The following is a 115,343-nucleotide window of genomic DNA, read 5'->3' as shown; positions in this document are numbered from 1 at the left end:
TCTGCAAACTTTTTGAAGAAACGGCTGAAATGTGAGCTGGTATCAAAGTTCAGCTGATCAGAGATTTCCTTCACACTGAGCGTAGAGGTAGACAGCAGCAGTTTGGCTTCCAGGTATAAACGGCTATGTATGATCTGCAAAGCATTTTTACCGGTTTCCTGTTTCACAATCTCACTCAGATGTTTGGCGGTGATGTGCAGCATATCCGCATACTCCTGCACCGTCCTTTTATGCAGGAAATGCTCCTCCACAAGATCCCGGAAATTGACAAAAGTGGCATACTGTCTTGTCAGCTGATGGTTAGGACGGCTTTCCTGGCATTTTTCAAAAGCACGGTTCACCTCATACAGTAACTCGACCACCTGTAAGCGAACAATCTGCAGAAAGAAAGGATTGCTTTCGCGATATTCCTGGTCTATTCGTTCAAAAAGTAGTTTTGTCTTCTGAAAATGTGGTTCCGACAATGTATATACCGGCGCACAGGAAGGATTGAGGTCTATCAGCGGATCAAGCGCGCTTTGCTTGATAAAGGTATCCGTGATAAACTCCTTCTTGAACATCACCATGTACAGTAACAGGTCATCTGAAGCATTATCAAAAGAAGTAGTATGTTTAGGTGATACGATGTGTAGGGACTTGGGACCTACATTAAAGGTAAAGGCGCCGATCGTTTTCTGGCAGGTGCCCCTGATGCACAGAATAACCGCATAGTGATCAGTCCTGATGGGAGGACCACTCTTCACGCTTCCCTCGTTGCTTAGTACAGCAAAATTGTTAGGGTGAAGCAGCTCATCGTACTTATCCATCCCGAAACTCTGTGTCACTTTTTTGTCAAGCGACAGGTAGTAACGGATTGTCGATGGAATATCGAATATTGGCAGGTTCGTGTTCATAATCAGGGGGCAAAATTACGGCAAATTAGTGTAATCAACTCCGCAAGAACCGGGTTTATGTCATAAACCGGAATGTCTATTTTTGTATTGTAAATGAAATAGATATGATTTCTCAGGAATTAACAAATTATGAACGGATTGCCAGGGCGATTGAATACCTGAAAATAAACTTTAAGAACCAGCCTTCCCTGGAGGAAGTGGCTGAAAATGTATACTTAAGCCCATTCCACTTTCAGCGCATGTTCACCGAATGGGCAGGTGTCAGTCCCAAAAAATTCACACAATATCTCAGCGTAGCCTATGCGAAGTCGCTGTTAAAAGATAAACAGGCTTCCCTTTTTGATACCGCCCTTGAAACCGGTCTTTCCGGAACCGGCAGGTTGCATGATCTTTTTATGAAAATTGAAGGCATGACCCCGGGCGAATATAAAAATGGGGGAGAAGCCTTGTCCATCAACTACAGTTTTGCCGAAAGCCCGTTCGGACCACTTATCCTGGCGGCCACTCCCAAGGGACTGTGTTACCTGGCATTTGAGGAAGACCGCGGGCAGGCGTTCAGACATCTGCAGGAGCAGTTTCCCAATGCCCGGTTCCAGCAGATACTGGATATGATCCAGCAGAATGCCCTGTACTTTTTTACGCAGGACTGGAATACATTGGAGCAGGTGAAGCTGCACCTGAAGGGTACCCCTTTTCAGCTAAAGGTCTGGGAAGCATTGCTGCAGATACCCATGGGTGAACTATCCAGCTACGGACAGGTAGCAGCTGCTGCTCATGCAGAACGGGCTTACCAGGCAGTTGGAACGGCTGTGGGAAGTAATCCGGTGGCTTTTCTCATCCCCTGTCACCGGGTGATCAGGTCAAATGGTGAATTTGGTGAATATCACTGGGGGAGTACCCGTAAAATGGCAATGATAGGTTGGGAGGCATCGAGGACGAGGTAATGCATTGGAGCATCTTTACCTTGTTACATTTTACAGCTGAATATATCCCATCCTATGGGCAGCTCTTCTTCCAGTAGTCCCACCAGCCATTCGTTGCCCGCCAGTATGCCGGTATTTGTACCTATGGGAAAGGCTTCGCCTTCGATGGACTGTACTTTTCCACCGGCTTCTTCTACCATCAGGGCGCCTGCCAGCCAGTCATAAACATCATTTCCATATTCCCAGAATGCATCCAGTCTGCCCGCCGCTACATAGGCAAGTTGCAGCGAGGATGGCCCCAGCATCCTGACTGCGCCGGCCTTCGGGAGTATTCTTTCCAGGCTCGCCAGCAGGAGAGAAGTGTCTTTTTTCTCTTTCTGAGGCTGATTGGGATGAGCTGTTGCCAGAATCGCCTCCTGTATTGAATTGCGGATGTTCACGGCAAGCTTTTCTCCATTCAGCCAGGCGCCTTGTCCCCGAATAGCAGTGAACATTTCATCCCTTACAGGATCATAGACGATAGAGAAAGCAGCGCTTCCATTCTCCATGAGCACCAGCGTCACGCACCAGGGAGAAAAGCCCTGCAGGAAGTGTATGGCTCCGTCTATAGGGTCGCATACCCAGTAAGTGCTGCCCAGGGCTGGATCTTTTTGCCGCGCGGTATCAAATTCCACATCTGACCAGGGAATATCAGGTGCAATGGTTAGTAGTCCTTCCCGGATAAGTTGGGCAGAAAATGCATTGATCGTCCTGAATTGCAGGAGCAGCTTCTCTTTGCTTCCTGCCCTTGCGGAAGGTACCTGTGCATTTTTTAGTGCTTTTCCAGCTTCTTTTATGACTTCACAGCTCTTCTTAAGTAGTGTTTCCATATCTGTGATTTTAAGGCAAAGAAAGGCCGGAAAATGCGGCAATAGTTGGAGACAAACAGGAAGGTATTGGACTATTCGTGGAATTTGTTCCGGAAAGCCCCTGGTGTTTCCCCTGTCAGCTTACGGAAGAGGCGGGAAAAGTAGGTATGATCTTCAAACCCCAGTTCCCAGGCAATGGTCTTGACAGGTTTGTCCGTATAGTATAGTAACCTTTTAGCTACATGCAGCATAGCATACTGGCGCCAGTAGGTAACCGGATAGCCGGTAGTTTCCCGCACGCAATCATTCAGGTGGGCCGTCGTAATGTGCATCTGCCGGGCAAAGTAGGCCGGTGTTTGTCCGGTGGGCTGCTGTTGCAGCAGCTGCATGAATTGCCGGGTAATAACGGCTGGCTGCCCTTTTTGTTGTATCGTCTTATCCTGTGCCATTTCAAGTTCTGGCAGGATGCGGTGGAAGAATGCCTCACCCAGTCCTCTAAGAATAGCCGGTTTATGCCTGTTGGTTATACAGGATGTTTTGAACGCCGTCTGCAAAACAGCCGCTATCTGAAAGAGATCTTCTGCGTTTGTCAGTGGTACATACTGCTGCCTGATGTCCAGACCCGGCAGAACGGCGGCGAGTGCATTAGGAATCAGGAACGGTTCACATGATACAGCCCAGCCTGCCGGGTCCTTTGACTGTGTTGAGAAATGAACCTGTAGCGGTTTAATCACCGCCAGTGCCGGAGCTTCACAATGAAAAGTTTCCTTTTCTATTTCTAATATTGCGCTGCCATGGGTAAGCAACAGGATCAGGTAGTGGTCGTCCTGGTGAGGTTGGGCTCCCTCAGGAAAGTCTATGGGCATTTCTTCTATAAACATTCCGCCGATGGCATATGGTTCCAGCGAATAGAAGGGGATCGGGTGCGATGTCTTTTTCACGTTAACAAGTTGCGGGTCACGAAATTACAAATAACAAGGTACAAATCAATAAATAGCCGGAAGTGTATCTCTATAGTATGTATTCGGTGCGACTATACTACGAACCTTAACCTATAGGCTCTGTAGTCCTACATTAGGCCCACCGTTCTATAGCGTTGGCTATAGAACAGTGCCTGTAATGCTATAGTAAGGAGCCTATAGGTTATAGGTCGAACTATAGTCGCACCGAATACATATCGAATAGATACCCTACAAACACACGACCCTGATGGGCGAATGACCAAAAAACGCCGGCCGCAATCCCATATAGAAATTGTGGCCGGCGTCCCAAAACAAAAAATAAAATTATCAAGGCACTTTAATCGTCTTCCTCTCTACCGTCTGCGCACTGAAATAGCCAACCGCATTCCCTGAAATATTGCTCACAGGATTTGCAGGTGTAGCAGACTCATTCTCACCGGTAGCACTGCTGCTAAGGCTATAAAAATACTTATATACCGCAGCATCAATATTCAGCATCTCCACAGTGATCTCATCTCCGCTGTTGATATCATACTCATGGTCATCATCATCTTCGCCCAGGATGTACAACCGCGCATTGATATCATTACCGTTGGTAAGATCATCATTACGCACATAGTACCGTTTTACTTTGGTACCCCTGATGTACTGCTGGAAACGGTAGTAATTGGTTTCTCCTGCAGGATCTCTGAAGCTGACATTTGCTACTTTGGTCATATCCCCGAAAAGATCTTCCTCTACGATAGACAAAGAATCCATTGGCACTTTTGACGGCATATAAGACGTCGCAGTATATCGTTCACCATCGAGGGTAACCAGCAATCCATAAGTATTGCCGCTGCTGCCGGATAATTCCGGTGCAACATACACACCGGTGGCAGTTTCAGTCAGCAGTGTGGTATCGCCATTATGATAGATCTGCACCTTTGCACCGGATACGCCCACAAAGGAATTGTCTGCCGAAAAATCTTTGGTACGACTGAGCTTCACAACACAGTCGCCTTTGATGTCTGTCAGCACAGCATCGATCACCAGCTTGTTGTCGTTGCCATTCAGATTAAGATCGATCTCCTTTTCACAAGCGGTGCCGAGTAACAGCGCTGCGCCTAGTATAGTATATATAAAACTGTTACGCATGGTCATTAGAACTTAAAGTTGTAAGAGATAGAAGGAATGAATTTGAACAGTGCTGTTTGTTTTGCAACAGTCTTATTCGGATCTTCCTTACTGTCTTCGAAGGTGATAGTGTATGCATTTTCCCTGCCATAAGCATTGTACAGGCTGAAGGCCAGTTCTGACGACCAGCGTTTACGTTTCTTCAGCTGCAGCGTAGCGCCCAGGTCCAGACGGTGATAATCAGGCATACGGTAAGTATTACGACCAGTGAAGTAATATACCGTCTGACCATCTATCTGGTATTTACCGGAAGGATAAGTGACCGCATCGCCGGTGTAATAGATCCAGTTGGCAGATAATGTCCATTTCTTGCTTACCTGGTACATGGCCACAATCGCTATGTCATGTGTTCTGTCCTGGCGTGCATTGTACCATTTGTTGTTGTTGATACCATCTATCTGTCTCTCTGTTTTTGACAGTGTATAGCTCAGCCATCCGCTGAATTTACCCACTCTCTTTTTGAACAACCACTCAATACCATAAGCACGTCCTTTACCAAACAGCAGCTCAGATTCTATTGCATTGCTGACAGTATTAACATTGGCGCCATCACGGTAGTCGATCTGGTTTTGTAAAGACTTGTAATAGGTTTCAACGGTCAGTTCATAGTCTCCGCCGAACAGGTCTTTATAGTAGCCGATAGAGTACTGGTCGGATATTTCAGGTTTGATGATATTGGTGCTGGCCACCCATTTATCTGTAGGACTGCTGGTCGTACTGTTGGAGATCAGGTGAAGGTTCTGAGTATTGCGTACGTAAGATGCCTTCAGTGAAGAGGTGCTGTTTAGCTTATAGCTGAGCGCCAGCCTGGGTTCCAGGTTGAGGTATGTCTTTACAAAATCGCCGCTCTGATAATGCAGGGTATCGACGATCTTTCCATCCTTGTCTATGTTGAAGAAATCACCTTTACCCAGGATGCTGAAGGAAGATAAACGCAAGCCATAGGTCGCGCTCAACTTGTCAGACACTTTCCAGTTATCGGTAAGATACAATGCATTCTCCCAGGAATAACGGTCTTCCAGTGTCCTGGCATTGATCTGTGAAGTTTCAGAAGTAGTAACCTGTCCGGGAGTGATGGTATGATAAATGGAATTGATACCGAAACGGATGTTATGACTGGAAGAAGGATACCATTGTAATTCCTCTTTCAGATTGTAGTCCCTGATCTTCGAATAGATATCTGCATTCACAGAACCACTGTTAATGGAGATAGTATAATCGTAATTACTGTAGATGAGGGAGGTATTTGAGAACAACTTGTTATTGAAGATGTGGTTCCAGCGCAGGGTGGCGGTGGTATTACCCCACTGCAATCCGAACAGATCGCCTACGCCCAGTTTATCTTTACCAAAATAACCGGAGAGATACAATTTATCTTTCTCACCCAGTTCGTAATTCAGCTTGGCATTGATATCATAGAAATAGAGCGTATTGTTGTTGATGCTGGAATCGCTGGACAGTTTTAGGAACATATCAGCATATGTTCTGCGGCCTGTAATGAGGAAGGATGATTTATCCTTCTGAATAGGACCTTCCACGTTCAGTTTGGCAGAAATAAGACCAATACCGCCGCTAACGCCGAAGTCCTGGTTGTTACCATCGTTCATCTTGATGTCCAGTACGGATGACAGACGACCACCGTATTGTGCAGGCATACCGCCTTTGTACACAGCGATGTCTTTAATCGCATCAGAGTTGAAGGTAGAGAAGAAACCCAGCAGGTGAGAGGCATTGTACACAGGCGCCTCATCCAGGAGTATCAGGTTCTGGTCGGCAGCGCCGCCACGTACATACATACCGGCGTTACCGTCTCCGGCCGACTTGATACCAGGTAACAACTGGATAACTTTAATGGCATCTCTTTCACCCAGCAGTACCGGTACATTCTTCATCTCTTTGGTAGTCAGCTTTTCCAGTCCCATCTGAGGCGTACTGAGGCTCCTTTTGGTACTGGTACCGGTAATGGTCACTGCTCCCAGGCTGACAGATTCGTCTTCCAGGGAGATGTTAATAACGGTGTCTTTCCGGAGGAAAAAGTCTAAGTGGTTGGTCTGCAGGCCCATAGAGGAGTATTCCAGCTGATGTTTGCCGTCTGTGAGGGTAATGGAATAGAATCCATATTCGTTGGTGGTTGTACCGCCGCCACCGCTTACTCTTACGGTTGCGCCGATGAGGGTTTCTCCTTTGGCCTTGGATTTAATGGTTCCGCTAATTGTATGTTTCTGCTGTGCTATGGCTTTACCGGCCGTTAGCAAAACAGCAATGAGCAACAATTTTGATTTCATCAGGTGTAAAATTTAGTGCGAAACAAATAATAATAATCTAATATGCAAAAAATGGCGGGGCTGAAACAGACAAAATCGCGGTTGAATTGGACAGGGAAACCTGAATGTACTCAGCCTTTGTACTTAACTTGCAGTTAGAAACACATGAAAAGATTACCTATAAAAAGTCTTGTACGCGTAAGTTTTATCGCAGCGTTGAGTATTGCCATCCTCGTGGGACTGAACTCTTCTGCAAGAGAGTATTCCCTGAGTACAATCCTCGCCAAATCGGGAGTGATCTTCGTTGGTATACTAGTCAACAGTTTGTACAATGTGGGGGTACAGGTGTGGATTTCCAGGCGCTGGAACTATTTATCCGGGCAATTCAGGTTATACCGGACTATAGCCAGCTTCTCAGGAGCATTGCTCCTGAACTTCCTGGTGTTCAGGATGGTGGTGTCTGCTAACCCGCATACTTTCGTTATTCCTGACTGGTATGAACAGGTGAGGAACAAAGCATTATGGCCGCTGTTATTCATGCTGCATGGCATTGTATTTAACGCGTTTGTCCTGATGCTCCACAACTATATCACCCTGGTACATGCCAAAAATAATGCTGAACTGGAAAATGCCCGGTTGAAGTTTACCAATACAGAAGCCATCAACCAGTTGTTGCGGCAACAGATCCATCCACATTTTCTTTTTAATGCGTTGAATACGTTGAAGTCTCTTATACGCCGCCATCCGGAAAAGGCGGAAGAATACCTCATCCATTTGTCAGACTTCCTGCGGGCCAGTATTTCAACGGGACACAGGAATGTTATTTCACTGAAAGATGAAATAAAGTTAAGCGTAGATTACCTGGAGATGCAGAAGATGCGCGCAGGAGAAGCGCTGAAATTCTCCATTGATATCGATCAGCAGGCATTAAGCAATCGCTGGTTACCTGCCTTCTCATTGCAACCTTTGCTGGAGAATGCGATTAAACACAATGTACTTACCAGTGAAGATCCCTTGTACCTGGATGTGATCCAGGAGGGAGATTATCTGAAAGTAGTGAATAACCTGCAGGTGAAGCACCAGACAGAAGCCTCTACCGGCAGCGGATTAATGAACCTGTCAGAACGTTACAAGATGCTGACCGGAGAAGACATTCTGATTGAAGACAATGGCAGAACATTTACCGTAAAAATAAAAATCTTACAGCATGCGGGTAGTGATTATAGAAGATGAAGTGCTGACAGCAGAGGATCTGAAAGAAAGTATCCAGCAACTGGATAATACAGTGGAAGTAGTGGCCGTGCTGAAATCAGTGAAGGAAGCCGTGACGTATTTTCAACAGAACGATATGCCTGATCTTATTTTCAGTGATATACAGTTGGGGGATGGGGAAAGCTTTGATATCTACAGAACAGTAGAAGTATCAGCGCCTGTGATCTTCTGCACCGCATATGATGAATACGCCCTGCAGGCATTTAAGACCAATGGTATCGAGTATATTCTGAAGCCATTCACTAATGCCTCCATTGCAGATGCGATCAGGAAGTACAATAATCTGCGCCGTCAGTTTACCGGAGTAAGCATAGATAACCCTGCCAATACGATCGCTGAAACCGTTCAGCAACATACGTCCAAACCTGCAGCTATATTGGTTTATTACAAAGACAAAATAGTGCCGGTCAGGCTGGAAAGTATTGTATTGTTCTATATTGAAAAGGAGACCTTATGCCTGATGACCTTCGACAGGCAACACTATCACCTGAAGAAATCTCTTGAAGATGCTGAACAACTCTGTGGGAATGATTTCTTCCGGGTAAACAGACAATTCCTCGTTAACCGTAAAGCGATAAAAGACGCTTCTCACTATGTAGCACGTAAGCTAAGTGTGAATCTGTCTGTGCCTTTCAAAGAGGTGATCACCATCAGCAAAGAAAAAGCACCCCAGTTCCTCGCCTGGTTGTCGGGGAAGTAATTTAATTGCTGATGGCTGACATATAATTTTTAAGACTTCGTAGCAGCTTTCTTCTTAGGCGTAGCCCGTTTCTTTGCAGCCGCCTTCTTTTTAGGCGACGCCTTTTTAGCTGTGGCTCTCTTTGCTGTAGCTCTTTTAGCTGTTGCCTTTTTCGCTGCAGCCTTTTTCCCTGGAGCAGCTTTTTTAGCAGCAGCTTTCTTCTTTGGTGTAGCCCGTTTCTTTGCAGCGGCTTTCTTTTTAGGTGCTGCTTTTTTGGCGGCCGCTTTTTTCTTCGGTGTAGCTCTCTTCTTTGCAGCAGCTTTCTTTGGTACTTTAGCACCTTCTTTTCTGGCTTCTGATAAGCCTATAGCGATAGCTTGTTTGGGATTAGTGACTTTCCTGCCACTTCTGCCGCTTTTCAGTTTGCCTTCCTTCATTTCATGCATATTCTCTTCCACCTTGTCCTGGCTCTTTTTTGAATACTTTGCCATAATGTAGAATTTAAAGGTTAATAAATAAACTTATGGTTGCATATCACGTAGTATCTTCTTCATATCAATTCCCTTGCCGAGTACTGGTTTGAATATATCACCCATTTCATTGATCCGGGCAACAGCATTGGCAATATTGAAGTCTTTCATCTGTAGTCCCTTTTTTACTTCTTCCCAATGTAAAGGCATGGACACTGTTGCACCTGGCTTTGGCCGTAAGGAGTATGGAGCAGCCAGTGTAGCTTTGGGCCTGTTCTGCAGGTAGTCAACATATATCTTGCCCCGCCTGTTCTGTGTCATACGCTCTATACTGGTAAATGCAGGCAAGGCAGCATGTACCTGTGTAGCGATCCATTTACCGAACAACTGGCATTCATCGTAAGTATATTTTGCGTTTAAAGGAATGTAGATATGGATGCCGGTGGAACCAGATGTTTTGCAATATCCAGGGGCTTTGATACTGTCAAGAACTTCTTTGGTGACAAGCGCTGTTTCTATTACCTGCTCAAAGGTATTCTTTTCTGTTGGATCCAGATCAATAATACACCAATCGGGGTAATCCGGTTTTTGTATCCTGCTGTTCCAGGGGTTCATTTCAATGCTGCCCAGGTTAGCCATATATAACAGGCTGGCTTCATCTGTACCCACCATGAAGTTTTTGTCTTCCCCATCACTGGTATGATAGGGAAAGGTCTTGATCCAGTCGGGCGCTTTCCCTGTTACATCTTTCTGATAAAAGCTCTTGCCTTTTATGCCGTTGGGAAACCTGTTGAGCGACTGGGGCCGGTCTTTCAGATATGGTACAATGTATTGCGCAACCTGGTAATAGTAATTCAGCATGTCCCGTTTGGTGAATTTCTCTTCCGGCCAGAATATTTTATTAAGATTGGAAAACTTCAGTTCATGTTTATTGATCTTCCTGACTTGTGTATCTTCCGATGGATTGAGTAAGGTTTTACGGTTACCGCCAATCACGGGTGTTAATAGCTGTTGCGAAATAGCGGTACCCGTTTTCTTTGCTGCTTTTTTAACCGGCTGGGGGGCTTCTCTGATTACATCTTTTGCTGCCTTATCTTCCCGCATACCTTCGAATGAAGGGTGACGCATTACACCATCAGAAGTGATCTCTGCATAACTTACTTCGCATACCAGCTCCGGCTTTAGCCAGGTGGCTACTGCCTTCGGAGGATTGGGCCTGAAGCGGGAAGGTTTATTGACATCAGGAACCGTTGTAAAGGGAGATTTTTTGATGGTCAGCGGTTTGAATAACTGCATCATTTCCTTCTGTCTGGCGGAGGAAAACCCAGTGCCTATTTTACCGGTATATTGCAATTTACCATCATCAAACACACCTACCAGCAATGAGCTGAAAGGCTTGGAAGAGTTTTCATTACGGGTGTATCCGCCTATCACTACTTCATGTCTTTTATTGATCTTGATCTTTAACCACTCCGTTGTGCGTATACCGGGATAGTAAAGACTATCTTCCTTTTTGGCAATAATTCCCTCCAGTCCCAGTGAGGTGGCTGCTGATAGAAACTCTGAAGGAGAAGTATGAAAGCCGGCGCTGAACCTGATAATATCCGGAGCCGGAAATAGCTTTTCTAACAATTCCCTGCGCTGTATCAGAGGTAACTGTGTAAGGTCATACCCATTCAGCCACAAAAGATCAAATACATAATAGATCAATTCACCATCGGCTTCACTTCTCCAGTTTTGCAGATCACCGAAACTGGAAGTCCCGCTTTCATTGAGCACCACTATCTCTCCATCAGCTACTGCATTAATGTTCCATGCCTTTAACGCATTGTGCACAGGATAGAATTTCTCATCGAATGATTTATTGTTGCGTGAAATGAGTTGTACTTCTCCTTTATTCAGCAAGGCGATAGCACGATACCCATCCCATTTTACCTCATACATCCATCCCGGCTCTTCTACTGGTTTTTCTACCAGTGTAGCCAGCATGGGCGATACCGTAGCAGGGAACTTAGCCTTTGTGCGTCCCGCGGGTGTTGAAGATGAGGACTTTTTACGCATATACAGATAAGCTCAAAGATCTTACCAGTATATGCTCCAGCAATCTCATGAGCACTCGTTCAGCCCGGTTTTTGAAAGAGAGTTTTTAACAAAGTTCAAGAGAGATGGTAAAACCCAAATTCCACATTGCAGGATTAGGATGTTCTGCGGGATGCCTGGACGTCTTAAGAATATTCTTTAGCAATTTACCGGAAAGAACCGGTGTCGCCTACGTAATCGTACAGCACTTATCAAGAAGTTATAAGAGCATGCTTGATAAACTGCTGCAACCGCGTACCCGGCTGCCGATAGTACGTATAGGTCATGATACGAAAATAGAACCTGACCATATCTATTTGATGCCGGAAGGTAAATTTGTTCAGATTGAAGATGGTGTATTCAAGCTTATTCCACGGAGGCCTGAGCAGATCGTTAACTATGCTGTAAACATTTTTTTAAAGTCGCTCGCTGTTTATGCCGGGTCCAAAGCAATAGGTATTATTCTGGCGGGTATGGGCTGGGATGGCCTGGAAGGGGCAAGGGCGATAGACGAGCATGGAGGTAAGGTGTTTGTACAGGATCCTTCATCTACTTTATTCAAAGGTATGCCGGAGGCGACAATCAGAGGAAATAATCCTGCCGCAGTAATGCAACCTACTGAACTGGCGCGAATGATGGCGAAGCTCTGTCAGGGAAACGAGGATAGTGGCAAGGATATGGAGATCGCAAGTTAATTGTCTGCCTGCAATCCTCTTCTTCTTGCAATGCGATAATAGGCAGATGGGATCAGTATGCGCAGCAAGTACAGTAAGTGTTCGCTTTTGGCAATGATCACATGCTTCTTTTTATGGCTGATGGCCTTCAGTATTCTGACAACGCATTCATTGACAGGAATGCCATTCAGCTGGCCTTTGTCCATCTTGTCATAAGGTGCTCCGTCTCCTGTTAGTGCAGACAGGGATAATCCTGTTTTAATCCTGCCGGGACTTACAATAGTCACATAAAAGTTGTCCAGGGTATGTTCTACCTGCAGGGTTTCAAAATATCCTTTCAATGCATGTTTGGAAGCAGCATAACCACTACGCAATGGAAAGCCCATCAGGCCCGACATACTACTGATGGCTACCACATGTCCATGACCCTGTCTTTTGAAATGAGGTAACAGGTACTGGGTAAGGGTCAAAGGGCCGAAGAAGTTAACAGCCATCAACTGATGGTAGACAGCCAGCTGTGTATCAACGGCCGCAGAGCGTTGTCCCACACCGGCTGAATGAATAACAATATCAATATGTCCGTGGATGCTGATGGCACGCTCTACTACCTGTGGCAGTCCTGCGTTGTCAGTCATGTCAGCTGGCAGTATGGTACAACGGGTACGATTTTCCACCAGTTCTTCCAGTGATTTTAAAGCGGTATAGTCGCGGGAAGTAATGATCAGGTGTGCCCTATGTAACGCTAAGGCTTTTGCCAGTCCGGCCCCGATACCGGAGGAGGCGCCAATGATCCATACCACTTTATGCTCGAAATTCATATTGCTGAATGATTTGAAGGTGCCGCAAAGCTACGCTTTTACTATTGATCGCTGAAACCGGCCACTGGCGGACGGTTTGATCAGGTTCCATATATTTCGTATATTCCTGTTCTGATCGTCGGAATTATGGTGGAGACAAATTACCACGAGAAAGAATTACTGCAGAGTATTGCAGATGGCAATGAAACTTCTTTTACCCGTTTCTTCAGGGCCGTAGCCCCCTTGGTATATGCTGACCTGGCTGTTGTCCTGAAAGGAGATGAGCGCTGTATTAACGCTGTCTTACAGGAAACCTTCATTATTGTCTGGCTGCACAGGGACAAGCTGGCCCTTGTAAAAGACCTGGACGCCTATCTCCGCTCTGTAGCCCTGCAGGAATGTTATAATTATCTGCAGGATACATCCTCCGTTGAACCCCTTCCTATACCACAATATGAGGAGGAAGTCCCTCCCGAAATACAGCATTACAAGGCTTATCAGTCCCTTATCCATGATACGATCCTATCACTGCCGGAGCAGCGGAGGTTGATCTACGAAATGCACCGGCTGAAGGGGATGTCTCCCGCCCAGATAGCAGCTGCCATGCAGCTGTCAGTAGACACTGTGACTTATGCCATCAACGCCGTACATCAGTCGGTGAGGCAATGCCTCAAGGATGTGGCGCATAGCAGTGTAACGTCCCGGCATAACCAATGGGTCGTGGAGCAAACGAAGCTGCTGGAGGAATATCCTCCGGTTATTTTCCCCTTTGATGAGCATTGGATGCCGATGGCATCAAAAGCGATGGCGATTGACCGTCCTATTCCGGCAGATAGTACCCCGTTGATCAGGCGACTCTATTCCCACCGCCTTAATTATCTGTACGCCATTATTGCACTCGTGTTCCTGATAGTGGGGCCAGGGCTTTACCTGATGGTAATGCGCTCGGAGAGATCCGCGTCTTTCAGGGCCATCTCTTCTTCCGGGCAACATAAGTCCAGGAATACCCTGCCTGATGGTACCGAAGTGTGGATGAATACGGGCAGCGCTGTCAGGTATCCTGCTACTTATAGTGTAGCAGGAAGGGTGGTGGAAGTGGAAGGAGAGGCCAGTTTCCGGGCGAACAGCAGCACCGGGCAGCCTTTTCATATCCGCGGTTATGAAGTATATGCAGACGTAACAGGTACTCATTTTAATATACATGCCTATACCACCCCTTCACATTTGGTGATTACCGCCCTGGGAAGTCCTGTCAGGGTGCAGACGGAAGGTAAAGACCTGTCCCTGCGCCCCGGCCAGCAGGTAGATATCACCCAGGAAGGCTCCCTCAAAGTCACCCCGGCCGATACAGCGGCCATTGCCAGCTGGAAAGAGGAACTCAAATAAACGGGGGTTTCAACCCCGGGGATAATAAAACCGGAATAAGTGTAATTTTATGGTAGATAATACCAGGGCCAGGAATAATTTTCTTTTAAAAGTTATTGGTTTATAGTTGTTTATATAGCTGTGGGATTCTTATCTGGAAAATATTTTATACCTCAGGCAACCTTTCTTTCAAGGTTCCGTATTTAGAAGGTATATAGAACAAGTGAGCCTTATTGAAAAGCATTGGAACAACTGACTACCATAATACAGGGGTGCATTAATAAACAGCCCAGATGCCAGAAGTTATTGTATGAGCAATACTATGGCTATGCTTTTAAGATTGTGTTCAGGTACATATACCGGTATGAGAATGCCAAAGATGTGGTAAACGATGGCTTTGTGAAGGTGTTTACCCGTTTTGACAAGTTCAGTTGCGAAGAATCAGAAGACCAGGAAAAGATGTTGATGGGATGGATCAGGAAGATCATGGTCAATACGGCGATCGATGAACTGAGACGGAAGAACATGATACCTGAGATCGGAGGCATACCGGAAGAGGTATGGGATGTGCCGGACGTGGGACAATCTGCGGAGCAGCAATTATATTACAAGGAGTTGATTGTACTGGTCAAAGAACTGCCACCATCCTATCAGGTGGCTTTCAATATGTATGTAATTGATGGGTTCTCCCACCAGGAAATTGCTGATAAGCTCAACATCAGCATTGGGACCTCCAAGTCTAATCTGGCAAAAGCGAGGGCGTATTTACAGAAAAAATTAAACACAGATATACCTGAAATAGACGTATGCAGCTCCTAGACGACGATATGGACGAACTATTCCGCAATGCGGCCTCAGACTATCCCCTGAACACAGGCGGAGGAGACTGGGAAGCTATGCGGAACAGGTTGCAGCAGGCTGAGAACACTCAGCAGGGGACGGCTACAGGCGGGCGTACCGGTCGCTGGTGGTTCAGGCGTGGTCTCTTTGGGATCATGACAGTCATTCTGCTGATTACAGCTGTTAAAGGCCTGTATAACGGGGAACGTCTTCATTCCGGAGATGAGGGTCTGGCATTACAGCATCCTGACCAGCAACTTGTACCGGTGAACAATCACACTAACGCTAACAGTGTGCAACCTGTACAGGAAGCAGACAATAACAATGACGTACAGACAAATCAGCATAGTGAAGACGCTATAAATGGAAGCCAGCTAATGGTAAACAGGGTTGGTACCGGTAACCATCATCAGGACACATATGAACATGTAGTCAGGAATGATAAGCAGGAGGTTACAGTAAAAACTGAACAACATACCCGTAACCAATTGACAAAAGGGGACAGTGAACAATACTCCGTGAACAGGAACACAGGGAATAGCACTGTACGCGCCAGCGTAACACAGGATATTCCCAACAGCAGTTATCCTGCTGCCAGGCCGGGGATAACTGCTGTTAATACTACTTCACTGAGCCTTGATGGTATCCATGGAAGAGCAAACAGGGAGATGTATCCGCAAGTGAATATTCTGCATGCAAACAGGATCAGGATACCTGTTGCTCCAAAGTCTGACAGCAATGCTACTGTGCAGGCTCCAAAGAAGAAAACGGAACCAGCTTCTCTGAAGAAAGGATTGTATTACGGATTGATTGCAAGCCCTGATATAACCACAGTGAAATTTCAACGTACTTCCAATGTGGGCTATAACGTAGGACTGGTTGCCGGTTACAGGTTCAGTAAAAGACTGGCAGTGGAAACCGGGGTGATATATGAACGTAAATACTATTACTCAGACGGCAAATACTTCGATCCTAAAAAAACGTCATGGCCAAGCGACATGAAGGTGTTGGCTGTGGATGGATGGTGTAATATGTATGAAATACCGCTGAATGTGCGGTATACTTTTGCAATAGGGCCTAAGAGCAGTTGGTATGTAAACGGTGGGATGTCATCGTATATCATGAAAAAACAGGGATATAATTATAGTTACGAATACTATGGAACTTATGGAGACCGGGATTGGGTGTATAAGAAAGCCACTAAAGACTGGGTCTCAAATGTACACCTGGGCGTTGGCTATGAACGCCCTGTAGGAGTATTAGGAACCCTGCGGGTGGAACCATATGCAATGATACCTGTAAAAGGTATCGGTGTTGGAAAACTGCCTGTAACGAGTGTAGGCATGAACATTGGCCTCACTCGGCCATTACGGCTTAAATAAGAACCGTATTTAATAAGACTTATAACATGACGCGAAGAAAATTGATCATTCTCGCCGGGGCATTGCTTTGCCTTATAGCAGCGGGAACAGGATACTATTTGTACAATAAGCCAAGGACTACTGCAGCAGAGTCGCGCACAGATAAACATATCAGTGCGCAGCAATTGTATGAAGCATTTGCCAGTAATGAACAGCAGGCCAACAGCAATTATGTGAATAAGGTGGTGGAAGTGAAAGGCACTGTAACGGATGTACAGAAAACAGGAACATCAATATCTGTATTACTCGCAGGTGGTGCAGGGGGCGTGAATTGTAGTATTGTACCGGGAGAAGAGAAACAACTTCCAAAAGTAGGGGAGTCAGTGCTGATCAAAGGATTGTGTACAGGAATGCTGATGGACGTAAGTATTGTCGACGCAACTATTATAAATAACAAGTAACAACACTGATCATGAAAAAACTACTGTTTCCTTTATTCGCAATTGCTATTGCATGCACAACGACTATCGTTTCCTGCTCGAAAGATAATGAACAGGATGTCACTAACAACAATCCTCCCGGTGGTGGCGGCGGCGATAATAGCTGCGATACCGCAAATATGAAGTATACAGCCAACATATTACCTATCATCAGTGGTAGCTGTTATAGCTGTCATGGTAATGGTAACGTAAGTGGTGGTGTATCATTAGGTAACTATGCCGGCGTGAAAGCACAGGTTGATAATGGTAATCTCCTGCACGTAATCAATCATGATGCCGGTTATCCTGCTATGCCACAGGGTGGTTCTAAATTGTCTGATTGTAATATCAACAAGATCAGGTCCTGGATTAATCATGGTGCATTGAATAACTAAACTGTAGTAAAGATGAGAACCATATGCTTTATTGTACTGGTTTGTCTGTCTTACCTGCCCATGCAGGCGCAGACATTTATGACCAGAAACGGGAATGTCAGCTTCTTTTCCAAAACTCCACTGGAAGATATCAAAGCTGAGAACAGCCAGGCTTTCGCGGCCGTAGATCTCACAAAGAAATCCGTCGCGTTTACATTGTTGCAACGGAATTTCCTGTTTCCTAAACAGCTGATGCAGGAACATTATAATGAGAACTACGTGGAAAGCGAAAAGTTTCCTAAAGCACAGTTCAGCGGTACTTTCACCGGTGATGTGCCTAACAAGCCAGGTACTTATAAGGTACAGGTAAGCGGACAGCTCACGCTGCACGGTGTTACACAGCAAATTACCGTACCCGGAGAACTGGAAGTAAAGGATGGAAAGGTGACTGCAAAATCTGCTTTTGCAGTAAAACCATCTGACTTCAATATCAAGATCCCGTCTCTGGTAAAAGATAAGATTGCGTCACAAATTAATATACAAATAGTCGCGGTGTGTCTGCCGGCAAAATAGTTTTGAATATGCAAAAGATAGCCTGTTATATCATATTGTGTTTATTACTTGGAAATGTAGCTGCCATAGCGCAGGATACGAGTCTGCTGAATATGTTGAACCAATCGGAGAATGCTGCTGATAAGCCGCATATCGTAACCGGTACGTTCAAAGCCACACAGCTGGTCAATATGCCTACTGTCGAATCGCCTGGTAAACAAAACCTGCAGTTCCTCATTATGCACCGTTTTGGTAAGCTGAATGAAGGTGCTTACGAGCTGTTCGGACTGGACAATGCTTCTATCCGCTTTGGTCTGGATTATGGCATAACTGACAGGTTATCCGTAGGCGTAGGCAGAAGTTCTGTTGACAAAGCATTTGATGGTAATATCAAGTATAAGATATTACGTCAGACCACCGGTTCTGTACCTGTTTCAATCAGTCTTTATGAACTTGTAACACACTATACACAGCGATATACGGATAAGAGTTTTCTGAATACGCGTTTCCGTACCAGTTATACTTCCCAGCTACTCATAGCCAGGAAGTTTTCAAGTGCTCTGTCCCTGCAGGTGGCGCCATCATGGACGCATTACAACCTCGTAGCTACACCACAGGATAACAATGACATCTTTGCCATCAGTGCAGGTGGCAGAATGAAGTTCACCAAGAGAATGAGTTTTACAGCCGAATACAACTATCTGTTACCTGATCAGGTAGTGTCAACCAAGGCATATAATTCACTTTCCCTCGGAGTAGACATTGAGACAGGTGGACACGTATTTCAACTGGTATTCACCAATTCCAATGGAATGATCGGACCTTATTATCTGTCTAAAACAAATGGTAGCTGGGGTAAAGGGGATATCTTCTTCGGATTTAATATCTCGAGGAATTTCAACTTCAGAAAGTAAAGAAAGGAATTGATCACTGCTTCACCGCAGTTAAAAGCATAGAACGTTCTAAGAGAACCATTAGGGATAGATAGGATAACAAACCTATGCCAACAGGTTTGGCCGGCAGGTTGAGAAAAGCAGTCGTTCATCAGAACACCGCTTTCCCCAGCCTGCCTGGCTTTTTATAGTGAGTTAAGCTTTTGTCCACACAGTGGTGCGGCCCAGTAGTGTAATACCGATGTAACCTTTGATCTGTAATATATTTCCCTTGAACTTCATCACACAGCTATATGTCTTGCCACTCTTGGGATCATAGATCTTTCCGCCTTCCCATTCTCCGTCATCATAAGTGAAGTTGGTCAGCAATACCAGGTCCTGTAGTTTACGGCTCCTCAGTTTCGGATCAGGGTTCTTGATATCTGTTCTCGAGCTGCCATCCGGTTCATACATATTCTTACCCCAAACCAGCTTGCCAAAATATTTGCTGCCGCTTTTATAGATCTCGATCTTACCATCTTTTTCTTCGTTCAGCCAGGTGCCGAGTATCTTATCTCCCGCATTACTTTGTGCGAAAATGCTACCTGCAGTAAGCAGTACTGTAAACAAGAAAAGAGTGAGCTTTTTCATTGTTAAATGTTTAAAAAGGTGTTTTAGGGAATCCGACCATACCGGTTTAATAACAACTGCAATATTCAGGCCGTTCCCTGCAACCGGGTGACAGCTTTCTATAATTGTCGCTTATCACGGAAAGTAATATAACTCAATGGTTTCGTGTATACCCTGCCTGTTAGAGCTAGATTAATTTATCATCATATTATATTTATATTGTAATTATCTCTATATTAGGAACAGGATTGTGCTTAGTTAGTGGATGACCACCATTGGAATCCATCTAGTTCCCAGTTACTTATGAATCGAATTGCCATTGGATTATTGAAAGCTTTGTCGCCGGTATTTTTTTTTGTATCATCAACATTAGCACAAAAAGGATATATCTACGTACATGTCAGTGCACTAAACGAAGAATCGTCTCCTGATTTTCAGTTCACTATGAATGGAGGCCCAACGATCATTCCGGACTTTTACCTGAATGATCAGCCGTTTGTGCCCGGCCGTATCTACGATATAGGGACCAGTCATGGCATCACTGCTAACGGGCTGGGAGACGGAGAGTTATGGGCATCCCTGGAAGCATCCGGAGAAATTTATCACAGGATAGCTGGCAGCAGCCAGTGGACGGCTACCGGTTTTACGGGTACCTCGCTGGATGGCGCAGGACCCGGACAGTTTGTTGACGTAGATGCTAACGGTAACGCATATTTCTTTGATGGTAGTAATCAGCAGGTTATCTATACAGCAGCTGCACACGGCGGACTGAAAGCAACAGATATCACTTATGGTGAGGGACGTATTGCTATTGTGACAGACGATGGCAGCATCTGGAAAAATGACGGAGTATCAGCTCCTTATACTGACGCCTGGACAATACTGGCTCCTACAGGTACTGGCGCCAGCCGGCTGGATATGTTGCCCTCCTCCGGACAGATCGTTTATTACTGCACCAGCGGAACAGTTTTTACATTACCATTTACAGGAGGGATAGCTACGAACATTGGTAGTCCCGGTACTACAGATGTTGCGGTTGATGATGATGGAACGATCTATGCCAATGGCAATAAATGGGGCGGAGGCCTTACCTGGATACCTGATGCAACAGCTTATACATTCTTTAATCATATGACTGCTGGTCCTGCAGGACAGGCATGGTGTACATCTGCTGCATCCAATGCTGCGGGAACAATTTATACACGCACACCTCAAAGCATCTGGATAGATGATGAAAGGCCGCGTCTTCCTTATAAAGGCAATGCTGTTATACTACCTGTAGATGCAGGCAGTTATACTTTGTCAGCAGTAACACCTGTGGGTTGGAGCCTGGAAAGTATTACACTGTATGATCCTACAAATAATTCAACTGTAGCTGTCAGCACTGCCCAGTCAACAATAAATGTAGCAGCAGGGGAGGTGGTACATGTTATAGCACGTGGAGCATTGCTGACGCCCATTGCCATATCGCAGGCATGCGGCGTTATATCAACAGAAGATTTTGGCACTGCATCTACAGCACCTGTAGTCACTACATCTTACCACTATCAGAATAACAACAATATCGGTGATGGTTACTATGCCATCGCAACAGCAGACAATGCGGGAACACTCACGGATCATACTACCGGCACAGGCAATATGATGCTTGTGAATGGTGCTGCGCAGAAGGAAGCTTTTTACCGGAAAAGGCTTACCAACCTGCTTCCGGGCCAACCGTACAAACTGAATTTCTGGATAGCGAATATCAATCCGACAGCTCCTGTTAAACCAGAAATCCTCGCAGGACTGACAGGTACAGATGGTGTGGTGATCTCTTCTTTCAGTACAGGAGCTGTTACCAGTAGCAGTTGGACCGCATATACATTTACATTTAATGCGCCTGGCAATACTGCTGATATCTTCCTGCAGAATAATGCCAATGGTAGTAACGGGAACGATCTCGCTTTGGATGATATCTCGATTATCCCCATGGCGGGTGTACTGCCTTCCAGCACGCTGACACCTGCCACGCCGGGTATCTGTGCAGGCACTTCCTGTACTATTGCCAATTCTACACCCGGAGGTGTATGGACCACCAATAATCCCATAGCAGCTACTGTGGATGCTACAGGGAAAATAATAGCAGTCAGCGAAGGGTATGCTGATATTACCTATACGGTAACAGATGCTACAGGATGTCTGGCTACCGCTATCACTACCATGACGATATATGCGCGGCCAACAGTGACTGCAACTGTGGGCAGCAACAGCATTTGCACAGGAGATTCAGTGACATTATCTGCAACCGCCGCTAATACTTTACCACCTTATATTTATCAGTGGTCATCGTCTCCTGCCACCGGTGGAGCTATTACTGATGATAAAGCACAAAATACTACTGCAGCGCCTTCAATTGCTGGCAGCAGCTTCACGTATATTGTCGCCGCTATAGATGGACGCGGATGTACTTCTTCCGCCGCTACTGATGTTGTGACCATTAATACACCACCTGTTGCAACTATCACTTATCCGGCAGATCTCTGCGCGGCAGGTATTGCTGTTGTGGCCCGGACTGGCACAACGGGTGGTACCTACAGTGGTACCGCTGGATTAAGCATTGATGCGACTACCGGTACAATAGATCTGCAGAAAAGTACAGCAGGTGCGCATACTATCACTTATACATTCAATGATGGGCAATGTACAGGTACTGCTACTGCCGATATTAATATTCATGGTTTACCACTTATCGCTGCTATTACAGGTGGCCCTGTTGTGTGTGAAGGACAAAAGATTACGTTAAACAATACTACCGCAGCAGGTGCATGGAGCAGCGATAATATCACTATCGCTACTATCGATGCCACAGGGACAGTAAGCGGTATATCGGCAGGAACGGCTGTTGTTACTTACACCGTGACAGATAATTATGGTTGTACCAACACTACAGATATCAACATCACAGTGAATGCGCTTCCAAAGGCAACAATCGCCTACGGACGAGCTGTATACTGTTTCACTGGTACTGCCGATGTAATTCAGGCCGGTACTACCGGTGGTACATTCAGTGCCGGCGCCGGACTGGCCATTGATGCGCAGACAGGAAGACTTGATCTCAGTGCAAGTTCGCCTGGTATGTATACCGTGAACTACACTTTCACAAATGGTGCCTGCGCAAATAGTGCCACAACGACGGTGACGATAGAAGGAAAGCCTGTTGTAGCACCGATTACCGGTAACAATATGATTTGTGTTGACAGCCATGGCACTACTTTAAGTAGCGCTACCATTGGTGGTACCTGGAGCAGCAGTGATAACAATGTACTGGTGGTGGATGCTATGGGACATGCCACAGGGACAGGACCCGGTACAGCAATTGTCATCTATGAGATCACTTCAGCCAGTGGATGCACCAATAAGACTGATTTTACAATGGTAGTACCGCCATTGCCAACGTTCACTGCAGTTACTACACCTGCAACCTGCAGCTACGGCAGTGATGGAAGTATTGTCGTACAGGCGCCCGGCAACGGTTATAAATATGCTTTGATGGAAGCAGGCGACTGGAAAACAGAGAACACATTTTCCAACCTGGCAGCAGGCGATTACAATGTGCAGGTGATGGATGAGAAAGGGTGTATATCTGCGCCGGAAATTGTCACTGTAACGGCTCCAGCTCCTATTGGATTGATCGTAACACCAAAAGATATTACCTGTCATGGCGAAAATTCAGGCTCCCTTTCACTGAATGCTGTAGGGGGGACACCGCCTTACCGTATCGCATGGAGCACAGGCGCCAGCAGCATTAAGATCACTAATCTGCCGGCAGGCGATTACAGTGTAACGGTGACAGATAAGAACGGATGTACATCATCTATCAATGTAAAACTGACAGAATTATTTCCTGTATTCCTGGTCGATGATCCTGTAAAACAGGATGGCGGCTTGCTGACCATTGCAGGAAAAGCAATGCCACGTGCTGATATCCTCGTCACTTATCCTGATGGTAGTTTCACTACCACACATACTGATGGCAAGGGCAATTTCAGCACACTCTCTCCAGCTGTAGTGGGAACAGGAATCATCACCATCACCGTAACAGATCCTTTTACAAAGGGTACCTGTACAAAGAGCATCAAGTATAACAACAGTACTGTTGCTGACCTGTCCATTATCAAATCCATTACAATTGCAGATGCGCCAACAATAGGAGATGAAGCGACTTTCACTATCACCGTGAACAATAAAGGACTGGACCATGCTACACAGGTGATCGTGACAGATGATATTTCAAATATGCTGGAAGATGTGGTGAATATTACTACTACTGGTGGTAATACTACATTCAATACCCGCACGCGACAAGTAGTATGGAACATCGATACAGTTTATGTAAATAAACCTTTGCAATTATCATTCACTACCCGTATTACGAGAGGCGGATGGTTGGAGAATACGGCAATCGTCTCTGGTCAGGAACCAGATCCTGATCAGGACAACAATACGGCGAGTATTAAGCCCGTGGAGGTTTCTCCTGATCTCTATATTCCCAATGTGGTAACAGCTAATGGCGATGGTAAGAACGATTATTTCATGGTAAGAGGCATAGAGCAGTATCCGGGCTCTGTACTTGAAATATATAATCGTTGGGGCAACCAGGTGTACTACTCCGGCAATTATAGTAACAACTGGGGAGGAGCTGGATTATCCGCAGGGATCTATTATTATGTTCTTAAGATCAATATGTCCCGTACTGTGAAAGTATATAAGGGATACATAGAGCTGATCCAAAAATAATGTTATGAAAGGTGGTTGTTTACTGTTCATTTCTTTGTTGCTGACCTGCATTGCGCAGGCACAGCAGGATGTGCAGTTCAGTCAGTATGTTTTTAATGGTCTGAGTGTAAATCCTGCCTATGCCGGATACAGGGAAGAGTTATACCTGCATAGCACCTATCGTCAGCAGTGGGCCGGTTTCCAGGGCGCGCCGCAAACAGGTACTGTTGCGCTGGATGGCGTTACAGATGTATACACAAAGAGAGTCGGATTAGGCGGACAGGTAACGTGGGACCGTCTTGGTCCGCAGGAGTCTATTTCTTTGTATGGTTCTTATGCTTACCGTATCCCTTTGGCGAATGACAGCCGTTTGTGCATTGGTCTGGGTGTGGGTGTAACACAATATGCAGTAGATGGCAGCTCGCGTAAATATGTAGATGCAGACGATCCCGCATTGACACTTGGCAAACAAAGTACACTTGTACCGGATGCCCGTTTTGGGATCTATTATAATACTTACAGGACCTTTATAGGCTTCTCCATTATGGACCTGTTCTCGGCTTATACAGGTGGTAAGATGTACTTCGGTAATGGTACACTGTATTCTACGCTGCGTAAATCGCGGCATATCTATCTCAGTGGTGGTACTGTGGTGTATCTGACGGATGATGTAAAACTGAAACCTTCATTGATGATCAAAGAAGACCTGAAAGGGCCTACCAATATCGACCTCAATGTTTTTGTATTGTTGCAGGAGCGGCTATGGCTGGGTGCTTCCTATAGGGCAGGTGTAAACCTGTGGGGAAAAACAGCATTAACCTCATCGGTAGATCCTGGTACCGCTGTGAGCCTGATGACAGAAGTATTTGTATCAGATAATATGCGGCTTGGGTATTCCTATGATCTTTCTACAAATGGGATATCGCGCTACCAGCGAGGTTCCCATGAGTTGTCTATCGGCATCTTATTTCCGCACAACAACAAAGCAGACAATACACGGTGTCCGAGATATTTCTGATAAACCCTTGATTTGTCCTATAGAATCCGTACTTAATCCTATGGCAGCAATCTTCTTCATTCGTACTTTTATTACATGAAGAATATACAGCAATTTGACGTCGCCATAATAGGCGGAGCATCCGCGGGACTTACCGCCGCTTTAATACTCGGTCGCTCTATACGCAAAACAGTAGTATTCGACACGGGTGAACCTCGCAATAAGCCGGCAGCACATGCACACAATGTATTTACACGGGATGGTACATCACCATTAGAGTTACTTGACATCGGACGGGAACAACTGAAAGCATATCCTTCTGTTACCATAGCACAGGAGAGGGTGATAACTGCTGCGAAGGAAGATGGTGGTTTCAGACTGGAGACTTCATCAGGAGGAACATATGTGGCCCGGAAGGTGATTCTGGCTACAGGTGTAAAGGATATTCTTCCGGAGATAAAAGGAATAGATTCTTTATGGGGAAACAAAGTGATCCATTGCCCTTATTGTCATGGCTGGGAAGTGAAGAACACACCCATTGCATTGATCGGTAATGATGAAATGGCCCATCATGCGATTGCAATTATCTATAATCTGAATAAAGACCTGACCATCTTTACCAACGGTAAGTGTGCATTTTCCGCCGAACAGCAGGCGAAGTTACAGCAGCGGGGTATTGGTCTGATAGAAACACCGGTAGCGGCAATAGAAGATGAGGCAGATGGTATCAGGCTTATACTGGAAGATGGCACGGTGCATCACAGGCATGCGGCTTATGTCAGAGCTGCGCGTATACAGTTTCATACAGAGCTGGCGGTACAGCTGGGATGTGAATTGGAGGAAGCGGGTTCCATTAAAGTAGATGAATCCCAACAAACAACTGTACCGGGTGTTTTTGCGGCCGGAGATGTAGCACATCCTATGTTTCACCAGGTGATGGCGGCAACAGCCAGTGGGCTCAGGGCAGGTAGTATGTGTAACGGACAGATCACTGCGGAGGATTTTGAAAAATAGTTGTAGGTTTAACTATTTTAATGACTAACTTAGCGTGTGAAATCACCTGAAGAAATTGTTCATATAAAAGCATTAGGAGAGGCTGTATCGGTCGTAAGAGACTCCATGCGACATTTTGTGCAGCGCAGGTTGCGCGAACAGAATATCGACCTGACCTTTGAAATGCTCCAGGTTATCAGCACATTGATGGAACGCGGAGAGATCAACCAACAGGAGATTGCCAACTTATTGAACAAGGATAAAACAAGCATTACGTACCTGCTGGACAACCTTTCTAAAAGAGGGTTGGTGGTGAGAGTAGAAGATCCCACAGACAGAAGGAATAAAATTATACACATGACGGCAGCAGGCCGGGGAGTAACCGACCTGCTCATCCCCATCATACAGGAATTACATACAAAGGTCAGCAAAGGGCTGTCCGCAGATTACATTAGAAACGTAACCAGGTCATTATTAGTTATTAAAAGCAATCTCGAAGAAGAGTAGCTTTTTTTTGACCTAATAGTTGAATGTTTAACTAATAACAGTATCAAGATTTTGTTACATACAGTGTAACAGTTGTAGGTTTTAAGTAGTACACCGGGGTATTCTTATCCCGGTGTTTTCATTCATATAATATTCTGAGATATGTGAAAATGAGATGGTTTTAATAAAAAACCGCGATTTGTCCAATAAAATCCAGCTTTCGTACAGTGCGCATCCCGAATTCCTCTCTTACTTTTGTAATAGAAAAATATTTGATTACAGATAATGTAACAGTTGTAGGTTTAAGCAGCACACCGGAATAGTCCTATTCCGGTGTTTTTATTTTACATCTTCCCATTTCCAGTCCTTAATATCAGGCATATCTTCCAGGCATTCCCGGATGTATATACTGTGCATGCGTAGTTTATCTTCAAAGTGACTGATCACAAGATCACTTTTTTCCAGTGTTCGTTCTGTTCTTTGTATAGCGGCGATAGCCAGATGGAAGCGGCTTATTTTGTTCAGCACTACCATATCGAATGGTGTGGTGGTAGTCCCTTCTTCCATAAATCCTCTTACATGGAATCTTGCAGGATCAGGCCGTCCGTGTACCAGGTCGTGAATGATCCTCACATAGCCATGAAAGGCAAATATCACCGGTGCATCATCTGTAAACAGTTCAGTGAAAAGTGCTGCTTCCAATCCATGCGGATGATAATCCCTGGGGGAAAGCGACATCAGATCCACAACATTGACCAATCTCACCTTTAAGTCGGGAATATGCTTGCGAAGTAACCATGCGGCTGCAACAGTTTCCAATGTAGGCACATCACCAGCACAGGCCAGCACCACATCCGGTTTCTCCTGATTATCATTGCCTGCCCATTCCCATACAGAAGCTCCCTGTGCACAGTGTGCTGCCGCCTGGGCAATGTTCAGCCATTGTAAGGCTGGCTGTTTACCTGCTACCACAAGGTTGACATAGTTTTTACTTCTCAGGCAATGATCCATTACTGATAAGAGGCAATTGGCATCCGGCGGCAGGTAAATGCGAACGACGGAGCTCTTTTTATTCACGACGGTATCGATGAATCCCGGTCCCTGGTGACTGTAACCGTTATGGTCCTGTCGCCAGCTATGGGAGGTAAGCAGGTAGTTGAGCGAGGGCAGATCATTTCTCCAGGGGATTTCCAGGCACATTTTCAGCCATTTCGCATGCTGGTTGAACATAGAGTCTACAATGGTGACAAACGCCTCATAACAGGGGAATACGCCGTGTCTGCCGGTAAGCAGGTATCCTTCCAGCCACCCCTGACAAAGGTGCTCACTGAGTACTTCCATGACCCTGCCGTCAGGGGAGATGTGGTCATCACTGTCAAGTACCGGTTCCATAAAACAGCGGTCGGTAACTTCGAATACGGCATCCAGCCGGTTGGAGCTGGTTTCATCAGGACAGAACAGGCGGAAGTTGTTACTGTCAGCATTCAGCCTGAATACATCTCTCAGCATCTTTCCCAACTCTCTTGTACATTCTGCAATGGTAACTCCTGGCTCGGTAACTTCCACCGCATATAACGTAAAGTCGGGCATGTCCAGCGGCAGTACCGTCTTCCCTCCATTGGCATACGGATTTGCACCCATGCGTTTGTCGCCCGTCGGCGCCAGTTCCGCCAGTGAAGGTAGCAGGCTGCCATCTGCTGTAAAGTGTTTTTCCGGTTTATAACTATGCAGCCATTGCTCCAGTAAGGCCAGCTGGTCCTGGTCTTCCTTTACATCAGCCAGCGGCACCTGGTGGGAGCGGAAGGTACCTTCAATACGTTTCCCTTTCCACATCACAGGACCAGTCCATCCTTTGGGAGAACGTAATATGATCATCGGCCAGTGAAGGCGCTCCGGACGTTTTTTACCCTCCTTCGCATGCTGCTGTATCTCTCTGATCTGATCATAAGCGGTATCCAGCGCTACCACCATTTCCTGGTGGATATCGTTTGTCTCTTTTGCTTTTACAAACAAGGGCACGTAGCCATATCCGTTAAAAGGTGTAGCGAGTGTATTGTCTGACATACGTCCCATTACAGTGGGGCCGGATATTTTATACCCGTTCAGATGCAGTATTGGCAGGACTGCACCATCGCGTACCGGGTTGAGAAAACAATTGATTTTCCAGCTTCCTGCCAGTGGCCCGGTTTCTGCTTCCCCGTCGCCCACTACGCAGGCTGCTATAAGGTCCGGATTATCGAGTATAGCGCCCGCGGCATGGGCCAGTGAGTATCCTAATTCCCCGCCTTCATGTATAGAGCCGGGAGTATGTGCGCTCACATGACTGGGAATGCCACCGGGCGTGGAAAACTGACGAAGAAATTGTTTCATACCTTTCTCGTCCTGTGTGATATCAGGATAGGTATCTGTATAGGAACCTTCCAGGTAAGTGTTGGCCAGTACAGCAGGAGCACCGTGACCAGGTCCGCATACAAACAGGATGTTGGCATTGGTGTTCCTGATCAACCGGTTAAGATGTACATAGATAAAATTGAGTCCGGGAGAGGTGCCCCAATGGCCCAGCAGGCGAGGCTTAATATGATCGGGTAACAAGGGCTCTTTCAGTAGTGGGTTGGCTTGAAGATAGATCTGGGCGGCGGCTAGATAATTGGATGCTTCCCAGTAAGCATGAATGTCGTGTAGTTGTTCATGTGTGAGTGTTGCCATATTGAATGGTTTTATGTGACTGCAGGCATTGTTGTGTATGCTGCGCAATAATGAGTTCTTCGTTGGTCGCCATTACACGAACGGTGACCCGGTTGCCGATAGGAGAGATAATATCGTTCTTATCATTATTCAGAAAAGGATCTACTACAATACCCAGGTATTCAAGTCCATCACAGATCCTCTCCCTGATGACAGGTGCATGTATGCCGATACCACCGGTAAATACCAATGTATCAATGCCGCCGGCAGCGGCTGTTAATGCCCCGATGTATTTCTTTGCCTGGTAGCAGAATAGCTGGATGGCGTCAGCGGCATTGGGATCTTTGGCTTCCTGCTCAAGTAAGGTCTGGATATCAGATGCGGTACCGGAAACGCCTTTTAATCCGGATTGTTTGTTGAGCAGTTCGTTCAGCGCTCTTTCACTGATGAAATGTTTTTCCTTCAGCAGATAGAGGATCACTCCCGGATCGAGATCACCTGAGCGGGTACTCATTACCAATCCGCCGGTAGGCGTTAATCCCATTGTTGTATCCAGGCTTCTGCCATCCTTTATCACGGCCATACTGGCGCCATTACCGAGATGGGCAATAACGATCCTGCCGTTGGCTTCCTGGGGCGCCACTTGCGTCAGTTGTTGATAAATGTACTCATATGATAGTCCATGAAAGCCATACCTGATCACACCATCATTCCATAACTTCCTGGGAATGGCAAAATGCCTGGCGGCAAAAGGCATGTCTTTGTGAAATGCTGTATCAAAACAGGCTACCTGCGGCGTACCTGGATAAGCATTTTCAAAGGCGCGTATCGCCTGTATTTCTGCCGGTAAATGCCCCGGCGCCAACGGGATCAGTGTGTCGAATGTTTGCAGCAGATCGGCTGTGATCAGTTCGGGGAGATAATGCTCCATGCCTCCCTGTACCATCCTGTGGCCAATAGCATAAATAGCGTAAGGACTGTAACTCTCTTTCAGCAGTTCAAGCAGGAATATGATAGCTGCATCGAGGTCGGCAATAGGTTGCGTTACGCGCTCCTCATGACCGGCTCTATCCATCAGCCGGATACTGCTTTCTCCGCCAATATCCTGGATGTTTCCCTGGCTGATCAGCCGTAAGTCAGCCAATTCAAAAAGTGCAAATTTGAGGCTGGAAGAGCCACAATTGATGGTTAAAATAACAGGAACCTGATTATCCATATCCGTTGTGTTTGTTCTGGCACAAAATTTTAACAGTATATAACCATAAATCAATTGTATGCCAGATCATATTTCAGCGCCGTTCATCCCGGTGCAGTACACGGGAGAGGAAACGGAAACGTCCGCGGAAAGGCAGGCCGGCGATGAACAGGCCGCTATTGCAATTTTTGAGCGTGCTGTCGGCAGGTTGCAGAATGTTAATGAGTGGGGAAAATTATGTGGAGCTTTATCTTCAGAATTTCAGCTGGTGGATAAACTGGGAGAAGAAGTAGAGGCCCCTGCCAACGTAGGGATGTATATGCGCATTGACATACCTGGTCCGGGCAACAGTGTTGGTAAGGGCTACGACTGGGTATTGATAGAGCAGATGGAAGATGTGCGGTTGAACGACCGGCAACAGGTCTTTTTTATAAGAGCCAGGCCCACAGGTCATCCCTTACAGAAGCATGCCGGTACGGCGCATTTCCTGCGTGATGAAGCCACCAGCTCATTTGTGATCACCAGGGACGGGGAAGAGGTGACGGCTACCGTATATGGCAGGAATGAGCTGCCCAATACGGACGCGCAGGAAACAAAGGATAAGATCCGTAATGCCGTGATCGGGGCAGGAGGGGCTATTGGTATTTCGAAATTACAATGGAAGGCGCTGGTGAAATCACTGTTAGAGGATTAATATGTTGTAAACCCATATTCTCAAAATCTACGCTCAGTACTCCAAAAATGGCTGATCAGACCTGATATAATACTATTATTTATTTCAGAAACTCTTGCTTACCAGGAATATACACAATCCAGTATTTGTATACTCCTTGTAAGGGCTTTACCATGCTGCATTCGGTGAGATAACCCATATATAACCCATATATAAGCCATATATGACCCATATATAACCCATATTTATAGAGATATGGGTTATATATGGGTCATATATGGTTAGAGGATGATTTATCTATGAGTTACAATAGAGAACCGACCGATATCAGATCCCTTTCAGCAGCCTGTACCGAGCGAAGGATCAGTGAAATTGAAGTAAGCGGCAATAAAAAAGCCGCCTCATCCATTTGAGACGGCTTGCTTTTTATCGTTGTTGAAGCACTATTCCTTGTATCCCGGGATATAGACCTCGCCGGTTATTTTATCCATATAACCTCTTGTGCCGCTGGCTATCTGCACCAGCAATGCCTGGCGGTTCACATCTTCGTCAATGACACGTGCCAGGACCGGCTTTTTCAGTTCTTTCATGGATTCGGCAGGTATTACACCCACCCTGTTGCCCACTTTCGTTTCTACGAAGGCATAGTGCCCAATGTTATCTTCCCTGTAGGTCACATCGTCATAGATCAGAGGAATGAGCACGTTACCTTTCATATCAATTACACCGGCCTTGCCATTTTTCACCGCTTTGATCTTACCGGGATATTTTGCCAGGTTAGCACGATAGGACATATACTCCAGCGTTGTGTATCCGTTGATGTCGGTACTATCCAGCACTTTAGGCTGCTGGAAGATGCGTTCTTCCAATGTAATTCTCCACTTTTCATTTGCCAGTTTATACAGGTGCAGATCTTTTTTGGTGTCATCTTTCAGTCCGCCTTCAGTGGAAGTTTTATCCATGTCATCTTCCACTTTCTTCGCTGCTTTAGCCACAGCTGCGGATACCTGTTTGCCTTTAACGTCGAAATACACTACGCGTTCATCGTCGGTGGTAGCTTTGATGAGGTCTTGTGTACCATCAGAAGCGCCCTTTATTTCACTATATGTTGCAGGGATGATCTCTCTGCCGGTAAGGGCTTCGACTACACCGTATTTATCACTGATGTTGACGATCACGAAATCCTTTAATGATTTTTCATCAAAGAATTCTGCGTCGTCGTATGGGAATTTCTTAGAGACTGGTTCACCGGTGGCCATATTTACAATGCCCACAGCACCTTCTTTTTTAGCGAGCAGCAGGTTAGCTGTTTTAGACATTGGCGTCATACCCGGCAAATCAAATAAAAGGGTTCCTTTTTGTTTGCCGGTAGACGGATCCAGCAGGATATATCCTTTCTGCACTTTAGCGATAGCCATGCCATTGGGAGAAATAAAAGGAATATCACTATAGGAGCATGGATATACAATTCTGCCGGAAGAATGGATCACGCCCACTTTTTTATTATTCTCAACCCGGGCGTATTCACCTTCAAACAGGTGGATACTGTCGAACTGAGGTTCCATCACAACCGCATGTTTTTTATTGGTAAGACCCCATTTATTCTTTTCTGCATAGGGATACAGACCGTCCTGGGCATTGCACCAAAGACTGATCAGGAGAACAGGTAGGAAAAAGATGGTTTTCATAAAGTATAGGATTGGTGTTATGGCAAATATAAAGTTTTTATGAATATATTTAGCTTCTCTTTAATGTGTTGTTGGTATGTTAAAGAGTAGAAGGTATATTTGCGCCCGGAATACAGCAAATGAAACATCTATCCGCTTTCACAGGATGGGTAAGCCAGGTAATAAAAACTGTACAAATGAGAATTAGCGAACAGGCGTTATTAGTAATTGAGCAATTGAAACAGGCCGTTAGCGATACAGAAGTAGGAAGCATCATCTCTGCATTTGCAGACAATACAGCGAACAACAGAATATATTTTGAGCGGCTGGAAACCCTCATTGAGAACATCTCTCCGTTGGAATGCAACAGCCAGCAATGGCGTAATTTCAGGATTGCCCGTATCAGCATAGGCCGGCTGTTCACGCTGGAAGCAGTAAGCGCCTGATGTGCTTTATTGCCGGAAGGCGGCCAGGATATGCCTGATCATATCGTCCATGGATTTATTTTCTATCCATCTTACTACCGCAACCAATTCATGACCCGGGTCTACGTAGATGAGGTTTGTGCCGTTACCGATATGTACAAATGCATCTGCAGGGGCACTGGGAAGTAACTCCTTTCCTGTATTCAGGAACCAGTTCATATACCCGTATGTAGGTTTTGCTGTAGTAGGTGTAAGGGATTGTTTCACCCATTGTTCGGAGATCAGTTGTTTTCCGTTCCAGTTGCCTCTGTGTAATGTGAGCAGGCCGAAACGGGCCATATCGTAGGCATGGATGAACATACCGCCTCCCCAATGTCCGCCGCCGCTGACAGATTGTACGGCAGTGCCATCCAGCACTATCCAGGAATTGCGGTAGCCATTCCATCTCCAGGTATCAGAGGCGCCAATTTCGTCCATGATATTTGCCTTCAGCACCTGTGGCAATGGTTTACGCCATACGCTGGTGGCAGCAAGGGCCAGGGCATTTACTCTTACGTCGTTATATTTCCATACAGTGCCGGGTGTATTTCGCTTGCGTGTCATCCATTCTAACGCATTTCCTTCCGGCCTGTCAGCCCAATCGGGTTTGCCCCATAGTGTGCCTTCCCAGTCGCTCGTTTGCCTTAACATGACATCCCAGGTCAGTGTACTGTTATGCGAACCGGCAAACGGATATAACAACTGTGGCTGACCCAGTTGTTCTGCGCCGGGACCTATGGCAGCCGGATTATATATTTCGATGGGAGGTACATAATGCGACACGGTATCCTGTACGCTGCGAATAAGACCTTTATCTACTGCCAGTCCTACTACCACAGAGAGAAAACTTTTGGTAACGCTGTGTGTCATGTCAACGCGGGTGGGTTCACCCCATTCTGCCACGATATAACCTTTGTATACAATCACGCCGGTAGCATCTCCTCTTGTAGAAAAAGGTCCGACACCCGCGCTGAAAGGCTCTTTTCCAAAACTCAGGGCCTGCGCGATCTCCATATTGCGCGGTGCTTTTGTTTCATTGTCTTTCGCAAATTGTACGGCAGCTGCCAGTTTTGCAGTGTCCAGTCCCATGTCGGCAGGAGAACGATGCTGCCAGACATCTTTCGTAGGAAAATAAACAGCATTTTTACTGGTCTTCGACTGTGCAGAAAGCAGTGTGGTAGTGCTTAACAACAGGAGGGAAAGTAACAGGTGTTTCATACAGGTAAGATAGTGATCTTTCCGATATGTTATATATCGTTAAAACACTGGGTGATTGGCGATATATGGTTACAGTGTCATCTTGGCATTGTTTTAACTATTTGCTAATCAGTTTGTTAATGTATGGAACACTTTTTAGTATAGAGAACAGCTATGGCATCTGAACGGTTCCTTTTGCCTGTTGAACAATACTTCCTGCCTGTTCAACAACAACTGTAGCTTAAAGATTGTATGTCACGTAATTTGAGTTTATAAACAACAGATAGTAAAAAAGATTAACCGGCTAAGACTATGAAAAATGATCACATGCACGCGCTCATTCTGGAGAATTATGGCGACCCGTTTGTATATGCGCAAATAAACAGGCCCAGACCAGATTATGGTGAAGTATTGGTAAAAGTAAAGGCCAGTGGTTTAAATCCGCTGGACGCGAAAATTAAGGCAGGTCAGGCAGAACTCATAGAGCAGCCATTACCTGCAGTTTTGGGAATTGATATGGCGGGCATCGTAGTGGAAGTCGGTGAAGGTGTAACAGGTTTTGCTCCCGGCGATAAGGTGTATGGCATGACCGGCGGTGTAGCGGGATTACAGGGCTCTCTGGCAGAGTATGTGGCAGTAGATGCGGAGCTGATTGCCAGGAAACCGGTCAACCTCACTATGCGCGAAGCGGCTGCGATCCCACTGGGATTTATTACCGCCTGGGAAGGACTGGTAGATAAGGCGAAAGTATATGCCGGACAGAAAGTGCTTATACACGGCGGTTCCGGCGGCGTAGGGCAGATGGCGATACAGATTGCATGTGCACTTGGCGCAGATGTATATGCTACTGATAATGACGGGAAGAAATCGGTAGTTGAATGGCTGGGCGCTACATTTATCGACTATGACGCCATGAGTGTGGCTGAATATGTGGATAAGTACACCCGTGGCGCTGGTTTTGACATTGTTTTTGACACGGTAGGCGGTGCTACGCTGGATGCATCTTTTGAGGCGGTAAAGCCGAATAACGGACATGTGATCAGTTCTCTTGGATGGGGTTCGCATAGCCTGGCTCCATTGTCTTCCAAAGGTGCTACGTATTCGGGTGTCTTCACATTACTGCCAATGCTGACGGGAATGGGAAGGGAGCACCACGCTGCGATCTTAAGGGAAGCAACGAGAATGGCGGAAGCAGGTCAGATCTTGCCGCTGCTGGATCCACGTCACTTTCACCTGCAGACGGCAGAACAGGCGCATACGCTGATCGTGAACCGTAGCGCGACAGGTAAGATTGTGGTGGAGATATAAAGTCACTCAGGGATTATTAATAAGGGATCAGGTGCGATAATCTTCGTGCCTGATCCCTTTTTTTGGGGCTGGGGGCTATGAATATGGGACCGGGAGGAAATTCGTTACGTTCCCGGGGTTATCACCCCAACAATGGGACTCCTACGGAGTCCTATTGTTGGGGTGATTAAAATTGATCCAGGTTTTACGGTATTTAGCTTAGTGCATCATGAAAGATGATACCTAAAGTGTGTCTGTGGCCGTTATGTAAAGGGCTAACCCCATGTTTCATATTTACCCGGTAGTACCCACGGCTGCCTTTTGCTGGTCTGAAGTTGGTCGTAAACAGCAGCATATCGCCTCTTTTAGGTTGTAGTACGTTGGCTTTGGATTGTGCCCTGGGGATCTGTTCTGTCAGTACAAATTCTCCGCCTGTATAATCTTCTCCCGGCTCATTCAGGAATAGTACCGCTTGCATCGGGAACCATACATCACCATAGAGGTCCTGGTGTAAAGTATTGAATCCGCCGGCGCCATATTTTAATATCAGGATGGTAGGTTTATCCTGCCCCTTTTCGCGGCACTGTTGTTTCAGTTCCTCATGCACACCCGGAAACCGCTGATCTATCTGTAATACCTCCATCCATTTATTGGCAATGGGCGCCAGGTGGCTGTATACGGTCTCCCTGATCTGTGTAATGAGATCTGGCAGGGGATACCGGAAGTATTTATATTCTCCCGCACCGAAGCGGTAGCGTTCCATAGAGATCGTTTTACGATAAGTATTATCGGCATTATAGGCACTGATCAAATCCAAACATTCTTTCTGATTGAGTACTCCACTGATGAGGGCGTATCCCTGCTCGTGCATATGAGTGCTTACTTGTTGCCAGTCCTGCGTTTGCAAGCGTTCTGTAATAGTCTTCATGTCCTGTTTTCTGACAAAATTAGGGTAGGGGGCAGGCCTGGAAAACCCGGAACTTGCTTTTCCGGGGAGGGGGATTGTTTGAATTTTACAAGTATCAGTTTGTTTCGTGTAACAGCCGGGATAAACAGCCGGTGTAAATTTGTAGCAGGACTGATGAATATTGCCGGCCTGGAATTACCCCTGATAGTTCAGATCATTTATTAAGTTAATCATGTAACACATGCACACACAAACCTTGGAAGAATTTTACCAGAGCAAGACGATCGAGGTGCCCGCTAATCTGAAGCAGGAAGTGGGACATTTTAATGTATTTACGCTGGAGGACCATATGGGTGAAAACGCGCCCCGTTATAGTCGCAAGGCATTTTATAAAGTAGCATTGTCCCGCGGACATGGTTTTTATCATTATGCGGATAAGACGACAGAAGTGTCTGGCACTACGCTGATGTTCTTTAATCCGCAGGTTCCTTACACCTGGCATTCCTTATCCAAAGATATGACCGGCTTCTTTTGCATTTTTAAGGAAGGCTTTTTCACAGAGAGAATGCGGGGTAGTATTAGTGATTTTCCCATGTTTGCACCGGGAGGTAAACCGGCCTATTTTCTCAATGAAAAACAGGACGCGGAGGTAAGTGCCATTTTTGAGAAGATGGTGGAAGAAATTGGGTCTGACTATGTATATAAGTATGATCTGCTGACAAACTATTTAACGGAGATCATTCATTATGCATTGAAATTATCTCCTTCAGAGAAAGTGTATCATCACAGTGATGCAAAATCACGTATTACTTCTGTATTCACAGAGTTGCTGGAGCGGCAGTTCCCGATCGAGTCACCCAATCAGCGTTTTGAATTACGTTCTGCCAATGATTTCGCACGGCAGTTATCTATTCATGTGAATCATCTGAACAGAGCTGTAAAGGAAACTACTGGTCGTACTACTACTGAACATATTTTTGAACGCCTGGCTAGTGAAGCCAAGACATTGCTGAAGCATACAGACTGGAATATTTCGGAGATCAGCTACTGCCTTGGATTTGAGGAGCCCACACACTTTAATAAGTTCTTCAGGAGATTGGTGTCTACCACACCATCTGCGTATAGATCGGTAGAGATTTAACCGGGTGTTTGAAAAAGACAAGTATCACTTTGAAAGGTATAATGAGCGCGCCTGTTAGTCGCAGTAACTTTGTATCAAACAAAAAAAACTATGGAACAGAAAAAAGTTTGGTTCGTAACAGGTGCCTCTAAAGGATTAGGGCTCTCTATTGTAAAACAGTTACTGGCAAAGGGATTCCCTGTAGCAGCAACATCAAGAAGCGTAGATGCGTTGAGCAAAGCAGTAGGTAGTGATAACAATTTCCTTCCGCTCAGTGTAGAGCTTACTTCAGAAAAAAGTGTAGCAGCTGCTGTAGATGCAACTGTGGATAAGTTTGGTCGTATAGACGTTGTAGTGAATAATGCAGGATATGGTTTGGCAGGAGCAATTGAAGAGTTGACAGATGAAGAAAGCCGTGAAAACTTTAATGTGAACGTTTTCGGTGTATTGAATGTGATCAGGAAAGCCTTACCTTATCTGAGAAAACAAGGTTCCGGGCATATTATCAATATTTCTTCCATTGCCGGATTCATTGGTACTTTTCCTGGTTTTGGCATCTATTGCGCTACCAAGTTTGCGTTGGATGGTTTAACAGAGGCATTATCTACAGAAGTGAAGCCATTGGGTATACATACAACAATTGTAGGTCCCGGATATTTCAGAACAAACTTCCTGGCATCGGATTCATTGGTTACACCAAAGAATGTGATTGAAGAGTATGCGAACGTTCGCGAAGCACAGCATACACACCAGAATGCATACAATGGTAACCAGCCTGGAGATCCTGAAAAAGGTGCAGCTGCTATTATCCGTATTGCAGAAGAACAACAGCCGCCTTTACATTTATTCCTGGGAGAAGATGCGTATAACCTGGCTTACAGCAAGATGGAAGCAATAAAGAACGAACTGGAAAGCTGGAAAGAACTGACAGTATCAACAGGTATTGAGGCGTAAGCAGCATTATCATTAACAAATAATATGTTGCTTTATGGCAGATCGGGGAAGGTTTTACAGGCAGGGCGCCGACAATGTGAAAGATGGGATGAAACATTTTGATGTATTAAGATGGGAGGATGTGGTACAATCAGAGCCAAGGCCTGTAAAAGCTTATCGCCCGGACTATTATAAGATTGGTCTGATAAGAGGACATAACCTTTGCCGTGATACTGACAGGAGTATTAATATTTCAGGAGCGGCGTTAGTCTTTTTCAATCCGCAGGCGCCTTATGTATGTGAATCATTGTCGGATGATCAGACAGGTTTCTTATGCATATTCAGGGAACCATTTTTTACAGAGAGGATGAAGGAGAATATCAGCAGGTTACCTATGTTCATGGCCGGTGGAGAACCCTTTTGTTTTCTGACAAAAGAACAGGAGAAGGTGGTGAGTGGGATCTTTGGTCGCATGTTGGACGAGTTGTCGTCAGACTATCTGTATAAATACGATCTGCTAAGGAATTATGTTACGGAGTTAATTCATTTTGCACTTAAAAAGAAGCGTACAATGGAAGATAATAACAAATACGTAGGCATGTGGGTAACTGCTGATGGATATATCCGTCATGAGCTATTGCCAGGCGGAAGATACGATGAAGCAAGAGGGAACAGGAAGAGTGCGTACCAGGGAAGTTACAGGCTTACAGGAGATCATATCGATTATAAAGATGATACAGGATTTATAGCAGACGGTGATTTTCGTGACGGAGTACTTTATCATGCAGGTATGATACTTTACAGAGAGGAAAAGAGATCTTAGCACAATAGAACAATCGACGACCGGGCGGGTATCAGTAATATGATATCCGCCTTTTTATTTGGTGTACTTTTGTACAACCCAAAATGATTGTTTATGGAATGGAAAAATGAAATGACAGGACTATTGAAGATTGATTATCCTGTTATACAGGCTCCGATGCTGGGTGTGACAACTCCGGAGATGGTAGCAGCTGTAGCGGAACAGGGTGGATTAGGCTCTTTGCCTGTTGGCGGTTTATCGCCTGACAGGACGAAGGAGCTCATTCATAAGACTAAATCGATCACCGGAAAACCATTCGCGGTAAATCTGTTTGTTAATGAGGTCCCGGAATACAGGCGTGAGGATGCGGAAGCGATGCAGAATTTCCTTGAAAAGTTTAGTGCAGAGAACCAGTTAGTATTTGAGCGGCAGTCGTTGGACGCGTTACGTTTTTATAATTATCGTGAACAGGTGGAAGTATTGATATCTGAGAACATCCCAGTGATCAGTTTTACGTTTGGAATACCTGATGAAGAAATTATAAGGGCTTTCAAACAACAGGGTATTGCGTTAGTAGGAACGGCCACTTCTGTGAAAGAAGCTGTTTTATTGGAGAAGGCAGGAGTAGATGCAATAGTGGCGCAAGGGATAGAAGCAGGAGGACATAGAGGTAGTTTCCTGGATGATGAGCCACTGCCGCAGGTGAGCACTTTTGTATTGGTGCCTGAGGTGGTGAGCCGTATAGGTAAGCCGGTAATTGCGGCGGGAGGTATCAAGAGTGGGGTGACTATCAAAGCTGCATTTCAACTAGGCGCAAAGGCGGTGCAGGTGGGTACGGCTTTTATCGCAAGTAATGAGAGTCTGGCGTTTCCCTCTTATAAAACTGCTTTGCAGAAAGCACAGGTGACTGATAGTGCGGTGACAAGGGCTTATTCAGGCAGATGGGCGAGGGGATTGAGGAATCAATTCATGGATGCCGTGGAGGAGTCTGGGTTGACTATTCCGCCGTATCCGATACAGAATATTCTTACAGCAGGTTTGAGGGCCAAAGCACAGCAGGCGGACCGGAAAGAGTTCACTAATTTATGGGCTGGTCAGGCATCAGCGGGAGCAGAGAATCGTTCATCAGCAGATATTTTTTCCCGGCTGATAACGGAAACAGAAGCATTACACATTGTATAAATAAGTACGGAAATTTTTTTGAAATAAAAAGGCTTATTTATTTTGTACTGATTAGTACAGTATGTATCTTCGTATTGTAAATGATCACAAAATGGCTGGAAGACCGAAAATATTTGATGAGAGGGAAGTAGTAGAAAAGGCGGTGGATGTATTCTGGACGAAGGGATATGAAACCGCTTCTGCAGATGAATTGCTGGAGGCCATGGGGATAGGTAAGGGAAGTTTTTACCTGGCATTTAAAGGGGGAAAGAAGGAGTTGTATGAGAAATCATTAAGGCAATACGCTGACCGTTTTGACAAGCAATTATTGCATGATCTATCTATTAGCAAAGATCCTATTCAGCTGATTAAAGACTTCTTTATGGCCCTTGCAGACGATCCTAAAAGCAAACAGATGAAGGGCTGTTATATCGGGAATGCGTTGGTCCAGTTATCGGATGGAGATGCCGACACTAAACTGATTGCGGCTGAGTTGCTGGGAAGTGTGGAAGGCATTTTTACAGATGTGATCAGGAAGGCACAGCAGGAGAAACGGTTGAAGAATAAAGCGAAACCGGAAGTGCTGGGGAAATACCTGATCAACCTCTGGAATGGCGTGAATGTGACGAGGAGGAGTAATCCGGGATATGAAAATCTCAGGGAAGTGCTGGAGATGAGTCTGCAGGTGCTGCATTAAATTTTTTTTATTTCTTTTTGTACTAATTGGTACATAATAATATAAACAATTAAAATCTATCACAATGACACAGTCAACAATATTGGGTATTGATATCAACCGGGTGCAGTATAAAACGCTGACCATTGAAGGGCAGGAGATATTTTATCGTGAAGCGGGATCTCCGGACAAGCCTACGCTTTTGCTGTTACATGGTTATCCAACCTCTTCTTTTATGTTCCGTAATCTGATGATTGCGCTGGGAGATAAGTACCACCTGGTGGCACCGGACTATCCTGGTTTTGGTAACAGCAGCATGCCGTTGGTGAATGAGTTTGAATATACTTTCGACCATATGGCAGAGATCGTGGATCAGTTTATTACAGCGAAAGGACTGAAAAAATACAGTCTTTATGTGATGGATTATGGTGCACCTGTTGGTTATCGTATTGCGACTAAACATCCGGAGAAAGTGCAGGCATTGCTGGTCCAGAATGGTAATGCGTATAAGGAAGGGTTGTCTCCTTTCTGGGAACCACTGTATGCATTCTGGGCTGATCCTGAAAATGAAGAGAAGAGAAAGGTGGTAGCAGGGATGCTTTCTTTGGAGGGCACTAAATGGCAGTATCTGACAGGTGTTAAAGATCCCAGCAGGATTAGTCCTGATGCATGGCAGCATGATCAGAGTAAGCTGGACCGTCCGGGTAACGCGGATATACAGATGGCCATGTTTTATTCCTACCGGACAAACCCCGAGCATTATGCTGAATGGCAGAGTTATTTCCGTACTTATCAACCGCCAACGCTGATCACCTGGGGTGCAAATGACGAGATATTTCCTGCGAGCGGGGCGAGGGCTTATCTGAAGGATCTTCCTAGTGCGGAGCTGCATATACTTGATACAGGGCATTTTGCTTTGGAAGAGGAGGGGACGAAGATTGCTTCGTTAATAGACCGGTTCCTGGTGGCCAACGATATCCGCTAACCTATATTGTACCAGATAGTACACAACATCCTTCTTTCGTTTTCTTTACGGGAGGAGGATGTTACATTTATGATTTAAAATAAATTTGAAAAAAAATGGATGGCTTCGTTGGTTATTTGAAAACAAATCCTATCTTTGCAATCCCAACGAAAAAACAACGGGTTGTTGATCGGAGGGAAAGTTCTTCAATACAAGCGGAAGTAGCTCATTTGGTAGAGCACGACCTTGCCAAGGTCGGGGTGGCCGGTTCGAGCCCGGTCTTCCGCTCAGTACAAAGCTTCCAAATTGCCAGGCAGTTTGGATTTTTTGTTTACGGGATACCCAGGTGGTGGAATTGGTAGACACGCCGGACTTAAAATCCTGTTCTCCGCAAGGGGAGTGACGGTTCAACTCCGTTCCTGGGTACGAATTGAGATGTTATGATTTTTTAACATATCAAAAAGGTGAAAAGCCTATCCATTGGATGGGCTTTTTTTATTGTATTTCAGACACTTACGAGTGTTCAATTTTCTCCCATTACAGTAAATATTCATTTTAGCCTACTTTGAACCCATTTTTATAATGATTTCATTATCAGATAGATATGAGTTCAATATCCCGTCCAGGTAAAAAAATACGTAATCAATTGATAATTAATTAAGTATAAAAAAAACATTGTCTTCCTTTCCTGAACGGATATACGATTTCTGTGCCCACAAAAGTCTCGCAACTTTTATAGCAGGAGGCATATTGAATTCGCATACCATTACATTTAGATTTGCCACATGATAATTTTACCCCTCTCATAAAGGGAGTGATATGGTTACTTCTCGTTTTGGGACAAAGGGTGTTTTAACCTGTGCTTTCGCTCAGAGTGGTTCAGGCAGGTAATAGCCTTTTCGCGGCGGATTGCTAATAAGCAAATGTCTCCTTTAAAAGACGGATCCAAAGTCTCCATAAACAAGGAAATTACCCGTATATATAATTGCGGTCAATTTATTGAGCGGCTATAATGAACAAAGAGCGTTTCCAAGTAAGACCTACTTTGTGCCAGTCTATATTTGGTTATGGTTCTTTCGAAGAAAACGCTCAAGTAGTTTACCTGAACGGTTTGTTTTGAACAACCACTGCTTTTGGATGTTAACCTGGTATTAACGTTGGATTTGGCGAGGAATTTTTAAATTCGAATTGCTTTTCTACTTGATTTAATTGACTTTAGAGCATATACTATACTATAGTTTAGCCGCAAGATTTACCGAAAGAATTTTTTATTAGCGTTTATTATAATTGAAGTTTAGCAATCCTCACTATTTACCGGCAAATAAATGAACTAAAGGAGTTTCGAATTCTTTTTTTGGCAGATACCTGCTGAAGTGGCTGATAATGGGAATGTAGCCGCATGGGGGAAGTATATCTACTTCACTGGTGATACTGTATCATCATGCCTTAAAAATGTTGTGAGATAATGCACTTGTCCAGCATATTGTTCGGGATCTATTAACCACTTTAGATACAGGAACGGGTAGTCTCAATACCTATACATCCTAGGAATGTATTGTAGCAGGTAATTAGGAATCCCATATTTGATAAAGTGTAAGCCTCCAAAAATATATTGATGCTGTAAGTAATGCATATAAAAATGGTGTTAAGTTACAGACGAAGTGGTATTGGCCGAAGAAATGAGCCAGTGAAATGAGCAGGCCACGGCAGATATTCTCCAAAGATACTTGGGGGGTGAGTCGAGTCATGGGTGGTTCAAAGCAGCATAACCTTATATAAGATTCTCTAGAAGACACAACAAATTCCCTGTTATGAAAATTTATTTTCATTCAAGTCTATTTATTTTCCTTGCGTTCTTTTCAATTATAGACTGTTTTGGGCAAAAGGGTAACAGCCTATCATTGGCTGCGATATCTTTTTTAAACCCTTCAGGGGTGGGTGGACATTTAGGTACTGCAGGAATTGGTCTTGCTGGGCAAAATAGAGTCAGAGGCGGAAGAATAGCAAAGCCGGATGGAAACGTGGGGGTCTATCTTGGACTAGGAGATCCTTATAAATACATTGGGGTAGGCGCAACCGTAAACATCTTTGGACTGTCCAATACTTATGGCAGCATAGGAAATCTCGGCGAAGGAGGTCTCGATATATCCATTAACAGATTGTTTCTAAAAGTTCTTTTCTTAAAGTTGGGTGTATGTAATATAACGAACTGGCGCGTTGAAAAACACGCAATTCCAGTACAGAAAAGTTATTTTGGTACCGGGACAGTATTTTTTAGATCAGAAAAAAAAGCATTTGGAGAGCCGTTTAGCTATATAGCCTTCACCGCGGGCGCTGGAAATGGTCTATTTCGAAAAGACAATGATTTAGACCTTAATAATAGCGGTCATTTCAATCCTTTTGTGAGTGTTGCTTTTCCTATTTTCAGAAAAAATAACGTCATCGTTGAATGGACTGGTTATGATATTAGCACCTGTATATCTTCAAGTATCTTATTCTTCAAAAAGGTTCCAATTCTTATCAATTTACAAGCGACAGATTATGTTTTACAACCTATGCGTTTTGGAGTATCGATTGGTTATTACTTCAATTATCTAAAAACTCATCAACATGACAAAAAGAAAAATTATGAAAAATAGTCCAATTTGTTTTTTGAGTTTGGTATTTTTCCTGGGTACTTGGAATGCTTGTGAAACAACTCAATGGGGCGCGAATAACCCTACCCTGACCAAAGACCAAATTGAATGGGCACAATATAGACAAGATGACCATGACTGGGAAATTGAAACAACAACTAATGTGGGAAAATTAAACAACCCTGGTTACATTCCGCGAAAGCGTCCAACGCCGCCGAAATCTGAAGAACCTGCATGGTATCCAGGGAAGCCTGGGTCTTCTGGGTATCAAGAGTTTCCAACTACAACTACATTAACAAGAAATTAGGATTCAAATATCAGGTGCACCTGTGAGTCATCTTAGCAGTAGCGGTATTTCAAACGTTAATAGCAGTTACTAGGCTAGGGAAAAGCATAATAAGAAATCCGTCAGCAATTATCTAAAAATTTAAGACAGCAAACATAACATTGGATCGAAATGGGATGAGATTACAAGCATCCCAAATCCTTAGAAAAGATGCTGAGAAGAGGTAGCCTTTGCGGATAAGCCTTTAAGTGACTATTTCTTGATTTATGACCTACATTAAATCAATGGCCTTCAGAGTATTTTTTGGTTGGATGGCGATTAAAATGGTACGGTAAACTTAGTGAAAATTGACATGAAATTGTCGTTTATGGGTTTTCCGACGGTGCCTAGGTTTAGTTTTTCTTCGTTTTACTAAGTTTTTGAATTTGTTTCAAATTTGCTTCTGCTGCTATGTAAAAGTTGATATCTAGTACTTTGTTGAGTTCTAGGTCGGAAATGAACGACAAAATAGGAATATATGTCAAGTTGATTGGGTTAAATATTTTAACTTTGGAATTAACTCAAGATCCGGGCAATATGCTAATATGATCTGTTATTTGATTTTACTTGCCGAGCCAGAATTTTCTATTGTTAATCCAGTTATTCCCAACATCATACTTATTGCACCATACCGTTTTCTGCAGAGTAATACCCGAGTCCTGCACACAATTTTTTAGGAGGTCAGCCTGGTGAAGTCTAGTGATATTATGAGATAATGCTAAGCATATATGATGTGTGGACAGCAGGCCATCTTCCCAGAGAAAGCCATGTCTGAAAATAAGTCTTGAAAGAGCCAGTTTTTGAAATGGATCTAACAGATTGTAAATGTCATGAATGCAACTCAGGTTTTCCAAAAACGCTCCCACTACCTGAAATTGCACATCAATGTTTTCCTCCAGATCCTCTATATGTTTTTCCTGTTGCGTGCGATCAATGTTATATCTTTTAGACCACTTATCAAAAGTCTTGTAATCAAGGCGCTTTTCTATATAGGATTCTTCGAGTGATTCCATCCGGTCGTCCAGCTCTTTGAGCATACTTTTCCTTGCATTTATCTGCGCTTTGTCATCTTCCATTGATATTTCCAACTTTGTGCGCACCTGGTTATTTAGATATATTAATTGCTGAGGTGTTAGTTTTAATAAGGTTAATATCTTCTCATACTGATCATGAATTTTTCTGCCTGGCACGTTTGGCGCAGGGTGATTTATACAATGGTAGTACAGATAATACTGCCTTTGGCCTTTACTCCAACCAGCGGTCATATACTTACCGCAATGGCATCTCAATAAGCCCTTTAATGAAAATTCCCTGTTAAGTTTAAGCTTTGGTCGCTTGGTGTCATTCAACAGCTCTTGTACACGCCAAAAGTCAGCTTCCTCTATTACCGTTTCGTGTAGTGCCTTTACGTATTTGAGGTGTCCGGTTTCAGTCTTTATCGGAATAAGTCCGGCATAAACGCAGTTACCTAATAATCGTTTGACAGAATTGTGTCCCATCAGATAGTAGCCTGCTTGTTGTGCATGGTGGGTTATCTCTTTAAAAGACAGGCCGCAGAGATAATCGGTAACAATATTGCGAACTATTTTGGCTTCACTTTCTTCAAGAAGCAATGTTCCTTTTCCCAAAATATCCCGGGTATTGCGATAGCCGAATGGCGCCTTGTTGATGAATCTCCCGGCTAATTTTGCTGTTCTAATACCCCTTTTGGTTCTGGATTTTATATTCAATAATTCGGCATTGGCCGTAGTATATTTGGATGCTCGGTTGATAAATGTTGTAGGATTTGAGAGGTCAATATCTAGGGGTTCATCAACAGATACGACCTTGATTCCGTATTTGTTTTTCAGTGTGTTGATTTTTAACAGCGCTTTCGAAAGATCTCTACTGAACCGGTCATGTTCCATGACAATCAGATACTGGATTTGCCCTTTGTTCCTTTTTATGAAGGCTTCTAATAATTTGAAATCTATTCTGTTGAAGGTGCTACTTGACTGACCATTGTCTCTAAATAGATCGACAAGTTCGAGGTCATGTTTGGCGCAGTATTCTCTTATGGCTATCTCCTGAGCCTCAAGAGAATAGCAGGACTGGTCTTTGACGCTCAGACGCATATATCCGACCGCTTTCATAACCATATTGCTTACCTTTTTATCGGGTGGAAAAAAGGTTTTCAGTCGTAAGGTACCATTTACAGTTGTGCTAAACTTCTAGTATTTCGTATTTCAAGGGCCGCAGTAGTAAATGTGGCAAATGAATGAAAAAGTTACTCACTTTCATAGAGGAAAGGTTTGAATCCAATACCATTTTCACAGTAGTTAGACAATTCCTATCCATGTGGTACACTGGATATGGATATATTATTATCTTTGTTCATATTTAGATTAAAATACCTATGCGACTAATACGACTAGTTTCCTTCCTTTGCTTTGTGACTGTACTTTGTTTTAGTTCATGCCAAAAGAAAGAAAATCAGATACTGATTGTTACGAAAGACTCACTTCGGGTGAGTTTCTGGTCAGGTGTGGATTCGGTAAAGATATTAACAAATGATAGCTGGGAAATAAGCGGAAGTGAATCATGGTTGCGTATTCTTTCTCCAACTTCCGGGATAGGTAATGCAACTGTTTCTTTCCGATATGATGTGAATCTAGGGTGGTATGGTATGCGTACAGCGACTTTGTTAATAAAATCTGCTGGCAGGACAGTGACATTTAGGATTATACAAGATCAGTCTTATTTGAAAGCGAGTGCCACACTTTTGGCAGGTGGTGGTGGTTCGTCGCAAGATGAATATAACGGACCGGATGGCCATTTGGATGGTATAGGGTCCGAAGCATCATTCGGCTCCTTACGTGGGCTTGAAGTTGATAATCAAGGGAATTTGTATGTCGTGGATGTAAAAAAGGTCAGAAAGATTACGCCAGAAGGAGTAGTTACAACGATGCCTGGATTGTATCCAAGTCCATATAATCCCACGGGTCCTAACGATAGCTGGAACAATCCGGGAGATGTCATTGTGGATAAACAAGGTAATATGTATGTCTCCGACCGCAATGATAATGCTATTTATAAACGTACGCCATCAGGCGTAATTAGCCTGCTTGCTGGAGGAAACGCAATCCCCAACCCTGGATTTGCAGATGGAAATGGCGCTTCAGCGAAGTTTAATTGCCCTTTGACCATGGTTATGGATAGCCAGGGAAATATTATTGTTAATGATGAACTTAATTACAGAATACGTCGTATTACCCCATCAGGAGACGTTACAACAATAGCTGGACAAAGCTGGTTTGGTTTTACTGATGGGCCAAGAAATTTCGCGTCTTTCCATCTCATACAGAGTGAGACAGTTGATTCATTAGACAATGTCTATGTTGCAGATTGGGGTAACTCAGCGGTTAGAAAGATTACGCCTGATGGAACGGTAAAGACATTGGTCTCCGGACGTGGTGCATGGGATGGACCATTGTTACAAGCTACCATAGAGGAACCTACAGCAATTGCTGCAGATAAAAAAGGGAATGTCTTTGTTTTTGACAGAGGGCACAAAATAAGGATGATTTCTGCGAAGGGGATGGTGTATACATTGGATGTTAATCGTAATTTCGGCTACTGCGAAAATGGGCTTATAGTGGGGCCGGACAATACACTATACATAGCGGATCAGAGCCATTGGAGAATTTACAAAATAACGATAGATAAGATGCCTGAATTTTGAACAGTTGTTTACTGTTACCCCCAGGAGTTTTTCTCTTTAAATGCGTCGATACTACCAGCATCTATTTTGTTTACTATTATGAGCATTGCCATCTCTTGTCTGAGATTATGGCAGTATATGCCGTGCAATGACGCAATAAAGAGATAAGTGTGAGAAATATACTTAGCGCCGATACACTTTTTAAACGGTCATGGTGGTTTGCTGCGGATTGATGTAAATATTTGATCCATAGTAGGTAATGGCTAATGAGTGTTATGTTGTGAACTTAGGTGTGACCGCATTCAAATATGTGATTTGCAGCGATTTGAAGAACTATTGCGAAACTATGAAAGACGGTGTTTCAGAGTTTTACCTGTATCCTCTATTAATTCGACTGACAGCCATAAAGAAGAGCAAACGTAAAGTGAAATAATAAGGAAGCCCTCGGCAGTGTCGGGGGCTTTATTCATAATGGTTAGCTAAAGTTACCGAATAGGTTTTTGGACACCATATATACTGCCAAAAGTAGGCGGGGAAAGAAACGGTACAGAGTAAAGGGAAACGTTTGCCTGATCTGTAAACCACAGTTGTTCTTGGTTAGGACTTAGCTGGCCGGCAAAAGGTTAATAAAGGTGCGCCGATTGCGATGGCCACAGGAGGGCCACCACCATCCGGGAAACTCCAGACAGAACCGTGTCCATTGGCATTGTCTAACATGAAGCGGTCATATATTGTGCTGCCTCTGGCATTTTGAAGATCAGCTTTGACAAAAGGGGATAAGACCCTAGCCAGTAACCTTAAATAAAAGCTTATTATGACGACCAGCTGCAAGGCGAGGGAGTATTGTTTAGGCGATTTGGATATTGGTGTGTTTTAATATTGAATTTGTATAATATTTAATATTATAACCTTTTATAAATGTAATTCAAATAATAGAGAACTTCAGAAAGACATCCACAGTACCCGAATTATACAGAGAAGGGCCTAACGAGATAAATTTATACATTGATATCTTATTGATCCGACATAGACATATTCTGACGAGCCAATCCCGCTAAAAATAATGAAGCCTCAGAAGGATTTGCATCATCATTCACCCATGTTAGGGTAAGTATATTCCTATATATATATCGATCTGACCTAATAAGGTTAAATATTTAATTTTAAAATTAATGTTATACCCGTGCTTAATGCATGGTTGTTCGTAAAGCATTAAATTACAATTATTTATTGCTCGTCAGAACATTTTAGGTTAACAGAAATTTCAAATAGAAGCTGCAGTAATGCCTCTAAGTGTTCTAAGAATTTCCCGTCGTCGGTACGAATAGCGCGGCCAAGCGTAAAGAATTAAAGGCATCGATGAAAGTCGGTGCCTTTTTTGTTTTGGAATTTGGTAAATTTAATAGGTGAATAAGGCTGTTAAAATATCATCTGTTTTTCCTAAGCACTTATTTTGGGATGTTAAGATGGAACAGTTGGATGCTGAAAGAGATCAGGATCTGATTATTCCCAGGGCTCTTCTCATGACAGATGAACAATCTTTTATTCGCGATATCGAAAAATTAGAGCTGATTTATTCAAACGCCGAGATTATTGATATGCTCAAAACAACTAAAGAAAGAATTAGCAATAAGGTTTGTGAAATGGTTGCTCACAGATATAACATACCTTTATTCCACAGATATTCCCATTGATATATGTTAAGTGACCAATTTGAGCACGCCCTTTCACAAGAGCTTATAGACGCAAACTTTTGCCCCACTGCATGGTATTAATTGCTTGATTGTAGCGCCCTGACGAAGAGAGTATGTGATCGGTATGTTACCAATTGGAGAAGAGGAGATTGTGAAAGTCCCTTGCAATGTTTGCAAAATGTTACTGTGGCGACACTTAGAACAGAAATGACTGATCGATTGAGCCAGTCGTTTCATTTTGATTTTACAAGGCCTTTCCGGTTTATTCTTCTTTTAAAATATAACTTGTACTTCTTCCTCCTGCATCTTCTCTTATGAGAAGCCCACGCTCGATTAAATCCTGGATATCACGGACAGCCGTATCTTGAGATACTTTTGTAATCTTCGCCCATTTGGATGAAATGAGCTTTCCTTCAAACCCATCGAGCAATTTATTCAACATAAGTTTTTGCCTGTCATTGATCGTCTGTGTTGCAGGACGTTCCCGGAATTTTGCTTTTCTCATGACGGCGGCTAATGTATTATCAGTAGCAGCAATCGCACGATTGAGGCAAGCAAGAAACCATTGCAGCCACTCTGTTATATTCAATGTTCCTTTTTGGGTTTCTTCCAGGATGTCGTAATAGGTCTTACGCTCAGCCCTGATTTGCATGGACATGCTATAAAAGCGTTTATTGCTTTCATCGGCACGTGCAAGCAACATATCCGCAAGAGCGCGTGCGATACGTCCATTACCATCATCAAAAGGATGGATGGTGACGAACCATAGATGCGCAATCGCCGCTTTTAGAACCGGGTCAATTTTTTCCGGCGAATTGAGCCATTTTAAAAATGCGTTTATCTCATGTTGGAGACGGTCAGAATCCGGCGCCTGAAAATGCACGGTTTCACGACCCATTGGGCCGGAAACAACTTGCATTGGGTCTTCCTTTACATTATTACGCCAGCCACCAACAACGATTTTATGAATACCACTGTGGCCTGTTGGAAAGAGGGCTGCATGCCATCCAAAAAGTCGATCCTGCGTTAATGTAGCGGAATAACGTTGAGTCGCGTCCAACATCATTTCGACTACGCCCTCGACGTTACGATCAGCCGGTACAAGTCCGGCAATATCCATTCCCAGGCGCCGCGCTATGGAGGAGCGCACTTGATCGGGATTCAACACCTCACCTTCGATTTCACTTGATTTCAACACATCCAGTGTCAGGGTTTGCAGAGTCGCTTCTTCCTGTAAATGGAAACCTAGTCCTTCCATTCGGCCAAGAAGCCGTCCCTGTCTATGACGCACCTCGGCCAAAAGAGAGGTAATCACGTCATTATCCCATTGGAATTGTGGCCAATTTCTTAGTTGATGGATATACATTCTACGCACCTTTTGCGTCGAATATATGATATATTCACCGCATAGACAAGGGTTTTTTACGCAAATAATGCGGAGAATATGCCATTTAATCTCCGCATTAAAGAGGATAACTATTGAATAATAATGATTTATGACAATGTTTATGATAATGATATTGGATAATTCCCTCATCCCAGATACAATGGCATTGGCACGCTGAATTTTCAAGGTAGCTCATAAAGCACCCTTTTCTGTTGATTTGCAATAGCATTGGGTTCAAAAATTAGGGCAATGGAAAGTGTTTTGGGTTTTCATTCGATTCGTTTCACGCTTTAACTATATTTATCTTCCAGCCTATATAAAATATCAACCAATTTATCCGGACACTCTCTCATCACATTGTGTCCGCAATGTATTGTTTCAATATTCCAATCCTGAGAATCTTTGAGATTCTCATATTGTTTAACAAAAGGACTTCCTTCCCATCCACTTAGATAAATGAACGTACGATTTAGGACTTGTTCATAATTTCCATTCAAATGTAAACTTTGCATGAACGTTGCCAGAGGATGTGGTCTTCTCCGATCATCCGCCCCCGGTGGAACTGCAACAGTAAAGCCATCATTACTTGCTCCGGTTACAAAGCGATCCCGATATACATCACTCGTAAGGCTCCAGCAGGAATCTCCATCTTTCGGAATATAAGCATCAATGTAAACAAGTGCATTTATCCTTTCCGGAATTTTATCTGCGACACCTGTGATAACTAGTCCGGCATAACTATGACCGCATAAGATTACATTAGCAAAGTTTCCTTCTACCAAAATGTCTATTACGAACTGTATATGAGTATCTAAATTTATTATCTTGTCTTGTATGCAGGGGTGTGCTTCAAGGCCTGGTAAGGTTAAGGAGATGCTTTTTTTTCCTAGCTGCCCCAGTCTGTCAGTTATCGGATCATAAGCCCAACCACCGTGCCATCCTCCGGGAACAAAGACGTACGTTTTTTCATTTTTCATAATTTGCAAGATAAAAAAATAAGGCCACTCCTTTCGAGGGGCCTCTTACTACCTGGTATCTCTTTCTCCACAACGACGAAGAATTCAATTTGTTTATCCAAGCTTTATATCACTAATATCTATTGATATAAACAATGGTTCAGGTAGTTTTGGTGTATTATCTTCTAACCTGGCATAAACTTTTCTTTTTGTGGCAAATTTAATTCCCTGGATTTCCACATAATCCGCTAAATAATGAACTGATGCTGCGTCGCTAAGAATTTCCACATTGTAATCGTGCCTTTTTATTAATCCATCCTTGTCTATATAAAAAGTCTGTACCTGGCTATGGGTTTCCACCTCCCTGGGAAATGTAACCTGTAAACGTCTGAACGTTTCATTGTTCTCCTCCCATGGTTCTAACTCAACACAACTGTAACCAGGATCTAAAAAACAAAAAGGAACATTGATATAAGTCCACATGGCATACCCTGTGAAATAAGTTAATTGTAGTTTTGACCATGGCGTATTTGTTTTGTATCCCAGGAAAGTAGGGCGGGGGTTAAATAGCTCGTCTATTACTTCTTCTTTGTCATTGAGTATAGCTACCCTATTGGGCTCATATGAATTGTGCCAGTTCTTTTCTATAAAAGGGTAGAAGGATGCAAACTGTCTCCTTGTATTAATGACAACATTGATGTCATCCATAATACCAGGCACTTGCTTTAATGCCCAGGTTACACCTCCAACCTTTAATCTGGCTGTTACATTTTCAAATTTTTTCCAGTTGTCTAATCCGCCATGAGCGTCGATTATTTTTTCTATTAAGTCATTCATTTGCATTGTTTTAAGTCGTTAATTCCTTGTTTGGTATGTTTTATACTTGCAAATTGCAATTGCAAATATATTGTTTATTACTTTCAATTTGCAAGTGGAAAGGAGAGAAAAAGGAATTTAACAGTATTATAAGTCTTAACTTTATACTTTCGAATTGCAAGTAAACCTGCATTTACAATTAACATGAAAGAGATAACAAAAAGATCTGATTGCCCTATTAGTTTCAGTCTTGATTTTTTGGGGGATAAGTGGACTTTGCTCATTATCAGAGACATTGTATTAAATGGCAAATACACATTTGGCGATTTCCTTCAATCTGCAGAGGGCATTGCGACCAATATTTTAACGAACAGGTTAAAAATGTTGGAGGAAGAAGGTTTTATTATGAAGTACCCCGTTGCAGGTAGAGCGAGAATTGGTTATTGTTTAACTGAAAGGGGCGTTACCATTATTCCAATTGTGATAGAAATGGCTCTTTGGGGAGCATCCCAGATCAAAAGTGATCTGAAAAAAGAATTAACAGTGGCCCTTCGGAAGGATAAAGCGGGAGTGATCAAACAGCTAACTTCGAAACATCTTCAAATCTATCGTTTACATAAGTCTAAGGCTGAATTGAATGACCAGTGAGTTGATGATTGCAAGGGAAACAAACTGATTCATGATTTTATCCTGCAACTTGGTTGAATGTTGCCGGGATTAATAGGGAATTTACATCATAGCGAACTGATTAGTTAATTAATCAGAGGCTGGTCCAATAAAACCAGCCTCTTAAGTTCCACTTCAAACTACATTATTTATTCGCTTTTAGCAGATACCCAAACAATCCATGCGCTTCATCGTCAGGACCTGCCGTAAAAAACAATTGCTCAGGATCGGCCAGCGGAATTTTGTTTTCCAATGCCCATAAACCTTCAATAGAAATTGGTTTGCCTAAGCTACTTAAAGGTCCCACAAGCTTCCCATTATCATCATACATGTTGATGCGGCCATCACCAAAATTACCGATCAGGATTGCGTGTTTGAGGTTGCAGAAGGGAGCACCGGATTCGACCATTCCCCAGGGGGAGTTAAGGGCACCCTTTGAAGCAAAGCGTTTTACAAGTGCACCATCAGTACGATAAATATCTACATATCCATTACCTGGACCAGGCTCGTCGTCTTCTTTGTCTGGCTGTTCCTGTTTAGCATAGGTAACATATAATTTATCTCCTATCAGGCGGATATTGAAAGGTGCAAAGCCGGCGGGAATACTGGGATCTTTGAATGAGTTATCAGTAACGAATTTGAAGTCTTTATCAAAAATATCCACCTTCCCTGTCCTGAAGTTGGTAGCGTAAAGGTAATTTTGACCGTCATGACTTGCCATTGCCAGCCCCTTATATACAGCCTTCCATGGTGATCTGTCAGCTACAATTACAGCGGTGCCGCCAGTGCCAGGGCCCCAGGCAGCGAGCGTACCATCTTCAGTAGCAAAAATGAACCGGCTGGCTACCAGGTTTTTTTCAAACAGAATAGCGAAGTCAGTTGTGTTGTTAAAAACAACTCCGGTAGGAGCTCCTTTGCCCATATTGCCCGGACCAGGAATCACTACCGGGGGACGTAGCGTAGCTCCCATCTTATCGTAAATTGTACTAAATCCCGTCTCAGCTGCCGACACCCAGATAGGGCCACTGGGGGCTGCTGCAATACCCCAGGCGTTGACAAGGTTGGGATCAATATTCGCTGCGCCGTAACCATTTACATCTGCCACAAGATTGGTTTGCTCATAATTATCCAGTATGATGTCATGTCCATGCTTCTTACATGCTGTAAAAAGCATAATAAATGCACAGACAAGTGCAAGTTCCTTCTTTAAAAGAAAGGTCTTTCTTGAGGTAAATTGTGTCAACATTTTGTAGGTTTTTAAATGTGATAAAACACAGGTAGATCAGGCTCTAGAGAATAGCCATGAGGAGATAATGGTATAAAGCCACGCAATAGTGTCCGACTATAAATAAATGGAATAAACTGAATTGGTGTCAGAACATAAATACACGTAAGAAGAGAACAGAAATATTGCCTTCTGCAGAAGCAATCTTTTTGCAGCTATGTAGTCATATATCGTTGGCATAAAGAGAAGGCATTCTCTGTTCCGTTATTCTAAACAGTCAAAAGCAAAAAATGTTGGCAAGTCGGAGTTTAAGGAATTCAAAAGATTAATGCACAACCCGGTTATCTATTTCTGTAACGGCTTTTGTAAGGAGTGCCATGAACTGGTGAATCTGCTTCGGTATGGACATCCGGGAGGAATAAGACCTGCGTGGGTACTGCGGTCATATTTATTCAGGACTATACTCTTTGACCGTTATAGAGTTGGCGATCTTCAACGGTAATTCAATCATCATGTTTTTCCATGGCGTATATGGCAGCAGCCTCCAGAGTTGTCTGCTCATCCATTGCTTGAAACGTGTCTTAGGAACAAACCAATCAACTCCCTTGGCCAGATCCTGACAGCTTTGTACAAAGTCCCGCATCTGCGATTCATAGCTGGTGAAAGCTGTCTTATAATCACCGTTAGCAGCTTTGAGTTCCCCTGCCAATATATATGCACCAATGATGGCCATACTCGTACCCATGCCGGACATAGGAGATGCACAATGCGCAGCATCGCCTATAAGGGCAATACGTCCTTTTGACCAGCAATCCATTTTGATCTGGCTGATAGAATCAAAGTAAAAATCAGGGGCGTTGTCCATTAGTTTCAGCATCTGCCTGGTATGCCATTTTTCACCCGAAAATCTGGCGGTGATAATCTGTTTCTGTTGTTCAACATCTCGGTAATTGTAGCCAAATGCTTCAGATGCGAAATAGAAAGAAGCCCTGGCCTCTGTACCGTTCCTGGCGCCGAACATACCCATCCGTTTGCCCGGAACACCATAATACAGGCCATCCATGCCCAGGTTAATGAATTGGGGCGTAGTAAATATGGCTATATACAAACCCAGATGATGTATATAGTTAGATTCGTTGCCGAAGGCAATCGATCTTACTTTTGAATGCAAGCCGTCAGCGCCGAGCACCAGATCAAATTTCCGCGGTGCCTTATGGTCGAAGGTGACATTTACACCATCTCCACATTCCCGCATACCGACAATGGTATCGTCAAAGATATATTCAGTATGTTCCTTTGATGCTTCATATAATATGTTGGCAAGATCGCCACGCATGATCTCTAGTTCGCCGCTCGTGAAGCTATCGGGGAAACTGGCGATTTTTTTATCCTGTTCGTCTACCAATGTTATTTTGCCAGCGCGAGTTTCATGCTTCTTTATTTCTTCATAAAGCCCCATCTTTTTCAATACCTGGATTGCAGTGCCGCGGAAATCTACGGCGTATCCACCGGGTCGTATAGTGGGTGCACGCTCAACTACAGTTACTTTGAAACCGTATCTGGTTAACCAGAAGGCCAATGCGGGTCCTGCAATGCTGGCGCCTGAGATAAGAATAGTATTTGTTTTCATACGGCTAAAATACCCTTCGTTGTACAGTAGCACAATCAGCGTTAGGTTAATGTGCGGAAAAAAACGGTAAAAGGACTTTTTCAGCCGGTAAAAGAGGCAAAGTATGTCAAAGGATACAAGCGAGCATCGTCTGATGGCTGTATGATAGTTCTACTGCTGCTCAAGTTGATATCGCCACACCGAATACAAGGGTGTTGCTGTCAAGGTCATTCACAGCGAAATCGCGCATCCCATATATACGGTCCTGGGGTGCGTTGACAATCAAGGCTCCCTTTGCGACAAGAGCATCATGAAACTCATCGACCTCATCGCAAGCGATACAATGCAATGTGTTGCCAGGGATTTTTTTCAATCCCTGGTTTTCAGGGCCGCAGAGGTGAATAGATACTTCGTCATAATACAGACCGGCATAGTCTCCAAATACAAAGTCTTCAGTGAACCCTATTATCTCAGTATAATATTGCAAGGATTGCCTGAGATTAGAAATGTAAAAGACGGTTGTAGCGCTTAAAGCTTTCATCATTCTGGTTTTAAACAAATTTAGTCTTTAACAGAGAATCTATATATAGCGAATCCCTGGACGCGTCTAAGACGGTTGGAATCTATGGTGTTTAAACCGCCACAGGTTAGGTCAATATATTAGATGTTAACCTCTAAGGGAAGGGCTTCTCAGTGATTTTAATGCTGCATTGGAATCATCTGCTAGCACATTTCTTTCACTTCAGATTCTTATGTTTCTCTCCCCATTTCTCAAGCTGCTTAATAATAGGCTTCAACTCATATCCAATCGGCGTCAACTCATACTCCACCCTTGGCGGTACCCCGGCATAAACCGTCCGTGTAATAATCCTATTATCCTCTAATTTCCGCAGTTGCAAGGTCAGCATTCGTTCGGTGATGTTAGGTAATAACTTCCTTAATTCCCCAAATCTGAGCTTCCCATTTACTAACCAGGAACAAATAGCTAGAGCCCATTGTCCGCCAATAATGTTAGCGGCATACACCTCTGAACACTCATCGGCTAATGCTTGTTTGTTGGCAAAGTTGGTGGATGTTTCTTTTATCTTTGACATACTGACATTTTTTATAGTACCGCACAATGGGTCGTTAACGTAACAAATTTAACTTAGGTACTTTAATATTGCTGCAGAAAATTTTTAGTTAGATGAAAACATTGGTAATCGTTACCCATCCTGATATCAAAAGTTCGGCTGTTAACAAAAGATGGATTGAAGAGCTGAATAAATACCCTGATAAATACGTCGTTCATCAGTTATATGAAGTGTATCCTGATGAAAGAATTGATGTGCTGGCAGAGCAGAAACTGGTTGAGCAATATGATAAAATTGTATTTCAATTTCCTTACTATTGGTTCAATTATCCGCCGATTTTTAAAAAATGGTTAGACGAGGTATTGACTTACGGATGGGCCTATGGCAGTAAAAGCGGGTACAAAATGTCGGGAAAGAAAGTAGCACTGGCTATATCAGTGGGAGTTGATGAACATGAATATCGAAGAAACGAAAGATATAAATACACATTGACAGAATTGACCCGCCCTTTCGAACTTAGTTTTGAATATGTGAAAGCAGACTATCAGCCGCTTTTTGCGTATTACGGGATTGAATTAAATTCATCTGACGAATGGATTGAAAGGAGTGTTCCATTATATATTAATTTCCTTAATTCCTTATAAAGCATCAGCTATTTAAAAGAATAGTAAACTAGGGTATTCCCGCGAATACAGCGCAGGGGCATGTTGTATGTTTGCAGGACATTTTTATAACAATTATTTCATACCCGGTTTGTTGCATGACTCATGTCGCCAGACTAACTTCCCTGTTTAAACTATTCATTTTATGAAACACGTTTTATTGTTCGCAGTACTTCTTATGGCGCTTACGGTACATGCGCAGAAAAGTTCTTTAACCGAATATCCAGGTACTTACAAATTGGGTACAGGTGATGCTGCAGAAGATGCAAAAGTCGAGTTGAGAGAAGACAAACTGACTATAAGCGGCGCCAGAGGTAGTGCTGATCTCAGCATGCAGAAACCTGATACCTTTTCCGTAGATGAATACGGTGGTGACGTCATCTTCCTCCGTAATTCTGCTAAACAGATTTCCGGTATCAAAGTAAATATCCCTGCAGCCAACATAGATGTGGCAGGTATCCGCGTTGAAGATCTGGCAGAATATGTAGGGTCCTATAGATTAGGTACTGGTGATGATGCTGATGAGGCAAAAGTAACGCTGAAAGATGGTATCCTTACTGTTAGTGGTCGTGCGGGTAGTGCAGATCTGAGCCGTCAGAAAGCAGATACTTTCAACGTAGAGCAATATGGTGGCCAGGTAATATTCAAACGTACAGCCAACAACAAGATTTCTGGTATAAAGATCGATATCCCTGCAGGTAACATCAACGTAGAAGGAGAGAAGTTAGAATCCAAAGAGGTTTCGGCCGCTATCAAACAGGAAATATATACGACGGCTGTTGTAGGTTAATGCTTTACAACATGCTGTTATCATTGAAATACCCTGGAAATGAATTGTGTCATTTCCAGGGACTGCCTTGTAAGATAAGAAGTAACCATCTCTCACTGAAAAACCATTACTTCTACCAGTAATGTAATGTTACTTCTTTGCGAGATAATTGTGGTATTCCTTCGATAGATGAGTACCTACGTTAAAGAACATATCTGGATTCGAACCGGCTTTTCCATATTCCATATCCAACACTTCTTTATTGAAATAAGTTGTAAGCTCTTCCAGCGTATGGCCGCTCCAGTCTGTTTCCTTCATTGCATGTTTACTTCTGTCGGCTGTTGCGTAAATGAACGGAAATGAAAATTCTTTTTGTACAGATAGTTTGTTCCCCTTTACTTCCGCATCATGCATATTTATTAGTGTATGAATAGCAGCATCTCCCAGCACTGAAAGACAGGTACTTTTTTTAAGGCCTTTCCCTTCGAGAAAAAGCACTTCTTCTACTTTTAAGCTACCAGTAATCTGAGCCAGACTGTCTTTATGGTCAGGGTATCGCGTCCACATGTTTTTAGCTGCCACTTCCCCTGCTATCAACCCCTGATAAAAACTCAGCACTTCGCAATGCACATTGCCCAATACCACAGGTTGGGAAAGAAGCAGGTCCTCCCTTTCATTTACATATTTGTAATAGACTTCCCAATAAATATCATTGTGAAGATTGAGGGTTGCTGTTTCAATATCGCCCTCATAAACGGGGAAAAGGGTTTCATCGAACTTGACTTTGTCTTTTGATTTTTCATACACTGCTTCCAGATTATTGCCTGCAGGTAACATGCCCTTTAAATCTTTGTAGGCAATAATTTTAAAATTGTTTTCCTGAATCATTGTTCTGTGTATTTATTGAGTATAGGTTTTCAATTGTCCGGACTGCATAAAAAAGCCCATCCTGGTGGGCCTGCATGCCGGGTTGATTGCATGACCTTCCAGGATGGACAAGTTAATAAATTTCAAGGATCACCACATCCATTTTATTGAATGGAAAACGATCTTCCGCTTTCTTATGTAATAGTAACCTTGCAAGCGGGGCATCAGGTGAAAGAAAGAAAATTGTCTGATCATCTATCACCTGCTTGCCCAATCCGGTTGCAATAAAAAAGGAACATTGCTGGCATCTTATAAATGCTCCCGTTTGAGCAGTAGCATAAATAATATCTGTATTTACCTTCTGTAATTTGTCAAGCTCCCTGATGTTTTCTGCCAGTTGCCTTGCATACATATCTTTCTCCAGGTGGCCCATCGCTCTTCCCGTTTCGTATTTATCACCAGCCGAGCTTTTATCTTCGCTATTAGCTGCCTCCTGGGCATTATCAACAGCCGATTTCGTTATCGCGATTCGTTCTGTTAGCAATAGCTCTCCAGCCTTTTTAAGCCTGGTTTTAAAAGCAATCATTTCCTGGTGTGTCATAAATTCCTGATTGAATGCAGGTCAATTTAAGAAAAATTTATACCAGTACAGTTCTATGCCAGCCAGATTCCTCACTTTTTGCTCCTGATATCCACAATAAGCGGTTTTTAATACTGGGGCAATGTGACAGTTGCTGCACTGTTTTTCATCATCCAATAGCGAAAAGAAAACACCTTAAAGTTGGGCGAAGGCACAAGCACATCATCAGATTTGACTTTTTTGTAATCGGCGACCAGTGTCATGGTCCGCTCCAACTGATCTGATAACATGGCCGCCTGTATGGAATTCCGCATGCAAAGTAATCTCACATTGTGACTGAGGTCTGGACGTTTCAATATCTCCTGATATTTTTCAAGCATGCGGGAGAGAGTAGCCTTGGAGGAAGTCCTCAGACTTTCGTCATCCAGGTGGCGTATCGCATCATCTGTACTGTCTACAATATTGGCAATGTCCTGATAACCCGCTTCAGGATTCTTCACGCCATATATAATATATTGTTCTCTCCATACTTTCCAGTAACCGTAGCCATTATTAAGTGCAGTTGTAATGGTGGGAACGGCTTCGTTCCATTTTGAACTGAATAGCATATTGCTAATGCTGTTTTTAAGATTGACATCAGCCATTGCATCATAACATGCAGTATCAGATGGAAATGGAATCATACCCCATCCTGGTCTCAGGTTATTCATAATGTTCGCATGCAAAGTATCACTGAAGACATTATTTTCACCAACCACCACAAATGTTCGCTCTATTCTCCCTTCTTTATCCATTACATTTATACTTATTGGACAGCGATAAGTTATGATAGAGATGTATCCTCTTTGCAAGAAACCGGTATAATATTCCGGCCTGTTGTATTGCACATCAAGTACACCGGGCGTTATGATTTGAAAGGTATAATCTGCGGTTTCATCTTTCCCTGCCTTATGCGCTTTGGTTTGGAAAAAGATAGAATTGTTCCGCATATCGCGTTGAGCCGCGGGCGACGCGACGATGGCATATTTGTCCGTTTCTGTCAATTCTTTGATGAGGCCATCCAGGTGTAAAGGCGTAGCGGGATACCGGGTCATCAGGTGGATATCTGCTTCTTCACCTTCGGGCGACAGGATCAGCATATTCCTGCTGGCATACATGGCTTTCGTTTGTTCCGGCAGATCGGCCGCCTTACTCTTAAAAGCGGTGATTAGCTGTTGAAAATAGCTGTTTGATTCAGGACTGTTTTGCAATTGTGCCTTCTGAAAATGCTCGTCGAGTGAGCTGCCTCCTTTAGTCAGCAGCGAATCCGCATAATGATGACATGCCGGCAATCCATTTCTGGCTACATCTGCGGCTGCTGCCAGTCGCGAAAATTCATAAAGCAGTTCGTAATTACTTCTGACAGTCAAATCTTTAATGAGCACATACAGGCACGCCTTATGAATGTCGATCCACTTTTTATCCATCACTTCACCCTTTGATGGATTTTTGGAAGAAAGATAATCTGGCTGTTTTAGAGAACTGAATACTTCATCTTTCAAAAAGATCCTGTCACATGACTCTACCACCTCATTCAACTTTTCCCGCTCATTCTTAAGGAAGAGAGTAGTATTAGCCTGGTAGGTTTGCTTAAAATCAAGATATTCCGTTTTTGCCTGGTTAGCAAGATCCATGCGGCATGCACTGTCCCGGTAACCCGGCAGCATTCTGAAACGCGCATCAAAGTCGAGCATTTTGAAAATTAGATCAGCCTTGATCTTTTCGCTGTTTTGGGCATTTGTCCTTTTTGAAAATGCCAATAATGCAAGTAAGGTTACACATAATGTAACGGGTCGTAATTTAAACATAGGATAGGAGGATTAGATTTCCGGGATGCGAAATTAATCCTCCTGTCAAAAGCGCTGAAAAAATATTTATAGACGGCAAATACTGCCTGGTGTGAGAAGCTTATTTTAATGGCATTAATTCCAGTGAAAAGCCCTTCTACAACGCCTGTATATGCAAATGATCCAGTGCATCAGCAAACAGATACCTGATATTGGCACCTCTTGCCTGTGCGTTTGTAATTGCAGTACGCAGTATATTCCTTGACGTTTCATTGGTAATATGTCCCAGATCACCATTGGTACTACCGGTAGGGGAGTGCTCATTCCACTTGTTAGGCAGGAAGAAATTGCCGCTGGTGTTCAGGTTCTGATATTCCGGCAGAAGCGTAGGTGGCTGCGTATTGGCATATACGGTGATATGCCTGTTATAGGTAGTAAAATCGTGGTCTGCGCCTGCACCATCTGCATAAGGTGGTCTTGGCAATCCGAGTGCATAACTACCCGGAGCCAGATTATTAATAGCTGCTACTACCGCATCCAGGCATTGCTGCTGATTACGGACATCAATCCGTTTGCCATCAATATGTGTAAGATCAACAGCTGTACCGTTGGAATGATGGGACGATGCCGGCCGGATATAGCTGAGAATGCCAAAGGCCGGATTGGCGCTGCTATTGTGGTCAAGAGAGAAATAGAGCATTTGTGAAATACTTTGCAGCAGACTTAATGACGGCGTAAAAGTGTTATTGTTTAGTGTATAGGTGCCATTAGCTCTGATCTGCTCCAACTGCTGCCGGATATTGGCCGGAATAGCGACTCTGCCGGGATTGGAGAGTATGTCGCCCGCCACATCCTGTACGGTAAGTCCTTTGGCAGTAGCGAAGCCATTGAAGCTTTGTGCACCTGATGGTGCAGGAGTAGCGGTATCGAAACGCAACAGGTTATTATGTTCTATGATAGAGATGAGAACATTCGCATAGTTAGGATCTGTGGCATAACCCGCACGGGCGATCTCGCGGGCAAACTGTCGTCCGTCATTAGTATGATTGAAGGCTTCACGGTATCTGCCATTGTTGACAAGGAAATTGCCATGGTCATTGAAACTTTCTACAGCATTGGCGTAAGCCCTGAAGTAATCTTTTACCCTCCAGCGATAGCGCGTGTTACCACTGCCATCTGTAAACTGTTCAATAGATATGATCTCCGGATAAGGGTGGCGGCTACGATCGTTGTCACTATGGATCTCGGTAGTAGTCAGCAGTTGTTTTTCCCCGCTCCAGGAAGAACCGGCCTTGATGCCGAAGAAGTTAAAGCGGGGCGCATGTTTGCCCCAGCCAGATTCCAGCGCGGCCTGTGCCAGCGTTACTGAAGCTGGCACACGTGTCTGACGCATGCTGTCTGTTGCATTCTGTGCATACTGCTGTATAAAATCGTCCTGTACAGTAAGATCATTGGAGAAAAATGCACGGTTCTCCAGAGAGAATGACTGTGCGTTGCTTGCACCACCATTCCACATTTCAATCTCTGCGTTACGGCGGTTAATCAAACCCTGAGAGTCCACCAGTGCACCGTTCTGCCTGATCTTCACCCATTTTCTCATTTCACCGGGTACAGCACTATAGTTGCCTTCGTTGAGTAGCCTGCGTAAAGTAGACTTTTGAAAGTTGGCAGAGCCGATGTTATATACGAAACTAACAAGTGCGTCGAACTGATTTTGATTCAGTGTTACAGAAACCTGTTGATTGATCGTTTTCTCAAAATCACTTACTCTTCCCATCAGTAACTCTGTGGCCCGCTGATCAGTGACGCCATTTTTGTAAGGCTGTTCGGAAGCAGCTCCGTTGCAGTTACCCTTATGTATCAGGGTGCCGTATCCGATGGTGCAATGGCCTGCCTGATCATTGTACATCCTTTCCCGGAAACCCTCCAGCCTTTTGATAAGATCAACGCCACCAGTGGAAATGGCAGAGAATGATATTGCTGTGTTAAAAGCAGAGAAGGAATGAGCGGCAGATACGCCTGCCGGCCAATGCACGATCTGTATCCTGCCATCCCAATCGTCACTGACACGTACTTCCCTTTCAAATTTTACAAGGAAGTCAGCAAATTTCTCCGGATAGGTTGTTCCCGTTCCAGGATCTATGATAGTGAGTGTAGTACCCTGGGGAGTGCCATCGCCTTTGATGGCAGTCATAATACGTGCATGTATCCCGAATTTGGCATCAGAACCTTCTGCCGTAGTGACCCATATAGGCCCATAATTACGCAGCAGTTGTTCCCAGCCAGAAATGGTTAAGCTCTGTGGATATTTGAAGTCGAAGCCGGCTGTATTGAGAAAGGTTGCCTTTTCTGTAGCCAACAGCCACTGATTGGCTTTAAACTTTGCAAGATAAGTAGCCCCGATCCTGCCCATTGCAGTCTCAATAGGCGTAGAACGGTTGTCCCGCCAGGAAATCATCATTGTTGCCACTGTAGCCCAGCATACAAGCCCGGAAGGCTGTTTAAGGACATCCACTGTACCAGGGATCTCATAATCTACCGCATCGAATGAATTAGCAAATCTTTCCACAATAGAAGCAGATCTGGCATAGCCATTTTGTCTGCGTCTTCCGGCGCCAAGCAGGTTGCTTACTTCGAAGAAACGATTTTCCATTTTAGAACGGATTGAGTATTGTGAAAAAATTACAGTGTTTTGCCTAATTCAAAATGCATCCCATCTTTCTTGCCTTTGAAATGACCTCCCCAGAAGAAGCCCTGCTGATTGGCTATCGCCACCAGTTCTCTTACACATCCTTTTTGCCCCATTAGCGCAGGTTCCTGGCCAAATCCATTGGTGCCTGCATTGATGTCAAAAGCGGTGCCCCAGGCATGATTACTGAGTGGTCTTGGAGATCTGTTCTGCGTGCCACGGATAAATCTGGCGGCATAACCACCTTCAAAGGTCAGGATCCGATCCAGCAATCCTGCCGCTTCCCATGCAGCCCACAGGGCTTTTAATCTTTCTTCTCCGGCTTTATGGAAGTTGATGACACCATTCTGGATGACCTGGTTGCCGATCTTCTTGCCATTCAGCTGAGGAATGCTCACCCGTACAATGTTATCTGCAGCCCAGTTGTTTGTTACCCTGATGCCATCTCCACCGAAGGTGGAAGGATCTGCTTCGTAAGTAAATGTGCCGAATGCGGCTGCACGTTCAGCGCTGGTGAGTGGACGGATATTGGTAGGACGTGGCGGCCAGTTAGGACCATTGGTATCCGGAGGACTCATCTGCACACTGGCAGGTTGTTCCCGGGTAACGGTGGCTACCGGTGGCTGGCTGTTGTACCTGTGTATATCGTCCAGGTCATTCAGAAACTCTAAGGGATTCAGCTCTTCGCTCTTCTTATCAGCGGGCACCGGAACATTTTTCTTAGCAGGAGCCGGAGGAGGAGCTTCCATCATCTTGTCGAAATCATCAAACCGGTTAGCCAGTTCCTGAGAGTCTACCTGGATAGTCCCAAGGTTATATGCATTGGCAAACTTCATATTTTGCGCAATGCGGTCAAATATGGCGTGTTCATTTTTACCCGGATCATTGCCTTTCTGAGCTGACGGCTCCTCAACTGATTGTTGTTTGCCTACATCTTCCCGGTTAACAGTCTTCTTTGCGGAAGGATCGTACACCTTCTTACCAGAAAGAATAGCCTGCAGATCGTTTACGATCTCCTCTTCCCTTGAAGAGAGCGAACCACTGCCTTGCGCCGGTGATTCAGGCGTATCGTGCCCCCGCATTTGTTTGATGTCTTCCAGTAAGGCTGCTGTATCAGGAGCATCATAGTCAGGTCCGGATACAACCGGATCTGTTGATGGTGAATAGTTCTGCTCTGGAATAGCCTTTCCCATTGAGAAAGGATCGAGTACGTTCGTCAGCAGGTCCTGGTTCTCACTTACCGGTGATGCGGCAGATGGGGAATATGCCGGGACGTATGTATTCTCTTCTTCCGTGGACGATTGTAATACATACTCTTCAAAATTATTTTCGTCATTCACAACAGATGCCTGTACAACATATTCTTCGAAGAACTCTCCGCTACCGTCTGTAGATGCCGCTACAACATATTCTTCAAACGGGACATTATCTTTGACAGTGAGCACTTCTCCGTTGTCAAAGCTTTGTGTCAGTGATTTCTGTTTTTTCTTTTTCGGACGGTGATGCCCACCGTAATAATCACACAGTAGCTCTTCGTAACAGGAGTAAGGGGTATGTTTCTTCTTCATATGCCAGTACGTTTAAAGTCTGATATTCATTTTCACGAGGGTGTAAGGATCGAAGGTCATGATCAGTTCAGATTCCTGTTGTGTGATGTGATCTTTATTCAGCAATATTTTCAGTTCATTGGCACTGAACTCCATCACATCTGCAAGTGTATTATTGATGACAGTTACCGGCGCATACTGCTTGTCCAATGTGAGATTCTCTCCCCGCACATGCAGATACGGTCTTTTATTTTCATCCAGCGCAAGACTGACAGCAGTCACCCTTGGTGGTGTCTGACTTCTTTTCGATTTCTGAATCTGGTTGGCCAGCGTTTTATAGTCAATCTCATTGTCGGTAGCACGTTGTATATCTACCTGTTTCTTCTCTACTGCCTGCAGATCATCTACAGAGCTTACTCCCAGTTTGCGTAGTTTTTTCTGGGTCTTGGTATCCACGCCGATCTCCTCAATCTTGGTATCATTTTTCAGTCCTGATATTTTGGTAGTAGCCCTTACCTGCTGGTCTGTAATAGAACCCAGCTGGATATTGACCTTCGATGCTCCTTCCTGGCCAGGTTGGGCTGTAATGAACCTGATCTGATCGCCGTCGAAGGTGGGAAATATATTGAGGTCGATGGCGAGATCCTTGACAGTATATGTCAATGGCTTATTGATAGCTTTGATAGCCAGTGTTTCACGTGTTTTGTCCAGCTCTACTACGAGAGAGTCAACAAAATCTTCCAGGTTCCAGTATTTGTTATCATTCGCCATCTTCAGATGCGATATATTTTTCAGCTTTTATTGTAATACTATGATAAGACGGTCGGAAGCTGGTATCCACCCTGTACATAGGAGGTACAGTGCCGATCTTCACTGTTCCGTCATCATTCATGCTTATATCCAGTTCTATAGGAGTGCCGACCTCTATTTCGTAGATGTAACTATGTACCCCGTTTTCCTCGTCAGTAAAGTCGCCCGGAATGTCCAGTATCTTATCAATGATACTGTTCAACGGCAGAAAGGCTTCGTCCATCATGATGGATTAGTTTTGGTAACGGGGTTCAGCACCACCTTAACGTTCAGTTCTATATCATATCCGTCGAACACGTATTCAACGTCAGGAGCAGTATTTGTTTCTTCTGCCGGGGTTTCTTCACTGTCGTCTTCCGACAAGCTATAGCGAAATGGGTATTCCATATGCCTTATTGATTATTAGATTTAATACCAAGTATCCTTACACTGACAGGCAGGGGGAATTTCACTTTCACGCTGCTGAGTTCATTTACATACCCGTCTGGCGTAAGTGAATTCACTTTACCGAGTGTGATATCAAACAGTTTGAATACAGGAACTATCCATATCATGCCCTGTTCATATGTCCTGCCTTTCATTTTGATGTTATAGATCATCTCCGCCAGATTAGACTTTGCGAAGCCTGTATTTTTGATCGCTGCCAGCTGCTCATCGTCAAGTGGTTTATTACCGTCCCATCCATCCAGCAGCTTATTTAATTCTGCAATGCTGAGTTCTATACCAGCTTTCATCCTGCCGGATGTTGTGTCTGTCAGGCTCTCTTTATCTTTTGCATCGACCGACATTTTAGTGCCGGTAATACCATTCGCTGTATGTTCCGCAGAAAGCGATACAGTGTAACGGGTATCTGCATTTAACTCCCAAAGAGATTTTGATTTACCAAGGGAAGGTGACTGCCATATTTTATTCCAGAAGGAGCGGTAGACCTTCATGTCTGTCAGTTCCTTTTCTGCCGATACAGCTTCTCCCTGCTGCTGAACAAAATAATTTTGTACAAACACAGCAGGAGTATTGCCGATAGCTTTGTATTCTTTTCCACTGGATGTTCTCCAGCGTACTTCTGCGAATATTTCCAGGTCCTTATACAGCGGCAGACTTAACAGCTCGTTTTTCATGAATTCAAATTCCACGTTTGTATTGGCCTGGATATCCTTCTTCTTAAAAGTTTTCTCCAGCAATAACTGGCGACTGACTGGATCTTTAAAGTAGAAAGTATAGATTGCTTTGGGAAGGGGATTTTTGGGCGCCTGGCCAACATTCAGTTTTATTTTGAATAGTAGTTTATCTGCCTGCTGCAAAAGGAGCTGTTGCTTTCCATTGTAAGAAGAAAGCTTCAATGATTCGAAAGTAAGTATGACGCCACTGCTCAATGTATAGGCAGTGTTGTTCTGCATAATTGAATGTGCGGTAGCTACGGGCGCTGCCGCAGGTGCAGCAGCAGGCTGCGCATTCTGTAGTTGTGCAATCAGTTGGGCCAGTACCGCAGGATCAATATTGGGAGCTGCACCGGGTTGTTGGTTTTGCAGCAATTGTTGCAGCATCAGCCGTCTTTGCACATCACCTGCAAGGGTGGTCATGAGCTGATTATTCGCCTGCAATGTTTGCAGTTTATGTTGATTAGCAGCATTGATCAATTGTGGTAGCAGCTGTACGCCCTGCTGAATGAGCGGCCCTGCCAGAGATGCCAGCAAGGCATCATCTATACCGAAAACAAAGGGTTTGGAAAACTGGTTGTCTCCTGATGATCTGTTACTATCGGAACAAATATCAGAGCAAAACCTGTTGTCATGGGATTGAGCTGTGCTGACAGATTGTTGTCCGCTAAGACCAGGAATACCGGGAGCTACTGCCCGCAGGATAGCGCCCAACAAGCCGGTCAGCATATTAGTAGGATTCTGTGAAGCCGCATTACCACCGGAAGCAGGCGCATTGCTCCCCGTATTAGCTGAAGGGGGCAACAGACTGATTGCCACAGGCAGTACCGCTTTCACCAGACTACCCAATATATCTTCAATAGAAGCCTGTTGAGAGAGATATTGCTGTTCGTGAGAGATATTCCTGATGGGATTGAAGGCTGTCGTTTGCATATCAATACTTGCTGAAGATGAAATATTAAGACGTCCTGTATCTGCATGCTGGAATCCTGCCGGTACCCTGATCACATTTGACACCGCGGGAGAGGTACCATTCCTGTCTTTCGCACTTAGCAATTGTATGTAACAGTTTCCGCCGTCAAAGTAGTTTTTAGGTATCCTGATTTCCTCCTGGCTGTCGCCCAGAAAAGTGAGTTTTTTCTTTTGTTGAAAAGGAGTGACCTTGCTGATCTCATCCACCCACTTAATACCTGCCCTGTTAATTATCTGCCTGCCTATTTTAAAGCGATACCAGGTATTGGTGCCAATATCCATCATGAAACGATGGTTTTGGCTGTCTGCGGATTCCCATTGTAAAATTGCCAGGGCCATAGCAAGTAATTATTAATTAACGTGCTGCAACAGGAGCTGCCGGTGCGGCGATGCCTGGCTGATTGCCTGCCGGTTTCAGTGCAGCCACGCCACCATCAGCATACATATTGGCAAAATTGTCCAGTTTGAAATAGTCTGTTTTGAACTTGATATTGACATGCCCTTTCAATGTGGCCGTCAGATCGTCCGTCGCTTTTTTATCAGACGTATTCACCTGGATATTGGTGTTGGTGATGTCTGTAGTTACCGAAGGCCCGCCAAATATGGCACCGAGTATACCGCCATCTGCTTCAAAGTGGGTATTAACGGTGTTGATGTTCTGATCATCATGATGGGCTGTACTGGCACGCGTAGCTTTAATCGAGAACTCTACCTGTGCGTCGATTTCACCTTTTTCTACTACCAGACGGGTTACACCCATTAGCAGTACTTCTCTCAATGCTGCACGGTGTTCTTTCGCCATATTGATCTTTGCCTCCAGTATATGTTTCTTCACTTCTGCATCTTCCATATCATGTTTTTCACCTTCAGGATTAGTGAGCGCCAGCTTGGAGCTACCGTCTGCCTGTTTTTCGGTGATCACATTATACTTATCTCCACGGGATTCAGCCAGTGTGGCGAAGGCATCATCATCCTTTATCTTTTTGATGAAATCTGCTGTAGACTTGGTGGCTTCTTTCATTAGTTTGATGTAGCTGTCTGTCTGTTGTTTCATCACCTTAAGGTTCGCATCAAATACAGCTTTCAACAGATCTGCCACGAATTTCGGGAAGTCGACGGCATCCACCAGTTCTTTAAATGATCTGGTGTCGCCCTGGAAGCCCGGGTCATATCCCTTGTATCCCATTTGCTTACCACTATCTGTTGCCATACTTTCTTCCAGTCCATGTTTTTTCATTTGCCTGGAAGTGTAGTCATCAATGAGAGACAGGTATATACTTTTCTGATCATCGAGGGACATCGTCTTAAATACATCACTGCTACCCAACACTTCTCTTGCCTGTGCACGGGCGAGTTCCTTGATCTGTGCCCTGGATGGTATTACATTTATAGCCATAGCTGATAGTACATTTTGTTAGTTAGCGATTGAATTAAAAGTCCCATTCATCTTTGCCTGCTGAAGGTGAAGGTGTAGGGAGTTTTTCAGTAGCGTCTTCATCTTCTTCTTTTTCAGCATGTCTTTCCCGGCGACGATAATCCCTGTTACCCCTTTCTTCGTTTTCATCCTCTTCTTTCTGTTGCAGCTGCGCCTGACTGATGATGAAGGCATCTACATTACTGATAAATGCAGAGAAGCGTTTATCATCTTCAAATGTGGTTGGATTATAGTCAGCGATCGAGTTAAGGATTTCGTAGCCCAGTTTCGCCTTGTTGTAATGAATGGTCGTTTTCGGACGCTGATGTTTCATGCCTTCGTAAAGCATTTCTACCACTTTCCACCAGTTACCACCTGCCGGAACGAGTTGTTTCACTATTTCCGGATGGTTCAGTATACGTTTGATAACGAAGTATAATTCATCATAGATGATTGGTGATATTACGTTTGCCATACCAGAGCAATGGGTAGACAGGTTGTATTGCAGATCTTCTACTGCCTGCATAACAGTCTGACGGGATACATAGCTTTCCGGATTAGGACTGTCCTGCGCACGTTGTATGTAGCGTGCTACCTCCATGATCAGTATGCGCCAGTATTTAGGGAATTCTTTGTTCACTACCACATCGTCTGTTACAGCAGCATTGCCATAGTTGAACACCTGTTTGTAGAACATGCGACGTTCTGCAGGACGGGTGCGTTCAATGATTTTACCGGTTCTCGGATGCGGGAATTTATTGGAGAACACATACATCTGCAGATCTTCACGCAACTGTGAATCAGAGATCTGGATGTTTCCTCTCACCATGAATTTATGCGTAAAGAAGTTTACAACACTGAAGATGTCAAGTTCTTCACCTAATGTCATGGAGTAGAACATCTGTGCAGCACAGCGGATATTATCAGAGACAACCTGTACAGTGGCAGCATCATCATCCAGGAAGGTTACACTGTAGTCCGGCGCACTCCCATCGGTGTCACTTGTATCGTCTTCCCACCCCGGGGTATTTTCTATTTCATTCATGAAGATAGGCAGCAGAATATCGATATTGCTGTCTGTCACAGGAAGAATAGAAGCCTTGATCTGTTTGATCAGCTTAGGGATCATACTGGGTGGGATGTCCTTATAATATTTGGAATCCTTCAGTATATCCAGTTCGCTGCTGTTATCTACATAATTTTCCAGTGTTTTCATTACGAACGCACTGAAAGAAAGAGACGAGAAGGATGGATTGCCTTTGAGTATGTCGGTAATAACAGGGTTCTTTTCGTTATTAAACTCTACACTCACTCTTTCTTCATGGATATACTGACGGGAAGCACTGATCTGTGTATAGATGATCACATTGCGGTTGCCTGATTTGTTACCAAAGATGAAATTGGTAAGCCCGTTTACTTCAGTATATCCTGCGTTATAACCAAAAGCCAGCAGGTAGTTGACAATGTTTGGATAACTGAGGATGCTGCGTGTATTCAGATCAAGGTTATTCCAGTTATTGTTAAGCCGGTCTTTAAAGTCGAATTTCAGTAATGACAGTTTATCTTCCGCATCAATATATTCCTCAAGGCTGTAGATCTTGTCATATTTGGAATTGTTGATCGCTTTGTATATGGTATTAAGCAGACTATCTTCCTGCCATTGTTGTTCTTTTCTGTGGCTATTGCCATACATTCTGGCTTTTAGCGGCAGTTGAACAAGTTCACTTATTGACATACCTTCTACGGTCTGGAAGTCACCACCTTCTTTGATATAGATCGGGGTGCCCAGCAGATCGTTCATATATGTCAGCTGTTCCTTCACATGACTATCAATGTCAGCAGTGACACCGTTAGTCGTAATGTTAGTTCTGCGTATTTTAACGCCATTGGTGGAAGGGAAGAAATTTAGCGTTGCCATTACATAATGTTTAAAGAATTTATGATAACATATCGTTTAACAGTTTGAATGAATCTGCCAGGTTGAGCAGGCCGTATCCGGCTTTCTGATCCCTTACTTTGCTGGTGAGCCTGTCTGATGTGTTCTGAAGTATGTAGGTGATGTCGGTATTTGTAAGTTTTTTGCCCTTTTCGTAGGCGTACGACTTTAGCAATGCTACTGCACCACTCACAAAAGGAGAGGCCTGGGAAGTGCCGGAAGAAAGTGCGTAGCCATTGTTAAGATAGGAGCTGTAAATGTTGGTACCCGGTGCTACCACGGTGATGCTGGCGCCATAAGAAGAGAAGCCGGTTATCTGCCCCGAATTATCTACAGCACCAACAGCGATTACATCATCCAGCGCACCGGGATAATATTTTTCTGGACTACCGTCATTGCCACTGGCTGCGACGATAGTGACATTTTTACTGATGGCGTATTTGACAATATCTTCATGAGGAAGCCCACCGCCAGAATGCTTAATGCCGAGGCTCATGTTAATCACATCTGCACCATTATCTACCGCCCATTTTATTCCGTTGTTGATATTATCTACGATACCGGCGCCGACTATTTTGTTACCGCTCTTCATTGCAGCCAGTACTCTGACCACCATCAGTGAGCAGGAAGGGCAAACGCCTTCATTCATACGCAACCCTTTTGCGGCCAGTATGCCCGATACATGAGTACCGTGTCCAACCTGGTCTTCCGGGAGCGCATTAATGTTTAATACGTCTCCTATGAAGGAAGAAGTGTCAAGTCCCTGGAGATCTACAAAGTTTCTGCGGAGTACGATTTTATTTTCCAGTTCCGGATGACTGAAGTTTGCACCGGTATCCAGAACAGCGACACGCACGTTATTCACGCCCCTGGTCCATTCTTTGGCATAGGGGAGATAGATCATTTCGCCCGGATCTGCAGAAACAACGGCCATAGCACCGGCAACCTCTTCTCCGGGAAATTCAGTGGTGCCCAGTAACAATGTTCTTACTTCTGCGATGAAAGGAAGATGTTCTATGCGTTTGAGGATCTGTTCAGGTAAGGCCCCATTGCTCTGCAGGATGAGACGGAAGGTGCAATGCAGGTTGGCCTTCATTTCATCGGCACTCCATACCCTGTCTTTGGATTGAGATTTATATTCTCTGGTGACCCAGAACTTGTGGTTCGCTTCATCAAATAGCCGGTCCACATCAGGATGAAAACGTTCAATGACAGTTGTTTTATCATTGATAAAGTCCATCCAGTATGGAATATGTGCAGGTAGCTGGTCCAGCACTTCTGTAACAACTTTTATGATGATATGCTCTTTCATAAATGCATATGCAACACTGTATGAATTAGGGGTAATAACTAATACTTGCTAATATTCATCAGCATTTGGGGTAATTAAATAATAAGTTTTTCATCCTATGTTACAGCACATGACACCTGTTGCTGAGGTAGCAGCAGATCCGAATAATAATGATATTTAAATCAGATGAGAAGTATACAAACCCCGTGCTACGGTCAAGAGAACATTTAATGCGTCGTTTGTATATTGATTATGGGGTTTGGGACGATGAAGCTAGGAAATATTGTGGAATCTGCAAAAAAAATATGGATGGCTGCCATTGGTTTTCAATTCATCATGCTGGATCATTCAATAATCTACCGATACTTATATTTTTCTTAACATCATTGTTGCTAAATTTATCTCATACCCGGACCTCATTATCATTTATAAAATTTCTCAACGCATGAAAAGAATCCCTGTACTGCTCCTATTTATTTCATTAAACGCCGTTGCTTTTGGTCAAACAGTTGATGCGACAGAAAAGAAACTCCATCAGCGACAGGACATCCCGCCTAATGTTGCTTTAGCCGAACTAATTACTAATCCCGGGAAATATGACGGGAAAAAAATACAGGTAAGCGGTTATCTCCATTTAGAATTTGAAGGAGATGCTATATATCTGCATAAGGAAGATTATAACAAGCATATTGATAAAAATGGCTTCTGGGTAAGTTTTGCACCCAGACTTACCAGAAAAATAAAACCAGCCCATTACAGTGATAACTATGTCACTATCATTGGCACATTCAACGCATCAGACAAAGGACATATGAGCTCGTTTGGAGGCTCCTTTGATAAAATTGTTAAGTTAGATATGCGGAGTGTTGCTCCTCTTTAAGATCAGCGAGTATTCCCTGCAACGAGCGTTCGATTTTTTGCACATAAAAGAATTAAATTTAAGGTTTTATCGCTAGCGGCTACCAGTCAAACTTCAACAACGATACCCCTTGGGAAGGTAAGGTCATCCTGATAGCTGTCTCGCCATTCTCTGTTTTTATCCATTGCGGAGAATCCTGCAATTGCAGTTGCCCTGCCTTTTCCAATTGTGCAATCTGTTCTGCTGATGGATTTTGAGGCGATCCTATTTTCTTCCATGTCTCATATGAATTACTATGTTCATCATCAATCCTGTAATGATGCATATACACTTGTTGCGGTAACCCTTTCAGTTGAACAGTTACTTGTTTTGCAGTTTGTTTCACATCATCATCATGATAATTCCATAACATCACCGTGGCTTCATGCGCATCTTTACAAGCCATGCCGTTGATATCAGGATAAGTCCTTCTGAAGCTGGAATCAACAGCTGTGCGTAGATCATAGCCTTGATCAGAAGTAAGATTTACCCTTTTACCGTGCATCATACCGAACATGCGGAATACATTCAGTACAGGTTTATCTACGCCATTGGTAGCCAGATCCCTGAAGCCAAAGAACCAGGGCTGGTTCTCGAATTCAAACGACCAGGACACAGCGCCTTTGAAGTTTACTTTGTACAGATCTGCGAGAGCATACTCCCGTGCAAAGGAAGCAGCGGTATAACTGGAATACATTGTTCCGTTACGATAGGCGTTTTCAGGATTGGTATGCATCCCACAGGCAGCACAACCTTCCGGATCGGATTCACCAATGATGATAGGAATATTCTTCAGTTGAGGATAGGATGCTACCAGTTTAAAGCCCGTTTCAATGTCCCTTAGCTGAGTACCCATATTCATTTGAACATGACCATCTACAAGACGAGGCGATCCTTTTGCATGAAACAGAATAGCATCTACAGGAGCGCCTATTTTTTTAGTAACATAATTGGTATCTGAAAAGCAGTGTTTCACGAAGGCGTGCAACCATTGCTGAGCGCCCTGGCTACCGGTTCCCGCAACGTTAATACCTCCTATTTTTGCTGTAGGTAAGGCACGTTTTACAGCATCAGCAGTATAATCATAAAGTTTAAAGAACTCCTCCATGCTGGCTTTCCAATAAAATCCATTAGGCTCATTCCACAGTTCCCAGTACCAGCTTTCTACTTCCTTCTGACCATAGCGTTGTACTGAATGTTTTACCCATTGATAGACTAATTCAGCCCATTTTTTGTAATCTTTCGGAGGATAGGCCCAGCCGGTAATGATGTCTGAATAGGGATCGCCAGGTTTCCAGAAATGACGGTAGGGGGTTGGCCTGGTGGACAATGCCTGCGGCATAAATCCAATCTGAGCCAGCGGCTTCATGCCCCGTTGAACGTAAGTGTCGAAAATACTGTCAATGATGCTCCAGTTGTAAACAGGATTCCCATTCGCGTCTTCCGTATAGGCATTGGTAGAACCCCATTTTAAGGCGGCTTTTCCATCGCCTGTAACTAATAAACTATGCGCCCGCACATAAACCGGTACAGGAGATAAAGCCGCAATCTCCGACAGCAACTTTTTGCCATCCTTCATGTAGGTATAGTTCGGCTCATCATATCCAAACCAGGCCCAGGCCGGGTACATAGGGCCAAGGGTTTTGTTCAGATCAACATGGATGGTTGCTGTGCTCTGTGCAGATGTTAAGTGCTGTTGTGCATAAGTTCCCGGCGTAAATACCAGAAGGTAAAAAATGGTAGTAGCAATGAAGTATTGACAAACCAATACGTACTTTTTGAACATATCTTTATCCTTTAAATTATTATACCGCAGAAGCGCAAGACCCTTTCCTGCTGCAGATTCCCGTATCAAGTCCACATTCCCACCTATGCTGCTACTATCATCACCTATGATTTGCCCCATTCATGGTCAATCTATTCACCACAAGAGGACTGTTCTTAAATACCCTTAAACAATAAACAGGCATCTTATTTTTCCGCCCGTATAGACAACGCATGATAAAATATATTCAGTGGGTCCCATTTGGCTTTTACCTGCTGCAACCGTGGATAAGCCTCTTTATAATAAAGCGTATACCATGGAACACCTGACTGATTCCATTCCGGGCTCGCATGGTCAGTATCCGGATGATTGATCATGCTGCCGTCGGTCTGTTCATTCGGCACAGGTACACCGCCGGAGTCAGGAAAGAGATCCTTATAAAAATTACGAACCCAGTTCATGCTCGGCTCCGCACCTGCCGGATCAATCCAACCTGTATTGCAGGCAACATCCAGGATGCAATCCCGTTGTGCGGATGCAGTGGCGTCTGGCAGTACTGTATTCACCTTACCACCATAGGTGGCCATACCCAGCACGCCACCTATTCCAACTTCAGCGGTGAGATATTTATAGGCCGTAGCTATCTGGCTATCTGTGAACGGGCGCCGGAAGAAAGCATCCTTAACCTTTGCCTGCACATTATCAAAGCCCGGTTGAAATAATTCAGGAAAGGGATTGAGGGCAAAACGAAGCCATGAGCTTTCCTCGATCTTTAAATTATATGGTAAACCTATTGGCGCTGCAATGGCAGCGAGGTGTTCGTCGATCAGCCGGGAGGCATTACCGCCAGTAGAAATCCCTTTTATCTCTATCTTTCCCAGGTTACGATGATTCAGGAAGAGTATGCTGAACAATTGTATTGAAGGAGATGAAGGATCACTATGCTGTAAACTCCACGTTCCGAAATTTTGCACAAGGCGGGAGAACGTAGATGCATCGAAGTCTTTCCAATCCCATGCCACCCGGAAAGTCGTAATAGACGCCGGCGCTTTGGGTAACGCCGTAGAGGGATCAGTGCCATCGGAATCCGGAGACCGCAGCCAGTAACGGGTTACGATGCCGAAGTTGCCACCACCGCCGCCCGTATGTGCCCACAAGAGCTCCCGGTTAGGGTCATTTTCCTCCCGCGTCGCAATGACGCTATAGGCCTTACCTGACGCATCGACCGCTACCAGTTCTATCCCATAAAGATAGTCGGCCGCCAGTCCATATTCCCGGCAAAGAAAGCCGAAGGCGCCACCGAGTATATGTCCGCCCACGCCGATGCCAGGATGCTCACCGGCGGGAAGCACCACTCCCCAGCCCAGGAATAATCTGCGATACATCTCGCCCACCGTGGCACCGGCTTCCACTGCAAAGGCTGCTCTTTCCGCATCATAATAGACGCCTGTCATCAGCGACAAATCTATAAGCACCTGTACTATAGGATCTGATACAAAACCTTCCAGGCAATGACCGCCACTACGTACCACCGGCCGCCGTTTACTGTCCACGGCCTCCTGTACAGCCTCCACCACATCTTTTATGGTCTCAGGCAGGCGAATATATTCAGGCTTTCCTGCAAAACGCTTGTTAAATCTTTTTCCTGCAAGATCGGAATAGCGTATGTCGTTGGGTGTGATCTTTTCCATATCTTAAATATAAAAAAATAGCTCCCAATTATTTAGGTCGTATTTATCTGGATAATTTTTTGCCTCCCTGTATTGCACCTCAGTCCTTTCTTATACCACCTGGCTGTTCTAAGACAAGATAATATTATAATTTGTCATTTTGACACAAATAAATCCAGGTTATTCCCCATTTGCATATCGTCATAAAAGGTTAGGGGTAGGGTATCAAAAATTGCTAAATGGTTTAACAAAAAATAACTAATTTTCCGCATCCTTTACTGTCAGTTACGCATATAGATATACGTTAACCTAATGGAAAAGGTAACCCTGATTATTAGTGACAATTGAAAACCATGAGTTTACCATTTATTGAAATCATTGAGTGGTTCGAGAAAGACCCCAATTTGTTAATGTGGAACTTCCCCAATCCGGAAGCAGACATTAAAAACGGCGCCAGGCTGATTGTTCGTGAATCCGAAAAGGCAGTGTTGCTGAGCGAAGGCAAACTGGCCGACGTATTCGATCCCGGAACACACACGCTGGCCACTGAGAACATTCCCTTTTTAACAAAGCTAAAAGGCTGGAAGTATGGCTTCCAGGGGCCTTTTAAAGCGGATGTTTATTATTTCTCAGTTAAGCAGTTTGTAAACCTTAAATGGGGAACACCAGCACCTATTATTCTGCCGGATAAGAAATTCGGTCAGGTTCGCCTCAGAGCGTTTGGCAGTTATAGTGTACGCATCTCAGATCCTGCAAAATTTTTCAGGGAGTATGCCGGTACATTTCCATACCTGTATGTACATGAATTACAAAACAAGCTCCGTGATTACATTGCACCCAGGTTTGGAGAAGCATTAGCTGAGGCACAGATACAGGTACTGGACATTGCCGGTAACCTGAGCGCCCTGAATAGTAAAATAAGACCTCTTATCCAGCCCTACTTTGAAGCATTCGGTATTGAGGTAACAGAATTTACTGTAAGCAGTGTTACCCTGCCCGATGAGGTGGCAAAGCATTTTGATACCGTTACCAACATGAATATGGTAGGGGACATGGATGCATTCCTCAAATTCAATCAGGCTACGGCTATAGGCCAACAGGGGACTGCCCTGAATGATGCTGCTCAACAGGGCGCCGCCATGGCCTACATGATGAATGCGATGAACGCAGCAAAGCCCGAAAGTAAACCTGCAGAAAAACAAGACGATCTTGAATCCAGGCTGAAGCAACTGAAAACACTTCATGATAATGGATTGATAGATGTGGAGGAATACAAAGCAAAGAAGGCGGAGATCTTATCCAAATTATAATATCGCAAAATGCAGGAAGAGAATAAAAAATTGTCGTTCATTGAGCGCATGAAGCAGCGTGCTGTTTCGCAGCAAACCTATGGCGGACAAGCTGAAAATACCGAAGCCGGCACGGGGGAAGCTACCTGTCCCAACTGCGGCGCAGGTCGTGCGAAACAGGATGGACTGACGCACTGTGCCTACTGTGGACATCCCTTTATTACAACAACACTTACTGACGGCAAATACATCAAAAAGTCAGATAATTCCAACACTTAATTATGGGCTTATTTAATTGGGGACAATCACAGGAAGACAAGCAGGAATATGAAGCGTTGAAGAGTGAATTAGCAACCCTGGAAAACCGGCTGGATACTTTCCTTGCCAAACTGAATGAACGTGTAGATGTGCTGCTTAGCGGCTTCATAGAAGAAGCGCCTGCTGTAATGGCAGAAGATGATCGCTTCGGACAGGCATATTACCGCTTTTCATCCGCTATGAAAGGACAGACAGCCAACATGCGTGAGAAACTACGCGAAGTACTTGAAAAGCAGATTGAACCAGTTTATAGCCGGTATTCAGATACACTCTCCGTAGGAAGTGAGGCGTACAATATGCTTCGTGAATGGCGGAATCGTTGTGCGGATAAGGCGAACGAATGGGAAGAACAATTGCATCATCGTGTGGAGGAAACCACAGAACTGGTAGAAAGAAAGGATTACGAGCCTGTTTTTGAGGAAATGATGAATAACTACTGGCAACAGTGCCAGTCGGTCAATTGCCGCCAGTGTGGCGCTAATCTGAGCATAAAGCAAGTGTACTATTACAGTGCCTATGTAGCGTGTTCCCACTGTCAGACGCAAAACATCTTCGAGCCGGGAACCATAGCCCGCGACATTGAGCATACTGCCAGAAAACTGGCTGAACAGCGTAGTAAGCATTTTATGGATGCGCATGAACAGAGAAACAGAGAAGAGCGGGATCTTTACCAGCAGATGCATGAATTGCAGTTGACGCTGAGCATGGATGAACGTATGTCGAAGCGTGGCGCTAAATATGAACAGCTTCTTTCACTGGAAGCAAAAAGAGTGCAGGCTGAAAACGAAGCCCCTGAATTGCTTGACAAGTATTACAGAAACATTTTTGATGAGCTGAATAAATTGTTGCCTGACCTGGAGGAACACCATGAGAAGTTCTTCCTGTCTCTACAGGCCAATTATAAGCGATATGACGGTAAACGAAGCACGAATCTATAGTTAACTATAAAAACAACAGACCATGGGACAAAACCCCTTATTTGAACCTATTCACGGCATCAGCCTGTACGATTACTCCGCAGCCAACGCAAAGATTGCGAACGGTGTTGCCGTTGATGCTATCTGTAGCGCACTGGGCGTAGAAACACCAGTATGGGAAGAAGCCAGTCAGGGTTGGGTACAACGTATGCAGGAAGATTCCGAATTTATTGTGATCTCCGAAATGGGAACCTTATTCGGACAAGCCGATCAACACCCCAAATTAGGTCAGCTCCAGCCGGTAGCAGGCGCAGGGAATGCACAAAACCTTGATAGGCTGGCTAATGACCGCTACTTCTATGAAGAATTGAATGGTGCACGTACTGCAGCGTATGAAGCCGGTTTAGATGGCGCCAGATGGATACAGGATAACTACGGCATTTCTCTGGGCGATTTCCAGCAGGTAGCTATGCAGTGGATGGAAGAACAGAAAGACCTGAGCAGCGAAGAAATAACGGAATATGTAGACTATATGGAGGCTAAGAGACAGGAGTATGCAAAAAAATTTGCTGAAGAAAATGGTGGCAATATAGCTGACGATGTAGAGTTTTAGCATGCAAACACTATAAAGGAAAAAGCCTTCCGGTTCTTTTAACCGGAAGGCTTTTTTATTGAAACATTAACATCATCCCTTATACACTGCCGCAAATTCATCTGCAAAATCATTCAGCTTCGTTTTGCCATAACTCGTAGGTTTGTTCCGGTCATAATCCTCCCATAAAGTGCCGCTCCTTATAGCGGTGCCCATTTCCACAAAAGTACTCGCAACAGCGGGTGGTAAACCTGCTCCGGTCATACCGGCTAAACTATCTTCGTCACTGAACTCTACCCACGGCAGATCGGGCTTTCCTATCGCAGCCCCCAATGTTTTAACGAGCGTTGAAACATTTTGTTCGTCACTGATCACGTAACGATAGCTTTTGCCACTGAAAGAACCTTGTAACTCCTGTGCAGCTGCTTCCGCAATATCCCGTGGATGCACCAACATCAGTCTTGCGTCTTTACCATAGTTATTGCCCAGAATACCGCTGTTCTTTATCATGTCTATATTAGCAAAGAAGTTGATATAAAAGAATCCGGCGCGAAGATGTTTAACGGCTACATTGTCCAGTGCATTCAGCGTCAGTTCCACATCATGTAATCCCGTAATCGGCCCGGTACCTTTATCAAGATGGGCGCCGATACTGCTCAGGTTCACCACACGTGTTACGCCGGATGCCCTGATGGCGGCTGCATAGTTTTTACCAATATCACTAATGTACTGTCTGTAATTGGTAGCGCCGAAATTCGGTGGCACCATCGTGTAAACTACATCTGCACCGGTAAATGTTTTAGTCAGGAATGCAATATCTGCCAGAGATCCTATTGCAGCCTTTGCACCTAATGCTTCAATGGCGCCCACTTTGCCAGCGTCGCTGCTGATAACGGTTACCTCATGGCCCGTGCCTGTCAATATCTCTGTTAAAGGCTTGCTGATGTGTCCCAGAGAGCCTGTTACTATAATTTTCATACTTTAAAATGTTTGTTTGTTTTACAAGGCAAAACTATCTTTGTACAAACTTTTTGACAAGTACCTACCCCAAAGTAAGTAGCTATGACTAAAGTAAAAGAAAGCTCAACAAGAAATTACAATAAGGGCATTGCTGAAATGACATGCCCCGTCACCTATGTTATGAATAAGATTGGCAGCCACTGGAAACCAATCATTCTCTACAACCTGATAAGCGGTCCTAAACGCTATGGTGAACTAAAGCGTTTGATACCTGCGATTACGGAGAAAATGCTGATACAGCATTTAAAACAATTGCAGGAAGACAATTTAATAAACAGAAAGGCAGAGGATATTGTTCCGCCGCACGTTGTATACAGCCTTACGCCCTCAGGAAAAGAGTTAGGACCGGTATTGATGGCAATGGCTGATTGGGCTATAAAAGACAATGCAAAATATGCGGGTTTCAGTGCAACTGCGGATGCAGGTATGGAACTTAAATAGAATACTGAAATAAAACGATTTTGAAAACTATTATAACCTTACTGAAATTCCTGCTATTGAGTGATTACCCCTCCGGTTCCTCTATTGACTATTATGATGAACACCTGTACGTTATAGGCGATGATGCCAATAAACTACTGGTATTGGATAGCAATTATAAAGCAGTCAGCACAATACCCCTTTTTGAATACAATGAAAAGCGGATACCCAAAGCGAAGAAAGCCGATCTGGAAACAGCGGTAATAGTCGATATCGACGGTCAGAAACACCTGCTGGCATTAGGTTCTGCAGCCACCAAAGAAAGAGAAGGAGGAGTGTTGCTACCTCTTCCTGTATCTGACAGCAAACCACAGCATATAACATATACTTCTTTTATCAAACGGCTGCAACAGATCCCTGAAATAAATATTGAAGGTGCTGCAGTAGCAGGTAGTCATCTCATACTTAGTAACCGCGGCAATGAAACCAATCCGGTTAACCACCTTATTATCACCACACCCGATTTTCTGGAGCGACAGAATGATGTAGCGATCACTATTTCCAGGCTTGTTATTCCTTTCTCATTGTCAGCATTTGCAGGCATTTCCGAGTTATGCTATGTTGAACAGAAAGACGTGCTACTGGTCATCCTCTCCAGTGAAGCTACCGGCAATGCGTACGATGATGGCGCTATCGGCGACAGTTACATTGGTTGGGTAAAGCATATCAGCCAGAAATTGAATAGGGAAGACATATCACTGAATGGCATTGTCAATTTATCCGAAGCAGATCCTGCATTTAAAGGCGAAAAGATTGAAGGCGTTTGTTTATCAGCCGTTACAGATAACAACTGGTACCTGCATCTTGTGGCTGATAACGACCAGGGTGCAAGCACGCTATTCCACATAAAAATGGCAATGGAAGATCTGCCGGAATAACAATCTGGCTACTAAAGATGAACTGTTAATAGTTTGCTAAACATACTTTCTCCTTTAAATTTTTCGATTAAACCAGTGTCAAAGAATTAGAAAAAATTAAAGGTCATGAAAAAGATAATAGCAATACTGCTACTTGCAGTAACGGTTCAAAGCGCTTCAGCAATGGTTCCTAATGGCCCAATCAGAGGTTTTCATGGTGGTGGTTTTTACCCCAGAACAACCGTAGTAGTGGGCGGTGGCTTCTACAGCCCTTTCTATTCTCCGTTTTATTATGGCTACCCGTATCCATATACAGCTGCCGTGCCTTACCAGCCAACGAAGCTGGATATGCAGATAGCAAATATTAAAAATGACTATGCGGATAAGATCGAATCCGTAAAACTGGATAAAGATCTGACCGGTAAAGAAAAACGTGCTCAGGTGCGGGAATTCAAGAGAGAACGTGATCAGGCGGTCCTTGAAGCGAAAAGGAACTATTACAAATCTTAAATCTTACAATTTGGTTCATGCAGAGGGGATGGTCTACGGATCATCCCCTTTTGTGTATCACATCCTGCCGGCCCTTTTTCTGCCGGAGCGATAATATCACTTCATAAATGTACAAGGGTACAGCCCATCCCATCCAGAAAAGAGAGGGTGAAATATCAGCAAAGTTTCCCAGCGATTGAACAACAGGTAACTTTACCGTCAGACCGGATATGACGAATGCCAATGTGACGATATAACTTCTGGTCATCCACTCCTTATGGAGCTTGACCTGTCTTTTACGGATCGTCCACCAGGCAATAAAGGAGGAAGATATCCAGACACTAACCCACACCTGCAATGAAAATGCATACGGCCAGTTGATCGCATAAGCGGTGGTAAAAGCCAGGATGACGGCACAGGTGCTGCTTGCCAGGATAGCTAGCAGGTAAAGGGTGCCTATAATGCGGTGTAATTGCCAGTTTTTGGTTCTCAGGCGTTCCCAGAATTGTAAAGGACCAAGAACAAGCGCCCCTCCTCCGGCAGTAATATGGAGCAGCAGCACCCATTTCAGTTTGAAGTATTTGCCCAGTGCTTCAGGCGTGAGTAGGAGAAAGTGATCAGCGCCATGCATGAAGTACCAGGTGATCGCTACAATGACAGCCCAGATCAATACTTTAAAGACATCATTTATTCCCCATGAGGAGGCTACAGCAGATAAATTTTTCATGTTCAATATCTCATTAATTGAACACAAAATTCAATAAGGGGACTGTTGCAATCAATAACCGAAAAATTATTCGGTAGTGGAAACCATGCAGGATGCAGCTTGTCGTCCGGAACTTACCTTCTTCACCTTCCCTGAATAAGCGGCTCCCCATTGATCCATTGAAACAATGACAGGAAGAAGGCTTTTGCCCATATCGGTGAGGGAATAATCAACGTGCAGGGGGAATCCCTTATGGACTTTCTTACAAACAATGCCATATGATTCAAGCTCTTTCAGTTGCATATCAACTACTCTTGGTGTAGCAGCGATGAGTTGTTTATGTATTTCGCTGGGCCGCTTATACCCCCTGTTGATAAGATCTACAATGCAGGGTTTCCATTTTGCGCCGAGTACTTTCATGAATACAGTAACGCCACAATCCAGGTCTTCAGGAGTCTTTCTTTCGTATGTCTGCATAACTTTTAATTTGGGTTACAGGCAATACAGCAGATATTACTGGTTTGCCATTGTTATGCAATATAAATATTTTTCAGTCCTGTCAGATCGTAACTGATTTCATCAGTGGCTGATTACTCTAAGTGATTGACAGGACTGAACGAAAGATGATGACAGAAAATTAAAACAGTTTTTCCTGAGGAGGCTTAACGCCGGCGAGACGCAGATAGACGGTAGTTTGTCCGCGGTGATGCGTCTGATGCTCAAACGCTTTTTCTAACGCAGCTTTCCTTGTCATATCGAACTTGCCGAATAAAGTAACCTTTTCATTCAGCTTATCCGCAGATAAGTTTTTGATATCATTGATCACAAAGTCATATCCATCCATTACAGCCTGGGTTACAGCAGCCTTTGATTTATCTGCTGATTTTTCCATTTCTCCCATATCATGAGGGCTTTTGTCGCCGGTAGCCGCAGATACGAGGCCATAGTTCCCATCTGTAATGTGCAGCATTTGTTCAGCAAAGGAGCGCATTTCAGGGGTTGGTTTCAAAGCATAATCTTTCTCTGGCATAGCATCGAGATATTCTTTTGTGTATGCTTTTGCCCTTTCCCATTCCTTTATCATTTCTTCATTTGTTGACTGGGCAGTGCAAATGCCGGATAATCCAATAAATAGTGTGAATACCTGAAGGAACATGAGTGCTTTCATCGAATGTAGGTTTTATTGAACAGTGAATACTTTAGCAATAGATATGATACAAAAGAAAACTACTTTAAGAATGCTCAACATAATTTAAGGGGTAATTGGAATTAATAAACTCAACAATTCAGATGACGGATTTGTTCAGCGACATAAGGAATGGTTCCATGCTTCCACCAAAAGGATATCAGGGACAAAAAAAGCCTTCAGATAATGAGTACTGAAGGCTTTAATCCAAAACTGCTATTTGATTTAGAGAAATCTCACAGCAGACTCAACATCCTAACTTATGCTATCTCAATAGTACGGGGCGCTTTTTGTTTAGCTTCCTCCCGTTTTGGAATTGTAAGATGTAATAAACCATTTTCGTAGCGGGCAATGATTTTATCGTCATCTACAACATTTTTGGGCAGCTCAAAACTGCGTTGAAATGACTGGTAACTGAATTCCCGCCTGGTATAATTATCCTCTTTCTTTTCCTGACTCTGCTGTTTCGCAGATGAAATAGTCAGCAGATTATCATCAAGCGTAACTTTAAAGTCTTTCTTTTCCATACCAGGCGCCGCGACTTCCACCTCGTAATTGTCGGCAGTCTCCTTGATGTTTACAGATGGAACTGTAGTACTGGTAGATGAAAAATTATTGTTTCCCCAGTTGAAAAGTTCACGGCTAAAGAAGTCGTCGAGCAACGAAGGGAGTGTGTTTCCATTCCTTTTGATGAGTGACATAATGAACCTCCTTTTAATTAAGTGAACAATATGTAAAACCTCGGTAATATGGTTGGCCAACCTTACCACCCGACGCTGTTCAAATGAGGTGCCACCCGATCCTGAACTGAAATTTTTTCAGAAAAACTGAAATTTTTTCTTTTCGAATGAAACAATTGTCAGTGGGGTAGCCTATTCTCCTCTCTTCATTTTTTCTATAGTGTCAAGCATACCCGCATGCTCTGTTTCTGCCGCCAGCGGCAATGCCAGTATCTGCCATCTGATACCTTCTTCCTTATGCCCGGATTGATATAATAGCTGGGCATTCCGGCTCATATATTCGCTAAATGCATGACGTTGCTTAGCGGGAATATTGCTTCCATATTTCCTGGCATAAGGAATAATAGCGGTGGAAAAATTGGCCCAGTCATCGCGTTGCATGCTGTAGATGGTCTGACTCATTAATAGAACTTCTTCTCCCGTATCTCCATAAAGCGATATCAGATGTTTTCCAAAGCCCGCCCAGTCGGGTACACTATCGCGCGACTCAAGATATGGGATGATCTCTTCCTCAAAGATCTTATTCATTTTTTCAGTACGGACACGGGTACTGTCAACAGGTTGTTGTGCAAAAAGAGAGGTAGACAACAAACAATAAAGGGTAACTACAAATGGATACATGGTAATGGTATTTATGAAGGGACCTTATGAAGGTAATGAATAGACTATAACTTTACTTAGGAGAAAGAGAATTATCAGGGCGAAGCCAGCCGTTCGTAACAATATGCTTATGTGGCCTCCCCCAGCCTTGTTTTCTCCCCGGAAAACCGTACTTTAGTTATACCCCAATAAAAAATATACCTCCAACGGGTGCCCCTTTTGACACATACTTAAATCTTTTACTATGGGAAATAATTCCACCACAGAGCACATCAATGAGACAATGAATAGTGAAGTAGCCGAATCAAAGAAGATCTCATCTGTCATGGAAGCGCAGAAGATGCTGGCATTACAGAATAACATGCTTTACCTTGGAGCAGACGCTTATATTGGTAATCCATATGCCCTGCTGGGAACAGTACTTGAAATCAGGAAAACACAGGCTGATTGCCCCTCTATTGCCAATACGGAGAACGCTTCTATTGAATTCTCTGCATTTAAGATTCCGGGTATCGAGATTGATGAAACTTCGAAGATTAAGGAACCTATCAAACGGCAGTCTATCCTGGTGGATCAGAAACTGGCCGTAGAAGTGAGTTTTTTGAATTACCTGACGGCGGAATTTGAGGGAGAATCATCGTTTAGTCTCATGGTATTCGATCAGGCAACAGGATTAGTGAACCGTGACAGCGATACCTGGAATAAAGGTGTGCAGTCCTGGATGGCCGACAATAAAACAACGATACTGGACGATCCAGCCGTATGCTACGTGTACGCTGTAATAGGCTTTGTGCAGAAATATATCATCCGGCGTAAATACACCAAATTCACCGTTGGGGCAAAAGGAGGCGCCTTTGGTGTTAATCTGAATGGTCAGCTGTATACCAGTTCCGAAGACTATTCACTGGACGTACGTTATGGCTTGCAGACAGTTATCCTGAAACGGCCGGCAGTAACAAAATCGCTGTTTGCAGAGAAGGAAGTGTTGGCTGAAGCAAAGGAGGATGAGGCAAACCTCTTTAGCGCCATTGCAAAAGCACGTAGTTTTACATTGAAATAAGTGCTGTAAAAATAGACTAGGGAGAGAGTAGAAATTATCTGCTCTCTCCCTTATCTGTTATTATCAAACTTTGCTTTTTGCTCTCTTATTATTCGTCTTGCTTTTTGTGGTAGCAGGCTCCTCCTTGCTGTCAGACCTGCTCCTGGTAGGTTCTTCTGCAGGAACATATTGTTGAACATAAGCCTTCAACGTAGTTTTCAGTTTTACCTGAACGGTACCTTTCTTTTCCGGCATTACCTTTCCTGAGATCACTACGTCCGTCATTTCTATGAAGTTCCTGATAGCATCCGGTGAAAATCCCGTCTCATGTAAAGTGCTTTCCCATTGCTCTCTGGGTATCTGTACTGCTTTTACATCCTTCTCTAATGCATCAGAAAATGCTTTAGCTACATCATTACTACTGTAAGCAGCTCCTGTCAACTCAAATATTTTCCCATCTTCTTCCTCTTTCTGTATCACATTTGCTACATAAGTAGCTACTTCCTGGGGCGATACCATAGGAATGGACAGGTCTGGCGGGAAAAAAGTAGGCAATATCCCTTTTTCCATAACAGATCCGAGATACATCATCCAGTTGCTGAAATAATAAGCCGGACGTACAAAGATCTGTTTGATAGGCATGCCCGTAAATGCATGTTCCAGCAGATAAGACATCACCAGGTTACCCGTCCCCGTTTCGAACTGGGCGCCAATAGAAGATAAACCTACTACTTTTTTAATGGGGGAACTGGCTAATGCTTTTCTGTAGTTTTCAAGGATGTCTTTTGTTTCACCAATTACATTTCGCTCGTGCCCGCTTTCGGGAGTGAGCGCAAAGAGTGTACTGCCATCCTGAAGTGCAGCAACCAGTGAGGGTAGATCGCTGATATCGGCAACTGCAACAGCAGCGCCTGATTTTTGCAGTTTACCGGCTTTCTTTTCATCTCTGACAACAGCTTTGACCTGTTCTCCTTTTTCTATAAGCTGGTTGACAATAATAGAACCAACTTGTCCTGAAGCTCCAAGAATGACATGCATAATTACAATGGTTTATATAGGAGCTCCAAAAATTAGTCCAGCGTTGTCGTGGAAAAAAAGAAACAGGCCATCTGCTTTACACAGATAGCCTGCCGCGGATAGGAATAGGGCAGGGGTTAATTTTGGTTAAAGGTCAAAAATTCCCCACTGGCATCGTTGTCCTCTTTCAGTTTGATTTCTGTACTGGTTATCGATATAATTTCCCAATCATCAGTCAGTTCTCCCAAGGGCTTATTAGCATCACTTTTTGCACCAAGGTCCAGGGTGAATTCGGTAGCACTGCTATTAATATTCCATGTCCCGTGCTTGTTCGTACCATTCAGGGATGCTGTTACTGACCCGTTGCTGTCGAACGTGAAAGTATAGCCGTTGAAATCGCTGGTTTCATTATTGCCGCGTTCAGAGAACAGTGTTACCCGCCATGTACCAGTTGTAGGTGCGTTCCGGTCCACGGTTGGCTCCGGGTCGTTTTTATCATTGCTGCATGAAAGCATACATGCAGATAATAGTAGTGCGGGCAGCCAGCTGTTTCTTCTCATAACGGAATTTTAATGCATTGGGGAATCTATTGTATTAATACGGATAGATTAGCTCCCGGGTTGCCTCACACTGCCATTTAATTTGATGATAAGACTTTCCCGGATAATCACTTTCGGGTACTTGTTCAGCATAGGAGTAGTGCCTTGTCGCACTATAGTCCTGCTTACAAATCTCCTTATCTGCTCAATATCAACTGATTAATCCCTGTAATGAATCTATGAACTAAGTTTTTCTTTTTAAAACTAAATAGTTAGTTTTATGCTTAAATAGTAATGCAAGATGAACAACCTGAACAGGATAGTATGCCTGCTTTTTCTGTTATGCAGCACGACGAAGATCGTTGCTCAATCTTCTGTGAACCGCAACCGCGTCATGGAATACCTGCAGGACCAACAGTACGACGAAGCCATCGCCTATCTCAAGCCAGCTGTAGACACTACTGACGCCCGCCAGATGGCGCTGCTGGCTTATACTTATTACCAGGCAGGAAAGACCCCGGAGGCAGTAATTTATTATGAAAAGGTATTGCAGCTGGACAGTAATCACCTGACTGCTCATCAATGCCTGGCTGCTGTTAGTCTCCTGCAGGACCGGCCCTTGACTGCAATGGAACACTATAAGAAGGTAGTCGCACTTCGGCCACAGAGCGCCATTGCCTGGAAGCAGCTGAGTTTCGCAGCACTCGCTGCCATGCAGGCTGATTCCGGTTTCGTCTGGCTAAATAAGGCTTATACGCTGAATCCCTATGATCCTAAAGTCGTATCCCGCCTGGCGGAAGAATGGATAGAAAGGAAACGTTTCGGCGCGGCAGATACTTTGATCAATACCTTCCTGGCAACAGATTCTTCGTCTGCAATCGTCCTGATGACGGGAGCAAGAACTTCCTATCTGCTGAAGGATTATCAACGCACCCTGATAATAGGAGAGAAGCTGAAACAGATGAATATATCTTCCTCCAATACTTTTCTCTACGTCTCCGCCGCAGCCTATAACCTCAAAAAATATGAGGATTGTATAGCAGTACATGAATATCTCAATGCACGCAATGCCAGCGCTGAAAATATCATTTATTATGCCGCTATGGCCTATACACAACTGAAGATGTATGAGGATAGCAATGAGCTGCTGCAAACCTGTATTAGCATGGCGAAGTCGGCCAGCCTGGATAATTACTATACAGGTATGTCCGTCAACTATGAGGCATTGCATCAATACAAGCCGGCTATCGCCAACCTGGATACCGCCTATTATCTGTTCCATCAGCCCTTGAAACAATATAGTATCGGCCGTATTTATGATGCCCACCTGAAGAACGAGGCAATGGCCATACGCTATTACAAACGTTACATTCAGCTGTATAAAGGAGAAACACCGGAAGAAAAAGAGATTTACAACTATCTGAAAACCCGTATCCAGAAGTAGGAGGGTGTGCTTTTCCGCAGATACCTTGCCCGGCACCTTAAATAGGCTTAATTTTATGCCACTTTGATAACCGGCAGCGTCAGAAACTGCCGGTTATTATTTGCATAAATATGAATTCAATGATGAGTAAACAACCCGAACTGAGAACTGTCAATGTGACCAGGTATGTGACTCCATTGCGTGAAGGAGGCTCTTTACCTGCTATCGCAGAAGCAGATGATGGGTTTCTGTACGTACTGAAGTTCCGTGGGGCAGGGCAGGGTATAAAGGCATTGATCGCTGAACTGATTGGAGGAGAGATCGCCCGCAGATTAGGCCTTAAAGTGCCTGAAATCGTTTTTGCTAACCTCGACAATGCCTTCGGTCGCACCGAGCCGGATGAGGAGATCCAGGACCTCCTGAAGGCCAGCGAAGGACTTAATCTGGCCCTGCATTACCTGTCAGGCGCTATCACCTATGATCCGACGGTAGCCGTTATTGATCCGCTTACGGCCGCCCGTATCGTATGGATGGATTGTCTGCTGACCAACGTTGACCGTACCGCCCGTAATACAAATATGCTGATGTGGCATAAAGAACTATGGCTCATTGATCATGGTGCTTCCCTGTATTTCCATCACTCCTGGGATAACTGGCAGGAACAGGCCAAACGGCCCTTCGTACAGGTAAAAGACCATGTATTGCTGTCACAGGCTGAAGGAATAGATAAAGTCGATGCGGCCTTCCGTGAAATCCTGACGCCTGAACAGGTTCGTGCTATCATTTCCGTAATACCCGACGAATGGTTGCTGACATTGTCCCATCATGGTACGCCAGACGAAATAAAAGAGGTATACGCCGGTTTTTTAATCACCCGGATAGCCAATTCCGGAATATTTGTAAATGAAGCGCAAAATGCAAGAAAAACACTTATTTGAGTACGCTGTTATCCGCGTTATGCCGAGAGTGGAACGGGAGGAGTTTCTCAATGCCGGTGTCATTCTCTATTGCAAACAACACAAATTCCTGCAGGCTATCATTACGCTGAATGAAGATCGCCTGCGCGCTTTTTCTCCGGAAACAGATATCAGTGAAGTAAAGACATACCTGGAGGCTTTTGAATGCATTGCAAAAGGAGGTAAGCAGGCCGGTCCGATAGGTCAGCTTGATCTTGCTTCCCGCTTCCGCTGGCTGACTGCTACCCGGAGTACAGTCGTGCAGGCAGGAAAGGTGCATCCCGGTTTCTGTGATGATCCGGCCAAAGCCCTGGTGAGGCTACATGAACAACTGGTGTTATAAATGCATAAAAGAGGATGTATGTTAACTTTTCTATACCCTCTTTTTTGTATATTGTTTTTATTTAGATTTACAGGAAACAACCCCATTACTTCATGTCACAGCAAACAAGCACCTTACAGTTGTTCCGCCCCAGGGAAACCGAATCCCTTCATCGTTTTCTGGACCTTGTACAGGCCTGCAATGATCACAGTCACGCCACCCGGCTGCGTTACGTGTACGATGGCGGTAAGTTCAATGACTACGTTTCGATAGGAGCGTTGGAGCAGGCTTTCGCTGAGCTGGAGAAACATTGGAGTGACGGCGACTTTGACAGGGATGTGATCCTGTCTACGGATAAGGATACACCCTTATTTTCATTGGTGCACACTGACCCCTTTGAATATACCAATGAAGACAATGCCGCTTTTAGTTTCAATAATGGCAGACCATTACTGCAGCCCGAAGGGCACTTTGTCTACGAAGAATTTCATGATTTTTTTGTTACCGCTATTAAGGCTTACAAGGCCAGATATGCAGCTGTATATGATACCGAACTGGAAACACTCATCTCCTTTGCTTCCTTCTACGGAGAAGTGGAAATAGACGAGGAAATATCTACTCCTGATATCGTTACAAGAACTCCCGAACATCTCACTGCCCGTATAGGAAAGGTCGTATCCCCGGGACTATTTGATCCGCTGGAAATACCGCCGGCCATTTACTGGTTCAATTACTGGAATGAAGACCATGTAAAAACTGTGGGTGAAGAAAAAATAAAACAGGCTGCCTTTGACGTAATAGAAAAGCTTCCGGATGGTGGTTACATACTCGTTGTACAGAAAGACAACTTTGATCCACATAATACCGGTCACCTGGAGAAACTGGCCGCGCTGTATGACTATTTTGATCTCTATACACTACAGCAAAGCGCTTCATAACGTTTATCATTATCCACAACATTTACTGCAAACTGCCTCGTATTTAACGCTTTATTCAACTGTTACGCCGCTGCTTACCGCTGGCGCAGATATTGTATTTCTTCTGCATGATCAACAGGATAAGTTATGCCAGAAGGACCATCCATTGTGATATTAAAAGAGGAAGTACAGTCTTTTACCGGGAAGAAGGTCATAGATGTGACCGGATACGCTAAAATTGACCTGGAGAGGATTCGTAATAAAAAGATCACTGCCTTTAAAAGCTGGGGTAAACATTTTTTGATCTGCTTTCCCGGCTTTACCGTCAGGATACACTTACTGATGTTCGGTACCTACCGCATCAATGAAAGAAAGGATAGCAATCCCGCACTGCATTTACAGTTTGATAACGGAGAACTGAATTTTTATACCTGCTCTGTAAGGATCATCGAAGAGCCTTTGGATGAGGTGTACGACTGGAGCAGCGATGTACTGAATGAACATTGGGACCCGGCCAAAGCAATGGCCAAACTGAAAAAGATACCGGATACCCTGGTAGCGGATGCCCTGCTGAACCAGGACATCTTCGCCGGCTCGGGCAATATTATCAAGAATGAGGTATTGTTCCGGATAAGGGTGCATCCCGCCAGTAAAGTTGGGAACTTACCCCTGAAAAAGAAACGGGAGCTGGTAAAGGAAGCGGTAAACTACAGTTTTGACTTCCTGAAATGGAAAAAGGAGTATCAACTGAAAGCACATTGGCTTGCTCACACTAAAAAGATCTGCCCCCGTTGCCATATTCCCCTCATTAAGGAATATATGGGTATCACCAACCGCCGCACCTTTTACTGCCCTAATTGCCAGATTTTATACTGAACTGGTATAAGTCCCCTCCTGAAAATAAAAAAGGCGTCCTGAGCCTTACAGAACGCCTTTCTAAGTATTTTAATATTATTTCCGGTACTTGTACCGCACTGTTCCCATCAGCTCCTTTTTCTTCCCATAACATTCTTCCTGGGTAGGAAGTCCTTTATCGTCATAGGTATACCGCCAGATGGTATAACTGGCTGTTTCCCCGTTCACAGTGGTCATTGCGCCGATCCTGTTCTGGGCGTCATAGTCGAAAATATAGTCCGGCAGCATTTTCTTCCGGGTAGGAGAATAGCGAACAATATCCGTCAGCAGGTTCTGATCATTGTACTTGTAATAGATGCGCCTGCCGTTGGCCCCTTTGCCGCTCTCAATCTCTTCCGTCACCAGCCCCAGTGAGTCAACTGTAAACCGTACAGTGGTAGAATCTTCTATTTTATCACCATGAAAATGAATCATTTGCGATAAGCGCCCCAGGCTGTCGTATGAGTAACGCCTTGTCTCGGTGAATTTATACTTGGTTTTTGGCTCGTAAGAGGTAAGATATACTTCCCTGATCTTCGCGCTGGTATCGTTGGTATTACGCATGTAAATGACAGTCGTAATTACGCTCCGGGTACTATCGATAGTCTTTGTCAGTTTACCCTTGGTAGAAAAGTAAGAAGTCATTACGGAATAGCCGGTAGCGCGGGAGACGGTAGTAGACCTGATCTGCCGGTAATTGGCCAGCAGCTCACGCTGACAGCGGAAGTCGTTATCGGATTCCTGGTTGGCGTCAAAGCTCTGAACCAGTTGTACTGTGATCTTGTTCTCTTTCAGCAGGGCCATATTGGCCTCGGTACGGGCGGTATTGATAATATCCTGGTAATAGTATTGGGCGGAAACAGACAGCTTTAACCCAAAAAATGCTGTTAAAAGCAATAAAATCGTCTTTCTCGTGTACATATTAGCTACAAAAATAATGATTCAGGAACATTCGGCAGTTCATTTCTGTAAAGATAATTTTTATATTTACCTTCTATAACCTATAGATACTTGAAAACACAACCTCTAAGGAAAGAAACGAACTGCCTCAACTGTGGAACGGATGTTCCGGGCAGATATTGTACAAACTGCGGACAGGAAAACATTGTTCCCCATGAAACTTTTGGCCACCTGGTAAAGGAATTCGCCGCCGATCTGTTACACTATGACTCAAAAACACTGCTGACATTCAAATATTTATTCACCAAACCGGGCTTTATTACCAAAGAATATACGGCCGGTAAACGGGTGAAATTTGTACACCCCATCAAGCTTTATATTTTTTCCTCCTTCGTCTTTTTCCTCCTGTATTTTACATTGACGGCTCACAGTAACGACGAGTCACTCGATAAAGATACCAAAGAGCAGGTTGAAACTGCCCGCCGGCAGAATAAGGAGCTTTTCGCAAGCCTGCCGGATTCCATCAAGAGGGGCAACCTCTCTACAGGAGACTGGTTCAGAAGGCTGAACGCTATTGATTCTAAAGAACAGTACGATTCCCTGCAGGAAACACTGCCTGAAGAATACCGTGACAACAATATTCAACGTAAAATGGCCCGGTATTATTTTAGTGCCAACAGGGATGGGGAGGGCAAAACTAAGGAAGAGAAGAATCATGCCCAGGAAGAGCTGTTCCAACACAACTATCCCAAAATGGTGTTTGTGCTGTTGCCGCTTTTTGCGCTGTATCTGAGATGGATGTACGACAAGAAAAAATGGTTCTATGCAGATCATGCGATCTTCTCCGTACATATCCATGTATTTTTCTTCTTGTTTTTCCTGGTATGTACAGCACTGGATGCACTCTTTCATACAGAGATATTTACCAGCTGGGGCCTTCTCGTCATATTTGCATACCTCGTCATAGCGCTCAGGAATACCTATGGGCAGTCGTGGGGAAAATCTTTACTGAAAGGAGCTTTGGTAACATTGGCATACCTGTTTACACTGTTGATTGTATTTATCTGTTTTGTCCTTACGATGACAGTATTAATTGCGTAACTTAGGGAATGCAAGCACAGTTTATTATCATACACCAGCAGGTAGCCCCTTATGTGGCTCATATCCAGTTAAACCGCCCCAAAGAACTGAATGCACTGAACCTTGAACTGATGGCAGAACTCAGGGACGCATTGAAAGCATTGGACGCGGACGACAACGTACGGGTTATTATTATAAGCGGCAATGAGAAAGCATTTGCCGCAGGTGCAGACATCAAACAGATGGCAGGTAAAACTGCAATGGATATGTATAACATAGACCAGTTCAGCACCTGGGACACAATAAAAAAAACTAAGAAGCCGTTGATAGCGGCAGTAAGCGGTTTCGCGCTGGGTGGGGGATGTGAGCTGGTTATGCTTTGCGATATGATCGTAGCCAGTGAAACAGCGCGCTTCGGACAACCTGAAATAAAGATAGGTGTCATGCCAGGCGCCGGCGGTACACAACGTCTTACCCGTGCAGTAGGTAAGGCGCTCGCTATGGAAATGGTATTGACAGGTCGTTTTATCAGCGCAGAAGAAGCACTGCGGGCAGGCCTTATCAACCGGGTAGTACCGGTGGAACTTTTCCTGAAAGAAGCCATCCAACTGGCCTCAGAAGTAGCTGCACTTAGTCCGCTGGCAGTGAAAATGGCCAAAGAATCCGTTCTGAAAGCATTCGACAGTTCCCTGGAAGAGGGACTACATTTTGAACGTAAAAACTTTTATCTCCTGTTTGCTTCCGAAGATCAGAAAGAAGGCATGCAGGCTTTTGTTGATAAAAGAACACCTGTATTTAAAGGAAAATAACATTGTGTATTGCGGACAGGATCATGCTCACGATATATTCCCGTAATACACAATTAGCAATACGTAATAGAGACCATGACCATGAACAAACGCCTGGCAGCATTGTATGTAGTAGCTGCCTGTATTTTAGGATGTAAAGAGCAGCCTGTAAGTAACAAAGAAAAAGGAGCTGCGCCTCCACCCACAACTGATACGATGATGACTGTAGCAGACACTATTGAACCCACTCAGATAGCTTCCTGGCAAGCTTTTGAACAGTTTGAAGGCCGGTACGTAGCAGAAACAGGTATGTTGGAGAAAGAGCCGCTGAAGTCGCGTATTGAAGCCTTACTGGCTGCAGAAAGCCCTGCTTTTGCAGAACGCTTTGACGTGACCCCTCCCGTAGAACTGGAGAACGATATCCTGTACAACCAGGGATGCCGGAAGCACTATTGCGGAGGCGATGAAGCTGCGCTGGCCATCGATATGCGCAGAGACGTCATTTACATAGGCATCGCCGTGAATGGCACTGTGAAGATGTTCAGCGAAAGAAATGACTCCGCTTTTCCTGAGAAATTATTACGCTGGAAACTGAAGTTCCCTTCATTGAATTAATGAGGAGAGAAGTCTTCTGATAACAGTTCCGCCCCCTGGTGGATAACAAATAAAAAGCGGCCGCATCACATTGATACGGCCGCTTTTTTTATTCGTTATTTCTTAGTTGAACTTCTTCTTCAGCTCTGCCAGCTTCGCCTGGAAATCATTCAGCGGAGCAGGTGCGCCCTGTTTAGAAGGCTTGGCACTACCACCATCCCTTCTTTCTTTCCGCTGACCACCACCGCTGTTACCGGCGCCTGGTGCTTCATTGTCCTTCATGGACAGGGAAATACGCTTGCGGGAAGGATCAACTTCCAATACTGTCACCGTCACCTTCTGATTCAGTTTTACGGCTTCATTAGGATTGCTGATAAACCGGTTGCTGAGATGAGAAATGTGTACAAGACCGTCCTGTTTTACACCAATATCCACGAATGCGCCGAAGTTGGTGATGTTGGTAACAACCCCAGGTAAAGTCATGCCTACCTTCAGGTCTTCCATGGTACGGATGCCTTCTGCATATTCGAAGATAGCGATCTCGTCACGAGGGTCACGGCTTGGTTTATCCAACTCTTTCAGGATGTCTTCCAGGGTCAGTAAACCTACTTCTTCGCTTACATATTCCTTTGGATTGATCTTCTTACGGAGATCTTCTTTTGCCATCAGGTCCTGAACGGTACAATGCTGTTTCGCAGCCATGGTTTCGATCAGGGAATAACGCTCAGGGTGTACTGCGGAGTTATCCAGCGGGTTATCGCCGTTCTCAATACGAAGGAAGCCTGCACACTGTTCAAACGCTTTGTCACCCAGACGGCTCACTTTCTTCAGCTGTAAACGGTTCTTAAATGCACCGTTCTCCTTGCGGTATTTCACGATGTTTTCCGCCAGGGAAGGACCCAGACCAGATACATATGCCAGCAGGTGTTTGGATGCTGTGTTCAGGTTTACACCTACGTTGTTCACGCAGCTTACTACCACCCTGTCCAGGCTCTGTTTCAGACTGGATTGGTTTACGTCATGCTGGTACTGACCCACACCGATCGCTTTTGGATCTATTTTCACCAGTTCTGCCAGCGGATCTATCAGCCTGCGGCCGATGGATACCGCACCACGTACAGTTACATCGAAATCAGGGAATTCTTCTCTCGCTACCTCAGAAGCAGAATATACAGAAGCGCCGCTTTCATTTACCATGAAAACGTTGACTTTCTTACCGAAGTCGATCTTCTTCACAAATTCCTCTGTTTCACGGCCTGCAGTACCATTACCTACGGCAATAGCGGCAGTATCATATCTTTCCACCCATCTTTTCAGCAGGGCTTCAGCATCGTCTCTCTTGTAGTTTTTCTCCAGCGGATAAATAACGTCGTTGTCCAGCATATTACCCTGGTCGTCAAGTGCTACCACTTTACAACCGGTTCTGTAACCCGGGTCAATAGCAATTACCGCTTTAGGCCCCAAAGGCGCCGCCAGCAATAACTGGCGCAGGTTTTCTGCAAATACTTCTATCGCCTCGGCGTCTGCACTTTCCTTTCCTAAGGCACGGAATTCATTCTCCAGGGATGGACGGAGCAGGCGTTTATAGGAGTCTGCACCCGCTTTTTTCACCTGCTCACTGCTGGCGTTATTGCCGGTCACAAACTGTTTATTAATGATTTCAGTAGCATCTTCCTCAGCAGGGCTGATGGTGGCATACAGGAATCCTTCTGATTCACCACGCAGAATAGCCAGTATCCTGTGGGAAGGAATCGCACTGATCTCTTCGCTGAAATCAAAGTAGTCTTTGTATTTGGAACCCTCTTCTTCCTTACCTTCTATCACTTTGGATGTCAGTACGGCAGTGTGGGTAAAGAGTTTACGCAGTTTATCACGCAGCTCGGCATTTTCGTTGATCCATTCTGCCATGATATCGCGGGCGCCTTTCAGTGCTTCCTCTGTGGAGGCCACCTGCTCATTCAGGAATTGCTCTGCAGCGCTTTGCGGCGCATTTTCCTGCTGTTCGAAGATCAGTTTGGCCAAAGGCTCCAGACCTTTTTCGATCGCCTGCGTACCTCTGGTCTTGCGTTTTGGTTTATATGGGAGGTAAATGTCTTCCAGTTCTGTAAGTGCCCAGGTGTTTTCAAGTTTGCCCAGCAGCTCGGGAGTCATTTTCTCCTGGTCTGTAATGGTTTTGATAATGAATGCGCGGCGTTCATCCACTTCCTGGTAGCGTTTCTGGAGATCTTCGATCTTCCCGATCTGTACCTCGTCCAGACTACCGGTCACTTCCTTACGGTAGCGACTGATGAATGGCACGGTGGACCCTTCCGCCAGCAAATTCATGGTGTTCTCCGCTTGTCGCGCTGAGATGTTCAGTTCTGCTGAAATTAGCGCAATGTGTTTGCTATTCATGAATTAAAAATTAGTAGTTTTCCGGTTAACCAAAACCGGCGGCAAATGTAACTAAAATGCCCTTTCTGTCAACAAAAAGAAATTAACATAAATCCCATACAGACGTCCCCCTGCGGGAATTCTTTATATTTGACAGATGGAAAATAATTCGGCCTTCAATCGCCTGCTGGAAATCATGGATGATTTGCGTGAAAAATGCCCCTGGGACAGGAAACAAACTATCCAGACACTCCGTCAGCAAACCATAGAAGAACTCTACGAACTGGCAGATGCGATCACTGACCAGGACTGGAAATCAATCAAAGAGGAATTGGGGGATCTGCTCCTGCATATCGTATTCTACGCAAAGATCGGTAAAGAGCAGCAGCAGTTTACGATAGATGATGTCATTAACGGCATCTGTGAAAAACTTATCTACCGCCACCCGCATATCTATGGCGACGTAAAGGTGGAAAATGAAGAAGAGGTCAAACAGAACTGGGAAAAGCTGAAACTGAAGGAAGGTAAGACCTCCGTACTCAGCGGTGTACCCGTATCCCTGCCTGCCCTCGTAAAAGCCATGCGCCTCCAGTCCAAAGCCAAACAGGTAGGTTTTGAATGGGATAATATCGAACAGGTATGGGATAAGGTCAGAGAAGAAATGGAGGAACTGCATGAAGTGGTACAACAGGGCAATGCTAACGAAATAGAGGACGAATTTGGCGATGTTTTGTTCTCCCTGGTAAACTACTCCCGCTTCCTGAAAGTAGACGCCGAAAACGCCCTGGAACGCACCAATAAGAAGTTTATACGTCGCTTCCAGCAAATGGAACAAATGGCAACAGCGCAGGGTAAAACGCTCGATGAAATGTCATTGACGGAAATGGACGGACTCTGGAACGAAGTGAAAAAATCAGAAAAATAAAGAAGTTGCTGGACATCAAAGAAATAAGGTTTTTTTTCATCCGCCATGGATATCTCTTGATCATTGCTGCCTGGTTATTTACTTTTTCATTCCTTTTCAGCAATTACTGGTCATACTATTCTTCTCCCCAGGGTGTAAAACGCAGCCTGGAGAAAAGCCTTTGGCAGCGCGAGCTGGATTTCCAGGAACTGACAAGTGATACTACCCTGATCGAGCACCTCTTTTCCCGTGATCAGAATGAACAGGAAGCAAAACTGCTGAGTACAAAGGACTTCTACATCTTTGCCTACGACAGCAGTACCGCCAGTCGCTGGCTGGTATACTGGAGCACTAACCTGGTGCTGCCGGAAGAATGGCAGGAGCCGCTTACTCCCGGTATCCGCTTCCTGAAACTGAAGAACGGCTATTACGAGGTGATCTGTAAAAAGCTGCCCGGTAAGCAACCCGGACACGAACGGTATATAGTCGGTGCGATACCCGTAATGATGGAATACAGCATCAGCAACAATTACCTGGTAGACCATTTTTACGATAAACCAGCCCTGGGACTCGAATATACCGTCCATCTCAAACCACCCGGTATACCCGTACTGAACGGTCAGGACCTGATCCTGTTCTACCTGTACTATGATCGTACTCTCGACGCCGGACCGCCTAATCTGCTTAGTGTTATCCTGCGGGTGCTCGGATGTATCTGCGTACTGATCTTCATCAACCTGTTTGCCGCTATGCTGGCCAGGCAGAAGAATCCCATGTATGGCTTTTTCTTCCTGCTGGCCGTCATCCTGTGCTGCCGTACGCTGAGTTATTTCTATCCTTTTCCTTTCAACCTGCGTGCGCTCAATATCTTTACGCCGCTCATCTATGCCAAGGATGAAGTATTCCGCTCCCTGGGCGACCTGTTAATAAACGTATTACTCGGATTCTGGCTCCTGCTCTTCTTCCGTGAACACGTGAAAACCATCAAACCGCCCATAGTGAAAAATCACTGGCAACAACGCCTGGTGATCATCCTCGCAAGTTTCATTATGTATGTGGTAGGAGAGTTCCTGTCTGAACTGATCCGCAGTCTTGTGATCGATTCCAGGATCTCGTTTGATGTAGCCAATCCTTTCAGTCTGAACGAGTACAGTCTCATCGGCTTTATGATCCTGGGTTTTATTGCGTTCAGCTTCCTGTTCTTCTCGCAGATCATCAACTACCTGCTGAATGAACTGACCAATTTCAGACATCGTACGAAATATATTTTCCTCGCTGCGGTAGGTGTGGTATGGCTCACATTCCGCCTCCAGAATCCCGAGATATACTACTCCGTAGCCATGGTGATCTGGCTGATCATCTACGTAGTGTTACTGGATGTATTGTCCTACCGCTTTGAGAATAGCCTGGCTACAGTTCCTTTCCTCTTCTGGCTGTTCCTGCTTACCATCACTACTTCGGCGGTACTGGTATACTACAATGATCAGAAAGAATTGAGCCTGCGTGAACGTATGGCGGTGGAACTATCCAAGCAGAAAGACCCTTATGTGGAGATGCTGCTCACAGATGTGACCCGGCAAATGGAAGAAGACGAACTGTTGCAGCTGTTCTTCCAGCAAAGCACCAGCAGTACAGGACGGAACATGCCAAGGTCCACATTGGAGAATGAACTGAAACAAAAATACTTCAAAGGCTACCTGGGACGCTTCAATGTAACCTTCTATGCCTTTAACGAATACTTCGAACCTATTTACGGCGGAGATACTTCCACATTCCCGGCCCTGAGCCGGCGAATGTTGATGGGCTCAGAACTGATCGGGAATGAGCTGTATTACAATGAGCGGAGCTTCAATGATTACAGCTATATCGGCCGTAAGGATTTCTATAACAACGGGATGCCTTCCGGTTACCTGATATATGAACTGACGCCGGCAGTGATCAATACACAGCGCCTGTATCCGGAGTTGCTGGTAGACGGGGAGATCTTTGACCCGGAGAAGGAATCCTCCACCGCCTATTCTTATGCAATTTATGACCAGGGGCAACTGGTGAGTAATAACAATGACTTTGCATTTCCGGTGAAATTATACGGAGTAGATATTCCAAAAGAAGATATCACAGTACAATCCGAAAAAGGGTTCTCCCGGCTTATCTACAAGGCCTCAAAAGATAAAGTGGTGATAGTGGTGAAAGAGAACAGGAGCTTCGTGGAATTCATCACGCTCTTCGCCTACATGTTCTGTCTCTTTTTGCTCATCATCGCCGTATACAGGGTACTTGACCTGCTGGTGAAAGCCAGGATGCGTATCGGGAATCTCAAGGCGCTGATCAATATCAGCATCCGTAAAAAGGTATATGGCACCATCATTTTCATCGTCGTATTTGCCTTTATCATACTGGGGCTGACTACTATCCTGTTCTTTATCGATCGCTCTGAAAGAGAGAATAAGGAAAGGCTCAGCCGCACGATCAATGAAGTATCCCACGACGTGGAGAAGGTTTTTGCAGATCAGCGTATGTTTGATGACCTGGAAGACCTGTACGACCCTATTTTCCAGGCCAGCCTGACATCTGCCATCGGGGAGATTGCAGACGAGCGGGCATTGGATATTAACATCTACGACAGGGATGGAAATCTGCAGGTCACCACACAGCCCCTGATCACGGAAAAAGGACTTTTGTCGAAGAAGATCAATCCTGATGCTTTCGTACAATTGTACCGCGAGCCTAAGATCCAGTGGATACAGAAGGAAAAGATCGGCTCCATGAAATATCTTTCAGGCTATGCACCACTGCGTAGTAATGGGGAGATCTTCGCCTATCTGAATGTTCCTTATTTTGCTACCCAGACGGAGTTGAATCAACAGATCTCCAATTTCCTGGTAGCGCTGATCAACTTTAATGCTTTCATATTCCTGATAGCCGGTTTACTGGCCTTGCTGATCACTAATTCCATCACCAAATCATTCTCCCTGGTAACTGAGAAACTGCGTCACGTAAGCCTGGGACAACAGAATGACGAGATAGAGTGGGAGAAGGATGATGAAATAGGTGCGCTGGTAAAAGAATACAACAAGATGGTGCGCAAGCTGGAAGTGAGTGCTGCAAGGCTTGCAAAGAGTGAAAGGGAAGGCGCCTGGAGGGAAATGGCCCGTCAGGTAGCACACGAGATCAAGAACCCGCTCACCCCCATGAAGCTGAGCATCCAATACCTGCAGCGTGCAATAGACAATGATGCGCCAAATGTAAAACAGCTCTCCCATAACGTAGCGCATACACTGGTAGAGCAGATCGAACACCTGGCGAATATAGCGTCCGACTTCTCCGCCTTTTCACGCATAGATGAGGCCAATAGCGAAGTATTGTTGCTGAATGAAGTGCTGCATTCACTGAAGGACCTGTACCAGAGCCACGAGAACTGTAATATCCATTTCGCGTCGCCCGGACGTGCGTATTATATTTTTGCAGATAAAACGCAGATGAACCGCCTGTTCACCAACCTCTTACAGAACGCAGTACAAGCGTTACCGGAAGGCAGGGTAGGGCATGTTACCATTGCTATGGAAGAGTTTGAAGAAGGCTGGGTAGTAGTAAGTGTAGAGGACAATGGGGAAGGTATTCCGCCGGAAATTCAACCCAAGATCTTCGTACCAAATTTCACAACTAAAAACTCCGGTACCGGCCTCGGTCTGGCTATGTGTAAGAACATCGTAGAACAGGCGAGGGGAGAGATCTGGTTTGAAACCCAACTAACGGTAGGGACTACCTTCTACGTACGGCTACCCCTGGAAAAGGTCTGATCCGCACATATTAATCGCGGTCAACTCTGCTGGAAGGTCCGATCCGCATATATCAATCGCTTCGGTCAGCCCGCCTCAGGGCGGGTTGATATTTATGTTTATTTGTATTGATTATCAATGTCGCACTGAAACGCATACATTATACCCCTCAATCTATAACCGGAACGCACTAAGTGTAGCGGTTTCAGGTGGGAATCGCTGGCCTAAGTTGTTTGAAGCCGTCGATACGATTGACAGGGGTTTAATACATAACCAATGGCTCATACGATTTCAAATGCTTAATAGCACGCAGCTTCAAAGAACTCGGCCAGTGATCCCAGCCTGAAACCGCGGTATCGTCAATCAATACAAAAAAAATACCGTCTCAACACGAGACGGTATCAATACCTTTCATTTCCAATAGGACGTAAATTATTTCACAAAGCTTTCCCGGACTTTATCCAGCAGCTTGCTTTCGATCATCTGTTGAGCCAGCGCGATCATGTTTTTAAAGGCCAGGCCTTTGGAAATACCATGACCAATGATCACCGGTTGTGAAACCCCTAATACAGGAGTACCACCATAACTTTCGAAGTCGAATTTGTTCATGTAATCATCCTTGATATTACGTCTTACCGCAATTTCATGGATGGATTCAGCCATTTTCAACACGACGTTACCGGTAAATCCTTCGCACACTATCACATCTGCCTTGTCAGTCAAAACATCCCTTCCTTCTACGTTACCGATGAAATTCAGCAACGGATTGTCTTTGAGTAAAGGATAAGTTGCCTGCGCCAGGAGATTACCTTTGCCTTCCTCTTCACCAATATTCAGCAGCCCTACTTTAGGATTATTGATCTTCAGAATGTGCTGGGAATAAAGTGAACCAAGAATGGCAAATTGCAGCAGGTTTTCAGGTTTGCAGTCCGCGTTGATACCAACATCCAGTAAAAGCCCGAAAGATCCATTTTCCCTGGGAACGGGAGTGGATATAGTTGGCCGTTGTATTCCATCTATCGCTTTGATAGAGTAGAATGTACCCACCATCATAGCACCGGTATTACCAGCACTAATAAATGCATCGATTTTACCATTTTGTAATAAATGGAAGCCAATGCCGATAGAGGATTGCGGTTTCTCCTTCAGTGCTTTGGTAGGATGTTCATTCATCCCGATTACCTGGGATGAATGAACAACTGAATATTTTGATTGGTCTAACTGCGCATCTGACAACAAAGGCTTTAGAGCTGTCTCATCACCAATCAGCACCAGGTGCGCGTCTGTAGCAACAGTGTCTAAATATAATTTTACTCCTTTTACTGCTTCCAGGGGGGCGAAGTCGCCACCCATCATATCAAGCCCGATTCTCATGAACGTTTAGGTTTGTCTGTTTGGTCGGGGTAAAATTAGTAAAATTATTTAGCGCTACTTTGTTTTTCCAATACTACTTTACCTCTGTAGTACAGTTTGTTCTCTACCCAGTGAGCACGATGTCTCAGGTGCACTTCACCAGTTGCGCTATCTGTGCTTAAAGTATCCGCAAAGGCCTTGTAATGCGTCCTTCTCTTAGCTGATCTTTGCTGAGAATGTCTGCGTTTCGGATTTGGCATCGTATTTAAGTTTTAATTGTCCTTGTTTAGTGTTTAATAAGTTATATCAGTCCGCCTTTGAAGATACACCACAATCAGTTCTCACGAAATTTATCCAGGTCTTTCCAGATCGGATTCCCCTTTTCGTTCGCCTGCCGGTTCATCTGGTCAAGCATGTCCAGTACCTTCGGATCACAACCGCTTTTGCCCGTACTATCATCAGGATGAATACGTTGCATCGGGATACTGAGATTAATGAACTCGTATATCCATTCCGCAACATTCAGGTGAGATTCCGTTTTAGATATATAAGCTACATCCGGGTCCTCATCCTCTTTCATCTCGTCCGGATTATCCACCATCTTCACAACCTGGTCAAAATCATCCCAGAGCTGTAACTCAAATGGTTGTCCGCAACGGTCGCAGTTGACTGTCACCTTTCCGCCAATTTCGAATTTTAACAGGAAAAAATTACTCTTCTTGTCTAACAGCAACTTAACAGTCGCGTTACAATCACTGAAATCCTGCGGGCCGTAGTTTTCAAAGAAACTATCCGTAATTTGGTACTCAAATGTATGCTCTCCGGGTTTCAGTCCCACAAAGGCAATATCAAATTGACGGAGTGCTTTCATAATAAAATCCTCACTTTTAGAGGGATGCAAAGGTAACCAAATATTTCCAATTGCAAAAATTTCCTAATTTTGTTGATTCCCAACATAATATTTATATATTGTATTACTGTATAAATTTATGTATTGGAGCGCCAACTCCCAACCAGGACTAAACAGAATGGCAAAAGCCCGGATCAAAGGTACGAGAAAACATCCCACAGGCCGTAGTTTATCTACGGACAGTCTTGCTATATTTTCACTCCCTATCAGCGTATTCCTCCAGAATAGCAATGCCGGGGTATTGGTTACCAATGCAATGCACCGCGTTATCTGGGTCAACCGGGTATTTGAAGAAAATGCCGGGGCCGACATCACCCACATCACCGGGATGTCCTTTTCCGCTGTTATTAAATACTTTAGCCGCCTTGTACTTCGTGCCGACACCTTTGAGGAGAAAATGAAGGACCTCCGCCAGAAAAAGAAACCTTATTTCGGCTGGGAACTGATCCTGAAAGACGGACGTATATATGAAGTAAGCTATAATCCCCTGATAGAGAAGCGCCGTTTTATCGGCAGTATCTGGCAGATCGTGGATGTATCCAGGCATAAAATGCCCCGCTCCGAAATGGATCTGGCCCGCCGGCAGGCAGAAGAGGCCCGGGGCGCTCAGAAGGAATTCCTGGCCAGCATGAGTCACGAAATCCGGACACCCCTGAACGTTATCGTGGGGATGACCCATCTCCTGGAAGAAACCAACCTCGATGCCAAACAGCGGGATTATATCAACATCCTGAAACACTCATCAGGTATCCTGATGGGACTTATCTCAGATATCCTCGACCTTTCCAAAATTGAGGCGGGAGCGCTACAGGTCAACCAAAGGGAGTTTAACCTGACGGAACTGGTACAATCTCTGCGACATACTTTTGAACTGAAAATGGGCCAGCGACCCGTGAAAATCTCTGCCACTATCGACCCTCAGTTACAGAACCGGCTGGTAGGCGACGATATGCTGCTGAACCAAATACTTATGAACTTGTTAGGTAATGCAGAGAAATTCACCAGGGAAGGAGAAATAGCCATTAATGTAAAGCTCGAATCCTGGCAGGAAGATAAACGCTGGGTGCGCTTCCAGGTATGCGATACCGGTATTGGTATCCAGAAAGACAAGCTGGAACTCATTTTCCAAAACTACAAACAGGCAGAACAGGAAATCAGGGAAATATATGGTGGCACAGGATTAGGTTTAGCCATATCCAAACAGCTGGTGGAACTACAGGGGGGCAGTATCCTCGTGGAAGAATCTCATGGCTACAGCACCTGTTTTTCATTTAACCTGCCCTTTATTGATACCCGCAAACCCTCAGTAACAAACTTAAGGTCCGGAAATATGAGCAGGCAACCCAATTTTTCAGCAGCCAAAGTACTGGTCATCGAGGACAATCCTATGAACCTCAGGTATATCATCAGTTTGCTGGAGAAATACAATATACAACATCAGCTGGCCACCAATGGGCCGGATGCACTCTATTTCCTGGATTCAAGACTATATGACCTGATTTTGCTCGATATTCGTATTCCCGGCCTGAATGGTCTGGAACTTGCTGAAAAGATCAGGCAGGATGAAACCAAACCAAATGTGGCCACCCCTCTCGTGGCTACCACTGCCCTGGCCATGGAGAGCACTTTCACACAGGCAAGACAGGCAGGTATTACTGATATCTTAACAAAACCTTATACGCCAGACCAATTATTACAGGTATTAAACAAGTACCTGAATGATGATGAAACAGAACTAATAATGGAGGATTCTACAAACTTTTCCGGATTTGAATTCCACAGTGAGCTGGATGTAAAGTACCTGAATGCTTTATACGAAGACAATATCTCCTATGCCGCAGATCTCTTTGAGATCTTCCTGAAAACTATCCGGGAGGAAGTCGTAAAACTAAGGAAACTGGTGGAAAACCGTGACTGGGAACAGCTCAAATTTCAGGTACATAAACTGAAACCAAATTTCGCCATGGTGGGACTTACCTGGATCACCAGTAAAATGCAGCAGCTGGAAAATACGCTCAACAATAACGTACACACCCCTCCCGAAGAGGTGGATGAAGTCTTCGCAGGCATCTCGCGCGACCTGGATAAATTCTATCCGATCATCGAACAGGAATATGAGAGAATGAAAGAATTGCTGTAAGCCATCAGAAGGTATCCAGCACTTCCTTTACGCTATTGTAATAACTACCTCCAAACAGCAGCAGGTGTACCATCAGGGGATACAGCTGACATATACTGATCCGTTGCTGCCAGTCATTGGCCAGCGGGAACATACTTTGATAGGTATAATAAAAACGGGTGTCAAATCCACCGAAAAGCCTTGCCATAGCCAGGTCCATTTCGCGGTTGCCATAATAAAGCGCCGGATCATACACACGTGCCCTGCCATCCGGCCCTACCATAAAATTGCCTGACCACAAGTCCCCATGCAGCAATGCCGGTGGTTCATCCGGAAATATCTGCGGTAACTGCCGCCACAACTGCTCCATCTGCTTTACCATCTGTTTGTCAATCACATGACGGTCGTACGCCACCCTGGTCAGTGGTTGTAAACGGTTGAACGCGTAAAAAACAGACCAGTTAGTATAAGGAGTGTTATATTGTTTGATCGTTCCGATATAATTGGCCTGCGGCAGCCCGAAATGTGACTGTGTATGCCTGTGCATATGTGACAAACCCGCTGCAAAATTCTCCCAGAAATCAGGATTGGCGCCACCTTTCTCTATAAATTCAGTGACCAGGAACACTTTCCCACCCGAACGGCCAGTGGCCAGCGGACGAGGTACACCCAATGTATGAGTAGCATAAATCGCTTCCAGGCCCATAAACTCCCGCTCGAACATATCAGGATAGTTGCGCGCATCGTTCATTTTCAGGAACAGCAGACCGCTATCTGTATTCAGCTTAAAAGTTTCATTTATATCTCCACCAGGTAGTTTTTCTGCGTAATTAATATGTATTTTCATTCCCGACTGGAGGGAAAGTGCAGATGTCAGCTCACCCATTAATAATTCATCGGTCATTTGTCAAGTAGATATGGATTTTAAAATAAAGATAAAGGGTATTGGAGTACGTATACTGATAACCGTTTTGTGCATTTGTGTCCTGCAGGCGTTGTTTACATTCAGTGACAGGTTTTCTGGCTATTACTTTCATAGGTTATACAGTTGGATCAGTTTACTTCTCCGCAAGGTACTGGGGAAAGTGCCTTTTAGTGTCGGCGACGTAATTTATGCCGCCTGGATTATAACTCTGATTGTTTATTTGTTAAATATATGTTATAAAATTATAAAAAGGCAATGGGGGAGGCTCGGTATTTTGATTTTAAGGGGCATTCAGTCCTTACTGACTGTATATCTGGTCTTTATGTTGTTCTGGGGACTCAATTATGACCGCAATTCCCTGGAAAAGGATCTCCACCTGGATGTAGACGAGTATACGACCGACCAGTTATACCAGCTGGCAGACACGCTGCGGCAGCGGGTGAACCAATGTAAGATCGCCCTGGGGGATAGTGTTAATGCCACGCACCCTGGTGCCGATAGTGCTGCTATGTTCAGCCAGGCTGTAATGGCTTATGACCTTGCCGGCAAGCAGTGGCCCAGCCTGCAGTATGAAAATGCCTGTATCAAGCCTACCCTCTACAGCCCGCTGCTGAATTACATGGGAGTGGGCGGCTATCTGAACCCCTTCACCGGCGAAGCCCAGGTCAATGTAACCACACCCGGTTTTCTGCATCCCTTCACGATCTGCCATGAGGTGGCCCATCAGTTAGGATACGCGCCTGAACAAGAAGCCAATTTTGTGGGTTATCTTGTAGCTGATAATTATCCTGATGCCCGCTTTCGTTATGCTGCTAACTTTGAGATGTTTATGTATAGCGTGCGTCAGCTCAGAAGACAGGACACCACATTGGCTGGAGAGCTCTGGCGCAATACAGTACCGGGTATCAGGGCCGATATGCGGCAGATGAGGGATTTCTATGATCGCTACCGCAGTCCGGTAGACGACTACACTGCAATGATCTATGACCAGTATCTTAAGGCTAACAGACAGGAAAAAGGCATCCACAGCTACAGTGAAGTGGTAGGATGGCTAATCGCTTACTTCAAGATCAGATAAATATGACTAAGGAACAACAGAGATTACAACAGACAGGATGGAAGAAATGGGGATCTTATGTGAGTGACAGGCAATGGGGGACTGTCAGGGAAGACTATAGCGCCGATGGCAGTGCCTGGGACTATACCACCCACGATATGGCCCGCAGCAGGGCATGGAGATGGGGAGAGGATGGCATAGCAGGTATCTCGGATGATAAGCAGCTGTTATGCTTCTCTCTCGGACTGTGGAACGGGAAGGACCCTATCATGAAAGAACGCCTTTTCGGACTTACCAATGCACAGGGCAACCACGGGGAGGACGTAAAGGAACTATACTACTACCTCGACGCCACGCCTACGCATTCCTATATGAAAATGCTGTATAAATACCCGCAGCAGGCATATCCCTACCAATGGCTGATAGATGAGAATGCACGCAGAGGCAAGCATCAGGAGGAATTCGAAATAATAGATACAGGCATTTTTAACGAGGATAAATACTTCGATGTATTCATTGAATATGCCAAAGCCGGCACTGATGATATCCTGGTAAAGATCACAGCGCATAACAGGGGAAACGAAGCAGCAGATCTGCACCTGGCACCTATGGTCTGGTTCCGCAATACCTGGGCATGGGGGCGTCATGATTATAAGCCGGCCATGTTGGGGGAAGACGATCGTACCATCCGCCTCCACCATGAAAAAATAGCGGTGCAATACCTCTACCAGGAAGGGGATGGCCAGCTGCTATTCTGTGAAAATGAAACCAACTACCCCCGCCTGTACAAGGTAGCAGGCAATACGCCTTATCCGAAAGACGGTATCCATGATCACATTGCCTACGGCACCGATACCATCAATCCCGAAAGAAAAGGCACCAAAGCCGCCGTACACTATAAACAGTCCATACCTGCCAAAGGATCTGCTACTGTGCGTTTACGCTTGTCAGACAAGCAGGCTGCCAGTCCTTTTGCAGATTTTGATACGCTTTTCCAGACACGCCTGGCCGAAGCAGATGAGTTCTACGCCGATATCCAGTCTACCATCAAAGACGAAGACGAGAAACTGGTACAGCGCCAGGCGCTGAGCGGTATGCTGTGGAATAAACAATTCTATTGCTATAAAGTACAGCAATGGCTGGATGGAGATCCTGCGAGTCCGCCGCCTCCTGCTGAAAGGCTGAATGGCCGTAATAAGAATTGGAAACAGCTGAACAACGAAGACATTATCTCTGTACCCGATAAATGGGAATTTCCCTGGTATGCAGCCTGGGATTTGGCCTTCCATTGTGTGACGCTGGCCATGGTGGATCCTGACTTCGCCAAACAGCAGTTGCTAATGCTGACAGAGGAATGGTATATGAACGCCTCCGGAGAATTTCCTGCCTATGAATGGGCTTTCGGAGATGTCAACCCTCCCGTGCATGCGGGTGCTACCTTCAGGATCTTTAAACAGGACGCCGCCATTAAAGGCCGTAAAGACTATGAGTTCCTGGAGGCAGTATTCCATAAGCTGATGATCAACTTTACCTGGTGGGTGAACCGGAAGGACAGTAACGGTAGCAACATCTTCGAAGGTGGTTTCCTGGGTCTGGATAACGTAGGTGCATTTGACCGCAGCATGCCCTTGCCCAGCGGCGTCAGGCAGGAACAGGCAGATGCTACCAGCTGGATGGCCATTTATGCCCTGAACATGCTGCATATTGCCCTGGAACTGGCCAGCTACAATAAAGTGTATACCGGCATGGCTATCAAGTTCTTCGAACACTTCCTCTATATTGCCGGCGCCATGGCCAGCATGGGAGATGTGAAGCATGGCCTCTGGGACGATAAGGACGAATTCTACTACGACCAGATCCGTATGCCCGACAACAGGGTGGAAAGGCTGCGCCTGCGCAGTATGGTCGGACTGATACCCCTGTTTGCCGTAGAGGTCATATCGACAGAAACGCTGAAAAACAACCCGGCTTTCGAAAAGAGAATGTCCTGGTTCCTGCGTCACCGGCCTGATTTGGCGCAGCTGGTATCCCGCTGGAGTGAAGAAGGCAAAGAGAATAAACACCTGCTTAGCCTGTTGCGTGGTCACCGTATGAAAAAACTGCTCTCCAGAATGTTGGATGAAACAGAGTTCCTGAGCCCTTATGGCGTGCGTTCTCTTTCCAAAAAGTACGACGATCACAATCCTTTTATATTCTGTCAGGACGGAGTGGAATTAAGGGTGAAATACCTGCCCGGAGAAAGTGACAGCTATACCTATGGAGGTAATTCCAACTGGCGGGGACCTGTCTGGATGCAGATGAATTTCCTGATGATAGAAAGCCTTCGGAAATTCCACTATTTCTATTCTGATGATTTCAGGATAGAATATCCCAGCCGTAGTGGTAAGTTCTATTCCCTGAAAGAAGTGGGTACTTTGCTGGCAGGCCGCCTATTGAAGATCTTCCTGAAAGATGAAAATGGCAGAAGGGCAGTGTTCGGCAATAATGAAAAACTACAGAACGACCCATATTTCAAGGACAACATCCTCTTTTTTGAATATTTCCATGGAGAAACAGGGAAAGGGCTCGGCGCTTCCCATCAGACTGGGTGGACCGGCCTTGTGGCGAACCTGATCAAGATGAAGAATAATCCCTGATACAGGTCTTTTAGAGCCCTATAGGTTATAGACTTCACCGAACCTCTACTATACCTCTACCGGATCTCTACTAGTACCGAACCAGTATCTGAACAGGTATTGACGCCGTACAAGCTGTCTTGTCCTGGTATAGGTTTACAGTTTTGATGAGATAATCCGTTTGAATTTTACAATATTAAAAGATAATCCTAAAAAGGTTGTTTTGTTTA

103 protein-coding genes and 2 tRNA genes (1 of these 105 running past the window's edge) are annotated in these 115,343 nt (G+C 44.6%); 55 read left to right on the top strand and 50 right to left on the bottom strand.

What is annotated here, in order from left to right:
• Nucleotides 1-893: the 5' portion of a helix-turn-helix domain-containing protein gene (locus BLR32_RS29420; RefSeq protein ID WP_089837462.1), read on the bottom strand. It extends 40 nt beyond the left edge of the window; the window shows 893 of its 933 coding nt (coding positions 1-893); its start codon is at nt 891-893; the stop codon falls past the left edge of the window.
• A gap of 104 nt (nt 894-997) precedes the next feature.
• Here BLR32_RS29420 and BLR32_RS29415 point away from each other — a divergent pair, with 104 nt between their 5' ends.
• On the top strand, nt 998-1,837 hold the full coding sequence (locus BLR32_RS29415) for a methylated-DNA--[protein]-cysteine S-methyltransferase (protein ID WP_089837460.1): 840 nt from the start codon (nt 998-1,000) through the stop codon (nt 1,835-1,837).
• Between the two features lie 23 nt (nt 1,838-1,860).
• Here the strand turns inward: BLR32_RS29415 and BLR32_RS29410 are convergent, their stop codons facing one another.
• The 4 genes from BLR32_RS29410 to BLR32_RS29395 form a co-directional block, all read right to left on the bottom strand.
• Nucleotides 1,861-2,685, bottom strand: coding sequence for an inositol monophosphatase family protein (locus tag BLR32_RS29410; RefSeq protein ID WP_089837457.1), 825 nt, complete (start codon nt 2,683-2,685; stop codon nt 1,861-1,863).
• A gap of 71 nt (nt 2,686-2,756) precedes the next feature.
• A complete protein-coding gene (locus BLR32_RS29405; protein WP_089837455.1) occupies nt 2,757-3,605 on the bottom strand; it encodes an AraC family transcriptional regulator in 849 nt (282 codons plus the stop codon).
• A 348-nt stretch (nt 3,606-3,953) separates the two neighbouring features.
• Nucleotides 3,954-4,763, bottom strand: a complete 810-nt coding sequence (locus BLR32_RS29400) for a DUF4249 domain-containing protein (RefSeq protein ID WP_176842469.1) — start codon at nt 4,761-4,763, stop codon at nt 3,954-3,956.
• 5 nt (nt 4,764-4,768) lie between these two features.
• Nucleotides 4,769-7,087 carry a TonB-dependent receptor gene (locus BLR32_RS29395; RefSeq protein WP_089837450.1) on the bottom strand — a complete coding sequence of 773 codons (2,319 nt, stop codon included), beginning with the start codon at nt 7,085-7,087 and terminating at the stop codon, nt 4,769-4,771.
• Nucleotides 7,088-7,231: 144 nt separating this feature from the next.
• Here BLR32_RS29395 and BLR32_RS29390 point away from each other — a divergent pair, with 144 nt between their 5' ends.
• Together BLR32_RS29390 and BLR32_RS29385 are read left to right on the top strand one after the other, a co-directional pair.
• On the top strand, nt 7,232-8,299 hold the full coding sequence (locus tag BLR32_RS29390; RefSeq protein ID WP_089837448.1) for a sensor histidine kinase: 1,068 nt from the start codon (nt 7,232-7,234) through the stop codon (nt 8,297-8,299).
• Nucleotides 8,274-9,038 carry a LytR/AlgR family response regulator transcription factor gene (locus BLR32_RS29385; RefSeq protein WP_089837446.1) on the top strand — a complete coding sequence of 255 codons (765 nt, stop codon included), beginning with the start codon at nt 8,274-8,276 and terminating at the stop codon, nt 9,036-9,038. The genes BLR32_RS29390 and BLR32_RS29385 overlap by 26 nt, the downstream gene beginning before the upstream one ends.
• A gap of 29 nt (nt 9,039-9,067) precedes the next feature.
• Here BLR32_RS29385 and BLR32_RS34465 read toward each other — a convergent pair whose 3' ends face one another.
• Both BLR32_RS34465 and ligD read right to left on the bottom strand, forming a co-directional pair.
• Complete coding sequence (locus BLR32_RS34465; RefSeq protein ID WP_089837444.1) at nt 9,068-9,508, bottom strand: DUF6496 domain-containing protein; 441 nt, start codon at nt 9,506-9,508, stop codon at nt 9,068-9,070.
• A gap of 30 nt (nt 9,509-9,538) precedes the next feature.
• Nucleotides 9,539-11,548 carry a DNA ligase D gene (ligD, locus tag BLR32_RS29375; protein ID WP_245705551.1) on the bottom strand — a complete coding sequence of 670 codons (2,010 nt, stop codon included), beginning with the start codon at nt 11,546-11,548 and terminating at the stop codon, nt 9,539-9,541.
• Between the two features lie 104 nt (nt 11,549-11,652).
• Here ligD and BLR32_RS29370 point away from each other — a divergent pair, with 104 nt between their 5' ends.
• A complete protein-coding gene (locus BLR32_RS29370; protein WP_089837442.1) occupies nt 11,653-12,261 on the top strand; it encodes a chemotaxis protein CheB in 609 nt (202 codons plus the stop codon).
• Here BLR32_RS29370 and BLR32_RS29365 read toward each other — a convergent pair.
• Nucleotides 12,258-13,058 carry an SDR family oxidoreductase gene (locus BLR32_RS29365; protein ID WP_089837440.1) on the bottom strand — a complete coding sequence of 267 codons (801 nt, stop codon included), beginning with the start codon at nt 13,056-13,058 and terminating at the stop codon, nt 12,258-12,260. The genes BLR32_RS29370 and BLR32_RS29365 overlap by 4 nt on opposite strands.
• A gap of 126 nt (nt 13,059-13,184) precedes the next feature.
• Here BLR32_RS29365 and BLR32_RS29360 point away from each other — a divergent pair, with 126 nt between their 5' ends.
• The 7 genes from BLR32_RS29360 to BLR32_RS29330 all read left to right on the top strand — a co-directional run bounded on the left by BLR32_RS29360 (nt 13,185) and on the right by BLR32_RS29330 (nt 18,922).
• Complete coding sequence (locus BLR32_RS29360) at nt 13,185-14,423, top strand: sigma factor-like helix-turn-helix DNA-binding protein (protein WP_089837439.1); 1,239 nt, start codon at nt 13,185-13,187, stop codon at nt 14,421-14,423.
• A 222-nt stretch (nt 14,424-14,645) separates the two neighbouring features.
• Nucleotides 14,646-15,221 carry an RNA polymerase sigma factor gene (locus tag BLR32_RS29355; protein WP_089837437.1) on the top strand — a complete coding sequence of 192 codons (576 nt, stop codon included), beginning with the start codon at nt 14,646-14,648 and terminating at the stop codon, nt 15,219-15,221.
• On the top strand, nt 15,209-16,624 hold the full coding sequence (locus BLR32_RS29350; RefSeq protein ID WP_089837435.1) for an outer membrane beta-barrel protein: 1,416 nt from the start codon (nt 15,209-15,211) through the stop codon (nt 16,622-16,624). The genes BLR32_RS29355 and BLR32_RS29350 overlap by 13 nt, the downstream gene beginning before the upstream one ends.
• Before the next feature lie 26 nt (nt 16,625-16,650).
• Nucleotides 16,651-17,064, top strand: a complete 414-nt coding sequence (locus BLR32_RS29345; RefSeq protein ID WP_089837433.1) for an OB-fold protein — start codon at nt 16,651-16,653, stop codon at nt 17,062-17,064.
• 11 nt (nt 17,065-17,075) lie between these two features.
• Nucleotides 17,076-17,477 (top strand): c-type cytochrome, encoded by a 402-nt coding sequence (locus BLR32_RS29340; RefSeq protein ID WP_089837431.1) that lies wholly within the window; start codon nt 17,076-17,078, stop codon nt 17,475-17,477.
• A gap of 12 nt (nt 17,478-17,489) precedes the next feature.
• Complete coding sequence (locus tag BLR32_RS29335; protein WP_089837429.1) at nt 17,490-18,029, top strand: YceI family protein; 540 nt, start codon at nt 17,490-17,492, stop codon at nt 18,027-18,029.
• An 8-nt stretch (nt 18,030-18,037) separates the two neighbouring features.
• The gene (locus tag BLR32_RS29330; RefSeq protein WP_089837427.1) at nt 18,038-18,922 is read left to right on the top strand and encodes a DUF5777 family beta-barrel protein; all 885 of its coding nucleotides are present in this window, start codon (nt 18,038-18,040) and stop codon (nt 18,920-18,922) included.
• A 174-nt stretch (nt 18,923-19,096) separates the two neighbouring features.
• Here BLR32_RS29330 and BLR32_RS29325 read toward each other — a convergent pair whose 3' ends face one another.
• Nucleotides 19,097-19,531, bottom strand: coding sequence for a DUF2147 domain-containing protein (locus tag BLR32_RS29325; RefSeq protein WP_089837425.1), 435 nt, complete (start codon nt 19,529-19,531; stop codon nt 19,097-19,099).
• A gap of 282 nt (nt 19,532-19,813) precedes the next feature.
• Here BLR32_RS29325 and BLR32_RS29320 point away from each other — a divergent pair, with 282 nt between their 5' ends.
• From BLR32_RS29320 to BLR32_RS29305, 4 genes are all read left to right on the top strand, one after another.
• Complete coding sequence (locus tag BLR32_RS29320) at nt 19,814-24,289, top strand: T9SS type B sorting domain-containing protein (RefSeq protein WP_089837423.1); 4,476 nt, start codon at nt 19,814-19,816, stop codon at nt 24,287-24,289.
• 4 nt (nt 24,290-24,293) lie between these two features.
• Entirely contained in the window at nt 24,294-25,286 is a 993-nt protein-coding gene (locus BLR32_RS29315; protein WP_089837421.1) for a PorP/SprF family type IX secretion system membrane protein, read from the top strand.
• Nucleotides 25,287-25,361: 75 nt separating this feature from the next.
• The gene (locus BLR32_RS29310; RefSeq protein ID WP_089837419.1) at nt 25,362-26,279 is read left to right on the top strand and encodes an NAD(P)/FAD-dependent oxidoreductase; all 918 of its coding nucleotides are present in this window, start codon (nt 25,362-25,364) and stop codon (nt 26,277-26,279) included.
• Nucleotides 26,280-26,315: 36 nt separating this feature from the next.
• On the top strand, nt 26,316-26,765 hold the full coding sequence (locus BLR32_RS29305) for a MarR family winged helix-turn-helix transcriptional regulator (RefSeq protein ID WP_089837417.1): 450 nt from the start codon (nt 26,316-26,318) through the stop codon (nt 26,763-26,765).
• A gap of 318 nt (nt 26,766-27,083) precedes the next feature.
• On the opposite strand, the gene BLR32_RS29300 is transcribed toward BLR32_RS29305, so the two are convergent.
• Together BLR32_RS29300 and BLR32_RS29295 are read right to left on the bottom strand one after the other, a co-directional pair.
• Nucleotides 27,084-29,450, bottom strand: coding sequence for a phosphoketolase family protein (locus tag BLR32_RS29300; RefSeq protein WP_089837415.1), 2,367 nt, complete (start codon nt 29,448-29,450; stop codon nt 27,084-27,086).
• The gene (locus BLR32_RS29295; RefSeq protein WP_089837413.1) at nt 29,431-30,645 is read right to left on the bottom strand and encodes an acetate/propionate family kinase; all 1,215 of its coding nucleotides are present in this window, start codon (nt 30,643-30,645) and stop codon (nt 29,431-29,433) included. The genes BLR32_RS29300 and BLR32_RS29295 overlap by 20 nt, the downstream gene beginning before the upstream one ends.
• Before the next feature lie 58 nt (nt 30,646-30,703).
• On the opposite strand from BLR32_RS29295, the gene BLR32_RS29290 reads away from it, so the two are divergent.
• Nucleotides 30,704-31,318: a hypothetical protein gene (locus tag BLR32_RS29290; RefSeq protein WP_089837411.1), complete on the top strand. Its 615-nt coding sequence runs from the start codon at nt 30,704-30,706 to the stop codon at nt 31,316-31,318.
• Between the two features lie 422 nt (nt 31,319-31,740).
• Here the strand turns inward: BLR32_RS29290 and BLR32_RS29285 are convergent, their stop codons facing one another.
• Nucleotides 31,741-32,985: a WG repeat-containing protein gene (locus tag BLR32_RS29285; protein ID WP_089837409.1), complete on the bottom strand. Its 1,245-nt coding sequence runs from the start codon at nt 32,983-32,985 to the stop codon at nt 31,741-31,743.
• A gap of 176 nt (nt 32,986-33,161) precedes the next feature.
• Here BLR32_RS29285 and BLR32_RS29280 point away from each other — a divergent pair, with 176 nt between their 5' ends.
• A complete protein-coding gene (locus tag BLR32_RS29280; RefSeq protein WP_143011638.1) occupies nt 33,162-33,410 on the top strand; it encodes a hypothetical protein in 249 nt (82 codons plus the stop codon).
• Nucleotides 33,411-33,416: 6 nt separating this feature from the next.
• On the opposite strand, the gene BLR32_RS29275 is transcribed toward BLR32_RS29280, so the two are convergent.
• Nucleotides 33,417-34,646, bottom strand: a complete 1,230-nt coding sequence (locus BLR32_RS29275) for a serine hydrolase domain-containing protein (RefSeq protein WP_089837406.1) — start codon at nt 34,644-34,646, stop codon at nt 33,417-33,419.
• A gap of 291 nt (nt 34,647-34,937) precedes the next feature.
• Here BLR32_RS29275 and BLR32_RS29270 point away from each other — a divergent pair, with 291 nt between their 5' ends.
• Nucleotides 34,938-35,933 (top strand): zinc-dependent alcohol dehydrogenase family protein, encoded by a 996-nt coding sequence (locus BLR32_RS29270; protein ID WP_089837404.1) that lies wholly within the window; start codon nt 34,938-34,940, stop codon nt 35,931-35,933.
• A gap of 193 nt (nt 35,934-36,126) precedes the next feature.
• Here BLR32_RS29270 and BLR32_RS29265 read toward each other — a convergent pair whose 3' ends face one another.
• On the bottom strand, nt 36,127-36,840 hold the full coding sequence (locus BLR32_RS29265) for a 2OG-Fe(II) oxygenase (RefSeq protein WP_089837402.1): 714 nt from the start codon (nt 36,838-36,840) through the stop codon (nt 36,127-36,129).
• A 220-nt stretch (nt 36,841-37,060) separates the two neighbouring features.
• On the opposite strand from BLR32_RS29265, the gene BLR32_RS29260 reads away from it, so the two are divergent.
• The 10 genes from BLR32_RS29260 (at nt 37,061) to BLR32_RS29215 (ending at nt 45,418) form a co-directional block, all read left to right on the top strand.
• On the top strand, nt 37,061-37,960 hold the full coding sequence (locus tag BLR32_RS29260) for a helix-turn-helix domain-containing protein (protein ID WP_089837400.1): 900 nt from the start codon (nt 37,061-37,063) through the stop codon (nt 37,958-37,960).
• A gap of 90 nt (nt 37,961-38,050) precedes the next feature.
• Entirely contained in the window at nt 38,051-38,893 is an 843-nt protein-coding gene (locus BLR32_RS29255; RefSeq protein WP_089837398.1) for an oxidoreductase, read from the top strand.
• Nucleotides 38,894-38,927: 34 nt separating this feature from the next.
• Entirely contained in the window at nt 38,928-39,695 is a 768-nt protein-coding gene (locus BLR32_RS34460) for an Atu4866 domain-containing protein (protein WP_245705549.1), read from the top strand.
• Between the two features lie 93 nt (nt 39,696-39,788).
• Nucleotides 39,789-40,856 (top strand): NAD(P)H-dependent flavin oxidoreductase, encoded by a 1,068-nt coding sequence (locus tag BLR32_RS29245; protein WP_089837396.1) that lies wholly within the window; start codon nt 39,789-39,791, stop codon nt 40,854-40,856.
• Between the two features lie 91 nt (nt 40,857-40,947).
• Nucleotides 40,948-41,532 carry a TetR/AcrR family transcriptional regulator gene (locus BLR32_RS29240; RefSeq protein ID WP_089837615.1) on the top strand — a complete coding sequence of 195 codons (585 nt, stop codon included), beginning with the start codon at nt 40,948-40,950 and terminating at the stop codon, nt 41,530-41,532.
• Nucleotides 41,533-41,596: 64 nt separating this feature from the next.
• The gene (locus BLR32_RS29235) at nt 41,597-42,496 is read left to right on the top strand and encodes an alpha/beta fold hydrolase (RefSeq protein WP_089837394.1); all 900 of its coding nucleotides are present in this window, start codon (nt 41,597-41,599) and stop codon (nt 42,494-42,496) included.
• A gap of 194 nt (nt 42,497-42,690) precedes the next feature.
• Nucleotides 42,691-42,763 (top strand) — tRNA-Gly (locus BLR32_RS29230).
• A 52-nt stretch (nt 42,764-42,815) separates the two neighbouring features.
• Nucleotides 42,816-42,901, top strand: a tRNA-Leu gene (locus tag BLR32_RS29225).
• Between the two features lie 1,385 nt (nt 42,902-44,286).
• Nucleotides 44,287-45,114 carry a hypothetical protein gene (locus BLR32_RS29220; RefSeq protein ID WP_089837393.1) on the top strand — a complete coding sequence of 276 codons (828 nt, stop codon included), beginning with the start codon at nt 44,287-44,289 and terminating at the stop codon, nt 45,112-45,114.
• Nucleotides 45,086-45,418, top strand: a complete 333-nt coding sequence (locus BLR32_RS29215; protein ID WP_143011637.1) for a hypothetical protein — start codon at nt 45,086-45,088, stop codon at nt 45,416-45,418. The genes BLR32_RS29220 and BLR32_RS29215 overlap by 29 nt, the downstream gene beginning before the upstream one ends.
• Nucleotides 45,419-45,999: 581 nt before the next feature.
• Here the strand turns inward: BLR32_RS29215 and BLR32_RS29210 are convergent.
• Nucleotides 46,000-47,574, bottom strand: a complete 1,575-nt coding sequence (locus tag BLR32_RS29210; RefSeq protein ID WP_089837389.1) for a recombinase family protein — start codon at nt 47,572-47,574, stop codon at nt 46,000-46,002.
• A gap of 257 nt (nt 47,575-47,831) precedes the next feature.
• On the opposite strand from BLR32_RS29210, the gene BLR32_RS29205 reads away from it, so the two are divergent.
• Both BLR32_RS29205 and BLR32_RS29200 read left to right on the top strand, forming a co-directional pair.
• The gene (locus BLR32_RS29205) at nt 47,832-49,157 is read left to right on the top strand and encodes a hypothetical protein (RefSeq protein ID WP_089837388.1); all 1,326 of its coding nucleotides are present in this window, start codon (nt 47,832-47,834) and stop codon (nt 49,155-49,157) included.
• 1,385 nt (nt 49,158-50,542) lie between these two features.
• A complete protein-coding gene (locus BLR32_RS29200; RefSeq protein WP_089837386.1) occupies nt 50,543-50,830 on the top strand; it encodes a DUF6922 domain-containing protein in 288 nt (95 codons plus the stop codon).
• 262 nt (nt 50,831-51,092) lie between these two features.
• On the opposite strand, the gene BLR32_RS29195 is transcribed toward BLR32_RS29200, so the two are convergent.
• The 3 genes from BLR32_RS29195 to BLR32_RS29185 all read right to left on the bottom strand — a co-directional run bounded on the left by BLR32_RS29195 (nt 51,093) and on the right by BLR32_RS29185 (nt 54,010).
• The gene (locus BLR32_RS29195) at nt 51,093-52,196 is read right to left on the bottom strand and encodes a Fic family protein (protein WP_089837614.1); all 1,104 of its coding nucleotides are present in this window, start codon (nt 52,194-52,196) and stop codon (nt 51,093-51,095) included.
• A 311-nt stretch (nt 52,197-52,507) separates the two neighbouring features.
• Complete coding sequence (locus tag BLR32_RS29190; protein WP_089837384.1) at nt 52,508-53,194, bottom strand: alpha/beta fold hydrolase; 687 nt, start codon at nt 53,192-53,194, stop codon at nt 52,508-52,510.
• A 93-nt stretch (nt 53,195-53,287) separates the two neighbouring features.
• Complete coding sequence (locus BLR32_RS29185) at nt 53,288-54,010, bottom strand: hypothetical protein (RefSeq protein ID WP_089837612.1); 723 nt, start codon at nt 54,008-54,010, stop codon at nt 53,288-53,290.
• Nucleotides 54,011-54,193: 183 nt separating this feature from the next.
• Here BLR32_RS29185 and BLR32_RS29180 point away from each other — a divergent pair, with 183 nt between their 5' ends.
• A complete protein-coding gene (locus BLR32_RS29180) occupies nt 54,194-54,637 on the top strand; it encodes a winged helix-turn-helix transcriptional regulator (RefSeq protein ID WP_089837382.1) in 444 nt (147 codons plus the stop codon).
• 163 nt (nt 54,638-54,800) lie between these two features.
• On the opposite strand, the gene BLR32_RS29175 is transcribed toward BLR32_RS29180, so the two are convergent.
• The 4 genes from BLR32_RS29175 to BLR32_RS29160 form a co-directional block, all read right to left on the bottom strand.
• Nucleotides 54,801-55,901, bottom strand: a complete 1,101-nt coding sequence (locus tag BLR32_RS29175) for a TIGR03118 family protein (protein WP_089837381.1) — start codon at nt 55,899-55,901, stop codon at nt 54,801-54,803.
• Between the two features lie 427 nt (nt 55,902-56,328).
• A complete protein-coding gene (locus tag BLR32_RS29170) occupies nt 56,329-57,510 on the bottom strand; it encodes an FAD-dependent monooxygenase (protein ID WP_089837379.1) in 1,182 nt (393 codons plus the stop codon).
• Between the two features lie 160 nt (nt 57,511-57,670).
• Nucleotides 57,671-58,033 (bottom strand): VOC family protein, encoded by a 363-nt coding sequence (locus tag BLR32_RS29165; protein ID WP_089837377.1) that lies wholly within the window; start codon nt 58,031-58,033, stop codon nt 57,671-57,673.
• A gap of 193 nt (nt 58,034-58,226) precedes the next feature.
• Nucleotides 58,227-58,583, bottom strand: a complete 357-nt coding sequence (locus tag BLR32_RS29160; RefSeq protein ID WP_089837375.1) for a winged helix-turn-helix transcriptional regulator — start codon at nt 58,581-58,583, stop codon at nt 58,227-58,229.
• Between the two features lie 92 nt (nt 58,584-58,675).
• Between BLR32_RS29160 and BLR32_RS29155 the strand changes: the two genes are divergently transcribed.
• Nucleotides 58,676-59,206, top strand: a complete 531-nt coding sequence (locus BLR32_RS29155) for an NAD(P)H-dependent oxidoreductase (RefSeq protein ID WP_089837373.1) — start codon at nt 58,676-58,678, stop codon at nt 59,204-59,206.
• A 163-nt stretch (nt 59,207-59,369) separates the two neighbouring features.
• Nucleotides 59,370-60,014, top strand: a complete 645-nt coding sequence (locus tag BLR32_RS29150) for a hypothetical protein (RefSeq protein WP_143011636.1) — start codon at nt 59,370-59,372, stop codon at nt 60,012-60,014.
• A 129-nt stretch (nt 60,015-60,143) separates the two neighbouring features.
• Here the strand turns inward: BLR32_RS29150 and BLR32_RS29145 are convergent, their stop codons facing one another.
• The 12 genes from BLR32_RS29145 to BLR32_RS29095 form a co-directional block, all read right to left on the bottom strand.
• Nucleotides 60,144-60,881 (bottom strand): hypothetical protein, encoded by a 738-nt coding sequence (locus BLR32_RS29145; protein ID WP_089837369.1) that lies wholly within the window; start codon nt 60,879-60,881, stop codon nt 60,144-60,146.
• A 112-nt stretch (nt 60,882-60,993) separates the two neighbouring features.
• Nucleotides 60,994-61,461, bottom strand: coding sequence for a hypothetical protein (locus BLR32_RS29140; RefSeq protein ID WP_089837367.1), 468 nt, complete (start codon nt 61,459-61,461; stop codon nt 60,994-60,996).
• A gap of 107 nt (nt 61,462-61,568) precedes the next feature.
• Complete coding sequence (locus tag BLR32_RS29135) at nt 61,569-63,287, bottom strand: hypothetical protein (RefSeq protein WP_143011635.1); 1,719 nt, start codon at nt 63,285-63,287, stop codon at nt 61,569-61,571.
• Between the two features lie 136 nt (nt 63,288-63,423).
• A complete protein-coding gene (locus tag BLR32_RS34570; RefSeq protein ID WP_089837363.1) occupies nt 63,424-65,919 on the bottom strand; it encodes a glycoside hydrolase family protein in 2,496 nt (831 codons plus the stop codon).
• A gap of 29 nt (nt 65,920-65,948) precedes the next feature.
• Nucleotides 65,949-67,523, bottom strand: a complete 1,575-nt coding sequence (locus tag BLR32_RS29125; RefSeq protein ID WP_089837361.1) for a M15 family metallopeptidase — start codon at nt 67,521-67,523, stop codon at nt 65,949-65,951.
• A 12-nt stretch (nt 67,524-67,535) separates the two neighbouring features.
• Nucleotides 67,536-68,273: a hypothetical protein gene (locus tag BLR32_RS29120; RefSeq protein ID WP_089837359.1), complete on the bottom strand. Its 738-nt coding sequence runs from the start codon at nt 68,271-68,273 to the stop codon at nt 67,536-67,538.
• The gene (locus BLR32_RS29115; RefSeq protein WP_089837357.1) at nt 68,263-68,538 is read right to left on the bottom strand and encodes a hypothetical protein; all 276 of its coding nucleotides are present in this window, start codon (nt 68,536-68,538) and stop codon (nt 68,263-68,265) included. The genes BLR32_RS29120 and BLR32_RS29115 overlap by 11 nt, the downstream gene beginning before the upstream one ends.
• Entirely contained in the window at nt 68,535-68,699 is a 165-nt protein-coding gene (locus BLR32_RS34160; protein ID WP_176842468.1) for a hypothetical protein, read from the bottom strand. Before BLR32_RS34160 ends, BLR32_RS29115 begins: the two co-directional genes overlap by 4 nt.
• 5 nt (nt 68,700-68,704) lie before the next feature.
• A complete protein-coding gene (locus tag BLR32_RS29110; protein ID WP_089837355.1) occupies nt 68,705-70,780 on the bottom strand; it encodes a hypothetical protein in 2,076 nt (691 codons plus the stop codon).
• 16 nt (nt 70,781-70,796) lie between these two features.
• Nucleotides 70,797-71,837, bottom strand: coding sequence for a hypothetical protein (locus BLR32_RS29105; protein WP_176842467.1), 1,041 nt, complete (start codon nt 71,835-71,837; stop codon nt 70,797-70,799).
• Between the two features lie 34 nt (nt 71,838-71,871).
• On the bottom strand, nt 71,872-73,773 hold the full coding sequence (locus tag BLR32_RS29100) for a hypothetical protein (RefSeq protein WP_089837353.1): 1,902 nt from the start codon (nt 73,771-73,773) through the stop codon (nt 71,872-71,874).
• Nucleotides 73,774-73,792: 19 nt separating this feature from the next.
• The gene (locus tag BLR32_RS29095; RefSeq protein ID WP_089837351.1) at nt 73,793-75,103 is read right to left on the bottom strand and encodes a S8 family peptidase; all 1,311 of its coding nucleotides are present in this window, start codon (nt 75,101-75,103) and stop codon (nt 73,793-73,795) included.
• A 424-nt stretch (nt 75,104-75,527) separates the two neighbouring features.
• Here BLR32_RS29095 and BLR32_RS29090 point away from each other — a divergent pair, with 424 nt between their 5' ends.
• Nucleotides 75,528-75,962, top strand: coding sequence for a hypothetical protein (locus BLR32_RS29090; RefSeq protein WP_089837349.1), 435 nt, complete (start codon nt 75,528-75,530; stop codon nt 75,960-75,962).
• Nucleotides 75,963-76,041: 79 nt separating this feature from the next.
• On the opposite strand, the gene BLR32_RS29085 is transcribed toward BLR32_RS29090, so the two are convergent.
• Together BLR32_RS29085 and BLR32_RS29080 are read right to left on the bottom strand one after the other, a co-directional pair.
• Nucleotides 76,042-77,766, bottom strand: a complete 1,725-nt coding sequence (locus BLR32_RS29085; protein ID WP_089837610.1) for a GH39 family glycosyl hydrolase — start codon at nt 77,764-77,766, stop codon at nt 76,042-76,044.
• Between the two features lie 185 nt (nt 77,767-77,951).
• Complete coding sequence (locus BLR32_RS29080; RefSeq protein WP_089837347.1) at nt 77,952-79,436, bottom strand: FAD-binding oxidoreductase; 1,485 nt, start codon at nt 79,434-79,436, stop codon at nt 77,952-77,954.
• A gap of 332 nt (nt 79,437-79,768) precedes the next feature.
• On the opposite strand from BLR32_RS29080, the gene BLR32_RS29075 reads away from it, so the two are divergent.
• Genes BLR32_RS29075 through BLR32_RS29060 form a run of 4 tightly spaced genes read left to right on the top strand, consistent with a single transcriptional unit; the run spans nt 79,769 to nt 82,552 of the window.
• Nucleotides 79,769-80,725, top strand: a complete 957-nt coding sequence (locus tag BLR32_RS29075; protein ID WP_089837345.1) for an SPFH domain-containing protein — start codon at nt 79,769-79,771, stop codon at nt 80,723-80,725.
• A 9-nt stretch (nt 80,726-80,734) separates the two neighbouring features.
• On the top strand, nt 80,735-80,983 hold the full coding sequence (locus BLR32_RS29070; protein ID WP_089837343.1) for a hypothetical protein: 249 nt from the start codon (nt 80,735-80,737) through the stop codon (nt 80,981-80,983).
• A 2-nt stretch (nt 80,984-80,985) separates the two neighbouring features.
• Nucleotides 80,986-81,960, top strand: coding sequence for a hypothetical protein (locus BLR32_RS29065; RefSeq protein WP_089837340.1), 975 nt, complete (start codon nt 80,986-80,988; stop codon nt 81,958-81,960).
• A 22-nt stretch (nt 81,961-81,982) separates the two neighbouring features.
• Entirely contained in the window at nt 81,983-82,552 is a 570-nt protein-coding gene (locus BLR32_RS29060; protein ID WP_089837338.1) for a DUF6620 family protein, read from the top strand.
• Between the two features lie 72 nt (nt 82,553-82,624).
• On the opposite strand, the gene BLR32_RS29055 is transcribed toward BLR32_RS29060, so the two are convergent.
• Complete coding sequence (locus BLR32_RS29055; protein ID WP_089837336.1) at nt 82,625-83,509, bottom strand: NAD(P)H-binding protein; 885 nt, start codon at nt 83,507-83,509, stop codon at nt 82,625-82,627.
• An 84-nt stretch (nt 83,510-83,593) separates the two neighbouring features.
• On the opposite strand from BLR32_RS29055, the gene BLR32_RS29050 reads away from it, so the two are divergent.
• The 3 genes from BLR32_RS29050 to BLR32_RS29040 all read left to right on the top strand — a co-directional run bounded on the left by BLR32_RS29050 (nt 83,594) and on the right by BLR32_RS29040 (nt 85,398).
• On the top strand, nt 83,594-83,992 hold the full coding sequence (locus BLR32_RS29050) for a winged helix-turn-helix transcriptional regulator (RefSeq protein ID WP_089837334.1): 399 nt from the start codon (nt 83,594-83,596) through the stop codon (nt 83,990-83,992).
• A gap of 20 nt (nt 83,993-84,012) precedes the next feature.
• Complete coding sequence (locus BLR32_RS29045) at nt 84,013-84,909, top strand: DUF6929 family protein (RefSeq protein WP_143011634.1); 897 nt, start codon at nt 84,013-84,015, stop codon at nt 84,907-84,909.
• Between the two features lie 105 nt (nt 84,910-85,014).
• Entirely contained in the window at nt 85,015-85,398 is a 384-nt protein-coding gene (locus BLR32_RS29040) for a hypothetical protein (protein WP_143011633.1), read from the top strand.
• 40 nt (nt 85,399-85,438) lie between these two features.
• Here the strand turns inward: BLR32_RS29040 and BLR32_RS29035 are convergent, their stop codons facing one another.
• The 5 genes from BLR32_RS29035 to BLR32_RS29015 form a co-directional block, all read right to left on the bottom strand.
• The gene (locus tag BLR32_RS29035; RefSeq protein ID WP_089837329.1) at nt 85,439-86,104 is read right to left on the bottom strand and encodes a DUF2306 domain-containing protein; all 666 of its coding nucleotides are present in this window, start codon (nt 86,102-86,104) and stop codon (nt 85,439-85,441) included.
• A 66-nt stretch (nt 86,105-86,170) separates the two neighbouring features.
• On the bottom strand, nt 86,171-86,560 hold the full coding sequence (locus BLR32_RS29030) for a winged helix-turn-helix transcriptional regulator (RefSeq protein ID WP_089837327.1): 390 nt from the start codon (nt 86,558-86,560) through the stop codon (nt 86,171-86,173).
• 160 nt (nt 86,561-86,720) lie between these two features.
• Nucleotides 86,721-87,251 carry a DinB family protein gene (locus tag BLR32_RS29025; protein WP_218124274.1) on the bottom strand — a complete coding sequence of 177 codons (531 nt, stop codon included), beginning with the start codon at nt 87,249-87,251 and terminating at the stop codon, nt 86,721-86,723.
• 278 nt (nt 87,252-87,529) lie between these two features.
• Nucleotides 87,530-87,970 (bottom strand): Hsp20/alpha crystallin family protein, encoded by a 441-nt coding sequence (locus BLR32_RS29020; protein WP_089837325.1) that lies wholly within the window; start codon nt 87,968-87,970, stop codon nt 87,530-87,532.
• A 171-nt stretch (nt 87,971-88,141) separates the two neighbouring features.
• Complete coding sequence (locus BLR32_RS29015; RefSeq protein ID WP_143011632.1) at nt 88,142-88,630, bottom strand: hypothetical protein; 489 nt, start codon at nt 88,628-88,630, stop codon at nt 88,142-88,144.
• A 223-nt stretch (nt 88,631-88,853) separates the two neighbouring features.
• On the opposite strand from BLR32_RS29015, the gene BLR32_RS29010 reads away from it, so the two are divergent.
• On the top strand, nt 88,854-89,669 hold the full coding sequence (locus BLR32_RS29010; RefSeq protein ID WP_089837321.1) for a hypothetical protein: 816 nt from the start codon (nt 88,854-88,856) through the stop codon (nt 89,667-89,669).
• A 63-nt stretch (nt 89,670-89,732) separates the two neighbouring features.
• Here BLR32_RS29010 and BLR32_RS29005 read toward each other — a convergent pair whose 3' ends face one another.
• Both BLR32_RS29005 and BLR32_RS29000 read right to left on the bottom strand, forming a co-directional pair.
• Nucleotides 89,733-90,686 (bottom strand): NmrA family NAD(P)-binding protein, encoded by a 954-nt coding sequence (locus BLR32_RS29005; RefSeq protein ID WP_089837319.1) that lies wholly within the window; start codon nt 90,684-90,686, stop codon nt 89,733-89,735.
• Nucleotides 90,687-90,802: 116 nt separating this feature from the next.
• Nucleotides 90,803-91,225, bottom strand: coding sequence for a lipocalin family protein (locus BLR32_RS29000; protein WP_089837317.1), 423 nt, complete (start codon nt 91,223-91,225; stop codon nt 90,803-90,805).
• 280 nt (nt 91,226-91,505) lie between these two features.
• Here BLR32_RS29000 and BLR32_RS28995 point away from each other — a divergent pair, with 280 nt between their 5' ends.
• From BLR32_RS28995 to BLR32_RS28975, 5 genes are all read left to right on the top strand, one after another.
• Entirely contained in the window at nt 91,506-92,648 is a 1,143-nt protein-coding gene (locus BLR32_RS28995) for a tetratricopeptide repeat protein (protein ID WP_089837315.1), read from the top strand.
• A gap of 119 nt (nt 92,649-92,767) precedes the next feature.
• Nucleotides 92,768-93,565 carry a HipA family kinase gene (locus tag BLR32_RS28990; RefSeq protein ID WP_089837313.1) on the top strand — a complete coding sequence of 266 codons (798 nt, stop codon included), beginning with the start codon at nt 92,768-92,770 and terminating at the stop codon, nt 93,563-93,565.
• Entirely contained in the window at nt 93,543-93,926 is a 384-nt protein-coding gene (locus BLR32_RS28985) for a DUF3037 domain-containing protein (protein ID WP_089837311.1), read from the top strand. Before BLR32_RS28990 ends, BLR32_RS28985 begins: the two co-directional genes overlap by 23 nt.
• Before the next feature lie 92 nt (nt 93,927-94,018).
• Complete coding sequence (locus BLR32_RS28980; RefSeq protein WP_089837309.1) at nt 94,019-94,843, top strand: hypothetical protein; 825 nt, start codon at nt 94,019-94,021, stop codon at nt 94,841-94,843.
• A gap of 126 nt (nt 94,844-94,969) precedes the next feature.
• Nucleotides 94,970-95,698, top strand: a complete 729-nt coding sequence (locus BLR32_RS28975) for a DNA-formamidopyrimidine glycosylase family protein (RefSeq protein WP_089837307.1) — start codon at nt 94,970-94,972, stop codon at nt 95,696-95,698.
• 75 nt (nt 95,699-95,773) lie between these two features.
• On the opposite strand, the gene BLR32_RS28970 is transcribed toward BLR32_RS28975, so the two are convergent.
• The gene (locus BLR32_RS28970; RefSeq protein ID WP_143011631.1) at nt 95,774-96,637 is read right to left on the bottom strand and encodes a hypothetical protein; all 864 of its coding nucleotides are present in this window, start codon (nt 96,635-96,637) and stop codon (nt 95,774-95,776) included.
• 90 nt (nt 96,638-96,727) lie between these two features.
• On the opposite strand from BLR32_RS28970, the gene BLR32_RS28965 reads away from it, so the two are divergent.
• The 3 genes from BLR32_RS28965 to BLR32_RS28955 all read left to right on the top strand — a co-directional run bounded on the left by BLR32_RS28965 (nt 96,728) and on the right by BLR32_RS28955 (nt 99,099).
• Nucleotides 96,728-97,717 carry a DUF3667 domain-containing protein gene (locus BLR32_RS28965; RefSeq protein ID WP_176842466.1) on the top strand — a complete coding sequence of 330 codons (990 nt, stop codon included), beginning with the start codon at nt 96,728-96,730 and terminating at the stop codon, nt 97,715-97,717.
• Nucleotides 97,718-97,725: 8 nt separating this feature from the next.
• A complete protein-coding gene (locus tag BLR32_RS28960) occupies nt 97,726-98,505 on the top strand; it encodes an enoyl-CoA hydratase-related protein (RefSeq protein WP_089837301.1) in 780 nt (259 codons plus the stop codon).
• A gap of 75 nt (nt 98,506-98,580) precedes the next feature.
• The gene (locus BLR32_RS28955; RefSeq protein WP_089837299.1) at nt 98,581-99,099 is read left to right on the top strand and encodes a hypothetical protein; all 519 of its coding nucleotides are present in this window, start codon (nt 98,581-98,583) and stop codon (nt 99,097-99,099) included.
• Between the two features lie 102 nt (nt 99,100-99,201).
• On the opposite strand, the gene BLR32_RS28950 is transcribed toward BLR32_RS28955, so the two are convergent.
• A complete protein-coding gene (locus tag BLR32_RS28950; protein WP_089837296.1) occupies nt 99,202-101,472 on the bottom strand; it encodes a Tex family protein in 2,271 nt (756 codons plus the stop codon).
• A gap of 136 nt (nt 101,473-101,608) precedes the next feature.
• Here BLR32_RS28950 and mazG point away from each other — a divergent pair, with 136 nt between their 5' ends.
• Both mazG and BLR32_RS28940 read left to right on the top strand, forming a co-directional pair.
• On the top strand, nt 101,609-102,376 hold the full coding sequence (gene mazG / locus BLR32_RS28945) for a nucleoside triphosphate pyrophosphohydrolase (RefSeq protein WP_089837294.1): 768 nt from the start codon (nt 101,609-101,611) through the stop codon (nt 102,374-102,376).
• 5 nt (nt 102,377-102,381) lie between these two features.
• On the top strand, nt 102,382-106,155 hold the full coding sequence (locus tag BLR32_RS28940) for a sensor histidine kinase (RefSeq protein WP_143011630.1): 3,774 nt from the start codon (nt 102,382-102,384) through the stop codon (nt 106,153-106,155).
• A gap of 411 nt (nt 106,156-106,566) precedes the next feature.
• Here the strand turns inward: BLR32_RS28940 and plsX are convergent, their stop codons facing one another.
• The 3 genes from plsX to BLR32_RS28925 form a co-directional block, all read right to left on the bottom strand.
• Complete coding sequence (plsX, locus tag BLR32_RS28935; protein ID WP_089837289.1) at nt 106,567-107,508, bottom strand: phosphate acyltransferase PlsX; 942 nt, start codon at nt 107,506-107,508, stop codon at nt 106,567-106,569.
• A 44-nt stretch (nt 107,509-107,552) separates the two neighbouring features.
• Nucleotides 107,553-107,747, bottom strand: coding sequence for a 50S ribosomal protein L32 (gene rpmF, locus BLR32_RS28930; protein ID WP_072356725.1), 195 nt, complete (start codon nt 107,745-107,747; stop codon nt 107,553-107,555).
• Between the two features lie 74 nt (nt 107,748-107,821).
• On the bottom strand, nt 107,822-108,358 hold the full coding sequence (locus BLR32_RS28925; RefSeq protein ID WP_089837287.1) for a YceD family protein: 537 nt from the start codon (nt 108,356-108,358) through the stop codon (nt 107,822-107,824).
• Nucleotides 108,359-108,515: 157 nt separating this feature from the next.
• On the opposite strand from BLR32_RS28925, the gene BLR32_RS28920 reads away from it, so the two are divergent.
• Nucleotides 108,516-110,537, top strand: a complete 2,022-nt coding sequence (locus BLR32_RS28920; protein ID WP_176842465.1) for an ATP-binding protein — start codon at nt 108,516-108,518, stop codon at nt 110,535-110,537.
• A 4-nt stretch (nt 110,538-110,541) separates the two neighbouring features.
• Here the strand turns inward: BLR32_RS28920 and BLR32_RS28915 are convergent, their stop codons facing one another.
• Nucleotides 110,542-111,420: a fructosamine kinase family protein gene (locus BLR32_RS28915; RefSeq protein ID WP_089837283.1), complete on the bottom strand. Its 879-nt coding sequence runs from the start codon at nt 111,418-111,420 to the stop codon at nt 110,542-110,544.
• Nucleotides 111,421-111,433: 13 nt separating this feature from the next.
• Between BLR32_RS28915 and BLR32_RS28910 the strand changes: the two genes are divergently transcribed.
• The gene (locus BLR32_RS28910) at nt 111,434-112,519 is read left to right on the top strand and encodes a DUF3810 domain-containing protein (RefSeq protein ID WP_089837281.1); all 1,086 of its coding nucleotides are present in this window, start codon (nt 111,434-111,436) and stop codon (nt 112,517-112,519) included.
• 2 nt (nt 112,520-112,521) lie between these two features.
• The gene (locus BLR32_RS28905; protein WP_089837280.1) at nt 112,522-115,134 is read left to right on the top strand and encodes an MGH1-like glycoside hydrolase domain-containing protein; all 2,613 of its coding nucleotides are present in this window, start codon (nt 112,522-112,524) and stop codon (nt 115,132-115,134) included.
• Nucleotides 115,135-115,343 lie beyond the last annotated feature (209 nt).

The sequence above is a fragment of the Chitinophaga filiformis genome, from assembly GCF_900102545.1.
Lineage (GTDB): Bacteria > Bacteroidota > Bacteroidia > Chitinophagales > Chitinophagaceae > Chitinophaga > Chitinophaga filiformis.
This window is presented reverse-complemented; position numbering and strand designations above follow the sequence as displayed.

Bases quoted from the DNA above. Each gene is read 5' to 3' on its own strand.
- BLR32_RS29415 (WP_089837460.1), top strand. From the start codon at position 998: ATGATTTCTCAGGAATTAACAAATTATGAACGGATTGCCAGGGCGATT.
- BLR32_RS29410 (WP_089837457.1), bottom strand. From the start codon at position 2,685: ATGGAAACACTACTTAAGAAGAGCTGTGAAGTCATAAAAGAAGCTGGA.
- BLR32_RS29400 (WP_176842469.1), bottom strand. From the start codon at position 4,763: ATGCGTAACAGTTTTATATATACTATACTAGGCGCAGCGCTGTTACTC.
- BLR32_RS29395 (WP_089837450.1), bottom strand. From the start codon at position 7,087: ATGAAATCAAAATTGTTGCTCATTGCTGTTTTGCTAACGGCCGGTAAA.
- BLR32_RS29390 (WP_089837448.1), top strand. From the start codon at position 7,232: ATGAAAAGATTACCTATAAAAAGTCTTGTACGCGTAAGTTTTATCGCA.
- BLR32_RS29385 (WP_089837446.1), top strand. From the start codon at position 8,274: ATGCGGGTAGTGATTATAGAAGATGAAGTGCTGACAGCAGAGGATCTG.
- BLR32_RS34465 (WP_089837444.1), bottom strand. From the start codon at position 9,508: ATGGCAAAGTATTCAAAAAAGAGCCAGGACAAGGTGGAAGAGAATATG.
- ligD (WP_245705551.1), bottom strand. From the start codon at position 11,548: ATGCGTAAAAAGTCCTCATCTTCAACACCCGCGGGACGCACAAAGGCT.
- BLR32_RS29370 (WP_089837442.1), top strand. From the start codon at position 11,653: ATGGTAAAACCCAAATTCCACATTGCAGGATTAGGATGTTCTGCGGGA.
- BLR32_RS29365 (WP_089837440.1), bottom strand. From the start codon at position 13,058: ATGAATTTCGAGCATAAAGTGGTATGGATCATTGGCGCCTCCTCCGGT.
- BLR32_RS29360 (WP_089837439.1), top strand. From the start codon at position 13,185: ATGGTGGAGACAAATTACCACGAGAAAGAATTACTGCAGAGTATTGCA.
- BLR32_RS29350 (WP_089837435.1), top strand. From the start codon at position 15,209: ATGCAGCTCCTAGACGACGATATGGACGAACTATTCCGCAATGCGGCC.
- BLR32_RS29345 (WP_089837433.1), top strand. From the start codon at position 16,651: ATGACGCGAAGAAAATTGATCATTCTCGCCGGGGCATTGCTTTGCCTT.
- BLR32_RS29340 (WP_089837431.1), top strand. From the start codon at position 17,076: ATGAAAAAACTACTGTTTCCTTTATTCGCAATTGCTATTGCATGCACA.
- BLR32_RS29335 (WP_089837429.1), top strand. From the start codon at position 17,490: ATGAGAACCATATGCTTTATTGTACTGGTTTGTCTGTCTTACCTGCCC.
- BLR32_RS29330 (WP_089837427.1), top strand. From the start codon at position 18,038: ATGCAAAAGATAGCCTGTTATATCATATTGTGTTTATTACTTGGAAAT.
- BLR32_RS29325 (WP_089837425.1), bottom strand. From the start codon at position 19,531: ATGAAAAAGCTCACTCTTTTCTTGTTTACAGTACTGCTTACTGCAGGT.
- BLR32_RS29320 (WP_089837423.1), top strand. From the start codon at position 19,814: ATGAATCGAATTGCCATTGGATTATTGAAAGCTTTGTCGCCGGTATTT.
- BLR32_RS29315 (WP_089837421.1), top strand. From the start codon at position 24,294: ATGAAAGGTGGTTGTTTACTGTTCATTTCTTTGTTGCTGACCTGCATT.
- BLR32_RS29310 (WP_089837419.1), top strand. From the start codon at position 25,362: ATGAAGAATATACAGCAATTTGACGTCGCCATAATAGGCGGAGCATCC.
- BLR32_RS29300 (WP_089837415.1), bottom strand. From the start codon at position 29,450: ATGGCAACACTCACACATGAACAACTACACGACATTCATGCTTACTGG.
- BLR32_RS29295 (WP_089837413.1), bottom strand. From the start codon at position 30,645: ATGGATAATCAGGTTCCTGTTATTTTAACCATCAATTGTGGCTCTTCC.
- BLR32_RS29290 (WP_089837411.1), top strand. From the start codon at position 30,704: ATGCCAGATCATATTTCAGCGCCGTTCATCCCGGTGCAGTACACGGGA.
- BLR32_RS29285 (WP_089837409.1), bottom strand. From the start codon at position 32,985: ATGAAAACCATCTTTTTCCTACCTGTTCTCCTGATCAGTCTTTGGTGC.
- BLR32_RS29280 (WP_143011638.1), top strand. From the start codon at position 33,162: ATGAGAATTAGCGAACAGGCGTTATTAGTAATTGAGCAATTGAAACAG.
- BLR32_RS29275 (WP_089837406.1), bottom strand. From the start codon at position 34,646: ATGAAACACCTGTTACTTTCCCTCCTGTTGTTAAGCACTACCACACTG.
- BLR32_RS29270 (WP_089837404.1), top strand. From the start codon at position 34,938: ATGAAAAATGATCACATGCACGCGCTCATTCTGGAGAATTATGGCGAC.
- BLR32_RS29265 (WP_089837402.1), bottom strand. From the start codon at position 36,840: ATGAAGACTATTACAGAACGCTTGCAAACGCAGGACTGGCAACAAGTA.
- BLR32_RS29260 (WP_089837400.1), top strand. From the start codon at position 37,061: ATGCACACACAAACCTTGGAAGAATTTTACCAGAGCAAGACGATCGAG.
- BLR32_RS29255 (WP_089837398.1), top strand. From the start codon at position 38,051: ATGGAACAGAAAAAAGTTTGGTTCGTAACAGGTGCCTCTAAAGGATTA.
- BLR32_RS34460 (WP_245705549.1), top strand. From the start codon at position 38,928: ATGGCAGATCGGGGAAGGTTTTACAGGCAGGGCGCCGACAATGTGAAA.
- BLR32_RS29245 (WP_089837396.1), top strand. From the start codon at position 39,789: ATGGAATGGAAAAATGAAATGACAGGACTATTGAAGATTGATTATCCT.
- BLR32_RS29240 (WP_089837615.1), top strand. From the start codon at position 40,948: ATGGCTGGAAGACCGAAAATATTTGATGAGAGGGAAGTAGTAGAAAAG.
- BLR32_RS29235 (WP_089837394.1), top strand. From the start codon at position 41,597: ATGACACAGTCAACAATATTGGGTATTGATATCAACCGGGTGCAGTAT.
- BLR32_RS29220 (WP_089837393.1), top strand. From the start codon at position 44,287: ATGAAAATTTATTTTCATTCAAGTCTATTTATTTTCCTTGCGTTCTTT.
- BLR32_RS29215 (WP_143011637.1), top strand. From the start codon at position 45,086: ATGACAAAAAGAAAAATTATGAAAAATAGTCCAATTTGTTTTTTGAGT.
- BLR32_RS29210 (WP_089837389.1), bottom strand. From the start codon at position 47,574: ATGGTTATGAAAGCGGTCGGATATATGCGTCTGAGCGTCAAAGACCAG.
- BLR32_RS29205 (WP_089837388.1), top strand. From the start codon at position 47,832: ATGCGACTAATACGACTAGTTTCCTTCCTTTGCTTTGTGACTGTACTT.
- BLR32_RS29195 (WP_089837614.1), bottom strand. From the start codon at position 52,196: ATGTATATCCATCAACTAAGAAATTGGCCACAATTCCAATGGGATAAT.
- BLR32_RS29190 (WP_089837384.1), bottom strand. From the start codon at position 53,194: ATGAAAAATGAAAAAACGTACGTCTTTGTTCCCGGAGGATGGCACGGT.
- BLR32_RS29185 (WP_089837612.1), bottom strand. From the start codon at position 54,010: ATGAATGACTTAATAGAAAAAATAATCGACGCTCATGGCGGATTAGAC.
- BLR32_RS29180 (WP_089837382.1), top strand. From the start codon at position 54,194: ATGAAAGAGATAACAAAAAGATCTGATTGCCCTATTAGTTTCAGTCTT.
- BLR32_RS29175 (WP_089837381.1), bottom strand. From the start codon at position 55,901: ATGTTGACACAATTTACCTCAAGAAAGACCTTTCTTTTAAAGAAGGAA.
- BLR32_RS29170 (WP_089837379.1), bottom strand. From the start codon at position 57,510: ATGAAAACAAATACTATTCTTATCTCAGGCGCCAGCATTGCAGGACCC.
- BLR32_RS29165 (WP_089837377.1), bottom strand. From the start codon at position 58,033: ATGATGAAAGCTTTAAGCGCTACAACCGTCTTTTACATTTCTAATCTC.
- BLR32_RS29160 (WP_089837375.1), bottom strand. From the start codon at position 58,583: ATGTCAAAGATAAAAGAAACATCCACCAACTTTGCCAACAAACAAGCA.
- BLR32_RS29155 (WP_089837373.1), top strand. From the start codon at position 58,676: ATGAAAACATTGGTAATCGTTACCCATCCTGATATCAAAAGTTCGGCT.
- BLR32_RS29150 (WP_143011636.1), top strand. From the start codon at position 59,370: ATGAAACACGTTTTATTGTTCGCAGTACTTCTTATGGCGCTTACGGTA.
- BLR32_RS29145 (WP_089837369.1), bottom strand. From the start codon at position 60,881: ATGATTCAGGAAAACAATTTTAAAATTATTGCCTACAAAGATTTAAAG.
- BLR32_RS29140 (WP_089837367.1), bottom strand. From the start codon at position 61,461: ATGACACACCAGGAAATGATTGCTTTTAAAACCAGGCTTAAAAAGGCT.
- BLR32_RS29135 (WP_143011635.1), bottom strand. From the start codon at position 63,287: ATGTTTAAATTACGACCCGTTACATTATGTGTAACCTTACTTGCATTA.
- BLR32_RS34570 (WP_089837363.1), bottom strand. From the start codon at position 65,919: ATGGAAAATCGTTTCTTCGAAGTAAGCAACCTGCTTGGCGCCGGAAGA.
- BLR32_RS29125 (WP_089837361.1), bottom strand. From the start codon at position 67,523: ATGAAGAAGAAACATACCCCTTACTCCTGTTACGAAGAGCTACTGTGT.
- BLR32_RS29120 (WP_089837359.1), bottom strand. From the start codon at position 68,273: ATGGCGAATGATAACAAATACTGGAACCTGGAAGATTTTGTTGACTCT.
- BLR32_RS29115 (WP_089837357.1), bottom strand. From the start codon at position 68,538: ATGATGGACGAAGCCTTTCTGCCGTTGAACAGTATCATTGATAAGATA.
- BLR32_RS34160 (WP_176842468.1), bottom strand. From the start codon at position 68,699: ATGGAATACCCATTTCGCTATAGCTTGTCGGAAGACGACAGTGAAGAA.
- BLR32_RS29110 (WP_089837355.1), bottom strand. From the start codon at position 70,780: ATGGCCCTGGCAATTTTACAATGGGAATCCGCAGACAGCCAAAACCAT.
- BLR32_RS29105 (WP_176842467.1), bottom strand. From the start codon at position 71,837: ATGGCTATAAATGTAATACCATCCAGGGCACAGATCAAGGAACTCGCC.
- BLR32_RS29100 (WP_089837353.1), bottom strand. From the start codon at position 73,773: ATGGCAACGCTAAATTTCTTCCCTTCCACCAATGGCGTTAAAATACGC.
- BLR32_RS29095 (WP_089837351.1), bottom strand. From the start codon at position 75,103: ATGAAAGAGCATATCATCATAAAAGTTGTTACAGAAGTGCTGGACCAG.
- BLR32_RS29090 (WP_089837349.1), top strand. From the start codon at position 75,528: ATGAAAAGAATCCCTGTACTGCTCCTATTTATTTCATTAAACGCCGTT.
- BLR32_RS29085 (WP_089837610.1), bottom strand. From the start codon at position 77,766: ATGTTCAAAAAGTACGTATTGGTTTGTCAATACTTCATTGCTACTACC.
- BLR32_RS29080 (WP_089837347.1), bottom strand. From the start codon at position 79,436: ATGGAAAAGATCACACCCAACGACATACGCTATTCCGATCTTGCAGGA.
- BLR32_RS29075 (WP_089837345.1), top strand. From the start codon at position 79,769: ATGAGTTTACCATTTATTGAAATCATTGAGTGGTTCGAGAAAGACCCC.
- BLR32_RS29070 (WP_089837343.1), top strand. From the start codon at position 80,735: ATGCAGGAAGAGAATAAAAAATTGTCGTTCATTGAGCGCATGAAGCAG.
- BLR32_RS29065 (WP_089837340.1), top strand. From the start codon at position 80,986: ATGGGCTTATTTAATTGGGGACAATCACAGGAAGACAAGCAGGAATAT.
- BLR32_RS29060 (WP_089837338.1), top strand. From the start codon at position 81,983: ATGGGACAAAACCCCTTATTTGAACCTATTCACGGCATCAGCCTGTAC.
- BLR32_RS29055 (WP_089837336.1), bottom strand. From the start codon at position 83,509: ATGAAAATTATAGTAACAGGCTCTCTGGGACACATCAGCAAGCCTTTA.
- BLR32_RS29050 (WP_089837334.1), top strand. From the start codon at position 83,594: ATGACTAAAGTAAAAGAAAGCTCAACAAGAAATTACAATAAGGGCATT.
- BLR32_RS29040 (WP_143011633.1), top strand. From the start codon at position 85,015: ATGAAAAAGATAATAGCAATACTGCTACTTGCAGTAACGGTTCAAAGC.
- BLR32_RS29035 (WP_089837329.1), bottom strand. From the start codon at position 86,104: ATGAAAAATTTATCTGCTGTAGCCTCCTCATGGGGAATAAATGATGTC.
- BLR32_RS29030 (WP_089837327.1), bottom strand. From the start codon at position 86,560: ATGCAGACATACGAAAGAAAGACTCCTGAAGACCTGGATTGTGGCGTT.
- BLR32_RS29025 (WP_218124274.1), bottom strand. From the start codon at position 87,251: ATGAAAGCACTCATGTTCCTTCAGGTATTCACACTATTTATTGGATTA.
- BLR32_RS29020 (WP_089837325.1), bottom strand. From the start codon at position 87,970: ATGTCACTCATCAAAAGGAATGGAAACACACTCCCTTCGTTGCTCGAC.
- BLR32_RS29015 (WP_143011632.1), bottom strand. From the start codon at position 88,630: ATGTATCCATTTGTAGTTACCCTTTATTGTTTGTTGTCTACCTCTCTT.
- BLR32_RS29010 (WP_089837321.1), top strand. From the start codon at position 88,854: ATGGGAAATAATTCCACCACAGAGCACATCAATGAGACAATGAATAGT.
- BLR32_RS29005 (WP_089837319.1), bottom strand. From the start codon at position 90,686: ATGCATGTCATTCTTGGAGCTTCAGGACAAGTTGGTTCTATTATTGTC.
- BLR32_RS29000 (WP_089837317.1), bottom strand. From the start codon at position 91,225: ATGAGAAGAAACAGCTGGCTGCCCGCACTACTATTATCTGCATGTATG.
- BLR32_RS28995 (WP_089837315.1), top strand. From the start codon at position 91,506: ATGAACAACCTGAACAGGATAGTATGCCTGCTTTTTCTGTTATGCAGC.
- BLR32_RS28990 (WP_089837313.1), top strand. From the start codon at position 92,768: ATGATGAGTAAACAACCCGAACTGAGAACTGTCAATGTGACCAGGTAT.
- BLR32_RS28985 (WP_089837311.1), top strand. From the start codon at position 93,543: ATGCAAGAAAAACACTTATTTGAGTACGCTGTTATCCGCGTTATGCCG.
- BLR32_RS28980 (WP_089837309.1), top strand. From the start codon at position 94,019: ATGTCACAGCAAACAAGCACCTTACAGTTGTTCCGCCCCAGGGAAACC.
- BLR32_RS28975 (WP_089837307.1), top strand. From the start codon at position 94,970: ATGCCAGAAGGACCATCCATTGTGATATTAAAAGAGGAAGTACAGTCT.
- BLR32_RS28970 (WP_143011631.1), bottom strand. From the start codon at position 96,637: ATGTACACGAGAAAGACGATTTTATTGCTTTTAACAGCATTTTTTGGG.
- BLR32_RS28960 (WP_089837301.1), top strand. From the start codon at position 97,726: ATGCAAGCACAGTTTATTATCATACACCAGCAGGTAGCCCCTTATGTG.
- BLR32_RS28955 (WP_089837299.1), top strand. From the start codon at position 98,581: ATGACCATGAACAAACGCCTGGCAGCATTGTATGTAGTAGCTGCCTGT.
- BLR32_RS28950 (WP_089837296.1), bottom strand. From the start codon at position 101,472: ATGAATAGCAAACACATTGCGCTAATTTCAGCAGAACTGAACATCTCA.
- mazG (WP_089837294.1), top strand. From the start codon at position 101,609: ATGGAAAATAATTCGGCCTTCAATCGCCTGCTGGAAATCATGGATGAT.
- plsX (WP_089837289.1), bottom strand. From the start codon at position 107,508: ATGAGAATCGGGCTTGATATGATGGGTGGCGACTTCGCCCCCCTGGAA.
- rpmF (WP_072356725.1), bottom strand. From the start codon at position 107,747: ATGCCAAATCCGAAACGCAGACATTCTCAGCAAAGATCAGCTAAGAGA.
- BLR32_RS28925 (WP_089837287.1), bottom strand. From the start codon at position 108,358: ATGAAAGCACTCCGTCAATTTGATATTGCCTTTGTGGGACTGAAACCC.
- BLR32_RS28920 (WP_176842465.1), top strand. From the start codon at position 108,516: ATGGCAAAAGCCCGGATCAAAGGTACGAGAAAACATCCCACAGGCCGT.
- BLR32_RS28915 (WP_089837283.1), bottom strand. From the start codon at position 111,420: ATGACCGATGAATTATTAATGGGTGAGCTGACATCTGCACTTTCCCTC.
- BLR32_RS28910 (WP_089837281.1), top strand. From the start codon at position 111,434: ATGGATTTTAAAATAAAGATAAAGGGTATTGGAGTACGTATACTGATA.
- BLR32_RS28905 (WP_089837280.1), top strand. From the start codon at position 112,522: ATGACTAAGGAACAACAGAGATTACAACAGACAGGATGGAAGAAATGG.